The 106,757-nt window shown below is 68.5% G+C and carries 114 protein-coding genes, 1 other RNA gene and 1 pseudogene (1 of these 116 only partly in view); 86 read left to right on the top strand and 30 right to left on the bottom strand.

Annotated features, from left to right (window positions below; all coding sequences use genetic code 11):
* Positions 1–174: pseudogene (locus Q7J39_RS06500) on the bottom strand (5-aminolevulinate synthase); the annotation flags it as partial.
* 133 nt (positions 175–307) lie between these two features.
* Here Q7J39_RS06500 and Q7J39_RS06495 point away from each other — a divergent pair.
* The 5 genes from Q7J39_RS06495 (at position 308) to Q7J39_RS06475 (ending at position 3,148) form a co-directional block, all read left to right on the top strand.
* Positions 308–673, top strand: coding sequence for a Rap1a/Tai family immunity protein (locus Q7J39_RS06495; RefSeq protein ID WP_304821650.1), 366 nt, complete (start codon positions 308–310; stop codon positions 671–673).
* 72 nt (positions 674–745) lie between these two features.
* Entirely contained in the window at positions 746–868 is a 123-nt protein-coding gene (locus Q7J39_RS06490; protein ID WP_304821647.1) for a hypothetical protein, read from the top strand.
* Position 869: 1 nt separating this feature from the next.
* A complete protein-coding gene (locus tag Q7J39_RS06485; protein WP_304821644.1) occupies positions 870–1,337 on the top strand; it encodes a hypothetical protein in 468 nt (155 codons plus the stop codon).
* A 54-nt stretch (positions 1,338–1,391) separates the two neighbouring features.
* On the top strand, positions 1,392–2,240 hold the full coding sequence (locus Q7J39_RS06480) for a universal stress protein (protein ID WP_304821640.1): 849 nt from the start codon (positions 1,392–1,394) through the stop codon (positions 2,238–2,240).
* 71 nt (positions 2,241–2,311) lie between these two features.
* Positions 2,312–3,148, top strand: a complete 837-nt coding sequence (locus Q7J39_RS06475; protein ID WP_304821637.1) for a universal stress protein — start codon at positions 2,312–2,314, stop codon at positions 3,146–3,148.
* A gap of 113 nt (positions 3,149–3,261) precedes the next feature.
* Here Q7J39_RS06475 and Q7J39_RS06470 read toward each other — a convergent pair whose 3' ends face one another.
* Both Q7J39_RS06470 and Q7J39_RS06465 read right to left on the bottom strand, forming a co-directional pair.
* Entirely contained in the window at positions 3,262–4,086 is an 825-nt protein-coding gene (locus tag Q7J39_RS06470) for a universal stress protein (RefSeq protein WP_304821635.1), read from the bottom strand.
* A gap of 26 nt (positions 4,087–4,112) precedes the next feature.
* Complete coding sequence (locus tag Q7J39_RS06465; protein ID WP_304821632.1) at positions 4,113–4,775, bottom strand: helix-turn-helix domain-containing protein; 663 nt, start codon at positions 4,773–4,775, stop codon at positions 4,113–4,115.
* A 238-nt stretch (positions 4,776–5,013) separates the two neighbouring features.
* On the opposite strand from Q7J39_RS06465, the gene Q7J39_RS06460 reads away from it, so the two are divergent.
* A complete protein-coding gene (locus Q7J39_RS06460) occupies positions 5,014–5,616 on the top strand; it encodes a LysE family translocator (protein ID WP_304821629.1) in 603 nt (200 codons plus the stop codon).
* Between the two features lie 10 nt (positions 5,617–5,626).
* On the opposite strand, the gene Q7J39_RS06455 is transcribed toward Q7J39_RS06460, so the two are convergent.
* From Q7J39_RS06455 to Q7J39_RS06445, 3 genes are all read right to left on the bottom strand, one after another.
* Positions 5,627–5,824, bottom strand: coding sequence for a hypothetical protein (locus Q7J39_RS06455; protein ID WP_304821627.1), 198 nt, complete (start codon positions 5,822–5,824; stop codon positions 5,627–5,629).
* A gap of 72 nt (positions 5,825–5,896) precedes the next feature.
* Positions 5,897–6,409 (bottom strand): hypothetical protein, encoded by a 513-nt coding sequence (locus Q7J39_RS06450; protein WP_304821624.1) that lies wholly within the window; start codon positions 6,407–6,409, stop codon positions 5,897–5,899.
* Positions 6,410–6,495: 86 nt separating this feature from the next.
* Positions 6,496–7,413: a formylglycine-generating enzyme family protein gene (locus Q7J39_RS06445; protein WP_304821621.1), complete on the bottom strand. Its 918-nt coding sequence runs from the start codon at positions 7,411–7,413 to the stop codon at positions 6,496–6,498.
* 85 nt (positions 7,414–7,498) lie between these two features.
* Between Q7J39_RS06445 and Q7J39_RS06440 the strand changes: the two genes are divergently transcribed.
* From Q7J39_RS06440 to Q7J39_RS06420, 5 genes are all read left to right on the top strand, one after another.
* Positions 7,499–8,218: a class I SAM-dependent methyltransferase gene (locus Q7J39_RS06440; protein ID WP_304821617.1), complete on the top strand. Its 720-nt coding sequence runs from the start codon at positions 7,499–7,501 to the stop codon at positions 8,216–8,218.
* Positions 8,219–8,223: 5 nt separating this feature from the next.
* Positions 8,224–9,831: a GMC family oxidoreductase gene (locus Q7J39_RS06435; protein WP_304821614.1), complete on the top strand. Its 1,608-nt coding sequence runs from the start codon at positions 8,224–8,226 to the stop codon at positions 9,829–9,831.
* 275 nt (positions 9,832–10,106) lie between these two features.
* The gene (locus tag Q7J39_RS06430; RefSeq protein ID WP_304821610.1) at positions 10,107–11,243 is read left to right on the top strand and encodes a zinc-binding dehydrogenase; all 1,137 of its coding nucleotides are present in this window, start codon (positions 10,107–10,109) and stop codon (positions 11,241–11,243) included.
* Between the two features lie 2 nt (positions 11,244–11,245).
* Positions 11,246–12,187, top strand: a complete 942-nt coding sequence (locus Q7J39_RS06425; protein ID WP_304821607.1) for a retroviral-like aspartic protease family protein — start codon at positions 11,246–11,248, stop codon at positions 12,185–12,187.
* Positions 12,188–12,274: 87 nt separating this feature from the next.
* The gene (locus Q7J39_RS06420) at positions 12,275–12,553 is read left to right on the top strand and encodes a helix-turn-helix domain-containing protein (protein WP_304821604.1); all 279 of its coding nucleotides are present in this window, start codon (positions 12,275–12,277) and stop codon (positions 12,551–12,553) included.
* 4 nt (positions 12,554–12,557) lie between these two features.
* Here Q7J39_RS06420 and Q7J39_RS06415 read toward each other — a convergent pair whose 3' ends face one another.
* From Q7J39_RS06415 to Q7J39_RS06400, 4 genes are all read right to left on the bottom strand, one after another.
* Positions 12,558–13,082: a GNAT family N-acetyltransferase gene (locus tag Q7J39_RS06415; RefSeq protein ID WP_304821601.1), complete on the bottom strand. Its 525-nt coding sequence runs from the start codon at positions 13,080–13,082 to the stop codon at positions 12,558–12,560.
* Positions 13,083–13,234: 152 nt separating this feature from the next.
* Positions 13,235–13,708: a hypothetical protein gene (locus tag Q7J39_RS06410; RefSeq protein ID WP_304821598.1), complete on the bottom strand. Its 474-nt coding sequence runs from the start codon at positions 13,706–13,708 to the stop codon at positions 13,235–13,237.
* A 301-nt stretch (positions 13,709–14,009) separates the two neighbouring features.
* Complete coding sequence (locus Q7J39_RS06405; RefSeq protein WP_304821595.1) at positions 14,010–14,690, bottom strand: GNAT family N-acetyltransferase; 681 nt, start codon at positions 14,688–14,690, stop codon at positions 14,010–14,012.
* Between the two features lie 181 nt (positions 14,691–14,871).
* Complete coding sequence (locus tag Q7J39_RS06400) at positions 14,872–15,966, bottom strand: hypothetical protein (RefSeq protein ID WP_304821593.1); 1,095 nt, start codon at positions 15,964–15,966, stop codon at positions 14,872–14,874.
* A gap of 105 nt (positions 15,967–16,071) precedes the next feature.
* On the opposite strand from Q7J39_RS06400, the gene Q7J39_RS06395 reads away from it, so the two are divergent.
* Positions 16,072–17,232, top strand: a complete 1,161-nt coding sequence (locus Q7J39_RS06395; RefSeq protein WP_304821591.1) for a hypothetical protein — start codon at positions 16,072–16,074, stop codon at positions 17,230–17,232.
* Between the two features lie 60 nt (positions 17,233–17,292).
* On the opposite strand, the gene Q7J39_RS06390 is transcribed toward Q7J39_RS06395, so the two are convergent.
* Together Q7J39_RS06390 and Q7J39_RS06385 are read right to left on the bottom strand one after the other, a co-directional pair.
* Positions 17,293–17,550 carry a cupin domain-containing protein gene (locus Q7J39_RS06390; protein WP_304821588.1) on the bottom strand — a complete coding sequence of 86 codons (258 nt, stop codon included), beginning with the start codon at positions 17,548–17,550 and terminating at the stop codon, positions 17,293–17,295.
* Positions 17,551–17,771: 221 nt separating this feature from the next.
* Positions 17,772–18,974 (bottom strand): Xaa-Pro peptidase family protein, encoded by a 1,203-nt coding sequence (locus Q7J39_RS06385; protein ID WP_304821586.1) that lies wholly within the window; start codon positions 18,972–18,974, stop codon positions 17,772–17,774.
* A 53-nt stretch (positions 18,975–19,027) separates the two neighbouring features.
* On the opposite strand from Q7J39_RS06385, the gene Q7J39_RS06380 reads away from it, so the two are divergent.
* The 8 genes from Q7J39_RS06380 (at position 19,028) to Q7J39_RS06345 (ending at position 25,750) form a co-directional block, all read left to right on the top strand.
* The gene (locus Q7J39_RS06380) at positions 19,028–19,936 is read left to right on the top strand and encodes an aminotransferase class IV (protein ID WP_304821584.1); all 909 of its coding nucleotides are present in this window, start codon (positions 19,028–19,030) and stop codon (positions 19,934–19,936) included.
* A complete protein-coding gene (locus Q7J39_RS06375; protein WP_304821582.1) occupies positions 19,933–20,667 on the top strand; it encodes a hypothetical protein in 735 nt (244 codons plus the stop codon). Before Q7J39_RS06380 ends, Q7J39_RS06375 begins: the two co-directional genes overlap by 4 nt.
* Before the next feature lie 10 nt (positions 20,668–20,677).
* Positions 20,678–21,118, top strand: a complete 441-nt coding sequence (locus Q7J39_RS06370) for an HIT family protein (RefSeq protein WP_304821580.1) — start codon at positions 20,678–20,680, stop codon at positions 21,116–21,118.
* Between the two features lie 94 nt (positions 21,119–21,212).
* Positions 21,213–22,142 carry a response regulator gene (locus Q7J39_RS06365; protein WP_304821578.1) on the top strand — a complete coding sequence of 310 codons (930 nt, stop codon included), beginning with the start codon at positions 21,213–21,215 and terminating at the stop codon, positions 22,140–22,142.
* A gap of 19 nt (positions 22,143–22,161) precedes the next feature.
* Positions 22,162–22,656, top strand: coding sequence for a GAF domain-containing protein (locus tag Q7J39_RS06360; protein ID WP_304821576.1), 495 nt, complete (start codon positions 22,162–22,164; stop codon positions 22,654–22,656).
* Positions 22,657–22,753: 97 nt separating this feature from the next.
* Positions 22,754–23,896, top strand: coding sequence for a GNAT family N-acetyltransferase (locus Q7J39_RS06355; RefSeq protein WP_304821574.1), 1,143 nt, complete (start codon positions 22,754–22,756; stop codon positions 23,894–23,896).
* A 4-nt stretch (positions 23,897–23,900) separates the two neighbouring features.
* Complete coding sequence (locus tag Q7J39_RS06350) at positions 23,901–24,836, top strand: glycosyltransferase family 2 protein (protein WP_304821572.1); 936 nt, start codon at positions 23,901–23,903, stop codon at positions 24,834–24,836.
* Entirely contained in the window at positions 24,833–25,750 is a 918-nt protein-coding gene (locus tag Q7J39_RS06345; RefSeq protein ID WP_304821571.1) for a hypothetical protein, read from the top strand. The genes Q7J39_RS06350 and Q7J39_RS06345 overlap by 4 nt, the downstream gene beginning before the upstream one ends.
* On the opposite strand, the gene Q7J39_RS06340 is transcribed toward Q7J39_RS06345, so the two are convergent.
* Positions 25,747–26,451, bottom strand: a complete 705-nt coding sequence (locus Q7J39_RS06340; protein ID WP_304821569.1) for an FkbM family methyltransferase — start codon at positions 26,449–26,451, stop codon at positions 25,747–25,749. The genes Q7J39_RS06345 and Q7J39_RS06340 overlap by 4 nt on opposite strands.
* Before the next feature lie 157 nt (positions 26,452–26,608).
* Here Q7J39_RS06340 and Q7J39_RS06335 point away from each other — a divergent pair, with 157 nt between their 5' ends.
* The 3 genes from Q7J39_RS06335 to Q7J39_RS06325 all read left to right on the top strand — a co-directional run bounded on the left by Q7J39_RS06335 (position 26,609) and on the right by Q7J39_RS06325 (position 30,729).
* Positions 26,609–27,781 (top strand): acetyl-CoA C-acetyltransferase, encoded by a 1,173-nt coding sequence (locus Q7J39_RS06335; protein WP_304821567.1) that lies wholly within the window; start codon positions 26,609–26,611, stop codon positions 27,779–27,781.
* A gap of 60 nt (positions 27,782–27,841) precedes the next feature.
* Positions 27,842–28,540 (top strand): SDR family NAD(P)-dependent oxidoreductase, encoded by a 699-nt coding sequence (locus Q7J39_RS06330; RefSeq protein ID WP_304821565.1) that lies wholly within the window; start codon positions 27,842–27,844, stop codon positions 28,538–28,540.
* A gap of 122 nt (positions 28,541–28,662) precedes the next feature.
* On the top strand, positions 28,663–30,729 hold the full coding sequence (locus Q7J39_RS06325; protein ID WP_304821563.1) for a TonB-dependent siderophore receptor: 2,067 nt from the start codon (positions 28,663–28,665) through the stop codon (positions 30,727–30,729).
* Here the strand turns inward: Q7J39_RS06325 and Q7J39_RS06320 are convergent.
* Positions 30,726–32,063 (bottom strand): sorbosone dehydrogenase family protein, encoded by a 1,338-nt coding sequence (locus Q7J39_RS06320; protein ID WP_370689999.1) that lies wholly within the window; start codon positions 32,061–32,063, stop codon positions 30,726–30,728. The two genes, Q7J39_RS06325 and Q7J39_RS06320, sit on opposite strands and share 4 nt — an antisense overlap.
* 187 nt (positions 32,064–32,250) lie before the next feature.
* On the opposite strand from Q7J39_RS06320, the gene Q7J39_RS06315 reads away from it, so the two are divergent.
* The 7 genes from Q7J39_RS06315 (at position 32,251) to Q7J39_RS06285 (ending at position 37,518) form a co-directional block, all read left to right on the top strand.
* Entirely contained in the window at positions 32,251–32,646 is a 396-nt protein-coding gene (locus Q7J39_RS06315; protein WP_304821561.1) for an MAPEG family protein, read from the top strand.
* A gap of 51 nt (positions 32,647–32,697) precedes the next feature.
* A complete protein-coding gene (locus Q7J39_RS06310) occupies positions 32,698–33,093 on the top strand; it encodes a GFA family protein (protein ID WP_304821559.1) in 396 nt (131 codons plus the stop codon).
* A 42-nt stretch (positions 33,094–33,135) separates the two neighbouring features.
* Positions 33,136–33,738, top strand: coding sequence for a carbonic anhydrase (locus tag Q7J39_RS06305; RefSeq protein ID WP_304821557.1), 603 nt, complete (start codon positions 33,136–33,138; stop codon positions 33,736–33,738).
* 260 nt (positions 33,739–33,998) lie between these two features.
* On the top strand, positions 33,999–34,517 hold the full coding sequence (locus Q7J39_RS06300; protein ID WP_304821555.1) for a hypothetical protein: 519 nt from the start codon (positions 33,999–34,001) through the stop codon (positions 34,515–34,517).
* A gap of 150 nt (positions 34,518–34,667) precedes the next feature.
* Positions 34,668–35,873, top strand: a complete 1,206-nt coding sequence (locus Q7J39_RS06295; protein ID WP_304821553.1) for an acyl-CoA dehydrogenase family protein — start codon at positions 34,668–34,670, stop codon at positions 35,871–35,873.
* 77 nt (positions 35,874–35,950) lie between these two features.
* Entirely contained in the window at positions 35,951–36,433 is a 483-nt protein-coding gene (locus Q7J39_RS06290; RefSeq protein ID WP_304821551.1) for a VOC family protein, read from the top strand.
* Between the two features lie 62 nt (positions 36,434–36,495).
* Positions 36,496–37,518 (top strand): fatty acid desaturase, encoded by a 1,023-nt coding sequence (locus Q7J39_RS06285; RefSeq protein WP_304821549.1) that lies wholly within the window; start codon positions 36,496–36,498, stop codon positions 37,516–37,518.
* On the opposite strand, the gene Q7J39_RS06280 is transcribed toward Q7J39_RS06285, so the two are convergent.
* Positions 37,515–38,663: a pyridoxal phosphate-dependent aminotransferase gene (locus tag Q7J39_RS06280; RefSeq protein WP_304821546.1), complete on the bottom strand. Its 1,149-nt coding sequence runs from the start codon at positions 38,661–38,663 to the stop codon at positions 37,515–37,517. The two genes, Q7J39_RS06285 and Q7J39_RS06280, sit on opposite strands and share 4 nt — an antisense overlap.
* A gap of 200 nt (positions 38,664–38,863) precedes the next feature.
* Between Q7J39_RS06280 and Q7J39_RS06275 the strand changes: the two genes are divergently transcribed.
* From Q7J39_RS06275 to Q7J39_RS06245, 7 genes are all read left to right on the top strand, one after another.
* Positions 38,864–39,208: a helix-turn-helix transcriptional regulator gene (locus Q7J39_RS06275; RefSeq protein WP_304821544.1), complete on the top strand. Its 345-nt coding sequence runs from the start codon at positions 38,864–38,866 to the stop codon at positions 39,206–39,208.
* Positions 39,205–39,678 (top strand): SRPBCC domain-containing protein, encoded by a 474-nt coding sequence (locus Q7J39_RS06270; RefSeq protein ID WP_304821542.1) that lies wholly within the window; start codon positions 39,205–39,207, stop codon positions 39,676–39,678. The genes Q7J39_RS06275 and Q7J39_RS06270 overlap by 4 nt, the downstream gene beginning before the upstream one ends.
* A 233-nt stretch (positions 39,679–39,911) precedes the next feature.
* Positions 39,912–40,373, top strand: a complete 462-nt coding sequence (locus Q7J39_RS06265; protein WP_304821540.1) for a TerB family tellurite resistance protein — start codon at positions 39,912–39,914, stop codon at positions 40,371–40,373.
* On the top strand, positions 40,370–40,561 hold the full coding sequence (locus Q7J39_RS06260) for a hypothetical protein (RefSeq protein ID WP_304821538.1): 192 nt from the start codon (positions 40,370–40,372) through the stop codon (positions 40,559–40,561). Before Q7J39_RS06265 ends, Q7J39_RS06260 begins: the two co-directional genes overlap by 4 nt.
* 186 nt (positions 40,562–40,747) lie before the next feature.
* A complete protein-coding gene (locus Q7J39_RS06255; protein ID WP_304821536.1) occupies positions 40,748–41,719 on the top strand; it encodes a TerC family protein in 972 nt (323 codons plus the stop codon).
* Between the two features lie 111 nt (positions 41,720–41,830).
* Positions 41,831–42,901, top strand: coding sequence for an alkene reductase (locus Q7J39_RS06250; RefSeq protein WP_304821534.1), 1,071 nt, complete (start codon positions 41,831–41,833; stop codon positions 42,899–42,901).
* Positions 42,902–42,996: 95 nt separating this feature from the next.
* A complete protein-coding gene (locus Q7J39_RS06245; protein ID WP_304821532.1) occupies positions 42,997–43,413 on the top strand; it encodes a pyridoxamine 5'-phosphate oxidase family protein in 417 nt (138 codons plus the stop codon).
* Between the two features lie 14 nt (positions 43,414–43,427).
* On the opposite strand, the gene Q7J39_RS06240 is transcribed toward Q7J39_RS06245, so the two are convergent.
* From Q7J39_RS06240 to Q7J39_RS06230, 3 genes are read right to left on the bottom strand one after another with little or no spacing between them, the layout of a single operon-like run.
* On the bottom strand, positions 43,428–45,041 hold the full coding sequence (locus Q7J39_RS06240) for an MBL fold metallo-hydrolase (protein WP_304821531.1): 1,614 nt from the start codon (positions 45,039–45,041) through the stop codon (positions 43,428–43,430).
* 25 nt (positions 45,042–45,066) lie between these two features.
* A complete protein-coding gene (locus Q7J39_RS06235; protein ID WP_304821529.1) occupies positions 45,067–45,675 on the bottom strand; it encodes an NAD(P)H-dependent oxidoreductase in 609 nt (202 codons plus the stop codon).
* Positions 45,672–46,151, bottom strand: coding sequence for a pyridoxamine 5'-phosphate oxidase family protein (locus Q7J39_RS06230; protein WP_304821527.1), 480 nt, complete (start codon positions 46,149–46,151; stop codon positions 45,672–45,674). Before Q7J39_RS06230 ends, Q7J39_RS06235 begins: the two co-directional genes overlap by 4 nt.
* Positions 46,152–46,272: 121 nt before the next feature.
* Here Q7J39_RS06230 and Q7J39_RS06225 point away from each other — a divergent pair, with 121 nt between their 5' ends.
* Both Q7J39_RS06225 and dusA read left to right on the top strand, forming a co-directional pair.
* Positions 46,273–47,064 (top strand): LOG family protein, encoded by a 792-nt coding sequence (locus tag Q7J39_RS06225; protein WP_304821525.1) that lies wholly within the window; start codon positions 46,273–46,275, stop codon positions 47,062–47,064.
* Between the two features lie 125 nt (positions 47,065–47,189).
* Positions 47,190–48,212, top strand: coding sequence for a tRNA dihydrouridine(20/20a) synthase DusA (dusA, locus tag Q7J39_RS06220; protein ID WP_304821523.1), 1,023 nt, complete (start codon positions 47,190–47,192; stop codon positions 48,210–48,212).
* Here dusA and Q7J39_RS06215 read toward each other — a convergent pair.
* The 3 genes from Q7J39_RS06215 to Q7J39_RS06205 all read right to left on the bottom strand — a co-directional run bounded on the left by Q7J39_RS06215 (position 48,156) and on the right by Q7J39_RS06205 (position 49,427).
* A complete protein-coding gene (locus tag Q7J39_RS06215) occupies positions 48,156–48,677 on the bottom strand; it encodes a TIGR02281 family clan AA aspartic protease (RefSeq protein WP_304821521.1) in 522 nt (173 codons plus the stop codon). The two genes, dusA and Q7J39_RS06215, sit on opposite strands and share 57 nt — an antisense overlap.
* 103 nt (positions 48,678–48,780) lie before the next feature.
* The gene (locus Q7J39_RS06210; protein WP_304821519.1) at positions 48,781–49,002 is read right to left on the bottom strand and encodes a DUF1289 domain-containing protein; all 222 of its coding nucleotides are present in this window, start codon (positions 49,000–49,002) and stop codon (positions 48,781–48,783) included.
* Positions 48,999–49,427: a PaaI family thioesterase gene (locus Q7J39_RS06205; protein WP_304821517.1), complete on the bottom strand. Its 429-nt coding sequence runs from the start codon at positions 49,425–49,427 to the stop codon at positions 48,999–49,001. Before Q7J39_RS06205 ends, Q7J39_RS06210 begins: the two co-directional genes overlap by 4 nt.
* A 175-nt stretch (positions 49,428–49,602) precedes the next feature.
* On the opposite strand from Q7J39_RS06205, the gene Q7J39_RS06200 reads away from it, so the two are divergent.
* Entirely contained in the window at positions 49,603–49,920 is a 318-nt protein-coding gene (locus Q7J39_RS06200; protein ID WP_304821515.1) for a hypothetical protein, read from the top strand.
* Positions 49,921–50,077: 157 nt separating this feature from the next.
* On the top strand, positions 50,078–51,589 hold the full coding sequence (locus Q7J39_RS06195) for a phospholipase D-like domain-containing protein (protein WP_304821513.1): 1,512 nt from the start codon (positions 50,078–50,080) through the stop codon (positions 51,587–51,589).
* On the opposite strand, the gene Q7J39_RS06190 is transcribed toward Q7J39_RS06195, so the two are convergent.
* Positions 51,567–52,298 (bottom strand): endonuclease/exonuclease/phosphatase family protein, encoded by a 732-nt coding sequence (locus Q7J39_RS06190; RefSeq protein ID WP_304821511.1) that lies wholly within the window; start codon positions 52,296–52,298, stop codon positions 51,567–51,569. The genes Q7J39_RS06195 and Q7J39_RS06190 overlap by 23 nt on opposite strands.
* 104 nt (positions 52,299–52,402) lie before the next feature.
* Here Q7J39_RS06190 and Q7J39_RS06185 point away from each other — a divergent pair, with 104 nt between their 5' ends.
* The 24 genes from Q7J39_RS06185 to Q7J39_RS06070 all read left to right on the top strand — a co-directional run bounded on the left by Q7J39_RS06185 (position 52,403) and on the right by Q7J39_RS06070 (position 74,907).
* Complete coding sequence (locus Q7J39_RS06185) at positions 52,403–52,648, top strand: hypothetical protein (protein ID WP_304821509.1); 246 nt, start codon at positions 52,403–52,405, stop codon at positions 52,646–52,648.
* A gap of 32 nt (positions 52,649–52,680) precedes the next feature.
* The gene (locus Q7J39_RS06180) at positions 52,681–53,694 is read left to right on the top strand and encodes an adenosine deaminase (RefSeq protein WP_304821507.1); all 1,014 of its coding nucleotides are present in this window, start codon (positions 52,681–52,683) and stop codon (positions 53,692–53,694) included.
* A gap of 119 nt (positions 53,695–53,813) precedes the next feature.
* The gene (locus tag Q7J39_RS06175) at positions 53,814–55,013 is read left to right on the top strand and encodes an acyl-CoA dehydrogenase family protein (RefSeq protein ID WP_304821505.1); all 1,200 of its coding nucleotides are present in this window, start codon (positions 53,814–53,816) and stop codon (positions 55,011–55,013) included.
* Positions 55,014–55,082: 69 nt separating this feature from the next.
* Positions 55,083–56,228, top strand: coding sequence for an acyl-CoA dehydrogenase family protein (locus tag Q7J39_RS06170; protein WP_304821503.1), 1,146 nt, complete (start codon positions 55,083–55,085; stop codon positions 56,226–56,228).
* Between the two features lie 378 nt (positions 56,229–56,606).
* Complete coding sequence (locus Q7J39_RS06165; RefSeq protein WP_304821501.1) at positions 56,607–56,735, top strand: hypothetical protein; 129 nt, start codon at positions 56,607–56,609, stop codon at positions 56,733–56,735.
* 54 nt (positions 56,736–56,789) lie between these two features.
* Entirely contained in the window at positions 56,790–57,383 is a 594-nt protein-coding gene (locus Q7J39_RS06160; RefSeq protein ID WP_304821499.1) for a DUF3052 family protein, read from the top strand.
* 38 nt (positions 57,384–57,421) lie between these two features.
* Positions 57,422–58,315, top strand: coding sequence for a DMT family transporter (locus Q7J39_RS06155; protein ID WP_304821497.1), 894 nt, complete (start codon positions 57,422–57,424; stop codon positions 58,313–58,315).
* A 10-nt stretch (positions 58,316–58,325) separates the two neighbouring features.
* Positions 58,326–59,045, top strand: a complete 720-nt coding sequence (locus Q7J39_RS06150) for an N-acetylmuramoyl-L-alanine amidase (protein WP_304821495.1) — start codon at positions 58,326–58,328, stop codon at positions 59,043–59,045.
* Positions 59,045–59,647 (top strand): FMN-binding negative transcriptional regulator, encoded by a 603-nt coding sequence (locus tag Q7J39_RS06145; RefSeq protein WP_304821493.1) that lies wholly within the window; start codon positions 59,045–59,047, stop codon positions 59,645–59,647. Before Q7J39_RS06150 ends, Q7J39_RS06145 begins: the two co-directional genes overlap by 1 nt.
* The gene (locus Q7J39_RS06140) at positions 59,644–60,189 is read left to right on the top strand and encodes a GNAT family N-acetyltransferase (protein ID WP_304821491.1); all 546 of its coding nucleotides are present in this window, start codon (positions 59,644–59,646) and stop codon (positions 60,187–60,189) included. Before Q7J39_RS06145 ends, Q7J39_RS06140 begins: the two co-directional genes overlap by 4 nt.
* Before the next feature lie 34 nt (positions 60,190–60,223).
* An RNA gene (gene rnpB, locus Q7J39_RS06135) (RNase P RNA component class A) lies at positions 60,224–60,603 on the top strand.
* A 322-nt stretch (positions 60,604–60,925) separates the two neighbouring features.
* On the top strand, positions 60,926–61,393 hold the full coding sequence (locus Q7J39_RS06130; protein WP_304821489.1) for a division/cell wall cluster transcriptional repressor MraZ: 468 nt from the start codon (positions 60,926–60,928) through the stop codon (positions 61,391–61,393).
* Entirely contained in the window at positions 61,390–62,319 is a 930-nt protein-coding gene (gene rsmH / locus Q7J39_RS06125) for a 16S rRNA (cytosine(1402)-N(4))-methyltransferase RsmH (protein ID WP_304821487.1), read from the top strand. The genes Q7J39_RS06130 and rsmH overlap by 4 nt, the downstream gene beginning before the upstream one ends.
* The gene (locus Q7J39_RS06120; RefSeq protein ID WP_304821485.1) at positions 62,316–62,639 is read left to right on the top strand and encodes a cell division protein; all 324 of its coding nucleotides are present in this window, start codon (positions 62,316–62,318) and stop codon (positions 62,637–62,639) included. The genes rsmH and Q7J39_RS06120 overlap by 4 nt, the downstream gene beginning before the upstream one ends.
* Positions 62,636–64,378 (top strand): penicillin-binding protein 2, encoded by a 1,743-nt coding sequence (locus Q7J39_RS06115; RefSeq protein ID WP_304821483.1) that lies wholly within the window; start codon positions 62,636–62,638, stop codon positions 64,376–64,378. The genes Q7J39_RS06120 and Q7J39_RS06115 overlap by 4 nt, the downstream gene beginning before the upstream one ends.
* Positions 64,378–65,832, top strand: a complete 1,455-nt coding sequence (locus Q7J39_RS06110; protein ID WP_304821481.1) for a UDP-N-acetylmuramoyl-L-alanyl-D-glutamate--2,6-diaminopimelate ligase — start codon at positions 64,378–64,380, stop codon at positions 65,830–65,832. The genes Q7J39_RS06115 and Q7J39_RS06110 overlap by 1 nt, the downstream gene beginning before the upstream one ends.
* Positions 65,829–67,217, top strand: a complete 1,389-nt coding sequence (gene murF, locus Q7J39_RS06105; RefSeq protein WP_304821479.1) for a UDP-N-acetylmuramoyl-tripeptide--D-alanyl-D-alanine ligase — start codon at positions 65,829–65,831, stop codon at positions 67,215–67,217. Before Q7J39_RS06110 ends, murF begins: the two co-directional genes overlap by 4 nt.
* Complete coding sequence (mraY, locus tag Q7J39_RS06100) at positions 67,217–68,326, top strand: phospho-N-acetylmuramoyl-pentapeptide-transferase (protein ID WP_304821477.1); 1,110 nt, start codon at positions 67,217–67,219, stop codon at positions 68,324–68,326. Before murF ends, mraY begins: the two co-directional genes overlap by 1 nt.
* 19 nt (positions 68,327–68,345) lie before the next feature.
* Positions 68,346–69,761: a UDP-N-acetylmuramoyl-L-alanine--D-glutamate ligase gene (gene murD, locus Q7J39_RS06095; RefSeq protein WP_304821475.1), complete on the top strand. Its 1,416-nt coding sequence runs from the start codon at positions 68,346–68,348 to the stop codon at positions 69,759–69,761.
* Entirely contained in the window at positions 69,758–70,936 is a 1,179-nt protein-coding gene (ftsW, locus tag Q7J39_RS06090; protein WP_304821473.1) for a putative lipid II flippase FtsW, read from the top strand. The genes murD and ftsW overlap by 4 nt, the downstream gene beginning before the upstream one ends.
* A gap of 9 nt (positions 70,937–70,945) precedes the next feature.
* Entirely contained in the window at positions 70,946–72,043 is a 1,098-nt protein-coding gene (murG, locus tag Q7J39_RS06085) for an undecaprenyldiphospho-muramoylpentapeptide beta-N-acetylglucosaminyltransferase (protein WP_304821471.1), read from the top strand.
* A 4-nt stretch (positions 72,044–72,047) separates the two neighbouring features.
* Entirely contained in the window at positions 72,048–73,463 is a 1,416-nt protein-coding gene (murC, locus tag Q7J39_RS06080; RefSeq protein ID WP_304821469.1) for a UDP-N-acetylmuramate--L-alanine ligase, read from the top strand.
* On the top strand, positions 73,460–74,365 hold the full coding sequence (murB, locus tag Q7J39_RS06075) for a UDP-N-acetylmuramate dehydrogenase (RefSeq protein ID WP_304821467.1): 906 nt from the start codon (positions 73,460–73,462) through the stop codon (positions 74,363–74,365). The genes murC and murB overlap by 4 nt, the downstream gene beginning before the upstream one ends.
* Positions 74,335–74,907: a histidine phosphatase family protein gene (locus tag Q7J39_RS06070; protein ID WP_304821465.1), complete on the top strand. Its 573-nt coding sequence runs from the start codon at positions 74,335–74,337 to the stop codon at positions 74,905–74,907. Before murB ends, Q7J39_RS06070 begins: the two co-directional genes overlap by 31 nt.
* Before the next feature lie 178 nt (positions 74,908–75,085).
* Here the strand turns inward: Q7J39_RS06070 and Q7J39_RS06065 are convergent, their stop codons facing one another.
* A complete protein-coding gene (locus Q7J39_RS06065) occupies positions 75,086–76,051 on the bottom strand; it encodes an alpha/beta fold hydrolase (RefSeq protein ID WP_304821463.1) in 966 nt (321 codons plus the stop codon).
* 928 nt (positions 76,052–76,979) lie between these two features.
* On the opposite strand from Q7J39_RS06065, the gene Q7J39_RS06060 reads away from it, so the two are divergent.
* From Q7J39_RS06060 to Q7J39_RS06000, 13 genes are all read left to right on the top strand, one after another.
* On the top strand, positions 76,980–77,942 hold the full coding sequence (locus Q7J39_RS06060; protein WP_304821461.1) for a phytanoyl-CoA dioxygenase family protein: 963 nt from the start codon (positions 76,980–76,982) through the stop codon (positions 77,940–77,942).
* A complete protein-coding gene (locus Q7J39_RS06055; RefSeq protein ID WP_304821459.1) occupies positions 77,939–78,898 on the top strand; it encodes an aldo/keto reductase in 960 nt (319 codons plus the stop codon). Before Q7J39_RS06060 ends, Q7J39_RS06055 begins: the two co-directional genes overlap by 4 nt.
* A complete protein-coding gene (locus Q7J39_RS06050; RefSeq protein ID WP_304821457.1) occupies positions 78,895–79,683 on the top strand; it encodes an alpha/beta fold hydrolase in 789 nt (262 codons plus the stop codon). Before Q7J39_RS06055 ends, Q7J39_RS06050 begins: the two co-directional genes overlap by 4 nt.
* A 198-nt stretch (positions 79,684–79,881) precedes the next feature.
* Entirely contained in the window at positions 79,882–81,261 is a 1,380-nt protein-coding gene (locus Q7J39_RS06045) for a M20/M25/M40 family metallo-hydrolase (RefSeq protein WP_304821455.1), read from the top strand.
* Complete coding sequence (locus Q7J39_RS06040) at positions 81,258–82,223, top strand: D-alanine--D-alanine ligase (protein WP_304821453.1); 966 nt, start codon at positions 81,258–81,260, stop codon at positions 82,221–82,223. The genes Q7J39_RS06045 and Q7J39_RS06040 overlap by 4 nt, the downstream gene beginning before the upstream one ends.
* A 130-nt stretch (positions 82,224–82,353) precedes the next feature.
* Entirely contained in the window at positions 82,354–83,082 is a 729-nt protein-coding gene (locus Q7J39_RS06035) for a cell division protein FtsQ/DivIB (protein WP_370689998.1), read from the top strand.
* Between the two features lie 134 nt (positions 83,083–83,216).
* Complete coding sequence (ftsA, locus tag Q7J39_RS06030) at positions 83,217–84,428, top strand: cell division protein FtsA (protein WP_370690001.1); 1,212 nt, start codon at positions 83,217–83,219, stop codon at positions 84,426–84,428.
* Positions 84,429–84,811: 383 nt separating this feature from the next.
* A complete protein-coding gene (ftsZ, locus tag Q7J39_RS06025) occupies positions 84,812–86,416 on the top strand; it encodes a cell division protein FtsZ (RefSeq protein WP_304821449.1) in 1,605 nt (534 codons plus the stop codon).
* A 246-nt stretch (positions 86,417–86,662) separates the two neighbouring features.
* A complete protein-coding gene (gene lpxC, locus Q7J39_RS06020; RefSeq protein WP_304821447.1) occupies positions 86,663–87,556 on the top strand; it encodes a UDP-3-O-acyl-N-acetylglucosamine deacetylase in 894 nt (297 codons plus the stop codon).
* A gap of 159 nt (positions 87,557–87,715) precedes the next feature.
* A complete protein-coding gene (locus Q7J39_RS06015; protein WP_304821445.1) occupies positions 87,716–88,621 on the top strand; it encodes an outer membrane protein assembly factor BamD in 906 nt (301 codons plus the stop codon).
* Positions 88,622–88,661: 40 nt separating this feature from the next.
* Entirely contained in the window at positions 88,662–90,359 is a 1,698-nt protein-coding gene (gene recN, locus Q7J39_RS06010) for a DNA repair protein RecN (protein WP_304821443.1), read from the top strand.
* A complete protein-coding gene (gene ligA, locus Q7J39_RS06005) occupies positions 90,352–92,700 on the top strand; it encodes an NAD-dependent DNA ligase LigA (protein WP_304821441.1) in 2,349 nt (782 codons plus the stop codon). The genes recN and ligA overlap by 8 nt, the downstream gene beginning before the upstream one ends.
* Positions 92,700–93,893: a class I SAM-dependent methyltransferase gene (locus tag Q7J39_RS06000; RefSeq protein WP_304821439.1), complete on the top strand. Its 1,194-nt coding sequence runs from the start codon at positions 92,700–92,702 to the stop codon at positions 93,891–93,893. The genes ligA and Q7J39_RS06000 overlap by 1 nt, the downstream gene beginning before the upstream one ends.
* On the opposite strand, the gene Q7J39_RS05995 is transcribed toward Q7J39_RS06000, so the two are convergent.
* Positions 93,890–95,704 (bottom strand): aminopeptidase P family protein, encoded by a 1,815-nt coding sequence (locus Q7J39_RS05995; RefSeq protein ID WP_304821437.1) that lies wholly within the window; start codon positions 95,702–95,704, stop codon positions 93,890–93,892. The two genes, Q7J39_RS06000 and Q7J39_RS05995, sit on opposite strands and share 4 nt — an antisense overlap.
* Before the next feature lie 249 nt (positions 95,705–95,953).
* Here Q7J39_RS05995 and Q7J39_RS05990 point away from each other — a divergent pair, with 249 nt between their 5' ends.
* From Q7J39_RS05990 to Q7J39_RS05980, 3 genes are all read left to right on the top strand, one after another.
* Positions 95,954–96,508, top strand: a complete 555-nt coding sequence (locus Q7J39_RS05990; protein ID WP_304821435.1) for a GNAT family N-acetyltransferase — start codon at positions 95,954–95,956, stop codon at positions 96,506–96,508.
* Positions 96,509–96,580: 72 nt separating this feature from the next.
* A complete protein-coding gene (locus Q7J39_RS05985; protein ID WP_304821433.1) occupies positions 96,581–96,922 on the top strand; it encodes a GIY-YIG nuclease family protein in 342 nt (113 codons plus the stop codon).
* A gap of 133 nt (positions 96,923–97,055) precedes the next feature.
* A complete protein-coding gene (locus Q7J39_RS05980; RefSeq protein WP_304821431.1) occupies positions 97,056–97,532 on the top strand; it encodes a carbonic anhydrase in 477 nt (158 codons plus the stop codon).
* Positions 97,533–97,549: 17 nt separating this feature from the next.
* On the opposite strand, the gene Q7J39_RS05975 is transcribed toward Q7J39_RS05980, so the two are convergent.
* The 3 genes from Q7J39_RS05975 to Q7J39_RS05965 form a co-directional block, all read right to left on the bottom strand.
* Positions 97,550–97,984: a hypothetical protein gene (locus Q7J39_RS05975; protein WP_304821429.1), complete on the bottom strand. Its 435-nt coding sequence runs from the start codon at positions 97,982–97,984 to the stop codon at positions 97,550–97,552.
* Between the two features lie 68 nt (positions 97,985–98,052).
* The gene (locus tag Q7J39_RS05970) at positions 98,053–98,919 is read right to left on the bottom strand and encodes a 50S ribosomal protein L11 methyltransferase (RefSeq protein WP_304821427.1); all 867 of its coding nucleotides are present in this window, start codon (positions 98,917–98,919) and stop codon (positions 98,053–98,055) included.
* A gap of 40 nt (positions 98,920–98,959) precedes the next feature.
* Positions 98,960–99,424 (bottom strand): hypothetical protein, encoded by a 465-nt coding sequence (locus Q7J39_RS05965; RefSeq protein WP_304821425.1) that lies wholly within the window; start codon positions 99,422–99,424, stop codon positions 98,960–98,962.
* Between the two features lie 252 nt (positions 99,425–99,676).
* On the opposite strand from Q7J39_RS05965, the gene Q7J39_RS05960 reads away from it, so the two are divergent.
* Positions 99,677–99,847, top strand: coding sequence for a hypothetical protein (locus Q7J39_RS05960; RefSeq protein ID WP_304821423.1), 171 nt, complete (start codon positions 99,677–99,679; stop codon positions 99,845–99,847).
* A 100-nt stretch (positions 99,848–99,947) separates the two neighbouring features.
* Here the strand turns inward: Q7J39_RS05960 and Q7J39_RS05955 are convergent, their stop codons facing one another.
* Positions 99,948–100,850 carry an alpha/beta fold hydrolase gene (locus Q7J39_RS05955; protein WP_304821421.1) on the bottom strand — a complete coding sequence of 301 codons (903 nt, stop codon included), beginning with the start codon at positions 100,848–100,850 and terminating at the stop codon, positions 99,948–99,950.
* A 216-nt stretch (positions 100,851–101,066) separates the two neighbouring features.
* On the opposite strand from Q7J39_RS05955, the gene Q7J39_RS05950 reads away from it, so the two are divergent.
* Entirely contained in the window at positions 101,067–102,929 is a 1,863-nt protein-coding gene (locus Q7J39_RS05950) for a hypothetical protein (protein WP_304821419.1), read from the top strand.
* 173 nt (positions 102,930–103,102) lie between these two features.
* Here Q7J39_RS05950 and Q7J39_RS05945 read toward each other — a convergent pair whose 3' ends face one another.
* Positions 103,103–105,445 (bottom strand): UvrD-helicase domain-containing protein, encoded by a 2,343-nt coding sequence (locus tag Q7J39_RS05945; RefSeq protein ID WP_304821417.1) that lies wholly within the window; start codon positions 105,443–105,445, stop codon positions 103,103–103,105.
* A gap of 119 nt (positions 105,446–105,564) precedes the next feature.
* On the opposite strand from Q7J39_RS05945, the gene Q7J39_RS05940 reads away from it, so the two are divergent.
* Both Q7J39_RS05940 and Q7J39_RS05935 read left to right on the top strand, forming a co-directional pair.
* Positions 105,565–105,747, top strand: coding sequence for a hypothetical protein (locus tag Q7J39_RS05940; protein ID WP_304821415.1), 183 nt, complete (start codon positions 105,565–105,567; stop codon positions 105,745–105,747).
* A gap of 2 nt (positions 105,748–105,749) precedes the next feature.
* Positions 105,750–105,965, top strand: coding sequence for a hypothetical protein (locus Q7J39_RS05935; RefSeq protein WP_304821413.1), 216 nt, complete (start codon positions 105,750–105,752; stop codon positions 105,963–105,965).
* A 140-nt stretch (positions 105,966–106,105) separates the two neighbouring features.
* Here the strand turns inward: Q7J39_RS05935 and Q7J39_RS05930 are convergent, their stop codons facing one another.
* The gene (locus Q7J39_RS05930; protein WP_304821411.1) at positions 106,106–106,315 is read right to left on the bottom strand and encodes a ribbon-helix-helix domain-containing protein; all 210 of its coding nucleotides are present in this window, start codon (positions 106,313–106,315) and stop codon (positions 106,106–106,108) included.
* Between the two features lie 135 nt (positions 106,316–106,450).
* Here Q7J39_RS05930 and Q7J39_RS05925 point away from each other — a divergent pair, with 135 nt between their 5' ends.
* Positions 106,451–106,757, top strand: the 5' portion of a protein-coding gene (locus tag Q7J39_RS05925; protein WP_304821410.1) for a Coq4 family protein. The gene runs 461 nt beyond the window's last position; the window shows 307 of its 768 coding nt (coding positions 1–307); it begins with the start codon at positions 106,451–106,453; its stop codon lies beyond the right edge, outside the window.

Here is a 106,757-nt window from a genome sequence, read left to right as displayed (position 1 = left end):
GCCCAGATAGTCGTTGGAGCACCAGACGATCACCTCCGACGAGGCGCCGTCATCCCGCGTCCAGGTCGCACGCGGAAACGCTCCACGGTGACGCTTCAGGTCGGCGAAGACCCGGTAACGTCCCTCGGCATGGATCTGCTCCATGGCGCGGCGGAAGGGGGCCCTGAGATCCATTTCGCAAGCTCGCATTGGTCGGGCCAACTTGGCCTCGTTCTCCCTTAGGGTCTGCGGCGGAGATCGCCCTTGATCTGGGTCAAGCTTGCGGTGGATCAAGGCGGATCAGGGCGATCCCTGTGAGCCTTGGGGCATGAACTGGCTCCTGCTCCTTTCGCTTGCGACGGCGATCCCGTCGCCGCCCCCCGGTGTTCAGGGCTTCGTGAGCGCCGAGGATCTGATGGTCCTGTGTGAGCCGCAGGACGACTCCTCGGCCCTGTGTCTCGGTTACCTGGTGGGCGCCCTGGATCAACTGCTGGCGCGCCAGGCGCGCCGGCCGGCCGCGCGGCACACCCTCTGTCTTCCCAAGGGCCTGACCGCCGAGATGATGCGCGACAGTGTCATGGACCGCGTTGCGCGCGACCCTCGGCGCCGTCCCCAGGCCGCCGCCGAGGCGATACGCCAAGCCGTGGAAGCGGAATATCCCTGCCGCGCCTCCGGCGCGCCGGTCGGCCGCTAGACCGATTGACCTCGATCAAGGATGGCGGCGACCGCCCAGGTCAGGCTGTGCGGATCAGTTAGGAGCCCTCAAATGTCGTCCCTTCACATCACCCCCTACCTCGCCATGGTCATCGCCGGATTCACCGCCTTCATCGTCGCGCTGGCCTATGGCCGGATGCGCAGCATGGGCGACGACGATCAGACGAAGTCCTGACATGGTCCCGGCCGTGTTCCTTCCGCTCGCCCCGGCCCCGGCCCCGGCCCCGGCCCCGGCTCCGACCCCAGCGCCCTGGATGCTGGGTATCGCCTACGGCATGGCCCTGCTGGCCAGCGGATGGATTCTCGGTCCCCTGCGCGCGCTGCTTGTGACGCCTCTGATCGGGCCGTTCGCGGCGGTGTTTCTGGAGGCCCCGCTGCTGATCGCGGTGATGATCCTCACCGTTCGCTGGATGGACCGGCGCAACTGGATTGGAGGCCGTCGGCGCGACCGCGCGGCCATGGGCCTGATCGGCGCCTGCCTGGTCCTGGTGGGCGAGGGCGCGGCGTCTCTCCTGATGGCCGACGGCCGCGAGGGCCTGAACACCTTCGTCACGCCGGCCGGGCTGGCCGGGCTGGCGCTGCTGGCCGTCGCCGCCTTGACGCCGCTGTTGCTGCTGGTCTGGCCGACACCGCGCTTGCGATAGGTCAAGGCGGCCGAGGCCCGGGATGCGATGCTCACCCAAGCATTGGAGCGCACCATGAGCCTGCAAGACATCCTGCTTCACATCGACACCTATCCCGAGCCGACCTCGGACGCCGCCATCGACGCCGCCGTCGACGTGGCCGCCCTCCTGGGCGGCCAGATCACGGCCCTGGCCCTGCGCCTCTCGATCCCCGTGCGGAGCAACATCATCGCCGAGCACCTGATCGGCCTGACCGACATGGCGCGGGAGGAGGAGGCCCGGAGCCTGGCGGCCTGCACCCATGGCCTGGACCGCTTCAAGGCGCGCGCGGAGAGCCGCGGCGTGTTCCGCGGGGTGCTGCTGGAGACCACCCAGCTGCCGAGCTTCGCGCAGCATGTCGCTCAGCGGGCGCGGGCCCGCGATCTCTGCATCGTGCCGGTGGGCGGCGCCCTGGATGGGCAGGACGGCGTCGCCGAGACCCTGATCTTCCACTCTGGCCGCCCCGTCCTGTTGATGCGGAGCGACGCAAAGGTCAGCGCCAATCTGGCCGGCGGCGTGGCGGTGCTCGCCTGGGACGGCAGCGTCCCCGCGGCGCGGGCCATGGCCGACGCCCTGCCGATCCTGCGCGGCATGCGGCAGGTCCGGGTCCTGACCATCCTCAACGAAAAGGCCTCGGCGACCGCGGGTCTGGCGCAGGACGCCGCGCGTCACCTGCAGGCCCACGGCATCGAGGCGGTGATCGACGAGGTGGACGCGCAGGGCGAGTTCATCAGCCGGGTGCTGGACAGCTACCTGGCGCGGACCGCCCCGGACCTGATGGTCATGGGCGCCTATGGGCGCTCGCGGCTGCGCGAGGTGATCCTCGGCGGGGCGACCGAACACATGCTTCGCCGCGCCCAGCTTCCGGTCCTGATGTCGCATTGATCGGCCGTTGACGGGGATCAAGGCGAGCCCTTCGCCGGGCGGCCAGGATGAAAGAAACCGGAGGCGAGCCCATGACCTATCGCGACATCCTTGTTCATATCGACGACACGCTGGCGTCAGAGGCGCGGGCCGCGGCGGCCGCCGAGCTGGCGCTGCGGTCCAGGGCGCATCTGGGGGGCGTCTTCCTCAAGAGCGCGTTCCTGCGCAACTACATGGCCGGGGAAGCCCTGGCCTACATGTCGCCCAGCGACATCGACTCGATCCTCAAGGACCACGCCTCGGCGACCTTGAAAGCCTCGGAACGCGGTCGCGAGATCTTCGAGGCCGCCGCCGCCAAGGCCGGGGTGTCCTCCGAGTGGATGGTGATCGATGGCGACTTCACCGCCCCGATGTCGGCCTGCGCGCGACGGTTCGACCTGACCGTCTTCCCCACCATCGCCTGCGCGGCGCTGGGCCAGCACACCATCAGCGCCGCCGATCTGGGCCTGACGAGCGGCGGCCCGGTGCTGGTGGTCCCCGAGCACGGGGTCACGCGGAATGTGGGCAAGCGGGTGTTGATCGCCTGGAAGGGGACACGAGAGTCCGCGCGCGCCCTGCGCGACGCCTGGCCCCTGGTGATGGGCGCCGAGCAGGTCCACATCCTGGTGGTGTCGCCGCACGGTGAAGACGGTCCGGACGGCCTGCTGCAACGCCACCTGGAGCGCCACGGCCGTGAGGCCAAGCTCATCATCGATCGCAGTCACGACGCCTCGGCCGCCGCCATCCTGCGCGGCCATGTGAAGGCGCTGGACATCGATCTGGTGGTGATGGGGCTCTTTGGCCGCGGCCGCCTTCAGGAACTGGTCCTGGGCGGGGTGAGCCATGACATGGTCAGCGATCCGCCGACCGCCCTGCTGATTTCCCACTAGGCAAAGCTTGCGACATCCCGCCTCGGGCCGACGCCCGGGCGGGATGAATCCGATCTGATGGAGGTGGCGACTGGGCCTGAGCGGGCTAACCGGGCTCCACCTGGCCCTTGGTTCTAGTGGCTGAAGAGCACGAACCGCTCGGGCTGGTGCAGCAGGGTGTGGGTCACCCCGCCCAGTATCCATTCGCGCACGCGACTATGGCCGTAGGCTCCGGCGACGATGAGGTCGGCGCCCAGGGCCTGGGCCTCGATGTTGAGCTCGGCGCAGGCGCGGTCGGCGGGCGCGATCCGGGCGCAGGCCCGAGCTGTCACGCCGTGAGATTTCAGGTGCTGCGCCACAGCCGCGGTGGCGGCCTGCGCGTCTTCCATCTCGGGCGTGGCGCAGGTCGCCATGACGACAACCTCCTCGGCGCGCTTGAGCAAGGGCAGGGCGTCGGCGACGGCGCGGCGCGCTTCCCGGCCGTCCTTCCAGGCCACGACGACCCGCTCGGCGCGAAGCTCTCCGCCAGTGGGCGGCGCCACCAGGACCGGGCGGCCGCTGGTCATGATCAGGTCGGCGGTGTCGGCGGCCCGCAGGCTCGCCGCGCCGTCGAGCGGCGCACCGCCGGCGATGATCAGGTCAGCCGAGCGCGCCATTCGCGCGAGCGCCAGGGCCGGCGCCTCGTGGGAAATCCCCCAGTCATGCTGGACGGTGGCGGCGGCCTGGCGGAACTGACGCTCGGCGGCTACGAGATCGGCCTCCACCTGCTGGCGGACGATGTCGGTCCAGTCGGGCGCCGCGAACCCGTAGGGGTCGCTGACGGCCATCCAGTCGTACATCTCGGCGCCCAGTCCCAGCAGGGCGGCGTCGAGGCGCTGGGCAAGGGCCGCGGCGGTCGCCAGCCGTGGGGCGGCGGCCGGATCGGCTTCGGCATGAACCAGAAGGGTCTTGTAGCTCACGGCGAAACCTCGCGGTTGGCTTGGCTCTATTCGGCCATGCGGGCGAGGGCGCAGCGATTGCTGATCCTGAAGCTGCGGGCGCCGGCGAATTCGACCACCAGGGCGCTCTGGAGTTGGGTGAGCATCCGGGAGACGGTCTCGATGGTCAGGCCCAGATAGTCGGCCATGTCCTGGCGGCCCATCGGCAGGGTGATCGACTCGGTGGCGCGGCGGTTGGCCAGATCCATCAGGAAGCTCGCCACTCGCTCGGCCGCGGTCTTGCGGCCCAGCAGCAGCAGGTGGTCCTGGGTGCGGTCCAGTTCGCGGTTCGTGGCGGCCCAGGTCATTCGGCCAAAGGCCTCCTCGCCGGCCACGGCGCGCAGGGCCGAGGCCTTGACCACCAGGATGACGCAGTCGCTGAGGGCTTCGGCCGAGAAGCGGTGGTGGCCGCTGGCCTCCACGCCGAACATCTCGTCGGGATAGTAGAAGCCGCCGATCTGCCGGCGTCCGTCGCTCATCACCCGGGTGGTGCGCACCGCGCCGCTGACGACGCGATAGATCAGGTCGGCCTCTTCGTCCTGGCCGTAGATCTCTTCGTCTTTTGCGAAGGCCATGCGGACACCCATGCTCATCATGATGTCCGCCGACACCTCGCGAGGCTCGGCGATGCGGGTCATGGTGGTGTCGTCGAAGCGGTGCGTCTGGGGCATCAGCAAGTTCCCTTGTTCGATGACCCATGGCTAAGGCTTGTGAGGCGAGGCCGAAATTCGGGACCTCCCCCTAAGTAGAGCTACGGAGGCGGCCGCCTTGGGGATTGACGCACCTCAAGGCATCGCGTTTCGGTCCGGCGCCCGGTGAGGTTTCATCAGCGCCGCGGGTTCGCGGCCGATCCGGCAGGAGGTCCCCATTCCCCTCGATCCACAGCTTCTCCCCGGCTTCCTGCTGACCGTGGTTCTGATCGAACTGACGCCCGGCCCCAACATGGGTTACCTGGCGATCGTCGGAAGCCGCTGGGGACGCGGGGCGGGGCTGGCCACCATCGTCGGCGTGACCACGGCGTTCGCCCTCTATCTGCTGGCGGCGACGGTCGGGCTGACGAATATTCTCCTGCTCATACCCAGTCTGTATCAGGCGCTTCAATGGGCGGGGATCGGCTACATCGCCTGGCTGGCGGTCGATACCTGGCGCGCGAGGTCGGGTGGCGGTGCGGACGGGGCGGCGGGGGAGCTTCCCGCGATCCGCCACTTCCTTCGCGGCCTGATGGCCAATCTTCTCAATCCCAAGGCGGCGGTCTTCTACATCGCCCTGCTGCCGGGGTTCACCAATCCGCGGCTGGGACACCTGACGGAGCAGGTTCTGTGGCTTGGGGGCGCTCACATCCTCATCAGCGTGTTGATACACACCGCCATCGTCCTGACTGCGGCGCAGTTCGCGCCGGCGCTCTCGGGCGCTTCGGGAAACGGCGGCGCGCGGACCTTGCAACGTGGCTTCGCCCTCGCCCTGGGCGGTGTCGCTGTGTGGCTTGCCTGGGAGACGTTGGCGGCCCGCTAGATCCTCCTGGTCAGTCCTCGACGGGGTAGGGCGCGAGACGCTTCTTCAGGCCCCCGGATTCCGGGTCCTCAGCCGCCTCTTGCTTGGCGGCGTCCGCCGACCGCCGCGATGTGGGGGTGAAGAGCTGCACCACCGCCATGGCGGCGGCGACCAGAAAGCCGAATCCGTCGCGGATCGGATGCTTCAGATCGTTGGGCTTTGAGGTCATCGGGAACTTCCTTCCTCTCCTCCATAGCGCCTCGCGGCGCGGCGCCCTTGACGTCGATCAACTGGCTTTGCGCTAGTGGAGGGTGGGCAGCGCCCCGGTCCGGGGAACGGGTTCGTCCGGGACGGGCTGGGGGTCGGCGAGGCGCGCCGGCAGCGGCCAGCCGTCGGCGGCCAGCGCGGCGTTCAACCGGCGCCCCATCTGCACCACCAGCTGGGTGTCGAAGAGCAGCGGCGAGAGGAGCGCGTGGGCCATGTCGGGGGCGACGGGGGAGACGCCGCAGGCGACGATCAGGCGCTGGGCGTCGGCCAAGGCTCCGCCGCAACCGGGACATTCGATCTGCAGGGGCCCTCGGCAGGCCGCCTCGATGGCGTGGATCCAGGCCACGAACAGCGCCGAGGCGCGGGCCGAGGCCTTTTGAGTCAGCAAGGGGACGACCTCGTCTTGAGGCGGCCGCCCCGCCGCCCGCAGGCCCGCCCAGCCGCGCAGGGCGGCGAACAGCAGCCGCTCGGCCGGGCTCAGCGGATTGCGCGGCGTCTCGTCCTCGGCTTCATCCCGCGGAGCCGCCATGTCGCCAAACCGCTGCATGTCGATCTCCCACCTGTCTTGCGAACCATTCTCAAGAGATGGACCGCGCATACTTGCGAGTCAATCTCAACAATGGCGTTGCTTGATCAGGGGCGGACGACGCAGCGGAAGCCGACGTGGGAGGTTGAGCTGTCGATGCTCTGGGCGTGGCGGGCCGCGGGGCGGTAGCGGCGGCAATAGGAGGGCGCGCAGAGGTGTGAGCCCCCCTTCAGGACCTTGCGCGGGATTGTGGGGGCGTCGGGATCAAAGGCCTCGGCGCAACAGGTCGAGGCGGCGGGAGCGTGCGTCGACCAACTGTCGCGCGTCCACTCCCAGACGTTGCCGATCATGTCGGACAGGCCGTAGCCGTTGGCCGGGAAGCTGCCGACCTTCGAGGTGCGGAACCGGGGCTTCGTGCTCTGATGCGGGAACGGTCCCTGCCAGGTGTTGGCCATGAGCTTGCCGTTGGGGCTGAGTTCGTCGCCCCAGGCGAACTCGGTGTCGGCGAGGCCCCCGCGCGCGGCGAACTCCCACTCGGCCTCGGTGGGCAGATCGGCGCCGGCCCAGGCGGCGTAGGCCTCGACGTCGGCCCAGGCGACGTGGACCACCGGGTGCTCCCACAGGCCCGACAGGCTGCTCTGCGGTCCCAGGGGATGGCGCCAGTCGGCGCCGGCCAAGTAGCACCACCAGGCGCCCGGATTGTCCAGGGCGACGGCACCGGCGGTGGTGGTGAAGACCAGGGAGCCGGCCACCAGGGTTTCCGGCGGCGCGCCCGGATAGTCGGCGGGGTCAGGGGGCGTCTCGGCGAAGCTGGTCCAGCCGGTCTCGCGGACGAAGCGGGCGAACTGGCGGTTGGTGACCGGCGCGGTGTCGATCCAGAAGCCGTCCACCGCCGCGTCGCGGGCCGGCGCCTCCTCGGCATAGTGATGGTCGGAGCCCATGCGGAAGGCGCCGCCGGGGATCCAGGTCATGCCCGCGCGGCGCGCGCCCGGCGCGATGGCGGGATCGGATCTGGTCTCTCGCATGGCCGCTCCCTGTCGCGCATTGTCACCACCGACGCCAAACCGTATCGCTCAAGGCGCGGGTCATGGCGACTCAGGGGATTGGGGCATGGCTGATCACGAGGCGTGGTTCGCGGCCGGCGGCGGCATGGAGAGCGTGGCGGGCTTCATCTCGCCCCGTTCGGCGCGCACCTTCTCGACCCTGCTGTCCTGGCAGTTGCAGGCGGGCCTGCGGGGCTCGCTGGCCGAGATCGGCACCTATTATGGCAAGACCTTCGTCGGCATGGCCCTGGCCGCCGGTGAAGACCGGCTGGTGGGGGTGGACGTCTTCGAGGGCGATATCGCCGAGGTGCTGGTGGACCACCTGAACCGCGTGGTCGGCCCGCATACGGTGGCCAACATCCGGTTCGCCAAGGCCGACTCCCGCACCATCGACCCGGCCGGCTGGGCCGAACTGCTGGGCGCCCCGGCGCGCTTTGTCCATATCGACGGCGACCACGCCTATGAGGCGGTGTTCAACGATATCCAGCTGGCTGCCAGCCACCTGGTGGAGGGCGGCATCGTCGTCATCGACGACTACCTGCACGACTGGTTCCCGGACGTCACCGAGGGGATCATCGACAGCCTGCGCCAGGCGCCGAACCTCTATCCGGTGGCGGTGATCCCGCGGTCTGGCCCCTTGATGGGCGGCGGCACCAAGCTGGTCTGCACCACGCAGCATGCCGTGGAGCCCTGTTTCCGGCTGATCCAGGCCACCTTGCCGGAGCTGACCTTCCGCGCGGCGCGGATCGCCGACCGGCAGGCCCGCGCCTTCATGAACTACGACTAGGGCGGATGTCGGATCCCTTCGACTACATCATCGTCGGCGGCGGATCGGCCGGCTGCGTCCTGGCCAACCGGCTGTCGGCGGACCCGAAGACGCGGGTTTTGGTGCTGGAAGCCGGCGGCAAGGACGACTGGATCTGGTTCCACATCCCGGTGGGCTACCTGTTCTCCATCGGCAATCCGCGCGCCGACTGGATGTTCGAGACGCAAGCTATTCCGGGGCTGGATGGCCGCAAGCTGGCCTATCCGCGCGGCAAGGTGATCGGCGGCTCCTCGGCCATCAACGCCATGATCTACATGCGCGGCCAGGCCGCCGACTATGACGGCTGGCGGCAGATGGGGCTCGCCGGCTGGGGCTGGGACGATGTCCTGCCGCTGTTCCTGGCCCAGGAGGACCATATCGCCCCGCAGGGCGACCACCACCGCAGCGGCGGCGAGTGGCGGGTGGAGCATCCGCGCATGCGCTGGGACGTGCTGGACGCCTTCTCCGCCGCCGCCGAGCTGGCGGGGATCCCGGCCGTCGCGGATTTCAACGGCGGCGACAATGAGGGCGTCGGCTATTTCCAGGTGAACCAGAAGGCCGGGCGGCGCTGGAGCGCGGCGCGGGGGTTCCTCAAGCCGGTGCTGACCCGGCCGAACCTGAAGCTGGTGACCGGCGCCCAGGTGAGCCGGGTGATCATCGAAGACGGCCGCGCGGTGGGCGTGGCCTGGACCCAAGGGGGCGAGGCTTTCGAGGCCCGCGCCGAGGGCGAGGTGGTGCTGGCGGCCGGCGCGGTGGGCACGCCGCAGATCCTGGAGCTGTCGGGGATCGGTGACGGCGGACGGCTTTCGGCGCTGGGGATCCCGACCGCGCGGCATCTGCCGGGGGTGGGGGAGAACCTGCAGGATCACCTGCAGATCCGGCCCTATTACGGGGTTACCGGCGTGCCGACCATGAACGAGCTCTATGCCTCGTGGTGGCGCCGGCCGCTGATGGCGGTGGAGTTCGCCCTGTTCCGCAGGGGGCCGATGTCGATGGCGCCGTCGCAGCTGGGCGCCTTCGCGAGGTCTTCGCCCGAGGAGGCGACGCCCAACCTGCAGTTCCACGTCCAGCCCCTGTCGCTCGAGCGGTTCGGGGAGGCGCTGCACGTGGCGCCGGCCATCACCGTCAGCGTCTGCAACCTGCGTCCCGCCAGCCGAGGCTCCATCCATGCCGCCAGCGCCGATCCGGCCGCAGCGCCGCTGATCCAGCCCAACTATCTCTCCACGCCGCAGGATGAGCAGGTGGCGGTGGACGCCATGCGCCTGGTTCGCCAGATCGTCGCCCAGCCGCCCCTGGCGCGCTTCTCGCCGGTGGAGCGGCGGCCGGGCGCGCAGGCGCAGAGCGACGAGGAGCTGCTGGCGGCGGCGCGGACCCTGGGAACCACGATCTTCCACCCGGTGGGGACGGCCAGGATGGGCCTGGCGAGCGACCCCGGCGCGGTGGTGGACGCCCGGCTGCGGGTGCATGGCGTGGCCGGCTTGCGGATCGCCGACGCTTCGGTGATGCCGACCATCACCTCGGGCAACACCAACTCGCCCACCATGATGATCGCCGAGAAGGCCGCCCGCATGATGATCGAGGACGCGCGTAGGTGAGGGTCGATAGCGTCAACTGAACCCACGACGTCATCCCGGGTCTCCCCTGCGGGTCGCCCGGGATGACGGAAGTTGCTGTTCTGAGAGCGGAGTGCGCCGCCTCATCCAAGCGGTCCCTGACCAGCCAGCTGTCCCGCAAGCGGAGAAGGCTAGAGATTGGCGAACAGGCTTGAGAATTTGCAGGTCGGGCTCGCAACGGGGCTCTGCGACCCCTAAGTGAAGGCGACACGCGCTTGCAGCGCGAAAAAGACCACAACACGGGATTGGAAACGCAGATGAGCAACGAAACTCAAGGGCTGGAGCTGCGCTCCCTGGTGAAGTCCAGCGGCGAGCTGGAACTGTCCCTGGCCACGGTCTCGCACCCCGATCCCGGCCCCGACGAGATCCTGGTCCGGGTCCAGGCCTCGCCGATCAACCCTTCGGATCTGGGTTTGCTGCTGGGCCCCATCGATGTCGCCCAGGCCAAGAGTTCGGGCCCGGCCGACCGTCCGGTGACGACAGCCCCCATCCAGCCCAACTTCATGCGCGCCATGGCAGCGCGGGCCGATGAGTCCATGCCGGTCGGCAACGAGGGCGCGGGCGAGGTGATCAAGGCCGGCGCCAACGCGCAACACCTGCTGGGCAAGACCGTCGCCATGCTGGGCGGGGCCATGTACGCCCAGTATCGCCTGCTGAAGGCCGCCGACGTCCTGGTGCTGCCGGCCGGCGCCACCGCCGCCGACGGCGCCTCGTGCTTCGTCAATCCGCTGACCGCGCTGGGCATGGTGGAGACCATGAAGATGGAGGGCCACAAGGCCCTGGTCCACACCGCCGCGGCCTCCAACCTCGGCCAGATGCTCAACAAGGTCTGCCTCAAGGACGGCGTGGATCTCGTGAACATCGTCCGCAGCGCCGAGCAGGCCAAGATCCTGAAGGACATCGGCGCCAAGTACGTCGTGGACTCCACCGCGCCCGACTTCATGGAAGAGCTGATCAAGGCGCTGGCCGCCACCGGCGCGACGCTGGCCTTCGACGCCATCGGCGGCGGCAAGCTGGCCGGCCAGATCCTCAGCGGGATGGAGGTCGCCGCCAACATGACGGCCAAGACCTACAGCCGCTATGGCTCGACCACCTACAAGCAGGTCTACATCTATGGCGGCCTGAACACCTCACCCACCGAGCTGAACCGAGCCTTCGGCATGTCGTGGGGTCTCGGCGGCTGGCTGCTGACGCCGTTCCTGATGAAGGTCGGCGCCGAGGCGGCCGGCAAGCTGCGCCAGCGGGTGCTGGACGAGCTGAAGACCACCTTCGCCAGCCACTATTCGCACGAGATCTCGCTGGCCGAGGTCCTGAACCCCGAGATCATGGCAGGGTACAACCGCCGCGCCACCGGCGAAAAGTACCTGATCAACCCGAGCAAGGGTCTTTCCTAGCGATGGATGAGGGGCTGACGCGGCGCGGCGCGGCCTCCGCGCTGGGCGGCGCCCTGCTGATGGGCGGAGGTCTGGCGCACGCCCAGACCCCGCCCGCGGCGGCCCCGGCCATCACGCCGGACGATCAGGCGAGCCTCGAGCCCACCCAGGTCGCCAGCGGCAAGGACGCCTTTGCGCGCATCACGGTTCCGGTGACGATCAACGGCCAGGGTCCCTTCGACTTCATGGTGGACACCGGCGCCAACCGCTCGTGCATCTCCACGACCCTGGCCGCCAGGCTGGCCCTGCCGGACGGGGACAAGGTGGTGGTCAACACCATCATCGGCCGGCGCACCCGCCAGAGCGTGCTGGTGGATCGCCTGCAGGTGGGAACCCGCGCCCAGCGCGCGGTGAAGGTGCCGGTCCTGCCGTTCGTGGGGACCAATATCGAGGGCCTGCTGGCGGTCGATTGGCTGCGGGGTCAGCGCCTGGTGCTGAACATGGCGGAGAAGCACGTCGCCATCACCAGTTCCCGGCGCGACGTCAGCACGAGCAAGAGCGTGGTGGTGCCCGCCCGCAAGCGCATCGGGCAACTGACCATCGTCGACGCCGACCTGGGCGCCAAGCCGATCAGCTGCATGATCGATTCCGGGGCCCAGCTCTCCCTCGGCAATCCCACGCTGCGCAAGCTGCTCGACCCGCGGATCGAGGGGAAGCTGGAGAAGGTGACCATGGTCTCGGTGACCGGGGAGACCTTCGTGGGGGATATGCTCTACCTGCCGTTCCTGCGGGTGGGCGGCGTGCAGCTGGGCAACGTGCCGGTGGTGTTCGCCGACCTGTCGGTGTTCAGCCTGTGGGGCCTGGCGGACAAGCCCGCCCTGGTGCTGGGCATGGACCTGATGGCCGAGTTCGCCGTGGTGTCCCTGGATTTCGGCCGCTCCACCGTGACCTTCGAGATCGCGTAGCGTCCGCCGGCGCCTCATGTCCGCCTTGGCGCACGCACGATAATAGTATGTAGTGCAAACGAATGTCGCGGCGGTGAGGAGAGAATGATGCAGGGTCGTCAACCGAACCCGGTGTTCAGCGACGAGTACCAGCTGCTGCGGGAAATCCTGGTGGAGGCGCGGCAGGCGGCCGGCGTCAGCCAACGGCGGCTCGGCGCGCGGATCGGCAAGACCGCCAGCCACGTCTGCATGATCGAGACCGGTCAGCGGCGGATCGACACCCTGGAATTCTACAAGGTCGCTCGCTCCGTGGGCGTGGAGCCGGTGGCGCTGTTCGAGCGGCTGTCGGCGCGGCTGGACGGGTTGGCCAAGGCCGGCGAGGTCTGATCGGCTACAGCGCCTTCTCCAGCACGACGAAGGCCAGATCATCCCGCAGGGGATCGCCGAAGCGGTTGTCGCCATAGGGGAAGGACCGCGTCTCGCCGGTGGGGTCGTAGCCGCGGCGGCCGTACCAGGCGATCAGGGTGTCGCGGATATTGACCACGGTCATGCGGATGCGCCGCGCGCCCTTGCGCTCAGCCACCGCCTCGGCGGCGTGCAGCAGGGTGCGGCCCAGGCGCCGGGCCTGGAGGTCGGGGCGCACGGTGAGCATGCCCAGATACCAGACACCGGTTTCCGCCGGCTCCAGCCAGACGGTCCCCAGCAGCGGCGTGTCCGGATCGTCGCGCCACATGAACAGCGCCGCGCCCGGCGTCTCGGCGAGATCGCGGGTCAGGGTCGCCAGATCGGTGCGCTGGCCCTCCAGATAGTCGGCCTCGGTGGTCCAGCCCTGGCGGGAGGTCTCGCCGCGATAGGCGGAGTTCACCAGATCGACGATGGCGGGCAGGTCGGCGGCGGTGGCGGGATAGAGCGGCATAGGCCCCTAAAGTCACGGGTCGAGCTTCGCCGCAAGATGCTCCAGGGCGTGTCCTCAAAAGCGGAAGGCAGCGACGCCGCGGCGGCGACGACCGACAAGCTGACCCTGGGAATGTCAGAGATGGGTGGGGTGCAGACGTCCGTGGATTTGCGTCATCGCCCGAGCTTGCGGGTCGTCTTGGCGGTCAGCGTGCTGAACCGGAACAGGTGTCCGGGTGCTCCAGGCTCTGCCCCACGGAGTTCGAGGGTGACCCCGGCGGGCCCTTCCGGTGTCTCCAGGCGGCGCACAATCGGATCATAACCGGTTCTCACGGGGGCCGGGTTGAGGGCTGGTACCTTCTTGCGGGCGGCGGCCATAGTCGTTTTGAACGTGCGCTCTACCGGAGCGCCATAGGTGAAGACTTCGCACTCGCCGGGCGAAGGCTCTGAAATCACCATCAGTCCGCGCGCGGAGGCAATTTCCCAGATGTTTCCGTTCGGGTTCGGCGTCCTCACCATCTCCCGCAATTCAGGGCTGGCAACGGTCAGTCGGGCACGAACAGCCGGCGGCAGGCCGGGGATTCCGCCGCCGCTCAGAGACGCTTCTAGGCACACATCCACGGCGGCCTCAGCGAATGCAGCGCTCACCTCAGCAGGTGTCGCCGCGATTGCCTGTGTCGCGACACCGCCAACCAGCGCTGATGCTAGACCAGTCATAACGAGCCGTCTGTGCATCAAAATCCTCGCTTAACTGCGCTGTTGCCGATCTATCCGAGCAACACTTCTTCATCGTCTCATCCGAGCACGATCTTAGAGGACAGGAAGGACGTTCGCCACGGTCCGGTGGTGATCGGCTCCGGTCACCGGTTGAGCCCACCCCTGAAAGCGGACATTCGGCCTTGAGCCCGGCTGCGGACCTTCTGAACTTCACCACTGGGTGGTTAGGCCGTCAGGATGCAAGGGTGCCATAGACAGAGAACTCGCTGCCGATGAGGGTGAGGCCGAGGCGCGCGGCAACCTTCTGCGAGGCGATGTTGTCGAAAGTGGTTGCGTAGTACGGCTCCGCGCCGTTGGCGCGGACAAGCTTTGCCCAACCCATCACAACGCGCTCCGCGAGACCTCGCCCACGATAGGACGGTGCCGTCTCGACACCGGCACAATGGACAGTCTCGGATGATTTCACGGTTGCGCAGACGGAAACTGCTCGTCCATCCACCATCGCTGCAACCATCAGCGCTCCGTTCTCGGCGTCCTCCACCCATTCGTCGAGGGCCCCCCCGAGTAGGCCAGAGTTCCCTCTCCCGATCGTAATGCAGTCGGGATAGTTGGTTAAGCTCTCGGGGAAGCAGAAGAGCGGCCCGGCGCGGACGGCTGTGAGGGCGGATACATCTGCCGCCAACGACAGGTACCGCGCGTATTCTTCTGCCCATTTCCCCGGCCTGCCTCGGGGCGAGGCCGCCAACGCCGTCAAATGGGCCGCCGTGGAATCCGGCATATTCGCGTGGCACCGGCAGATTGCGCCATCAGGTGTCCTCACGACGTGCAGCAGCGGCGACGCGCCCACTAGGCGACCACGTTGATTATGCTGAAACATAGCCTCGACCAACCGGCCGAGCTTCTCATCATCCATACCTATGCGTTTCCATCGCCTCGTCTGCGGCCAAGCTACCGGCTGAAGCCGACGTCACCAACGTCGCTTTTGGGTCGGATGCAGAAGTCGGACGCGAGCCCGACAGCGGACGTTCGACCTGATCGCCGGGAGCAGCCCCTCCGAACTTCCGAGAAGGGTGGAGAGCTGCCGTTCAACGCTCTCACACGGTGAGCCGCTCACCTAACGCCACCCCCAACTCCGCCAGCGCCGCCCCCACCGCCTGCGCCGGATATCCCGACGCCGGCGCCTCCTTCGTGCCAGGCAAGGCGAGCAGGAAGGCGTCCATGATCGCCGCCACCGGCGCCTCGCGGGCGAGGATCGGGCGCACGGCCGGCGGGCGCCGCTTCGCCGCCTTCAGCCACCGGGCATAGGCCCAGCGGGCATAGGCGCTGTCATAGTCGGCGTGGGCGGCCAGGAACGCCCGCTCTTCCGCTGAGAGATCGAACCCCGACCCAAGCGCATAGCCAAAGTCGGCGAGGTAGAGGTCTTCGCCGTCGGTCAACAGGTTGCGGGCGTGCAGGTCGAAGTGGAAGAGGCCCTGCCTGTTCATGAAGGCGACGGCGCCCATCCACTGATCATGCGCGGCTGCGAGCTTCGCGCCCCTCGGCCGCGCCGCTTGCAGCCAGGTCTCCAGGTCCCGGCCTACGAATTCATGGATCATCACGATATTGGCCGGCGCGCGGGTCACCTCATCTACCCTGGCGATGATCGCCGGGTTTCCCGACCAGAACGCCGGGATCCGCGCCAGCCAGGCCTGCTGCCGCTCGCTGAGCTTCGGCGCCGTGCGCGGCAGCACTCGCGCATGGTGCAGGATCGGAAAGTGTGGGCACGCTCCGGCCAGCGCCCAGCCGCTCGTCATCCGGGCGGCCGCCAGCTCCCGCCCCGCAGCGAAACCCGCCGAACCCACAGCATATTGGTAGAGGCTGGGCAGGCCGAAGAGATCAGCGGTGACGCTTCCCGCCGGCCCGGCGCCGAGCTCGCGCCGGGTCAAGGCCATGCGCTTGGCGAACACCCTGTGGCCCGCGAAATCCAGGATCGCGCTCTCGCTGCCATGGAAGTTGACCCGCCAGTCCGCCGCGTCCAACAGGACCGTTAGGTCGCCGTCGCTGAACGCCGCGAGGGCTGTCGCCGCCGCCTCATGCGCCCGGCTCCGGCGTTCAAGTTTCTCCGGTCCCATCGTGGCGATCCCCCAACCAACACCAACAGCACGGCGACCTGGGCAGTTGCCGGCAAGTAAAGTCGCCGCTTCGGACATACAGTTCGCGTCGCTCTCTGCGTCACGAATCGTCGCGGCGAACGACAGGAAGGCGGCTTACCAATGACAATCACCGTTAGATCACCCCACCGTAGAGCTGTTCTGGTGGGTCTTACCCTGTTGTCACAGCCGTTGAGCGGTTGCGGCCGCGCGCTTGGGAGCACGGATGATGCCGATAACTGGCTAGATCCTGTGACGGCGCCTGACTGGCGCTCAGATCGCCAAGCCAAGGAAACCTACCGTGAGCTTGCCCGCCATGCCAGCGATGACGGGGCCGCCTACTCGGACGACGGCAATCGGATCGCCTATTGCCGAAATCTCGGGCCTGGGCGCCAGATCGAGCTGATTGACCTGGAGGCCGGCTCGATCACGCGCATTGAGCACACCAACCCGATCATAAAACTTCGCGACCCGTGCTTCTCGCCGGATGGCGGCAAGTTGCTGCTGACGGGAACTCCGCCATTCTACGGCGGCATTTCTCAGGTCGCCGAGATCGACCTCGCCACGTGGGACGTCCGGGGTTTACTTGACTCCGCGGACGCTCTCTACCGCTGGCCGGTCTACCGGCCTGACGGACAAGGCGTCGTGGTCGGCGTCGGGCGAGGTCCGGTGGAGACAAACGACCGACGCCCTATTCACAATCTCGCCTATCGTCAGGCCTTCTTCTTCCAGGTCGCCCAAATCGCGGCAGACGGGCAGGTCGAGCTTGTCTCTCAAGTCTACCTGCCTGGCCTTCGCGGGCTGAGCGTGAGTTCCGAGAACCTGATCGGCTTTTGTTCCGGGGGCTGGTCGACGGAGCGCGACGGAATCAGAACCTACTTGTCGCTTGAAACTCGTTTCCCGGAGCTTTCGGAGGACGTCTCAGCCTTGGTCCTGACATTGCCGGTGCGAGGCGCAGACGAGCCAAGTCTGTCGGATGCTTCTGTCGCCGCGTCGCGCCTCCTGCAGGGGCGCGATCTCGCCGCCAACTTCAAAGCGCTCCTGCCGGATGGTCGCCTGGTCTATGCCACAGGGTCGAGCGATTTCTCAGTTCAGCAACTGATCTATGACGGGCCGACCGCAGAGTTGAGCGCGCCGGCCAATGTCGGCCCCGACACGGCGCGCGCCGCCAACCGGACAGGGGCCCTGGCGATCGTCAGTCACAAGAGCGACCTTCCCGCGGTCGCGACCATCTCAGAGAGGGGCGCGACGACGGTGCTGAAGTCCGGCGCACTTGCGCGTCAACCCACCCGGCAAGTCTCGTTCGACATTCCAGCGCCAAGCTAAGTGACGACCCATCTGGTCGTGAGGCGGCCGCCCGAACGAATACAGGTCAGCGTCGGGTGGTTAGTTGACCTTCGACTCCGCCCCGCGCTCACCGCCCTCGACGCCCCAGAAGATCACCCAGGCAGAAAAGTCGGCGGTGAAGTCCACGAACCGATGGTGCTCGCCCGCAGGGACAAAGATGACGTCATTGGTGGTGAATGGATGACGCTCTCCCTCTTTCTCGAATAAGCCGCTCCCAGACACGATTACGTAGAGCTCGTCTTGCTTGTGTGGCGTCTGGGTATCCTCGCCAACCGGAGCGTACAAACCGACCTTCATTGTCCCGTGGCGCAGAGCGTAAGCGAATCTCATCACCTCGGAGTCGGTTGGCAGAGTAGCTGTGACGTCTCTCGGCGAGAGTAGCCAATCACCTACTGACATGCGCATTCCCCCAGCGATCAGCGATGATGTCGATGGAAGTCGATGTCCGCAATGGGTCGGAAGCCGGCATTGGCCTCCGCGCCGGAGGCGGACCCTGCCCGCCATCATGAGCACCTGCCCTAGCGGCCGAACGGCGCCTCGAGGCTATCCTGGGGCTGGGTGAACCAGGCGGCGCCGTCCTGGGTGACGTGGAAGTGGTCCTCCAGGCGCACGCCGAAGGTCTCGGGGATGACGATCATCGGCTCGTTTGAGAAGCACATGCCGACCGCCAGCGGGGTCTTGTCGCCGCGCACCAGATAGGGCGCCTCGTGGATCGAGAGGCCGATGCCGTGGCCGGTGCGGTGGGGGAGGCCGGGTAGGTCGTAGTCGGGGCTGAAGCCCTCGGCGGCCAGGACGCGGCGGGCGACGGCGTCGATCTCCTCGCAGGGCACGCCGGGCTTTACCGCCGCGAAGGCGGCGGCCTGGGCGCGCTTCTCGATCTCCCAGACGCGGGCCTGCTCCTGGGTGGCCTGGCCGAAGACGTAGGTGCGGGTGATGTCGGAGTTGTAGCCCTGGACCCGGCAGCCGGTGTCGATGAGCACGAGGTCGTCCTGGACCAGCTGCTGCTCGCCCGGCAGGCCGTGGGGATAGGCGCTGGCCACCCCGAACTGCACCGCGCAGAACGACGAGCCGTCGTCGGCGCCCAGCGCCCGGTGTGCCTGGTCGATGAAGCGGCGGACCTCGGTGGTGGTGACGCCCGGCGCCAGGATGCGTGCCGCGCGGCGGTGGACCTCCAGGGTCATGGCCTTGGCCTGGGACATCAGGGCCAGTTCGGCCGGCGACTTGATGGACCGGCAGCCGTCGACCACCGGGGCGCCGTCCAGCAGGGCGAGGTCGGGGGCTGCGAGGCGCAGACCGTTGAAGACGAAGAAGGGCAGGGCGGGGTCGATGGCCAGGGACTTGGCGCCGAGGCCGGCGAGGGCCTGGGTGGTCAGGGCGTAGGGGCTTTCATGCTCCTCCCAAAGCAGCAGCTCGGCCTCCACCAGCAGGGCGGCCTGCAGCGAACCGAGCTCGAAGCGCGGACAGATCATCTTCAGCGGCCCGGTGAGCGGCAGGACCAGGGCCACCAGCCGCTCGGTGGCGTTCCAGGCGACGCCGGTGAAGTAGCGCAGGGACGGCCCGGCCCCGATGATCAGGGCCTGCGCGCCGATCTGGCCCATCAGCTCGCGGGCGCGGGCGATGCGGGCGGCGCGCTCCTGCGGGCCAATGGCCGGCGCCTTGGGCCAGGGCGTCAGGTCGGCGAGTTGCTCTTCCGCCGTTGATCCGCCGATGCCGTGGGTCATCTGGTGCTTCCTGGTCTAGCCGCGTCTCAAGTCCACCCCTACAACTTCACGCCATGGCAGGCAGTCAGGATTTCGCCGTCGATCCGCGCAATGCGGCGGCGCGCCTCTATCTCAACGGCGATCTCGTCAAGCGCGAGGACGCCAAGGTGTCGGTGTTCGATGCGGGCTTTGTCCTGGGGGACGGGGTCTGGGAAGGCCTTCGCCTGCACAAGGGAACGCTGCTGTTCCTGGAGGCTCATCTCGACCGGCTCTATGCGGGGTTGAAGGCCATCGCGCTCGACATCGGCCTGACCCGCCAGCAGCTCACCGCCGAGATCTGGAAGCTGCTGGACGGCAACGGCATGACCGATGGCGCCCACCTGCGCCTGATGATCACCCGGGGCGAGAAGGCCGCGGCCAACCAGGACCCGCGCAACTGGCTGGGCAGGCCCACCATCGTCATCACGGCGGAATACAAGTCGCCCAGCCCGGAAATCGTGACCCGGGGGCTGTCGCTGTTCACCTCCAGCATCCTCTGCACCCCGGCCCAGATGTTCGACATGCGGCTGAACTCCCACAGCCGCCTGAACCTGATCACCGCCCTGCTGCAGGCCATCGAGGCCGGCTGCGACGAGGCGCTGATGCTGGACCCCAGCGGCTTCGTCTCCAGCTGCAACGCCACCAACTTCTTCTTCGTGCGTGACGGGCGGGTGATGACCTCCACCGGCGACTTCTGCTTCAACGGGGTGACGCGGGGCAATGTCATCGCGCTGTGCCGCGCCAAGGGCGTCCCGGTCACGCTCGGCGACTTCAGCCTGGACGATGTCTATGACGCCGACGAGGCCTTCGTGACCGGCACCTTCGGCGGCCTGACGCCGGTCCGGGAGATCGACGGCCATGTCCTTCCGGCGGCTTTGCCCGGTCCCGTGACCACCGCGCTGCGGGCGGCCTATGAGGAGCTGAAGGACGCGCAGGGCGCATGACGGAGACCGTGCGGATCGCCATGTGGTCGGGGCCGCGCAACATCTCCACGGCCATGATGCGCAGCTTCGAGAACCGGCCCGACGCTGCTGTCGTGGATGAGCCGTTCTACGCGGCCTATCTGGCCGCGACCGGCCTGGCCCATCCGATGCGCGATGAGGTGCTCGCCTCGCAACCCCAGGACTGGCGCGAGGTGGCCGCGGCCATGGCCGGGCCGGCGCCGGGCGGCCGGGCGATCTTCTACCAGAAGCACATGACCCACCACATGCTCGACGGTGTCGGCCTGGACTGGACGCAGGCTTGCCGCAGCGCCTTCCTGATCCGCGATCCGGCCGCCGTCCTGGCCTCCTATACGGTCAAGCGCGCCGAGGTGACCCTGGCCGACATCGGCATCGTGCGGCAGCGGGAGCTGTTCGAGCGCGAGGCTGACCGCCGGGGTGTCGCGCCCCCCGTGGTGGAGGGCCGCGATGTGTTGGCCGATCCTGAGCGCGTGCTGCGCGCCCTGTGCGCGGCGCTCGCCATCCCGTTCCGGCCTGAGATGCTGACCTGGCCCGCCGGGCCGCGCGACACCGACGGGGTCTGGGCGCCGGCCTGGTATGACGCCGTCGAGCGGTCCACGGGCTTCGAGCCGCCTGGGGAAGCGCGCGCGACCAGGCTTTCCGACGATCTCCAGCGCATCGCCGACCTGGCCCAGCCGCACTATGAGGCCCTGGCTGCCCATGCCATCCGATAGGAGCTGATCCTTGGCCAATCTGATCGCCGATCGTGTCGAGGCCGCCCGGCGGGGCGAGAACCCCTATGTCATCGTCAAGATGACCTCAGGCTGGCTGGTGATCGGCGATGTGCAGCCGTTGCCGGGCTATGTCCTGCTGCTGGCCGATCCCGTCGTCGAGAGCCTGAACGACCTGGATGAGGCCGGCCGCGTCGCCTACAGCCTCGACACCATCGCCATTGGCGACGCCCTGTTGGCGGTGACCGGCGCCTACCGGATCAACTACGAGACCCTGGGCAACAGCGAGCCTGCCCTGCACAGCCACATCATCCCGCGCTACGCTGACGAACCCGACGAGAAGCGGCGGATGCCCGCCTTCATGGTCTATGACTGGGCCACCGCCCGACCGTTCGATCCGGCGGCGGATGGTGGCTTCGTGGCCGCGATGCGCCAAGCCCTGGCGGCCGTCTGAGACCGGCCGGCAATCGCGAATGAGAGCTGGGGCATAAACCCGATCTCAACGCTCATCGATCATGTTCGCCAAGGGTTGGGGATTTTCGGGGCCGATGAGCTCGCAACGACTGCTGCCAAGTTCGAACCTGACGCCTGACGATCTGTCGGGTCTGAAGATTCTCGTGGTCGATGACCACTCCAACACCCTGCGCCTGATCACCGATGTCCTGCGGGCGGGCGGCGTGGGGGAGGTCTACACCGCCCCGGACGGCAATCGCGCGCGCGAACTGCTGCGCCACCGGTGCCCGCACATCATCTTCACCGACTGGTCGATGCCGGTGATGGACGGGCTGGAGCTGGTGCGGTCGATCCGCCGCGGGGCCATCCATCCCGACCCCCTGGTGCCCAACCCCGAAGTGCCGGTGGTGATGGTCACCGGTCAGCGCAGCGAGCGCGATGTGCAGGTCGCCCGCCTCGCCGGGGTCAATGAGTTCGTCATCAAGCCCTTCACGCCCGCCGCCCTGCTGTCGCGCATCCAGCTGGTGCTGAGGCGGCCCCGGCCCTTCATCATCAGCGAGGCCTATGTCGGCCCCGACCGCCGCCGGAAGGTCGAGCTGAACTACTCTGGGCCCCTGCGCCGCACCTGCGATCCCGAGGAGGTCGCCGATGAGGTGGAGCGCGAGATCGCCCGCGAGACCATAAGCGTTGAACTGGAGGCCATGCGCCGCCTGATCACCGCCCGCGGCGGCGTGGATCGCGCCACCCTGCAGATGATCTACCGGGTCATGCAGCACACCAGCTTCCGCGCCCGCCAGGTGCGAGACCGGACGGTCGAGCGCGCCTCCCAGTCGATGCTGACCTATGTCGACGCCATGGGCGGCCCCGAGGCGTGCGATCCGGCGGTGATCGAGATTCACTTCGACGCCATTCGCAACCTGCTCAACCACACCGAGATGGAGGCGGGCGAAGCCGACCGCATCGGGCGCAATCTCGAGGCGGTGGTGAGCCGCAAGAGCGCGCGGCGGCTGGTGGCGGTGGGCTAAAGCCCTATATACGGCCCCCATGGCCGAAGCCTTCAACGACCTGACCCTGCCCGACGACAAGGCCGCCCGCTATGCGACGGTGGCGGTTGAGATCGCCGCGGTGCTGGACGGCGAACCCAACCGCACGGCGCGGATGGCCACCATCGCCTCGATGCTGGCCGCCAGTTTCGATCACTTTTTCTGGACCGGCTTCTACGTCGTCGACCCGGAGAGGGAGCGTGAGCTGGTGGTGGGCCCCTATCAGGGGACGCTCGGCTGCCTGCGCATCGCCTATGGCCGTGGGGTCTGCGGCGCGGCGGCGGCCACCGGCCAGACCCAGCTTGTCCCCGACGTCCACGCCTTCCCGGGCCATATCGCCTGCGACGGCCGGTCGGCGAGCGAGGTGGTGATCCCCGTGTTCGACGCCGCCGGAGCGTTGATCGCCGTGCTGGATGTGGACTCCACCGAGCTCGCCGCCTTCGATGAGGTCGACGTCGAATGGCTTGAGGCCATCCTTAGGAATTCATTCACCTAGTTCGCCTGTGACGCGAACTGGCACACGTGTTGAGGCATGTGGTTTGCAGCGCTGAAGTCCACCTTTCCCTAACCGGGACAAGCTAGGGCTTAAGACCATGCTGACCGCCGAGACCTTCCATCCGAGCGACCTTTCGGACACCGACATCGCCACTTGGCGGTCGCTGTGCGCCAGCCGTCCCGAATTCGCCAACCCGCTGATGGGGCCGGACTTCGCGATCGCGGTGGGCAAGGTGCGCGGCGACGCGCGGGTCACCGTCTGGCGCTGGCCGGGCCGCACCGCGGGCTTCCTGGCCTATCACCGCCGTCCGGGCAGCTATGCGCGGCCCATCGGCGCCCCGCTTTCGGACTATCACGGCCTGGTGGCCGAGCGGGGCCTGGACGCCGACGAGGCCCTGGCCGCGGCCGGCCTGTCGGTCTACCGCTTCACCGGTCTCACCGACCCGAACAACGCCTTCAACGGCTTTGGCGCCGTGGAACGCGAGAGCTTCGTCATCGAGCTTGAGACCACCGCCGAGGCCTATCTGGAGGCCCTGCGCGCCGCCAGCCCCAAGCGGTTCAAGAACTATCGCCGCCTGGACCACAAGCTGGACCGCGAGGTCGGCGAGCTGTCGATCCGCGGCGCCGACCGCGACCCGGCGGCCTTCGAGACCCTGCTGCGCTGGAAGCGTGAGCAACTGGCCCGCACCGGCGCCCACGGCTTCCTGAACGCCGACTGGACCCAGGGCCTGCTGCAGTTGCTGTTCGAGCGCCAGGACGGCGACTTCCAGGGCCTGATGGTCAACCTCTATGCCGGCGATCGGCTGGTGGCGGGGCATTTCGGCATCCGCCAGGGCGGCGTCTATCACCCGTGGATCGCGTCGACCGATCCGGAGCTCTCCGCCTGGTCGCCGGGCCAGGTGTTCCTGGGCCGGGCCATCGCCGCCATGCCGGAGATGGGCCTGATCACCTATGACCTCGGCCCCGGCCACGAGCACTACAAGCGCCCCTATGCGCTCACTACGCGGACGATCGGCGAGGGCGTCGCCACCGCGGCCAACCTCGGCGGCCGCGCGGCCCAGATGTCGGAACAGGCCTGGACCCTGGCCGGCGCCCACGGCCAGGGCGCGGTGGGCAAGCTGCGCCGCCGCCTGGACATCATCGCCAGCAGCGAACTCTCCTTCGCCGGCCGCGCCAAGGGCGTCGCCCAGGCCATCGCCGCCCGCACGCGCAAGCCTGCCGCCGAACTCGAGGCCGTCTGATCCCATGGCCACGCCGCGTGTCAGCCTGATCATTCCCACCCAGCGCCGGCTGGATGGACTGGCCACGGCTGCGCGCTCGACCTTCCTCCAGGCCGGCGTTGATCCCGCGACCCTGGAGCTGGTGGTGGTGGACAATGACCAGGTCCCCTCGGCGAAAGCCCTGGTCCAGGCCCTGGCGGCCGACGCGCCGTTCCCGGTGGTCTATGTGCACGAGCCTGAGCCCGGCGTGGCCAACGCCCGCAACGCGGCCATGGCCAAGGCGCGGGGTGACTTCATCGCCTTCCTGGATGACGACGAGGAGGCGCCGGCCGGCTGGCTGGCCGCCCTGCTGGCCGCGCAGGCCAGGTACGACGCCGATGTGGTGTTCGGCCCGGTGCGCGGCCGCGCGCCCGCAGGCCTGGTCAAGCACCGCGCCTATCTGGAATGGTTCTTCTCCCGGGTCGGCGACGGCCCGCGCGAGGGGGTGATCGATCACTATTACGGCTGTGGCGACAGTCTGCTGCGCCGCGCCAGCCTGCCGGATCCGAAGGCCCCGTTCTCGGCGCTGCGCAACCACATCGGCGGTGAGGACGATCTGCTGTTCGGCGGCATGAAGGCCAAGGGCGCGACCTTCGCCTGGGCGCCCGACGCCTGGGTCTGGGAAGACCCCGTGCCCAGCCGCCTGACCCTGGACTACACGATCGCCCGGGCCTTCGCCTACGGGCAGGGGCCCTCGGCCCACTGCGCCATCAGCACCCCGCCCGACCGTCTGGGCGTCGCGCGCTGGATGGCCATCGGGATGGGGCAGGCCGGGGTGTTCGGCCTGATCGCCGCCGTTCAGTGGCTGGTCCGCAGCCCGCGCTTCGCCTTCACCCTGGACCGCGCCGCGCGCGGCCTGGGCAAGACCCTGTGGTGGGGTCCCTTCAAGATTCACTTCTACGGCCTGAGGGCTCCGACATGAGCATCATCAAAGACTGGACGCCGGAAAAGGGCGCCGCCTTCACCCGGTCGAACCTGGCCTTCGAGCACGATCTGCACGCGCGGCCGATGTTCGACGACGCCGGGCTCGAGGCGCTGCTGGACCGCTATCCGCGCGAGAAGCTGGGCGTCTTCACCATGGGCGAGGACCCCGTGGCCTGGACCACCTGGCGGCGCGGTTCGGCCGGGACGCTGACCGGGTCAAAGCTGTTGGAGGCCGCCCAGTCGGGGCGCATCTGGCTGAACCTGCGCGAGACCAACCTGCACCTGCCCGAATACGCCGCCCTGGGAGACGAGATCTTCGCCGAGAAGGCGGCCCACGCGCCGGGCCTGCGGACCTTCAAGCGCGACCTGGGCATGCTGATCTCCTCGGCCAACGCCCAGGTCTTCTACCATCTGGACGTGCCGCTGGTGTCGCTCTGGCAGTTGCGCGGCCGCAAGCGAGTCTGGGTCTATCCGGTGGCCGACCCCTATGTGGGCGACGAGGCCCTGGAGAAGATCGTGCTGCGGGAGACCGCCGAGCAGTTCGCCTTCGACCCCGCCTGGGACAAGGGCGCGGAGGTCCACGACCTGACGCCCGGCAAGATGGTCACCTGGGCCCAGAACGCCCCGCACCGGATCGAGAACGGCCCGATGCTCAACGTCTCGCTCTCCATCGAATTCATGACGCCCCAGGCCCTGATGCGCGCCAACGTGATCTACGCCAACGGCGTCCTGCGCCGCCGGCTGGGCGCGCAACGGCCGCGCATCCAGAACGGATTCACGCCGGGCGCGCTGGGCAAGCTGGCGGTGGCGCGCGGCGCCAAGGCGCTGAAGCTGCAGAAGCCCAATCCGCGGGTCCTGCCCACCAGCTTCAAGCTGGACGGCGAGCGGCTGGGGAGCCTGCTGCCGGTCTAGTCGGCCACGAACAGATAGTCCTCGACCCCGGCATAGCCGTCCACCGCCACGAAGTCGGGCGCCTTGAGCGCGCGGTAGCCAAGGGGCCGCAGGATGTCCCAGATGTCGGTGGGCTTGGCGCCGGCGCGGGCGAGGGACGCGTCCGAGATTTCCAGGAACAGGGCCGGGCGGTGTTTCGCCAAGGTTCCGAGGCCGCCCCTCAGCACATTGACCTCCCAGCCTTCGACATCGGCCTTCAGGAAGTCCAGCCGGCTCAGCCCTTCCTGCTCGGCGAAGGCGTCCAGCGTGGTCAGCGGGACCACCTGGTCCAGGGTGTCGCGAGTGTCAGCGCCGTCCTCGCCGAAGTGGGCGATGCCGAAGCCGAGGCCGCCCCGCGCCTTGATCGGGGTGCGCAGGATCAGTTCGGCGGGCGCGTCCGACAACCCCATGGGGATCACCTTCACGTGGTCCAGCCGGTTGAAGGCCAGCGACCGGGTGAGGATGGAGCGCGCATAGGCGGACGGCTCGAAGGCATAGACCCGGCCCCGCGGGGCCATCCTGGCGAACAGTTTCGAGAACTGTCCGGCGTGGGCCCCCACGTCGATCACCACGGCCTCATTGGGGATGTGGGGCGCGAAGACCGGCGTCAGCTCCCGATGGTGCTGCCGCAAGGTGGCTTTGAGCAGGTGGGCCAGGAAATCCACGCGGCGTTTCAGGGTCATGGGATCTGGGTTCCGCCGGATTCAGGCAACGCTTGTGGCCCATTTCGAGAGCGCTGTAATCTGGCCTGAGTGCGAGCCCCGTTGGCTTCCGTGACGGCGCCCGCTTAGTTAGCTTTCCGACGCGCAAGAGACGCGCAATTCCAAAGGGAGCGGAACCATGGGCGAAGCCTATATCGTCGCGGCCTCACGCACGGCCGGCGGCCGCAAGGGTGGCAAACTGAAGGACTGGCATCCGGTCGATCTGGCCGCCAATGTCCTCAATGACCTCATCGACCGCACCAAGGCCGACCCGGCCCTGGTGGAGGACGTGATCATGGGCTGCGTCGGCCAGGTGGGCGAGCAGGGGATCAATGTCGGCCGCAACGCCGTGCTGGCGTCGCGCCTGCCCGAAAGCGTCCCCGGCACCAGCGTCGACCGCCAGTGCGGTTCCTCGCAGCAGGCCCTGCAGTTCGCGGCCCAGGCCGTGATGAGCGGCACCATGGACATCGTCATCGCCGCCGGCGTCGAGAGCATGACCCGCGTGCCGATGGGTCTGTCTGCGGCCCTACCGGCCCAGAACGGCTTTGGCACCTATATGAGCCCGGGCATCCAGGAACAGTACCCCAACATCCAGTTCTCGCAGTTCGTCGGCGCCGAGATGGTCGCCAAGAAGTACGGCCTGAACCGCGATCAAATGGACGAGTTCAGCTTCCAGTCCCACCAGCGCGCGATCGCCGCCACCCAGGCCGGCGCCTTCAAGAACGAGATCGTCGCCATCGAGGTGACCGACGCCGAGGGCAACAAGACCCTGCACACCGTTGATGAAGGGATCCGCTTCGAAGCGAGCCTTGAGGGCATCAAGGGCGTGAAGCTGCTGCGCGAGGACGGCTGCCTGACCGCGGCCTCCTCCAGCCAGATCTGCGACGGCGCCTCGGGCGTGATGATCGTCTCCGAGAAGGGCCTCAAGGAACTGGGCGTCAAGCCGCTGGCCCGCATCCATCACATGAGCCTGCTGGGCCACGATCCCGTCATCATGCTGGAAGCCCCGCTGCCGGCCACCGAACGCGCCCTGAAGCGCGCCGGCATGACCGTCGACGACATCGACCTCTTCGAGGTCAATGAGGCCTTCGCCTCGGTGCCGGTGGCCTACATGAAGTCGCTGGGCGTGCCGCGCGACAAGATCAACATCAACGGCGGCGCCATCGCGCTGGGCCACCCGCTCGGCGCCTCGGGCACCAAGCTGATGGCCACCCTGCTGAACGCCTTGGAGTCCACCGGCGGCAAGTACGGCCTGCAGACCATGTGCGAAGGCGGCGGCATGGCCAATGTGACCATCGTCGAACGCCTCTAAGCGCCTTGGCTTCCTTCTCCCCGTGCGGGAGAAGGAAGCCTTGCAGCCTTGGGGACTGACTTGAGCCAGCCACGCATCGTCGCCGTCACCGGCGCGTTCGGAATTCTCGGCGCCGCGGTCGCCCGCGCCGCGGCCGGGCAGGGGGCCAAGGTCGCCCTCATCGACTTCGCCAAGACCGCGCCCGAGGGATTGCTCGAGGCCTGTGGCCCGGACGCCCTGGCGCTTTCCGGCGTCGATCTCACCGATCCCAGCAGCGCCCAGGCGGCCCTGGATGAGGCGGCCGCTCGGTTCGGTGGCCTGGACGTGCTGGTCAATGTGGCCGGCGGCTTCGCCTGGCAGACCCATGCCGACGGCGATCCGGCGGTCTGGGACCGGCTCTACGCCATGAACGTCAAGACCACCGCCAATGCGAGCCGCGCGGCCATCCCGCACCTGCGGGCCAGCGAAGCGGGCCGCATCGTCAATATCGGGGCCAATGGCGCGGTGAGGTCGGGCGCTGGCATGGGCGCCTATGCCGCCTCCAAGGCCGGGGTCCATCGCCTGACCGAGAGCCTGGCCGAGGAACTGAAGGGCCAGGTCACGGTCAACGCCGTCCTGCCCTCGATCATCGACACCCCCACCAACCGCGCCGACATGCAGGGCGCCGATTTCGCCAGCTGGGTGACCACCGGCGAACTGGCCGCGGTGATCCTGTTCCTGGCCTCCCCGGCCGCCAGCGCGGTCACGGGCACCCTGATCCCGGTCACCGGACGAGTCTGATCCACCAATCTTGTTACGCCAAAGCCGCAGGGCGGGGCGAATCGCCCCATCGAGGTGGTGTTGGGTGGCGAGAGCTTACGAAGTAAGCCAGAAACGTCCCTGTTCCTGGGGAGGGGCGCGTGATGAGTATGCTGATGATCGCGGCGGCGGTGGCCGCCCTGGCCGCGGCCGAGCCGTCGGCCGCGGTGACCCCTGCCAAGGCCGCCACCTCCGAAACCGGGGTGATCGCCTATCCCACAGCCTTCTTCGCCGAGTCCTCGCCCTCGACGGCGTACGACATGGTGATCCGAGTGCCGGGCTTCTCCTTCGACAAGGGGACGGTGGTGCGTGGCCTGGCCGGATCGGGCGGCAACGTGCTGATCGACGGCGAGCCGGCGGTGGCCAAGAACGACGCCCTCGACGAGATCCTCAAGCGCATCCCGGCGGCCGCGGTGGCCCATGTGGACCTGATCCGCGGCGGCGCGCCGGGTATCGACATGCAGGGCCGCACCGTGGTGGTCAACGTGGTGCGCAAGTCGACGGCCGGGTTCCGCGGCGCGACGACGACGGGCGCCTACGCCCTCTACGACGGTCGCGTCCTGGGCAGCTTCCGCGCCGAGGGCCAGTGGCGTTGGGCCGGGGGGCGCTCAGCGGAGGCCTCGATCATCCTGGGCTACGGTCCCGATGACCAGCTGGGCGACGGCCAACGCATCCGCACCGCGGCGAATGGCTCGATCCTGATCCTCTCCGACGTGGACGCCGACGGGAAGGGCCTCAAGCAGTGGACCACCGGCGCCTATGAGACCCCGTTGGCCGGGGGCAAGCTGCGGCTGAACGCAGCCTACATGATGACCCCCTATTCGGCGGAGATCACCGACCGCTTCCGGTTCCCGGGCGGCAAGGAATACCAGTACGACACCATGGACCGGCTGCAGGCCGAGGTGGGCGGCCGCTTTACGCGCCCGCTGTCGCCGCGCCTGGACCTGGAGGCGGTGGCCTTCCAGCAGTGGAACAACAACACCACCAAGTCGCGGTTCGAAGGCGCCAACCTGATCCGGCAGTTCGAGGGCGACCGCAAGACGACGGAAAGCGTCGGGCGGGGGCATGTGCGCTTCGCCCAGTCGCCGGCCCTGACCTGGGAGTTCGGCGCCGAGGCGGCCTACAACAAGCTCGATAACACCACGACGCTGCTCCAGAATGCGGTGAAGGTCCGCCTGCCGGCCGCCAGCGTGCTGGTCACCGAGAAGCGCGGCGAGCTCTTCGCAACGGCGACCTGGCGTCCCAACGACGCCGTCTCCGTCGAGGCGGGTCTGCGCCAGGAGCGTTCAACCATCGTGTCAGAGGGGGATGTGCTGCTGGAGAAGCAGCTCCAGTTCACCAAGCCGCGCGTGGCGGTAACCTGGTCGGCGACGCCCAACACCCAGGTCCGCCTGCGGGTCGAGCGCGAGGTGGGGCAGCTGAACTTCGACGACTTCGTCGCCCCGTCGTCGGTGGCCAACACCGGCACCGTGATCGCGGGCAATCCCGACCTGTCGCCGCAGCAGGCCTGGGTGGTGGAGGCCGCTGTGGAGCAGCGGTTCTGGAAGAGCGGGGCGGCGATCCTGACCCTGCGCCACTACGAACTCACCGATGTCATCGACCGCGCGCCGATCTTCGGGCCTGGCGGCAGCGTCGCGGACGCGCCGGGCAATATCGGCAAGGGGACCAAGGATGAGGTGCAGGCCAGTCTCAGCCTGCCCCTGGATCGCTTCCACATCCCGGCGGCCCAGCTTAAGGCCCAGGCCATCTGGCGGCGCTCGGAGGTGACCGACCCGCTGACCTCGCAGGCGCGCCAGATCTCCGGCCTGCGCCATGTGGAATGGGACCTGCATTTCACCCAGGACCTGGCCCGGTGGAAATCCAACTGGGGGATCGACGTCAACCGGGGCGGCTCCAACGCCAACGACGCCTATGGCTGGCGCGACCGCGCCTATCGCCTGTCGGAGATCGAGACCCGCAAGCTCGACACCTGGGTCACCCTGTTCGGGGAGTACAAGCCCAGGCCCGACCTCAGCGTTCGGCTGGAGCTGATGAACGTCACCGAGCGCAGCGCACAGCGCACCCGCGAGGTCTATGCCGGGCCGCGCGACCGCAGCGCGCTCGCCTATACCGACGTGCGCGACCTGCGCTTTGGCCGTATGTGGAACCTGCGGATCCGCAAGAGTTTCTAGGGCTTGGGCGGCGTCTGGACGGGGGCGGGCGGCGGGTTCGCGCTCGCCACGCGCCAGACGATGTCGCCGCTGTCGTCGGCCACCAGCAGAGCGCCTGTATTGTCCACCGCCACGCCCGCAGGCCGGCCCTGGGCCTCTTCCTTGGCGTTGAGGAAGTCGGTGAGGAAGACCTGCGGCGGACCTGAGGGCTTGCCGTTCGCAAAGGGAATGAAGACCACGCGGTAGCCGTTCAACGGCCTGCGGTTCCAGGAACCGTGCTGGCCGATGAAGACTCCGCCCTTGTAGGCCGCCGGAAAGGCGTCGGCCCGGTAGAAGGCCAGGCCCAGGGAGGCCGTGTGAGGGCCGAGCGCGTAGTCCGGAACCAGGGCCTTGGCCACCAGGTCCGGCTGCTGCGGGCTGACGCGGGTGTCCACGTGCTGGCCGTAATAGCTATAGGGCCAGCCGTAGAAGCCGCCGGGCGTGACGCTGGTCATGTAGTCGGGGACCAGATCGTTCCCGAGTTCGTCACGCTCGTTGACGGCGGTCCACAGCTTGCCGGTGGTGGGCTCCCAATCCATGCCGTTGGGATTGCGCAGGCCGGTGGCGTAGGGACGGCTGGGGCCCTCGGGCAGGGTAAACTCGACGATCTGGGCGCGGCCCGCCTCGGCGGGGAGGCCGTTTTCGCCCACGTTCGAGTTGGAGCCGACGGTGGCGTACAGCTTCTGACCGTCGGGGCTGGCGATGATGTTCTTGGTCCAGTGGTGGTTGATCGGCCCGCCCGGCAGGGCGAACACCTTGGTCCCGGTCCCCTGCACCTGGGTCTGGCCCTCGGAATAGGGGAAGGCAACGATGGAGTCGTCGTTGGCCACGTAGAGCGTGTCGCCCACCAGGGCCATGCCGAAGGGCCGCTTCAGACCCTGGGCGAAGATCGCCTTGGTGTCGGCCACGCCGTCGCCGTCGGAATCGCGCAGCAGCATGATCTTGTTGGGGCTCTTCTGCAGCGCCCCGGCGCGCTTCTGGACGAACTGCGCCACCCAGTCCTTGACGTTCTGCGGCTTGCCGGCCTCCGTCGAGGACTCCGCGGCGAGCACGTCGCCATTGGGCAGGACCAGCAGCCAGCGGGGGTGATCCAGGCCGTCGGCGAAGCGGGTGACGACGAAGCCGGGCGGCGCCGTGGGGGCGGCGTCCTTGGGCCAGCCCACGAACTTGGCGACCTTCACCGTCGGCAAGGCGCTCTTGGTCGGGGTCGGCAGGGCGGGTTTGGGGCCAAAGCCCGCGAAGGGGTCGGAGAGTCCCTGGCCGCAGCCGGCCAAGCCAAGCGCCGCCACGGTGGTGGCCAACAACATCGAACGCATGGGCGTCTCCCTCATCACCGACCCCGGGGATAATGCCTGGCTCGGATCCGGGTTCAGCCTAGCACGGGATGAGGAGGCCGCGACCTCGCGAGGCGTGGCCTCGGCCGGCAAAGGTTGACGCTCCCGTCATGCCAGCGGAAGCTCGCAAGGTGAAGCTTCAACAGGAAGCGCATTCGGGGCGGAAATCATGAGTGTTGAACTGACGATGCTGGCCTATTCGGTCGGCCTGCTTTTCGTGCTGGTCTTTGTCCAGGCGCTGGCCGGGATCCGCGCCCAGGGCCTGGTTCCCCTCGCCAACTCCCGCGACGGCCTGCCGCCGCCGAGCGGTTTCCATGCGCGGATGAAGCGGGTGGTGGACAATCATCGCGAAGGCCTGGCCATGTTCGCCCCCCTGGTGCTGGTGGCGGCGGTGGCCGGGGTTTCCAGCGGAACCACGGTCCTCGGCGCGCAACTGTTCTTCTGTTCGCGGGTCGCCCACGCGGTGCTCTACATGTTCGGCGTCCCGATGCTGCGGCCGCTGGCCTGGGCCGTCGGCATGGCCGGTACGGTCATGGTGTTTGCCGCCCTGGTCGGCCTCGCCTAGAGGGTTTCCTGAAAGCGCCTCCCGTCCTGGGAGGCGCGACCGGAGACCCGCATGCCCCGTCATCTCGGCTCCTGCCATTGCGGGGCGGTGACCTTCACCATCGAGGCGGAGATCGATCACGTGACCGCGTGCGACTGTTCGCTGTGCGTGAAGAAGAACGCGCGGATGGTGCGGGTGCGGCAGGACGCCCTGACGGTGTTGTCGGGGGAAGACCAGCTGGGCGTCTATCAATGGAACACCCACCGGGCGCGACATCACTTCTGCCGGACCTGTGGGATCTACGTCTTCCACCGCAAGCGCGCGGCGCCCGACATGTATGAGGTCAACGTCTTCTGCCTGGATGGCTTTGATCCCTCCGGTCTGCCGGTGCGCGCCAGCGAAGGCGTCGGCATGTCGGTGGCGGCGCAGGGCGCGCGGGAGGTCTGGCCGGGGCCGAGAGAGGCTTGAGGCGGGGTTGCGGCGACGGGCGGGCGGGGGTATGGCGCGGCCATGCTCGATCACCTGAAGGCGAACAACAAGGCTTGGGCCGCGCGCAAGGTCGCGGCTGATCCCGGCTTCTTCAAGCGGCTGAAGGGCCAGCAAGCGCCGGACTATCTGTGGATCGGCTGTTCCGACAGCCGCGTCCCGGCCAATGAGATCGTCGATCTCGATCCCGGCGAGCTGTTCGTGCACCGAAACGTCGCCAACCTGGCCCCGCCGCAGGACGCCAACTACCTCTCGGTCCTGCAGTTCGCCGTCGATGTGCTGAAGGTGAAGCACATCATGGTGGTGGGTCACTATGGCTGCGGCGGTGTGGCCGCGGCGGTGGACGGCGAGCGGCGCGGCCTGGTGGATCACTGGCTGCATCCGATCCGCGAGGTCCATGAGGAGCACCGGTGCGAACTGGAGGCCCTCGACACCGACACCGCGCGGCTGGACCGGCTGTGCGAGTTGAACGTGATCCGCCAGGTCAAGAATGTGGCCACCGATGTCTTCGTGCAGGATGCCTGGGCCCGCGGCCAGGATCTGTGCGTGCACGGTCTGGTCTATTCGCTGGAAAACGGCTTGCTGACGGATCTCAACGTCTCGGTCGGCAACCACCGCGAAGACTGACCACGGCGCGGCGCCCCCGCCGCAAGACCGCCTGACCCCTTATCAACACGCTGTTTGCGGGCCTTGGCCCGCAGCAAGTGGGCGCGTTTGCCGGCCTCTCCCGGCGACTGTTTGTGTATACAGAAAGTAATTCAAAATACAGATTTGATTAAATCCTTATTCACTGTGTTGATAAACCACAGTTTAAAGCGAATAGCGGAAAAGCGTTCTCGACAAGTTCAATCAATAAACAAAACACAAACAGCAGTCGGGAACACGCCATGAAGACCTTTGCCGCTTTCGCCCTCGCCGCCACCGTCGCCGCCTTCGCCGTCCCCGCCTTTGCCGCGGAAGCCCCGTCGTCGCAGCTGAACGTGCAGAGCGTCCGCATCGCCCTGACCGGCAAGACCGTGGCCCAGGTGCGAGCTGAAATCCGCGACGCCGCCACGACCGTCTGCGGCGCGGCGGCCGGCGATTGCTGGAACACCTCGGTCCGCAAGGCGAATTCCGACTTCAACGCCATCAACCGCGACCGCCAGGCCGCGGCGCCGACCCCGGTTCGCGCCGCCAAGCTCGAAGATGGCCGCGCCGCCGTCGCCACCGTCCGGGTCGCCCTGGCGGGCCGCTCGAACGTCCAGATCCAGGCCGACATCGCCGCCGCCGCCGACACCGTCTGCAAGGCGACCAACGACTACGCCCCCGACTACCGCGCCTGCGTCACCGGCGCCGTGCGCTCGGCCAAGGTGCAACTGCGCCAGCTGGCCCGCGTCGAGGGTTCGAGCCAAGTCGCCTCGATGTAACTCCCTTACGCCGCAAGGCGTGGAAGCCGCCGGCGCTGGTCCCCCCAGCGTCGGCGGTTTTCGTTTGCGTGCCTGCCGCCACGTCACACTTGGCGCGCCGTTTCAGAGGCTTAGACTAGGGCCAACGAACGATCCGCGGGAGAAAACGATATGGCCGATTTCGGAGGCGACCTCGAACTCGAGGAATTCCGTGGCGAAGCCAAGACCTGGCTGGAGGCCAACTTCCCGACCTCGCTGAAGGGCAAGGGGTTCCTGGCCGCCACCGAGGTGACCACCACCAACGCTGAGCTCAAGGCCTGGCGCAAGGCCATCGGCCTGAAGGGTTGGGCCACCCCCACCTGGCCGGCGGAATATGGCGGCGGCGGTCTGTCGCCCCAGCAGGCCAAGGTCCTGGCCCAGGAGATGGGCAAGATCGGCGCCTTCAACCCGCTGATGTTCGGGATGGGCGTGACCATGATCGGCCCGACGATCATGGACTACGGCACCGATGAGCAGAAAAAGCAGCACATCCCGCCCATCGTGCGCGGCGACGTCCAGTGGTGCGTCGGCTATTCCGAGCCCGGCGCGGGTTCTGACCTGGCCTCCCTGCAGATGAAGTGCGAGGACGCCGGCGATCACTACGTCATCAACGGCCAGAAGACGTGGACGAGCGGGGCCCAGTACTCCGACTGGTGCGGCGCCCTGGTCCGCACCGACTTCTCGGCCAAGAAGCATGAGGGGATCAGCTTCATGCTGATCGACATGCACCAGAAGGCCATCGATCCGCGGCCGATCGCCCTGATCGCCGGCGCCTCGCCGTTCTGCGAAACTTTCTTCACCGATGCGCGGGCCGAGAAGATCGGCCTGCTGGGGCAGCTGAACGGCGGCTGGACGGTGGGTAAGCGCCTGCTGCAGCACGAGCGCGCCAGCCAGACCGGGACCGGCGGCGGGGGCCGCACCGTGCCGCTGAACGAGATCGCCAAGCGCTATGTGGAGGTCGACGCTGACGGCCGCATCGCCGACCTGGACCTGCGCACGCGCCTGACCCGGCACCTGATGGACGCCCGCATCCACGGCCTGACCCTGGCCCGGGTGATGGCGGAATCGAAGGAGGCCTCGGGCGCCACCAACGGCGCCTCGGTGCTGAAGAACTCCGCCACGGTGGTGTCGCAGGGCCGCGCCGAACTGACTCTGGAGATCATGGGCCATCAGGGCCTGGGCTGGCAGGGCGCGGAGTTCAATCAGGAAGAGATCGAGACCGTTCGCGGCTGGCTGTCGGGCAAGGCGATGTCGATCTATGGCGGCTCGGTCGAGATCCAGAACAACATCATCTCCAAGCGCATCCTGAACCTGCCCGACAACACCCAGTCCACCTGACGGTATCGTCGGCGGGGCCTGTCGGAGCGGGCCGCGGCGGTTCGTCCTTGGGATAGCAACCCAAGGAGGACGTCCCCGTGAGCATCGTCAGTTCGTGTCTGTGGTTCGACGATCAGGCCGAAGAGGCCGCGAGCTTCTACGTCTCGATCTTCCCCAACTCCAAGCTCGGGAAGTTCGACCGCCATGGGGAAGGCGGTCCCGGACCGGCGGGGGGCGTCATGACCGTCGAGTTCGAACTCGATGGCGTGCGCTTCACGGGCCTCAACGGCGGCCCGATGTTCAAGTTCAGCGAGGCCACCTCCTTCGTCATCGACTGCAAGGATCAGGCGGAGGTGGACCACTATTGGGACGCCCTGCTGGCCGATGGCGGCGCCCCTGGCCAGTGCGGCTGGCTGAAGGACCGCTTCGGCCTGTCCTGGCAGGTGGTCCCGGTCGAGCTCGGCGTCCTGATGTCTGATCCGGATTCGGCGCGCGTCAGCCGGGTCATCGCGGCCATGATGCAGATGGCCAGGCTGGACACCGGCAAGCTGCGGGCCGCGGCGGACGGCGCGCAAGGCTGACGTCAAACCGACTCAATCGCAGTGCTATGCGGGGTGTCCCAGCCTTTGCGAGACGCACGACCTTGCCGAGTTCCGACACCCGCACCTGGCGCCAGCGCCTGGCTGCGTACCAGCAGCCAAACACCGGCCGTTCGATCCTGGAGATCGTGATCACCGCCGCCCCCCTGGCGGCGATCTGGGGCGCCGCGTGGGCGGCGGCGCACTTCGGGCTCTGGTGGCTGGCCCTGTTGCTTGCGGTTCCGGCCGCCCTGTTCCTGGTGCGCCTGTTCATGGTGCAGCACGATTGCAGCCACCGCGCCTTCTTCCGCAACCGGCACGCCAATGACTGGATCGGCCGGGTGATCGGGGTGTTGACCCTGACCCCCTACGACTGCTGGCGGCAGACCCACGCCATCCACCACGCCACCTCCGGCGACCTGGACCGCCGGGGCCTGGGGGACATCCTGACCCTCACCGTGGACGAGTACCGCGCCCTGCCGCTGTGGCGGCGGATCGGCTACCGGCTGTATCGGCATCCGCTGGTGCTGTTCGGGATCGGCCCGGCCTATGTCTTCCTGCTGGAGCAGCGCCTGCCAAGCGGCCTGATGAGGGGCGGCTGGCGGCCCTGGCTCAGCGCCATGGGCACCAACCTGGCCATCGTGACCTTCCTGGTGATCGTGGCCCTGCTGGCTGGCTGGCAGGCCCTGCTGCTGGTGAACCTGCCGACCATGCTGATCGCCGCCACCATCGGGGTGTGGCTATTCTACGTCCAGCATCAGTTCGAGGGCGCCTACTGGGCGCGCCGGGACGACTGGGACATGACCGAAGCGGCGCTCAAGGGCGCCTCGCACTACCACCTGCCGCAGCCGCTCCGCTGGATGACCGCCAATATCGGCGTGCACCACGTGCATCACATCTCCAGCCGCATCCCGTTCTACCGGCTGCCGACCGTGCTGAAGGACCACCCGGAGCTGAAGATGGTCAGCCGGCTGAGCGTGCCGCAGAGCCTCCGGGCGGTGCCGCTGTCGCTGTGGGACGAGTCCAGCGAACGCCTGATCTCCTTCCGCCAGCTGGCGCGACAGACCCGCCTGGCCCGCGCAGCCTAGAGGTTCAGCTTCACCACGGCGGCGTCGAAGGCGGCCATCTCGGCCGCCGAGCCGACGGTGACGCGGCTGCGGGTTGGCCAAATGGGCCAGGATCGGCCAATGGCGACGTTCTCCTTGGCGAAGGCGGCCTGGACCTCCTTGGCCGGCTTCTTCCAGTCGACCATGAAGAAGTTGGCGTCCGAGGGCACATGCTCGATGCCGCGCTTGTCGAGCAGCAGCAGGGACTTGGTGCGCACCGCGATCATCTCGTCGCGCCTCGCCTTGATCAGCTTGGCCTCGGTCAGGCTGGCCGTGGCGCAGACCAGGGACGGGTTTGGCAGGGCGTAGCTGGCCATCATGCCGTCATAGCGCAGGGTCTTGGCCATCAGGTCGGGCCGGGCGATGGTTGCGCCCAGGCGCATTCCGGCCATGCCGAACAGCTTGGAGAAGGTGCGCAGGACGATCACCTCCTTGCCCTGCGCGGCCAGGTAGGCGCCCGGCCTGGCCTCGGAGAAGTGGATATAGGCCTCGTCCAGCAGGACGATGGAGCCGGCCGGCTTGTTGGCGATCAGCCACTCCACATCGGGCAGGCTGGTCAGGGTCGCGCTCGGATTGTTCGGGGTGCAGATGTAGTAGACCCCGGCGTTGGGATCGGCGGCCAGCATGGCCTTCACGTTGTGGCCGTAGTCGGCCTTCAGCGGGACCTTGGCCACCTTCACCCCTATGTAGCGGGCGACGCTCTCGGCCAGTTCGAAGGTGGGGTCGGCCACCACCAGGCCTCGGGTCGGCGAGCAGTAGGTGACGATGATCCGGGCCATCGGGTCGCTGGAGCCGGCCCAGGCCATGACGTGGCCGGCGGGCACGCCCTCCACCGAGGCCACGGCCTTGGCGAAGGCGTCGCGCTGGGAGCCGGTGTAGCGGTTGCCGGTAGCGATGGCGTCGGCCGCGGCCGACGCGCCGGGGGCCAGCGGCCCGGTCCAGCACTCGTTGGCCCCGATCAGCACCATGCCGGTGGCGGCCTGGGCGGCGGCCGGCGCGGCCAGCGCCGTGCCGAGCGCGGGCGCGGCGGCGAACAGGCTGAGCACCTTGCCGAGGCTGCGTCGTGAATAGCCGCGGCTGATGAGGTCGGAGCAGGCCTCGTCGGCAAGCTCGGCGCGCGCGGTCATGTGGAAGTCCCCCAGGGTTGGCCCTGGGGGGAGCTTAGGCGCGTGGGGGTGGGGGGCAAACGCCGTGGCGGGCGCCAAGGCCGGTCAGGATGAAACTGCGCGTTTGTTGGGCTTTGTCCTGCGCTCGTCGAACGCGGCGGCCCTTGACGCACCCTTCCTTCCTAATATAGTTATTCGGCAATATAGCTGGATGACGATGTATGCAGGCGGCGACCCAACAGATGGACCGGGTATTCGGCGCCTTGGCCGACCCGACGCGGCGGGCGATCCTGGCGCGGCTGGCGGACGGGGAGGCGACGGTCAATGAGCTGGTGGCGCCCTTCGACCTCAGCCAGCCGACGATCTCCAAGCACCTCAAGGTGCTGGAAGGTGCCGGACTGGTCTCGCGGGGCCGTAACGCCCAGTTCCGGCCGGTGCGGCTGAACGCCAGGCCGTTAGCCGAGGCGGCCCGCTGGATCGGCGACTACCGCCGCTTCTGGGACGAGAGCCTCGACCAGCTGGAAGCCTATGTGAAAGACCTGCAGGCCAAGGGAGAGCCCTCATGAGTTCCGTCGAGCCCGAGCGCGAGATCACCCTCACCCGCATCATCGATGCGCCCGCCGCCCTGCTGTTCGAGGCCTATTCTCGGCCCGAGCACATCATGCGTTGGTTCGGGCCGGTGGGCTGGCCGGTGACCCTGGCGGAGATCGACTTCCGGGTCGGCGGCACGTTCAAGTTCGCCATGACCGGGCCCAGCGGGGTGCAGAACGAGCCCTTCGGCGGGACCTATCTGGAGATCGTTCCCGACCAGAAGATCGTCTACGACAACGGCTTCAACTTCGAGAAGATGATGGTGGTCACGGTCACCTTCCAGCCGGTGGACGGCAAGACCAGGCTGACCCTGCACACCGTGTTCGCCAGCGACGAGATCGCCAGGATGCACATCGGCGGCGGCTTCGAGGCGGGCACGAACTCGGGCCTGGATCAGCTGGAGGATCTCGTGGCCGACCTGGCCTCGCGGATTGGCGGCGGCTGACGCCGACGTTCGCGGCTAGGGCGATTTGCGAGTCTGATCATGGGCATGCGGCGAATTCATCGCCGGGGACTTGAGGCCGCCGCGCGCCGTCCCATATCGGATTAGCGGGCCGGGCCCCTCTGACGATCACCGTGATCGTGATGTCGGACCGCATCGGGTGCGCCCGATGCCGGGGTCCTCTCCAGCTCCCCCGGAGTTTCGGGCGCATCCTCCCAACAGAGGAGGTATTCGACATGAACCTTTCCAGCCGGCGGCCCACGAGCGCCAGCCTGATGACCGAGGCCTGGACCCCGGGCGATAGCCTGCAACTGGACGCCCTGGTGGCGGCCTGCGCCCTGGTGGCCCATGCGGACGGATGGGTCACGGCCGAGGAGCGGCGGCGTCTTGTGGCCCGGGTCCAGGGCCTTCCGGCCCTGGGTCTGTTCGGGGTGGATGAGGCGGTGCAGGCCTTCGAGGCCCTGATCGGCCGTTTCGACAAGGATCCTGACGACGGGGAGGCGGTGGCCGAAGCGGCGATCCTGCGTCTGCGCGGCCGGGCCGGTCCCGCCCATCTGCTGGTGGCCGCGGCCTGCTCGATCGCCGCCGCCGACGGAGGCTTCGACGCCGAGGAGCGGGCCGCGATCCTGCGGATCTGCCATCTCCTGGACCTGGAGGCCGACGCCTTCGACCTCATGGCCGCCAGGGGGCGGCGATGAGAATCTCGGCCTTCGCGCCCCCGGCGCCCTGGCTGCGGGTGGAGTCCAGGGTTCTGGCCCAGGCCACGACCCTGGCGGCGTCCCACGCCAGTTCCCCCACCGGACGCCCGGTGGAGGGGCTTGCGCCGGTGACCACCAACCTCGCACCGCGCCGGGTGACCGGCCAGACCCTCGACATCCGGGTGTGAGGCGGCCCGTCTAGGGCGGGCCACAGGCCCGTCTGCAGGACCTTCCGCCGCCGGCGCGGGGCGACCCCGCGCCGGCGGTCCATCAATTCATGAGCGGTCCGGGCCCCTCTGGCGATCGTCTTGATCGTGATGTCGGACCGCGAAGGGGCGCGAGGCGCCTCCTTTCTGGGGAACAAGATATTGGACATGCTGTTCGCGCCCTTGATGGGCAAGCCGCTCTGGATGTGGCTGATCTTCGCCGCCGTGGTGACGATCCTGCTGGTGCTGGACCTGGGGGTGCTGCACCGGAAACAGAGAACCATCGGAGTGCGGGAGAGCCTGGCCCTGTCGGCAGGCTACATCCTGATGGGCCTCAGCTTCGGGGCCTGGGTCTGGGGAGAACTGGGGCCCCAGGCCGGCATGGAGTACCTGACAGGCTTCCTGGTGGAAAAAAGCCTGGCCCTGGACAATGTCTTCGTCATCGCCAGCATCTTCGCGGCCTTCGCGGTCCCGACCGCTTATCAGCATCGGGTGCTGTTCTGGGGGATCCTCGGGGTGATCGTGCTGCGCGCCGTGATGATTGGGTTCGGCGCGACCCTGGTGGCGCGCTTCGACTGGGTGCTGCTGATCTTCGCCGGTTTCCTGATGGTGATGGGGGTCAGGATGTTCCTGGCCAAGGCCGAGGCCAAGGATCCGCGGGACAATGCCCTATATCGCTGGGCCGCCTCCCACCTGCGGCTCACCGATGGCTTCCGGGGCGCGCGGTTCGTGGTGCGGGAGCCCGGGCCGGGCGGCCGGCCGGTGCTGTTCGCCACCCCCCTGCTGATGGTGCTGGTGACCATCGAGCTGGCGGACCTGATCTTCGCCGTCGACTCCGTGCCGGCGATCTTCGCGATCACCACCGATCCCTACCTGGTCTACACCTCCAACATCTTCGCCATCCTTGGCCTGCGGGCGCTCTACTTCGCCCTGGGCGCGGTGATTGACCGCTTCGCCTATCTGAAACAGGCCCTGGCCGCCCTGCTGGTGTTCATCGGCGGCAAGGTGTTCGTGGCCGAGGCCATGGGGTGGGAGAAGTTCCCGGCCCCGGTGTCCCTGGGGGTGACCTTGGCCCTGCTGGCCTGCGGGATCGCCTATTCGGTCTGGCGCACCCGCGGATCGGCGGTCGGGGCCGCGTGAAGCCCAGGCCTCGCGCGCGGGGACGGCGAAAGCGGCGCCGTCCCCTGGGCACGGGCGGGGCGGTCCCCTATGTGGGGGGACCGCTGTTCCGCGCCAGCTCAAGGACGCTCCATGCCTTCGCTCTTCGATCCCCTCGTCATCGGCGACCTGACCCTGCCCAACCGGGTGATCATGGCGCCCCTGACCCGCAGCCGCGCAGGTGACAGCCGCGTCCCCAACGCCCTGATGGCCAAGTACTACGAGCAGCGCGCCTCGGCGGGCCTGCTGATCTCCGAGGGCGTGCCGGTCGATCCGATGGGGGTGGGCTATGCCGGCGTGCCCGGCGTCTGGTCAGCCGAACAGACTCAAGGCTGGCGGCAGGTGACCTCGGCGGTGCATGCCGCGGGCGGCCGCATCTTCATGCAGATCTGGCACGTGGGCCGCATCTCCGATCCGAGCTTCCTGGACGGCCGCGCGCCGGTCGGGCCCAGCGCCATCGCCGCCAAGGGCCATGTCAGCCTGCTGCGTCCCGAGCGGCCCTATCCGACCCCGCGCGCCCTGGAGACCAGCGAGGTCCAGGATGTGGTGGAGGCCTTCCGCCTGGGCGCCCAGAACGCCCAGAAGGCCGGCTTTGACGGGGTGGAGCTGCACGGCGCCAATGGCTACCTGCTCGACCAGTTCCTGCAGGACAGCTCCAATCAGCGCACCGACCAGTATGGCGGCTCCATCGCCAACCGCGCCCGGCTGATGCTTGAATGCGCCGACGCCGCCGTTTCGGTCTGGGGCTCCGACCGGGTCGGCATGCACCTGGCCCCGCGCGGCGACGCCCACAGCGTCGGCGACAGCGACCTGACGGCCACCTTCACCCATGTCGCCACCGAACTGGGCAAGCGCAAGCTGGCCTTCCTCTGCGCCCGCGAGGCCGAAGGCCCCGACAGCCTGGGGCCGCAGCTGAAGAAGGCGTTCGGCGGCGTCTATATCGCCAACGAGAAGTTCACCGGCGCCAGCGCCCAGGCCGCCCTCGACGCCGGCTGGGCCGACGCCGTGGCCTTCGGCAAGGACTTCCTGGCCAACCCCGACCTGGTCGAGCGTCTTCGCACCGGGGCGCCGTTGAACCGGTGGAATCTGGCGACCTTCTATGCGCCCGGCGCCGAGGGCTACACCGACTATCCCACCCTGTCGGAGCTGAAGGCCGCCGGCTAGTTCGCAGGGCGCGCCGGCTCTGTCGTCTTCCAGACGCAGGAACCAGCGCGCCCGTCCGGGATTGCGGAGAGCACACCTCTCAAAGGAGCTTTCCCGTGGCCGACAAATCCCTCGCCGATATCGCCAAAGACATGCGGCACATCGACATCGCCATCCTATCGACCGTGACCTCGGGCGGCGCGATCGCCGGGCGGCCGATGAGCAACAACAAGGATGTCGACTACGACGGAGACGCCTACTTCTTCACCGACGCCAGCACCGATGTCGCCAACGAGATCGCGGCCAATCCGCAGGTCGGCCTGGGCTATCAGGGCAAGCACGGCCTCTACATCGCCGTCAGCGGCGCCGCCGACCTGATCCGCGACAAGGCGGCCTTTGCCGACCACTGGAACTCCGACCTCGACAAGTGGTTCGACCAGGGCGTCGACACGCCGGGCCTGACCCTGATCCACGTGAAGGCCAAGGAGCTCAAGTACTGGGACGGCAAGGACTACGGCGAGGTCCACGTCTAGAACTTCGGCCGACCTCAGGGGGCCGCGGGCGGAGGCGCCGCCTTGGCCGCCGTCAGGGCCTGCCGGAAGGCGGCCAGCAACTGCTCGCGCGCCGGGTCGTCGCCCGCGGCCTGCAGGGCCTGGTCGAGTTCGATCAGCAAGCCGGCTCGGGCATTGTGCCAGTCAGGGGCGGCTACCGCGCGGGCGGCGATGCGGTGGACCGCCTCGCCGGCCGGCTGGGCCTTGGACGCGGTCAGGACATAACCCTCGTCCATCCCCGGCAAGGCGATGGCGTCGGGCTGGATTCCGGCCGTCACCAGGCGTGTCCGCAGACCCTCCCGGGCGGCGGGCTCGCCGTGCAGGAGGAAGACCTGCCCGGCGACCGGTCCGCGCGCCTTCACCCAGTTGGTCAGGCCCGTCGCGTCGGCATGGGCGGAATAGACGTCCAGGGCGCGGATGCGCGCCCGGACCTGGATCTGCTCGCCCTCGATCGAGACCCGGCTGGCTCCATCCTGCAGGATGCGGCCCAGCGTCCCCATGGCCTGGAACCCTGACAACAGGACGGTGGCGTCCTTGCGCCAGAGCAGCCGCTTCAGATGCCGCCGCACGCGGCCGGCGTCACACATGCCGCTGGCGGCCATGATCAGGTGCCAACCCCTCAGCTTCTCGAGACTGTCGCTTTCCTTGGGCTTGCGAAGGAACCGCAGCCGCCCTCCCGAATGCAGATCCTCGAAGGGGTTGCTCTCGGTGGTGCGGTTCCAGCCGCGACGCTGGAAGATCTCGGTCGCCTCGATGGCCAGGGGCGAGTCCAGGAAGATGTCGGCCTTGGGGATGCGGCCCTCGTCCATGATGGTGAGGATGTCGGCCAGCAGCTCCTGGGAGCGTTCGACGGCGAAGGCCGGAATGAGCACCGGCCCGCCCGCCGCGTGGGCGTCGAGGAGTTCCTGGGTCAGGACGCCGCGCCGGGCCTCGCCGTCGAGATCCAGGCGCTCGCGGTCGCCATAGGTGGACTCCACGATCACATGGTCGACCCCGCTGGGGCCGTCGGGGTCGGGGGAGTAGTCCCGTCCGCCGCTGCCGATGTCGCCGGAGAAGAGCAGCTTGATGGGCCCCTCCGCGGTCTCGACATGCAGCTCGATGGAGGCCGCGCCGAGGATGTGGCCGGCCTCCCAGTAGATGGCGGTCAGGCCAGGCAGGATGGCCGCCGGGGTCCCCAGCTTCACCTTCGTGAACTGCTTCATCACCTTGGCCGCGTCGCGCTCGGTGTAGATGGGCTCGACGCTGGGCCGGCCGCGCCGCTCATTCCGGCGATTGAGGTGTCGGACCTCGGACTCCTGGATGCCGCCGGCGTCGGCCAGCATGATGTCGCACAGGTCGCGGGTGGCGGCGGTGGCGTAGATCGGCCCCTCGAAGCCGGCCTTCATCAGCTTGGGCAGCAGGCCCGAGTGATCGATGTGGGCATGGGTCAGCAGCACCGCGTCGATCTTGCCGACATCGAAGGGGAAGTCGTTGTAGTTCAGGGCCTTGAGGGTCTTCGAGCCCTGGAACATGCCGCAGTCGATCAGCACCGCGGCGCCATCCACCTCAAGGCGTGCGCAGAATCCGGTGACGCAGCCGGCGGCGCCGTGAAAGGTCAGCTTGACGGTCAACGGGGATACTCCTGGAGGATGCGATTCAAACGGCCGCCGAGCGGTCGCCGCTGAAGGTCTCGGTGACGGTTCGGCCCACCTGCGTCAGCACGTCGGCCACGGCCTCGTCGGTGATGCCCGGAACGATACCGCCGATGTGGCGGTGATCCAGCACCTGCAGCCCGCAGACGGCGGCCAGGTGAAGATCAAACACCGTCATCAAGGCACGAAGCGCGCCGCTGTCGCGAACCCAGGACTCCGGCGCGCCCGAGAAGCTGAAGCTGATGAGCTTCTTGCCTTCCAGCAGCGGTTCGGTTCCCCCCGCGGCCGGTCCGTAGCCGAAGCCCATGCTGAAGACGCGGTCGACATAGCCCTTCAGCATCGCCGGGGGCGCGTTGAACCACAGCGGATAGACGAAGGCGAAAACGTCGGCGTCGGCCAGAAGTCGGCGTTCCTCCAGCACGTCGGCGCCGAAGGCATAGCCGGCCGCGCCGGGGATCTCGGCGGCCTGGAGGCGGGGGTCGAAGTCGAGCGGATAGAGGTCGCGAATCATCGCCTGGTGGCCCAGGGCTTCCACAGCCTCCGCATAGGCCGTCGCCGCCGCGCGGGTCAGACTGCCGGGATTGGGATGGGCGACGATGACGGCGTGCTTCATGACGGGGCGCCTGTCGCGGAGAGGTTTTCGTCCACCTGGACGAGTTCGGTGTGACCAAAGCCCTTGCGGTAGTCCAGGACCGAAATCACCTGCGGCCGCAGCCGGAACATCGCCATCTCGCCCACCGGGCTGGAGACATACTGGGCGACCTCTGGGAATTTCTCCAGGAACAGCAGTCCGATCCGCGCCAGGTCGTCGGGGGCGGTGACCTCGGTCGCCCGGCCGCCGAGAGAGAGGCCACGAATCTCCGCCCAGTCGCGATAGGGCAGGTCGATGGTCGCCGAGACCCGGGGATCGCGCGCCAGGTTGCCCGCCTTCTGCGACTGCTGTCCGCAGCCGAAGTAGATTTCAAGGCCCTGGCTGGCGTAGCTCACCGTGGTGGCCTGGGGGGCGCCGTCCGGCCTGAGGGTCGCCAGCGTCAGGTCCTTGCCGGCTTCAAGGATCGAGGCGATGTCCTGTTGGAGATCCGGATTCATGAACTTTGCTCCCATGGAGAACAAGCCCAGGATCGCCCCTTACCGGCCTTGCCGCGTTGCGCCAGATCAAGTTGGTCGCCGCTTGCGACCCTAATCTGCCCCACGTCTCGAAGGAACCTGCATGCCGAGCCGCGAACCGGCGCCCAACGCGGCGCAATTGACCTCTCCCGCCTATCGGCTGGCGGCCCTGGACCAGGACTTCCTCCTGAGCTCTCCCATGCGGGGAGTCCGCTTCATGCTGGAATTCTCCAAGGTGGACGAGGCGCTCGCCGCCTGGGGGGTGCGGTCGACCCTGGTTGTGTTCGGCAGCGCGCGGATTTCCGAGTCCGGCCCCGGCAAGCCGGGGGAATGGTACGCCGCGGCGCGGGCGTTCGGCACCCTGGCCTCCCAGCGGGGCGGCGCGATCCGCACGGCTGACCGGATGCGGGACAATGTGATCGCAACCGGCGGCGGGCCGGGGATCATGGAGGCGGCCAACCGCGGCGCCGCCGACGTCGGGGCGCCGTCCATCGGGTTCAACATCAGCCTGCCGCACGAGCAGGGGCCGAACGCCTACTCCACGCCGGAACTGACCTTCCGCTTCCACTATTTCGCCATGCGCAAGATGCACCTGGCCATGCGCGCCAGCGCCCTGGTGGTGTTTCCCGGCGGCTTCGGGACCCTGGATGAGCTGTTCGAGATCCTGACCCTGCGCCAGACCGACAAGTCGCCCCGCATTCCCGTGGTGCTGTTCGACGAGGCCTACTGGCGGTCGATCCTCAACTTCGACGCCTTGGTGGCGGCGGGGATGGCCGACGCCGCCGATCTCGAGATCTTCCGCTTCGCCGAGACCGCCGAGCAGATCTGGTCGGAGTTGCTGGCCTGCGGCTTGCCGGTCGCTGGCGAAGGCCCCCGGCCGGTCGGCCCGCGATAGCTGGCCGCCTGACCCTGGGCGAGCAGGTCCGCGGGCGGCCTGACCGTGCGGATCGGATCGGTATCTGCTAAGGCGAGCCGGAGCCGCCCCTGCGCGGCCTCCCGCCCTTCGCCGCCTGAGACCCAATGCCCGCGCCGTATTCCTCCCACCGACTGTCCGTCGCCCCCATGATGGACTGGACGGACCGGCATTGCCGGGCGTTCCACCGGGTGCTGACCCGCGAAAGCCTGCTCTATACCGAGATGGTGACGACGGGGGCTGTGCTCCACGGCGACCGCGAGCGGCTGCTGGGGTTTGACGAGGTCGAACATCCCGTCGCCCTGCAACTGGGCGGGTCGGAGCCCGCGGACCTGGCGGCGGCGGCCAGGATCGGCGCGGATCTTGGCTATGACGAGATCAACCTCAATGTCGGCTGTCCCTCCGACCGCGTGCAGAGCGGCCGGTTCGGCGCCTGTCTGATGCGCGAGCCGGCCCTGGTGGCCGAGGGCATGGCGGCCATCGGCGCGGCGGTGTCGATCCCCGCCACCGTGAAGTGCCGCATCGGGGTGGACGACCAGGACCCGGAGGAGAGCCTGTTCACCCTGGTGGACCTCTGCGCCCAGGCCGGGGTCACCACCTTCATCGTCCATGCCCGCAAGGCCTGGCTGAAGGGCCTGTCGCCCAAGGAAAACCGCGACGTGCCGCCGCTGGACTATCCCCTGGTCCACCGGCTGAAGCGCGAGCGGCCGGGGCTGTCCATCGAGATCAATGGCGGCATCGGTTCGTTGGACGCGGCCGAGGACCAGTTGGCCCACACCGATGGCGTGATGCTGGGCCGCGCGGCCTATCACACCCCGGGCATCCTGGGTCAGGCCGACCGGCGCATCTTCGGCGCGGCGGCTGACGTCGATCCCTTCGAGGCGGTGGAGCTCTACAAGCCCTACATCGCCCGCCAGCTGGAGCGCGGCGCGCACCTGGCCGGGATCACCCGCCACATGCTGGGGCTATTCCACGGCGCGCCGGGCGCGCGGACCTGGCGGCGGATCCTGACGGTGGAAAGCGTGAAGCCGGGCGCAGACCTGAGCGTGGTCGACCGGGCCTTGGCCGCGGTGTCAGGGCTGAAGGATCAGCGCGGTGCGGGTGGCCTGGAAGCTGGAGAGGCGGCCTAGATAGGTCATGCCCAGCAGGGAGGCGTCGAGCCCCTTGTCGAGCACCAGCGCATCGACATCGGCCAGCTTGGCGCCGGCCACCGAGACCGAGGCCAGCTTGACGGCGGCGGCCTTGGCCTCGCCATTGGCCGTCATCACCTTGTAGGCATAGTTCAACTTGGCAGGGTCGAAGCCCAGGCGCTGGGCGTCGGCGGCGGTGAGCGCCACGGCGCTGGCCCCGGTGTCCACCAGGAAGCGGACGCTGGACCCGTTGACGGTGCCCTGCGCCCAATAGTGGCCGTCGCTGGCCTTGGCGATGGAGGCCGCGCCACCCTCGGGGGCGGCGGGTTGTTGTTCCGGAACGAAGTGGGCCACGGCCGCGCGCAGGCCGTCCGACCGCGTGCTCGGATCCAGGCTGACCACGGCCTGGGCCGCGCCCACCGCCGATACGGCTCCGATCAGGGCCATGGCGGCCAACTTGATCATACTCGACACCCTCGCCACCCCGGCGCTGCCCGACCGTTCTCGGCCTTGTTGAACGGGCAGGTTACGGCGGCGGGTGTTTGCAACCGGTGAACGCGGGGCTGTTTTAGGAGAACATCGCCAGCTTTTCGGGGCTGATGCGCGACCGGCGGGTGGGCAGCTCGGTCATGATCCGGGCGCGGTCCTCATCCGACAGCTTCTGCCAGGCGGCGACCTCGGTCAGCTCCCGGTAGCAGCCCATGCAGAGGCCGGTTTCACCATCGATGACGCAGACCTTGATGCAGGGGGTCTTGATCGGGGCGGGGGGGCGAAGCGGCAGGTCACTCATGAGGGGATAGCGTAGGTCACGGTGGCCTGGGCCGCCAGCCTGTCCGGGCTCTCGGTCCAAAGTTTGACGTCGCAGACGGCGATGCGGCGGCCAAGGCGCAAGAAGCTCGCCTCGGCATGCAGGTCCCCGGGGACGGCGCCGCGCAGGAAATTCATCACCAGCGAACTGGTCACCGCCATCAGCTGGTCGCCGATATGGGCCAGGATCAGAGCGTAGGCCGCGGTGTCGGCCAGGCTCATCAGGTTGGGACCGGAGATCACCCCGCCGGGGCGCAGCATGCCGCCGCCATAGACGCGCACGATATGGGCGCGGCCGGGGGCGAGCGCCGTCACCTGCGGCAGGGCCTCGGCGGGCGCATCGGGAAAGGCGCGCGCCATCAGGGCGTTCACACCGGCGACATCGAGCTGGAGGTCGGGCTGGGCCATATCGATGTTCTGCCGAACCGAACGCAACATTACAAGATGTTTATATTTTGAAAGTAACGAGGTTCGATGATTAAGGATCGGTAAGGTTCGAATACTTAATGTTGCTGCGAATTCATTTGAAGCATCAGAGGCGTACGGGCAGGTTCAGCCCATCGTTGTTCGAGGGAAAAACACCATGCGTATCGCCGCTTTCACGCTCGCCGCCGCCGCCACCCTGATGGCCGCCGGCTCCGCCCTGGCCGCCGCCCAGGTCACCGATGTGGACTTCATCAAGGCCAGCCGCTGCCGCGGCATCGCCACCTCGGCGGCCGCCGACACCGCCGACCTGGACGCCTGGCTGAAGAGCGCCAGCAAGACCCGCTCCATGGCGGTCATGGACAAGGCCTCCGTCGCCGAGGACGCCGGCCGCCGCGAAGCCAAGACCACCAATGCCGAGCGCAAGGCCCGCCTGGCCACCGAACTCAGCGGATCCTGCCAAGCCTTCAAGGGCTAGTCTCTCGAACCGCCCTTGATGGAGCGCGTCGGCCCCCCAGAGTCGGCGCGCTCTTTTCTTTGATCTCCCCGGGTTCCGGACTTGCGCGGACTCGACGGGAACCCGACCTAGGCGCAGGCTTTCTTGCAAGCGTGTCCACAGGGGTTTCAGTTGGTCGATGAGCGTATTGAAACCCGGTGACACAGCTTGGCGCGTCGGCCGGGCCAACCGCGCCGCCTTCCTGATCGACACCGAGGCCTACTACACCGCCGTCTTTGAGGCGCTGCGCAAGGCCAAGCGTTCGGTGCTGCTGCTGGGCTGGGCCTTCGACCCCCGCACCCGCCTGTTCCCGGACGGCCAGGAAACCCCTGATGACGCCGACGAGGCCGGCCGTATCCTGGTGGAACTGTCGCGCGCCCGCCCCGAGCTGGATATTCGCCTGCTGATCTGGAAGTCGGCCCTGCCGATCGCGGCGAGCCAGGAGTTCTTCCCCCACAAGGCGCGCAAGTGGTTCGAGAAGACCGGCGTCAAATTCCGCCTGGACGACGCCGTGCCCATGGGCGCCTGCCATCATCAGAAACTGCTGGTGGTCGATGACAAGCTGGCCATCTGCGCCAGCGGCGACATCTGCGTCGACCGCTGGGACACCCCGGGACACCGGGACCACGAACCTCGCCGGATCATGCCCGACCAGGAGTGCCATGCGCCTCGCCACGAAGTGATGCTGATGGTGGATGGTCCGGTGGCCAAGGACCTAGGCGACCTGGCCCGCGAGCGGTGGCATCGGGCCACCCAGGAAGTCGTGCCGCCGCCCCCGGAGATGGACACCGATCCCTGGCCCGCCCATGTCCCCGCCCACCTGCTGGACATGGAGGTCGGCATCGCCCGGACCATGCCCGCCTGGCGTCAGGAGCCGCAGGTGGAGGAGATACGGCGTCTGACCCACGCGTCGATCCACGCCGCCAGGGACGTCATCTATCTTGAGAACCAGTACTTCACCTCACCGCTGATCGCCGAGGCCCTTGCCGCCCGCCTGGCCGAGCCGAACGGGCCTGAGGTCGTGCTGATCTCCACAGGCGCCAGTCCCAGCTGGTTTGATCAACTCACCATGGACCGGGCGCGGTCCAACATGCTGTGGCGCCTGCGCGCCTCCGACGTGTTCGGGCGGTTCCGCGCCTATTTTCCGATCACGCCGGCCGGCACGAAGATCATCGTGCATTCCAAGAGCACCATCATCGACGACACCCTCGCCCGGGTCGGCTCGGCCAATCTGAACAACCGCTCCGGGGGTTTTGACACCGAACTGGAGCTGGCGATTGAGGCCACCACCGAGCGGTCGCGGCTGAACATCAAGGCCTTCCGAGACCGGTCCATCGGGCACTTCCTCGGCTATACGGGCGACGCGGTGGCCAAGGCGCAGCAGGAGCGTGGCAGCCTGATCGCCGGGATCGACGCCCTAAACCGCGAGGGACGGCTGTCACCGATCCTGCCCATGAAGATGACCGCCTTCGGGGAATTCGTCGCCGCCTACCACCTGGGCGACCCAGTGAATGTCAGCGACTCATGGCGGCCCGGCCGCCGCCGCGACCGGCTCTACGCCGAGGCCAGAGCCTTGGGTCAGGGACGGCTGTTGCGGGGAGGCGACGAGAGCGACGAGGCTGTCGCGCTCACGAAATCTCGAAATCCATGACCAGCGGCAGGTGATCCGACGCCGCGCGGGTGAGCGGGTTGAAGGGCGCAGAAAGGTCCGTCACCTGGATTTCCGGGCTGACAAAAAGATGGTCGATCCGCACCACCGGCAGGGCCGACGGGAAGGTCGAGGTCGGCTTCTTGTTCGGCGCCAGCCGGCGCGCGCCCTGCAGCCGGCCGATCAGGGTCCGATAGACCACCGAGGTCGGGCTGGCGTTGAAGTCCCCCAGCAGGATCGTCGGGCCCACGCATTTCGGATGGTCCAGCCAGGCGGGGCCGGCCAGGCAGGCGGCCTGCAGCTGCTGTTCCCTGGGCACCAGGCCCAGGTGCGTGTTGATGATCTGCACCCGCTTGCCGTCGATCTCCACGCAGATCCACAGGGCGCCCCGCGGCTCCAGTTGCGGGATGCGGCCATAGCCGGGGAGGGGCCCGACCTGGACGAGGTGCTCAGGGTAGGTGGTGAGGATGGCGTCGCCGTAGAGCTCCTCCTCGACCTGCATGGCGGCGTGGAAGTGGACCGCCATCTTCAGGCGCTGGGCGATCTCATGGGCCTGGTCGACCATGCCGGTGCGCATCCGCCCGACGTCCAGTTCCTGCAGCGCGACGATGTCGGGCTGGAGGCTGGCGATGACATCGGCGATGCGGCCCACGTCCAGGCGGCGGTCCGTGCCGACGCAACGGTGTACATTGTAGGTGATGATACGCGGCATAGGGTCCGTCTGATGCGCGTCTCGGCGCTGGGACGCAAGATCGGGAACGGCTGGTGTCCGGCGAAGGTTCGCTTCATGTGGGGCGAAATCAGGAGAGCCCGAGGATGATCTGGATCGCCGCGGCCGCGGCCGCGACAAGCGTGATGGCCGGCCAGGGGCTGGCGACAGTCCAGTGCCGGGTGGCGGCGGGGCAGAGCCTGCGCGACTGCGTGGTGCTGTCGGAGACGCCGAAGGGGGCCAATGTGGGCGCCTTCGCCCTGCAACTCGCCAAGGGCTTCCATCCGCAGAAGGGCGACCGGCGGATCAAGGACGGCAAGATCGTCATCCAGATGAAGTTCAAGCTGCCTTGACGGACGGCCCCGGCCGCCAGGAGATAGCGACCATGCAATCGACCGCCGACTTCATCCGTGGCCTGCCCAAGGCCGAACTCCACCTGCACATCGAGGGCAGCCTCGAGCCTGAGCAGATGTTCGAGTTCGCGCGCCGCAACCGCATCGACCTGCCGTTCAAGAGCGTGGAGGAGGTCCGCTCCGCCTACGCCTTCTCCAACCTGCAGGACTTCCTGGACATCTACTACCGGGGCGCGGGCGTGCTGCAGACGCAGGAGGATTTCCGCGACCTGGCCCTGGCCTATTTCCGGCGCGCCGCCGCCGACGGGACGGTGCATGCCGAGATCTTCTTCGATCCTCAGACCCACACCGAGCGGGGCATCCCCTTCGCCGTCGCCGCCGACGGCCTGCTGGCCGGCATGGCCCAGGCCGAGCGGGAACTGGGCGTCACCTCCAAGTTGATCCTCAGCTACCTGCGGCACCTGTCGGAGGAGGATGCCTTCAAGACGCTCAAGGACGCCGAGCCTTACCTGGACCGCATCGTGGGAGTGGGGCTGGATTCCTCGGAGCTTGGCCATCCGCCCAGCAAGTTCGCCAAGGTGTTCAAGGCCTCTCGCGAGCGTGGCCTGAAGCTCTCGGCCCATGCGGGTGAAGAGGGGCCGCCGGAATATGTCTGGGAGGCGCTGGACGGTCTGGCCGTCGACCGCATCGACCACGGCAATCGTTCGCTCGAGGATCCGGCCCTGGTGAAGCGCCTGGTGGCCGATGGCATGACCCTGACGGTCTGCCCGCTGTCGAACCTGAAGCTCTGCGTGGTGGACGATCTCGCCAACCACCCGCTGAAGCGCATGCTGGACCTGGGCCTGAAGGCGACCATCAACTCCGACGACCCGGCCTATTTCGGCGGCTATATCGGCGAGAACTGGACGGCGACCACCCAGGCTCTGGGCCTGTCCCGCGATGAGCTGGCGACCCTTGCCCGCAACAGCTTCACGGGCTCGTTCCTTGCGCCCGACGAGATCGCGTCCAGGGTGGCGCAGGTGGACGCGTATCTGGCCAAGGCCTGACATTTTCCCGGGGTTTTTGTTGACGCTGACGTCAACGTCATCTTCCCAAGGCGAAGGCGTTTGCCTATGGTCCGGCCGCACGCAATACGCTGTAAGCGGAAGCGCCAGGGAGCCTTGTGATGAACCTCGATTTCTCGCCCGAAGATAACGCCTTCCGTGAAGAGGCCCGCGCCTTCCTCGCGGACAAATATCCCAAGGCCCTGCGCGACAAGCAGGAGCGCGGCGAAACCCTGGGCAAGGAGGACTATCTCTCCTGGCACCGCATCCTGGCGGAGAAGGGCTGGTCTGCGCCGTCGTGGCCTAAAGAGTGGGGCGGGACCGACTGGACCCCCACCCAGAAGTACATCTGGTCCGAGGAGCAGGCCCGCGCCGACACCCTGGGCATCCTGCCCTTCGGCGTCGCGATGCTGGCGCCGGTGATCTACACCTTCGGGACCGAGGAGCAGAAAGCCAAGTTCCTGCCCGACATCCGCGACGGCAAGATCTGGTGGTGCCAGGGCTATTCCGAGCCCGGCGCCGGCTCCGACCTCGCCTCGCTCAAGACCCGCGCTGAGCGCGTCACCGAGGACGGCCAGGACTATTACATCGTCAACGGCCAGAAGACGTGGACGACGCTCGGCCAGCACGCCGACTGGGGCTTCTTCCTGGTCCGCACCGACCCCGACTCCAAGCCGCAGGCCGGCATCAGCTTCCTGCTGATCGACATGAAGACGCCGGGCGTCACCGTGCGGCCGATCATCACCCTGGAGGGCGGCCACGAGGTCAACGACGTCTTCCTGGACAACGTGAAGGTGCCGGTGGAGAACCGGGTCTTCCACGAGAACCAGGGCTGGACCTGCGCCAAGGCGCTGCTGGCCCATGAGCGCTCCGGCATCGCCGGGGTGGCGCGCTCCAAGCGCGGCCTGGAGCGGGTCCGCGAGATGGCCTCCACCGAGCTGTCAGACGCCGGCGGTTCGCTGCTGGCCGACGCCTTCTTCCGGCGCAAGGTGGCCGAGCTGGAGATCGACCTGAGGGCGCTGGAGTTCACCGAACTGCGCACCCTGGCCGGCGAAAGCAGCGGCAAGGGTCCGGGGACCGAGAGCTCGATCCTGAAGATCAAGGGCACCGAGATCCAACAGCGCCTGCAGGAGCTGGCCCTGGAGGCCGCGGGCCACTACGGCGCGCCGTTCCTTGGGGAGGGCGGCCACAACTCCGGCGTCGGCCCCCTGCATTCCATCGACACGGCCGGCGACTATTTCAACGGCCGCAAGACCTCGATCTACGGCGGCTCCAACGAGATCCAGCGCAATATCATCGCCAAGATGGTGCTGGGGCTCTAGCCACCGACGTTAGAACACTGACCGGCCGCCAGGGAGGACACCGGCGGCCCACGACCCTTGGGGACGAACATGGATTTCAGCTTCACCGAAGAACAGTCGATGCTGCGCGACACGGTCGCCAGCTATCTGGCCGACAACTACAGCTTCGATCAGCGCCGTGCGGCGCTGAAGGCCGAGCCCGGCTGGCGGCCCCAGGTCTGGAAGGCCTTCGCCGACGAACTCGGCATCCTGGGCGCGGCCTTCTCGGAAGAGCAGGGCGGCCTGGGCGGCGGCTCCACCGACAACATGGTGATCATGGAAGAACTGGGTAAGGCCTTGGTGGTCGAGCCTTACCTGCCCACCGTGGTGATCGGCGGCGGCTTCCTCAAGCACGGCAAGCCGGCCGGCGCTGACGAGCTGATCGGAAAGATCATCGCCGGTGAGGCCATCATCGCCTTTGCCTATGCCGAACCCCAGGGCCGCTACACCGTCACCGACCTGAAGACCACGGCCAAGAAGGACGGCGGCGGCTACGTGCTCAACGGCCACAAGGCCGTCGTCATCGGCGCGCCCTACGCCACCCACCTGATCGTCACGGCGCGGACCGGCGGCGGCCAGCGCGAGGCGCAAGGCGTCTCGGTGTTCATCGTGCCCAAGGGCGCCAAGGGCGTGACCACGCGGGACTATCCCACCGTCGACGGCTTCCGCGCCTCGGAGGTCTATTTCGAGAATGTCGCCGTGGGCGCCGAGGCCATGATCGGCCCCGAGGGCCAGGCCCTCCCGCTGGTGGAGAAGGTGATGGACGAGGCCTTGGCCGCGACCTGCGCCGAGGCTTGCGGCGTGCTGCGCCAGCTGCACGAGGGCACGGTGGAATACGCCCGCCAGCGCAAGCAGTTCGGCCAGCCGATCTCCAGCTTCCAGGTGCTGCAGCACCGGATGGTGGACATGTTCATCCAGCTCGAACAGTCGATCTCCATGACTTACATGGCCGACATCAAGCTGGCCGACAGCGATGTCGAGCGGGCCAAGGGCGTCTCGGCGGCCAAGGTGCAGATCGGCAAGGCCTGCAAGTTCGTCGGCCAGAACGCCATCCAGATCCACGGCGGCATGGGCATGACCGACGAGATGGCCATCGGCCACTACTTCAAGCGCGCCACCATGATCGAGGCGGCCTTCGGCTCGACCGATCATCACCTGGCCCGCTACGAGACCCTGTCCCTGGGCAAGGCCGCCTAGGACTCAAGCCTTCCTCCTCCCTTTCCAAGGGAGGAGGAGCGGCTCGCGTCGGGGCGTGAATATGCGCCGTATACAGATCATTAATGGCGGGGGCCTTCGAGCCCGATCAAGGGCCGAACCGGTCCTCCGAACGGTGTGTCTTGCGCGCGACGCCTCGCCGCGGTCCGCCGCGTCTGTGAGAATTGCAATCAAATAAAATCAATGACTTAAGAGATAATCCGTGGGCTGATTTAATCCGTAGACGGATGTTTTTCTTGCTTTTCCGGCCTGGCCGTCGGACCCTGAGCCTCCGACGCGCTGACGACTAGGAGGGGGCAAGCCCCTGGAAGCCGCTTCGCGTCTCTTTCTGGCTCGACCAGCTGGTCAAGGAGACGCCAAATGACCGTGACGAAGATGGACCACGCCCTGCTGTCCTTCGCTTTCCTGGGCAATCTCTCGGCGCCTGCCCGGCGCAATCAGGGCAAGCCGCCGCCCGTGCCGCGCGACGGCAAGTCGCCCAAGCGGTAGGCTTGCGCCACCCCGTCCGCATCGCCAATCTGGCCGCGGACGGGGAGGGACGCCATGGGCAAGGACGCGGAGGTCCGCGCGACATTCACGGACGGCGAGGACGCCGGACGTCTGCAGTACGAAGCGCCGAAGCTGCTGTTTCGCGGAACCGAGCGGCGGGTGTTCGAGGGCGAGGCGCTGAAGGGCGTCCGCGCCGAGGCCGGCGATCTGGTCCTGGCCGACGGCTCGCGGTTCGCGCTCGGCGACAAGGCGGCCGCCAACTGGGCCGACGCGATCCTCAACCCTAGGAGCCGGCTCGACAAGCTGGGGGTGAAGCCCGGCATGCGGGTGGCGGTGCTGAACGTCGCCGACGACGCTCTGGGCGGCGAACTGGCCGCGCGCGATGCGGCGCCCGTCGACGACCTCGCCGATCTTGACCTGCTGTTCTACGCCGCCGACAGCCTGGCGCAGTTGGACCGCCTCCCCGAACTGATCCCGGCGCTTGGCGACAAGGGCGCACTGTGGATCGTCTCGCGCAAGGGCAAGGCGGCGGGCCTGAAGGACGTCGAGGTCATGGCCGCCGCGCGCGGCCAGGGGCTGGTGGACAGCAAGGTGGTCGGCTTCTCCGACACCCTCACGGCGCTACGGTTCACACGCCGCAGGGGGTGACGGTTCCCACCGTCGCAAAAGCGCTCTAAGCCCGCCCTATGTCGCTCCGGGACTTTCTCCTCCTCGCCTTCGTCTGCGTCGTCTGGGCGGCCAACAATATCGTATCGAAGTTCGTCGTGGCCCATCTGGGCGTGCCGCCGATGTTCTATGCCGCCGTGCGTTTCGCCGTGGTGCTGATCGCGGTCTTCCCCTGGCTGCTGCCGATGCCGCGTCCGCGCTGGCGGATGCTGGTGGTGGGCATCCTGATGGGGGCGGGCACCTTCGCCCTGGTGTTCATCGGCTTGCAGACCGCCAGCCCCTCGGCCGTGGCCATCGTCAGCCAGGTCGGCGTGCCGATCACCACCCTGCTGTCCTTCCTGATCCTGCGCGAGCGGCTCACCGGCCGCCGCGTCGTCGGCATGCTGCTGACCCTGACCGGCGTGCTGGCGGTGATGTGGGATCCGCACGGGTTCACGATCTCCACCGGCCTGCTGTTCATCGTCGCGGCCTCTTTCCTGGGCGGCCTTGGCGCGGTGATGATGAAGCAGATGGAGGGGGTGAAGCCCCTGCGCCTGCAGGCCTGGGTGGGGCTGTCCTCCCTGGTGCCGATGGCGGCCCTGACGGCGGCCCTGGAGCCGGGCCAGGTGCAGGCGGGCATCGAGGCCGGCTGGCCCTTCGTGGCCGCGGCCCTGTTCTCAGGGCTCGTGGTCTCGGTTCTGGCTCACACCCTCTATTACAGCCTGATCCAGAAGTATGAGGCGAACCTGATCTCGCCCCTGACCCTGATGACGCCCCTGGCCACCATCGCCATGGGGGTGGTCTTCACCAACGATGTCTTCGACCTGCGCATGGCCTTCGGCACCGCGGTGGCCCTGGCCGGGGTCCTGGTGATCGCCCTGAGGCCCAGCCAGGCGATGGCTTTGCTGGTGGCCTTGCGCAACCGGTCGCAATAACCTTCACCGCATGACCCCGATCCCCGCGCCCTCGCCCAATTTCGACGTCCGCAAGACCCCGCCGGACATGATCGTCCTGCACTATACCGGCATGCAGACCGGCGAGGCGGCCCTGGCGCGCCTGCGCGACCCCGCGGCCAAGGTCTCTTCCCACTATGTCGTCGAGGAGGACGGGCGGGTCTTCACCCTGGTGGCCGAGGAGCGGCGGGCCTGGCACGCCGGCGTCTCATCCTGGAAGGGCGAGCGCGACATCAACGGCCGCTCGGTGGGCATCGAGATCGTCAATCCGGGCCATGAGTTCGGCTACCGGCCCTTCCCGGAGGCGCAGATCGCCGCGGTGATCGAACTGGTGGCGGAGATCCGCACCCGCTGGACGATCGAGGACGGCGCCATCGTCGGCCACTCCGACGTCGCGCCGGACCGCAAGCAGGACCCGGGCGAGCTGTTCCCCTGGAAGCGGCTGGCGCAGGCCGGCCACGGCCTGTGGGTCGAGGTTCCCGCCGCGCCGGGCCAGCCGATCGGCGAAGGCGAGGAGGGGGCCGCCGTCTTCGCCCTGCAGGCCGGGTTCACACGGCTGGGCTTCGACTGTGCGCCCTCGGGGACCTTCGACGCCCACACCACCGCCGTGGTCACCGCCTTCCAGCGGCACTGGCGGCAGGAGAAGATCGACGGGATCGCCGACGGCGAGACCCGCGCGCGGCTGATCGCCCTGCTGCGGCTGGGCGCCTGATGCATCCCTCCGGGCTCTTCAAGATCGAAGACGAAACGGTGCTGCTGGAACATCTGGCGGCGTTCCCCTTCTCGACCATCGCGGCCTCGGTCGGTGGCCGGGCGATGGTGGCCCACACACCGGTGATCGCGCGGCGGATCGACGGCGCCCTGGTGCTCGACTTCCACCTGTCGCGGGGCAACGCCCTGACGCCGGCGGTGGCTGAGGGCTTCCATGCGGTGGCGGTCAGCCTGGCGGCCGACGCCTATGTCAGCCCCGACTGGTACGACGACAGGGACAGCGTGCCGAGCTGGAACTACGTCTCGGTGGAGGTGGCAGGCCCGGTTGCGGCGTTGGACGAGGCAGGCCTGATTGCCGTGGTGGACGACCTCTCGGCCATGGAAGAGGCGCGTCTGCTGCCCAAGCTGCCCTGGACACGGCACAAGATGAGCCAGGGCAAGTTCGACAGGCTGCTGCGCGGCATTGTTGGGGCGCGGATGGTGGTCGAGCGGTTCGAAGGGACTCACAAGCTGTCGCAGAACAAGACGCCGGCCGACCGGGTGGGCGTCATGGCGGCGCTGGCCGATCACCCGATCGGGCGGCGGATGCGGGACCTGGGATGAGCCTGGATCTCGCCACCTGTGTCCTCGAGGTGGGCGAATACCGGCTGGCGCCCTTGAATAGAGACGACGCCGACGGGCTTTTTGAGTTGTTTCGTGACCCTTTGGTGGCGGAATACATGGACATAGCTGCGCTTGAGAGCGTCGCCGAAGCCCATGACATCATCGATTGGGGGACCGAACTGGCGGCGGGCGACGGCGGCGTGCGCTGGACTATCCGACGGGCCGGCGCGCCCGATCTGATCGGTACGGTGGGCTTCAACAACCTGATCTTCGACCGCGCCCGTCGCGGGGAGGTGGCCTACGACCTGCGCCGCGCTGAGTGGGGGCGCGGGGTGATGAGCCAGATCCTGCCCCATGTCCTCTTCTTCGGCTTCAACGACCTCGCCCTGCGGCGCATCGAGGCGATGGTGACGATGGGCAATGCGCGCTCCTGTTCCCTGCTGGAGCGGCATGGCTTTTCCCTGGAGGGCACGCTGCGCGATCACGCCCACTGGAAGGGGCGCTACTGGGACCAGCTCATCTATGGCCGACTGGCCGATTGACGAGGCGGACGTCGCGGCCCATCAAGCCCGCGGACCAGATGGCTGGGCGGTCGCGCCTGTTTCGGCAGGCGAGGAAAGTCCGGGCTCCACGACGACATGGCGGTGGGTAACGCCCACCGGGGGTGACCCTAGGGATAGCGCCACAGAGAGCAGACCTCCGGCGCTTCGGCGCCGGGAAGGGTGAAAGGGTGCGGTAAGAGCGCACCGCGGACCCAGCAATGGGGACGGCATGGCAAGCCCCGCCAGGAGCAAGACCGAATAGGGGTGTCGCGCCGGTTCGCCGGTAGGGCTGTCGTAGGCCCGAGACACCCGGGTAGGTCGCGAGAACCGTCCAGCGATGGGCGGTCCAGAGGAATGATCGCCAATGCCCGTTCGCGGGCGGCACAGAACCCGGCTTACAGGCCATCTGGTCCATCGTTCCTCTCAAGGCGACCCGTAGAGCAAGGGCGATAGCGCAGCCGTTGCGCGTGACTCTAGTTATCCACAACCTATGCGACGTTCCGCCGCTATATTTAACAAGTTCTCTGTATGTTCTGTGGAGTGTTTGCCGGCGTTAACCATAACTGTCGGCGACATCTTTGAATCTACGTCAAATAGTCATTTAGAGGCATTGTCGCCCAGTTTAGCCCGTGTTAACCCAGTTCTTGTCTGCTGAAGGCTGCGCCCGTGCGATTTGCGGTGCTGCCAGGTGGAGCGAGGGGTCCGAGCGGGGACCGGTTAACTGGGGCGCGGCGGGATGTTCGTCTCGACGTTCGAGAAGCAGCTGGACGCAAAGCGGCGCATCGTTGTGCCGCAGGAATTCCGCGCTCTCGCCTCTGGCCCCTTCGACGGAATCATCTGCTTTCCCTCCATTGAAGCCGACTGCATCGAGGGTGGCGGAAAGACGCTGCTGGACCGTTATCTCGGCGTCATCGACGAAATGGATTTCGGCGACCCTCTGCGCTCGGCCCTGGAAACTTCGATCCTGGGCGGCATGGCCAAGATGAGCTTCGACACCGCCGGCCGCGTGACCCTTCCCGAGGGGCTCTGCGATATGTTCGGCCTTTCCGACTGGGTCGTGGTCGTGGGCCTCGGCGACCGGTTCCAGATCTGGGAGCGCGAGGCGTTCCAGGCCCACCGCGCCGCCCAGCGCGAGATCGCCCGCGACGGCCTGGCGCAACTGCGCGCCGCCCAACGCACCGCTCGCGCCGGGGTCGGCGCATGAGCGCGCCCCACGTCCCGGTCCTGATGGCCGAGGTGCTCGAGGCCCTGCAGCCCGGTCCCGGCCAGAAGATCGTCGATGGCACCTTCGGAGCCGGCGGCTATTCGCGAGCCCTGCTGGCCACCGGGGCGGAGGTCATCGCCTTCGACCGCGACCCCACCGCGCGCCGGTTCGCCGAGGGGATGGGTGACCGGTTCCAACTGATCGAGGCGTGCTTCTCGGAGATGGATGAGCGGTTGGGGGAGGGCTCCGTCGATGGGGTCGCCCTGGACCTTGGGGTCTCCTCCATGCAGCTCGACGAGGCCGACCGCGGCTTCTCCTTTATGCGCGATGGTCCGCTGGACATGCGGATGGGCGCGAACGGGCCGACCGCCGCCGAGCTGATCAACACCGCCGAGCCTGCCGAGTTGTCGCGCATCTTCTGGGTCTATGGCGAAGAGAAGAAGGCCCGCCGCATCGCCGGCGCCATCGCGCGCCGCCGCGAGGAGCAGCCCTTCGAGCGGACCCTGGAGTTCGCCGACTTCGTCGAGCGCGTTCTGGGCGGCCGCCGCGGCGCCAAGGTCCATCCCGCCACCCGCACCTTCCAGGGCCTGCGCATCGCCGTGAACGACGAGCTTGCCGAACTTGAGGCCGGCCTCGCCTCCGCCGAGCGGGTGCTGAAGCCTGGCGGCCGCCTGGCGGTGGTGACCTTCCACTCGCTGGAGGACCGGATCGTGAAGTCGTTCTTCACGCCCCGCGCCGGCCAGATGCCCGCCGGCTCGCGTCACCTGCCGCCGGCCCAGGCGGGCGCGCCGCCGAGTTTTGACCTGATCTTCAAGGGCGCCCACCCGCCGTCCGACGCTGAGACCGCCGCCAATCCGCGCGCCCGCTCGGCCAAGCTCCGCGCCGCGATCCGCACCGAGGCGCCGGTCTGGAGGGAGGCCGCATGAGCCTGCTCGATCGCCGAGTCCGAGGCTTCCGCCTCGTCGATGTCGTGGCCCTGGCGCTGCTGATCGCGCTGGTCATGTCGGTCTATCTCGCCAAGACCATCGCCGGCCGCGAGCGGACGGAGATCGCCCTGGTGGAGCGCCAGATCGCCGCCGAGCATGACCGCATCCGTCTGCTGAAGGCCGAGGTCAGTCACCTCGAACAGCCCAACCGCATCGAGAAGCTCTCCACCGGCTATCTGGGGCTGGCGCCCATCGCCGCGACGCGCGAGGTCACCCCCGAGGCCCTGGCGCAGATCGCCCGCCGGGAGCCGAAGTCTTGAGCCTGGTCCACCCGAACTTCCAGGCGCCCGGCTGGGGCTGGCTGAAGGCGCGGCTCTGGGGCCTGGAGCACGCCTTCGAGCGCGCCAGGGCGGCCGGCAAGGCGGAGGACGACACCCGGATCCGCATCTTCTTCGTGGCCGCCCTGTTCGCCGCCGGGTTTGTGACCCTGGGGGTCGGCGCCACGCGCATGGCCCTGTTCTCCTCCGTGGGGCACGGGAACGGCCTGACCGCCCCCATGGGCGCCGCCCGCGCCGACCTCACCGACCGCAACGGCGCCATGCTGGCCGCCGATCTTCTGCACTATGGCCTCTATATCGATCCCCGTGAGATCTGGGACGCCAGCGAGACCCGCGCGGCTCTGCGCCAGGCGATGCCTGGCCTGTCGACCGCCCGCCTCGAACGCGCCCTGCGGGGCGAACGCCGCAGCTTCCTGGTGGGGGGGCTGACCCCGGAGGTTCGCCGCCGTATCCATGAGCTGGGCCTGCCAGGCGTCACCTTCGAGCCGGAGCAGCATCGCCTCTATCCGCTGGGCACGACCGCCGCCCACCTGATCGGCTTCGCCGACACCGGCGGCGAGGGCCTGTCGGGCGCCGAGCGGGCGCTGAACGACACCATCCGCCAGGGCGCAGCCGGCCATCAGGCGACGGCCCTGTCCATCGACATGCGCGTCCAGGCCGCCCTTGAGGACGAACTCTACAAGACCGCCGTGGCCCACCAGGCCAGGGACGCGGTGGGCATCATCACCAATGTCCATACCGGAGAGATCCTGGGCATCGCCTCCTATCCGACCTTCGACCCCAACCTGGCCGGCAAGGCCACGCCCGAGCAGCTGATCAACCACGCGGCGGCTTCAGTCTACGAGATGGGCTCGACCTTCAAGGTGTTCACCGTCGCTATGGGCCTGGATTCGGGCACGGCGACGCTCGCCTCCACCTTCGACGCCCGCCAGCCGGTGAAGATTGGCGGCCAGACGATCCACGACTACCACGCCGAGAACAAGATCATGTCGGTGGCCGACATCTTCATCCACTCGTCCAACATCGGCACCACCAAGCTCGCCCTGCAGGCCGGCGCGCCCACCGTGCGGAAGTACTTCGACGCCTTTGGCCTGACCCGCGCCACGCCGGTGGAGCTGGCGGAAAGCGCCCGGCCCATCGTGCCGCGGAACTGGAACGAGAACGACGTCGCCTCCACCTCCTTTGGCCACGCCATCTCGGTCTCGCCCCTGGCGGTCGCCGCCGGGATGGGGGCTATCCTCAACGGCGGCTCCTATGTGCCCCTGACCATCAAGCCGATGAAGCCCGGCGCCCGTCCCGAGGGGACCCGCGCGGTGTCCGAGGAGACGTCGCGGGCCATGCTCGATCTGATGCGAGTCAATGTGGTGCGCGGCACCGGCGGCAAGGCCAATGCGCCGGGCCTGCGGGTCGGCGGCAAGACGGGCTCGGCCAACAAGATCGTCGGCGGCCGCTACTCCAACAACATCCTGGTCTCGTCCTTCGCCGCAGTCTTCCCTGCGGATGGCCCGCTGGAGGCCGACCGCTATTTCGTGCTGATCCTGATGGACGAGCCCAAGGGCACGCCCGAGACCTACGGCTTCGCCACCGGCGGCTGGACCGCCGCCCCGCCCGCCGGCCGGGTGATCGACCGCGTCGCGCCGTTCCTGGGCGTCGCCCGGCGCCCCGACCTGGCGCCCGCAACCCCGGCCAACGCCGTCGTGCCCATTGAGAGCGAACACTGATGGGCGTGCGGCTTTCACAACTGGTGGCTCGAGACCTCGCGGTCGATCCGATGATCGAGGGCGTGACGGCTGACAGCCGCAGGGTGAAGCCGGGCTTCCTGTTCGCCGCCCTGCCGGGCACCAAGGCCGATGGCCTGGCCTTCGTGGAGAGCGCGGCCGCCGCTGGCGCCGCCGCGGTGATCGCCACCCGTGAGGCGCCGGGCGTCGGCGTGCCCTTCGTGGTCACCCCCGATCCGCGGCGCGCCTATGCCCTGGCCGCCGCCGCCTTCTGGAAGGACCAGCCCGCCACCGTGGTCGCCGTCACCGGCACCAACGGCAAGACCTCTGTCGCCGGCTTCTGCCGCCAGATCTTCAACGCCGGCGGGCATCGTGCCGCCAGCATGGGCACGCTGGGGGTCTACGCCACGGGCCCCGGCGGGTTCGAGACGCAACTGACGCCGCCCGGCCTGACCACGCCGGACGCCGCTGACGTCGCCGAATTGATGAGCCAACTGGTGGCGCAGGGCGTGACCCACCTGGCGCTGGAGGCGTCGTCGCATGGCGTCGATCAGCGGCGCCTGGATGGGGCGCGGATCTTGGCCGCCGGCTTCCTGAACCTGACCCAGGACCACCTCGACTATCACGTCACGATGGAGGCCTATCGCGACGCCAAGCTGCGGCTGTTCACCGACCTGCTGCCGCGGGGCGGAACCGCCGTGCTCAACGCCGACTCCGACGCCTATGACGCCTTCGCCGCCGCCGCGGTCACCAACGGCCAGAGCGTGATGTCGGTGGGCGAGGCGGGACAGGGCCTGACCCTGGTCGCCCGCACCCCGACCCTCGAGGGCCAGCACCTGACCATTCGAGCCCAGGGCCAGACCTATGAGGTGAACCTGCCCCTGCTGGGCGGCTATCAGGCCTCCAACGCCCTGGTGGCGGCAGGCCTGTGCATCGCGGCCGGAGAGCCGGTGGCGGTCGTCATGAAGGCCCTGGAGACCCTTGAGGGCGCGCCGGCCCGGCTGCAACTGATCGGGAGCGGGCCCCGGGGCGGCGTCGCCTATGTCGACTACGCCCATACACCCGATGGCCTGGAGACGGTGCTGAAGGCCCTTCGGCCTCACGTCGAGGGCAAGCTGATCGTGGTGTTCGGAGCCGGCGGCGACCGCGACCGCACCAAGCGTCCGCTGATGGGCGCCATCGCGGCCAGCCTCGCCGACGTCGCCATCGTCACCGATGACAATCCCCGCAGCGAAGACCCGGCCGCCATCCGCGCCGAGGTGATGGCCGGGACCACGGGCATGCAGGACATCGGCGACCGCCGCGCGGCCATCCGCGCGGGCGTGTCCCTCCTCGAGGCCGGCGATGTCCTGGTTGTGGCGGGCAAGGGCCATGAGCAGGGCCAGATCGTCGCGGGAATCGTGCATCCCTTCGACGACGTGATCGAGATCGACCAGGCCCTGCGAGGCAAGCCATGAGCCTCTGGACCGCCGACGAGATCGCTCGGGCGACCGGCGGCCAGGTGGTCGGCGACTTTGCCGCGCTTGGCGTTTCCATCGACACCCGCTCCATCGAGACCGGCGACCTGTTCGTGGCCCTGGCCGGCGTGCGGGACGGCCATGAATTCGTGGCCCCCGCCCTGGCCAAGGGCGCGACGGGGTCCCTGGTCAGCCAGGCGGTGGACGGTCCCCACGTCCTGGTGGAAGACACCTTCAAGGCCTTGGAAAGGCTGGGAGAAGCGGCCCGGATTCGCGCGCCTCAAGTCCGCCGGGGCGCGGTCACCGGCTCGGTCGGCAAGACCAGCGTCACGCAAGCCGTGCGCGCCGGGCTGACGCTGTCGGGCCGGGCCCACTCTTCGGTGAAGAGCTACAACAACCACATTGGCGTGCCGCTGACCCTGGCGCGCATGCCCCGCGACACCGAGCGCGCGGTGTTCGAGATCGGCATGAACCACCCGGCCGAGATCACCCCGCTCAGCCGCTTCGTGCGGCCCCACGCGGTGGCCATCACCACGGTGGGCGCGGTCCACGTGGAGAACTTCCCGGACGGCGAGATCGGGGTGGCCCGCGCCAAGGCCGAGATCTTCGACGGTATCGAGCCGGGCGGCGTCGCCATCCTCAATGCCGACAACGCCTGGTTCGACCTGCTGAGCGACGCGGCCACGAAGGCCGGCGCCAAGGTGCTGAGCTTCGGGGCCGGCGAGGCGTGCGACGCCCGCCTGATCGACTTCCAGCCCCAGGCCGACCATGCTGTGGTCCAGGCCCGGCTGCACGGCAAGGCGCTGGACTTTCCGATCCTGCAGAAGGGCTTCCACTGGGGGCCCAACAGCATGGCCGTGCTGCTGATGCTGGAGGCCCTGGAGGTCTCGCTCGGCGACAGCCTGGCGGCCCTGGGCGCCTTCGAGCCGCTGGAAGGGCGCGGCGCGGAGAAGACCATCCAACTGCCGGCCGGGGCCTTCACCCTGATCGACGAGAGCTACAACGCCAATCCGATCTCCATGGCCGCGGCCTTCAAGAGCCTGGGGGCGCGCAAGGCCTCGGGGCGGCGGATCGTCGCGCTGACCGACATGCTGGAGCTGGGCGAGGGCGGGGCCGGATACCATGCCGGGCTGGCGCAACCGCTGGCTGAGGCCGGCATCGACCTGGTGTTCTGCGCCGGACCTTTGATGAAATCCCTCTGGGACGCCCTTCCGTCGACTCGGCGCGGCGGGTACGCCGAGTCTGCGGCGCAGCTCGTGCCGCTGGTCACCCGGGCCGCAGAGCCTGGGGATCTGGTGATGGTCAAGGGTTCCAACGGCTCGAAGGCGGGCGCGGTGACTGCCGCGCTGGTCGCCCTTGATGCGCGTTCAGGGAAGGCGGGCTGATGCTCTACTGGCTCTACGAGCAGATGTCGGCCAGCGGGCACATACCTGCGCTCAACCTCCTGAAATATCTGACCTTCCGCACCGGCATGGCGCTGTTCACGGCGCAGCTGGTGGTGGCCCTGATGGGCTCGCGCTTCATCCGCTGGATGCAGGCCAAGCAGGGCAAGGGCCAACCGATCCGCGCCGACGGCATCGCCCGTCACGTGGTGGAGAAGGCCGGGACCCCGACCATGGGCGGGGTGATGATCCTGGCCGGCCTGCTGGTGGGCACCCTGCTGTGGTCGGACCTCTCCAACGTCTATGTCTGGGCGGTGATCCTGGTCACCGTCGGCTACGGCGTCCTGGGCTTCACCGACGACTACGCCAAGGTCACCAAGCAGACCACCGACGGGATCTCCGGTCGGGTTCGTCTGGTGCTGGAGACGCTGATCGCGCTCGCCGCCGTCGCCCTGATCGTCGTCTATGGCGGCCGGCCGCCCGAGTCGCCGGAACTGGCCACCTCGGTGGCCTTCCCGATCTTCAAGGGCCTGCTGCTGGACATGGGCTGGTTCTACCTGGCCTTCGGCGCCTTCATCATCGTCGGCGCGGCCAACGCCGTGAACTTCACCGATGGCCTGGACGGCCTGGCCACCGTGCCGGTGATGATCGCCGCGGCCGCCTTCGGCCTGATCACCTACCTCGTGGGCAACTACGTCTTCGCGAAATACCTGCAGCTGCACTTCGTGCCGGGCGTGGGCGAGGTGGGCGTGTTCTGCGGGGCGATGATCGGCGCCGGGCTCGGCTTCCTCTGGTACAACGCCCCCCCGGCCAAGATCTTCATGGGCGACACCGGGTCCCTGGCGCTCGGTGGCGCCATCGGCACCGTGGCCGTGGCCACCAAGCATGAGATCGTGCTGGGCATCATCGGTGGTCTCTTCGTGCTGGAGACCCTGTCGGTGATGATCCAGGTCGTCTCCTTCAAGCTGACGGGCAAGCGGGTGTTCCGCATGGCCCCGATCCATCACCATTTCGAAAAGCTGGGCTGGTCGGAATCCACCGTGGTGATCCGCTTCTGGATCATCGCGGTGATGCTGGCCATCTTCGGCCTCGCCACCCTGAAGCTGCGGTAGGGGAGGGCTTGAGCCAGTCATGATCCCGGTCCGCGGCTTCGAAGGCAAGACGGTCGCCGTGTTCGGCCTGGCCCGCACGGGTCTGGCCGCCGCGCGCGCCCTGCTGGCCGGCGGCGCCCGGGTGGCCCTATGGGACGAGCGTCCCGAGGGCCGCGCCGCCGCCCAGGCGCAGGGCCTGCCGCTGGTGGACCTGACCACCGCCGACTGGAGCGAGTTCGCGGCCCTGATGCTGTCGCCCGGCGTGCCGCTGACCCATCCCGAACCGCACTGGACCGTCACCAAGGCCAAGGAACACGGCGTCGAGATCGTTGGCGACATGGAGCTGTTCGCCCGCACCGTGAACGCCGCGCCCGAGCACAAGCGCCCGAAGATCGTCGCCATCACCGGCACCAACGGCAAGTCCACCACCACCGCCCTGATCGGCCACATCTGCGCCTCGGCGGGCCGCGACACGCGTGTTGGAGGGAACATCGGCGTGGGAGTCCTGGACCTCGAGGACATGCACGGCGGGGCCGTCTACGTTCTGGAGATGAGCTCCTACCAGCTCGACCTGACCACCAGCCTGAAGCCCGATGTCGCCATCCTGCTGAACGTCTCCCCCGACCATCTGGAGCGTCACGGCGGCATGGAGGGCTATGTCGCCGCCAAGCGCCGCATCCTGCTGAACCAGGGCAAGGGCGACACTGCCGTCATCGGCGTGGACGATCCCTGGGGGCAGCGCATCTGCACCGAGATCACCGCCGCCAACCGCCGCACCATCGTGCCGATCTCGGCGTCCAAGGCCATGGGCCGCGGGGTCTACGTCCTGCAGGGCCTGCTCTACGACGCCACCGGCGAGCGCGCGGTGGAAGTCGCCGACCTGCTACGGGCCCGCTCCCTGCCGGGCCGGCACAACTGGCAGAACGCGGCGGCCGCCTATTCCGCCGCCCGCGGCCTGGGGATCACCGCTGAGGAGGCCGCCGAGGGGCTGATGAGCTTCCCGGGCCTGGCGCACCGGATGGAGACCGTGGGCCAGGTCGGACGCGTGCGCTTCGTCAACGACAGCAAGGCCACCAACACCGACGCCGCCCGCCAGGCGATGTCGAGCTATCCGAAATTCTACTGGATCGCCGGCGGCCAGCCGAAGACCGGCGGCATCGACGCCCTGGTCGACCTGTTCCCCAAGATCGAGAAGGCCTACCTGATCGGCGAGGCCACCGAGGCCTTTGAGGAGACCCTGAAGGGCAAGGCCCAGACGGTCGCCTGCGGGACCATGGAAACCGCCGTGGCCAAGGCCTATGCCGACGCCGCCGCCAAGGGGCAGGACGCCGTGGTGCTGCTGTCGCCGGCCTGCGCCTCCTTCGACCAGTTCGCCGACTTCGAGGCCCGGGGCGAGGCGTTCCGCGCCGCCGTCCAGGGACTGACCGCGCCCGCGGCCAAGGGAGCCCGCGCATGATCGCGCCCTCGCAGCAGGCCCACGCCTTCGCCCGCAGCGACCGCACGCCGGTGGGGGTCTGGTGGTGGACCATCGACCGCTGGATGCTGGGCGCCGTCGGCGTGCTGATCATCCTGGGCGTGCTGATGTCCTTCGCCGCCAGCCCCTCGGCCGCCGCGCGGATGAACATCGGCGACCCCTTCCACTTCGCGGTGCGTCAGTGCGTGTTTGCCGCGGCGGGCGCCGTGATCCTGATCTCTACCTCGATGCTGGACACCAAGGGCGTCCGGCGGGCGGCCTTCTTCATCTACATCGCCGCGATCCTGGTGATGATGATCCTGCCGTTCATCGGTCACAGCGCCAAGGGCGCGACCCGCTGGGTGGAGTTCGCGGGGTTCACCCTGCAGCCCTCGGAATTCATGAAGCCGGCCCTGATCATCCTGGTCTCCTGGATGTTCGCCGAGGGCCAGAAGGGTGAGGGCGTGCCCGGCGTCACCATCGCCTTTGGCCTCTACCTGCTGTCGGTGGGCCTGCTGCTGGTCCAGCCCGATGTGGGCCAGACGGTGCTGATCACCGTGGCCTTCGGGGCCGCCTTCTGGATGGCCGGCGTGCCGCTGTCCTGGGTGATGCTGCTGGGCGGGACGGCGCTGGCGGGCCTGTCGTCGACCTACTTCCTGTTCCCCCACGTGGCCAGCCGCGTGGACCGCTTCCTAAGCCCCGACCGGGCCGACACCCACCAGGTGGACCGGGCGGCCGAGGCGATCGCGGCGGGCAGCCTGTTCGGGCGCGGCCCGGGTGAGGGCGTCATGAAGCGCCACGTGCCCGACCTGCATACCGACTTCATCTATTCGGTGGCGGCCGAGGAGTACGGCCTGATCTTCTCGCTGATGCTCATCGCCCTGTTCGGCTTCATCGTGATCCGCGGGCTCTACAAGGCCATGAAGCTCACCGACCCCTTCCAGCAGGTGGCGGCCGCGGGCCTCTTCGTGCTGGTGGGCGAACAGGTGTTCATCAATGTGGCGGTGAACCTCAACCTGATCCCCACCAAGGGCATGACCCTGCCGTTCATCTCCTATGGCGGCTCCTCGATGCTGGCAATCTGCCTGACGCTTGGACTTGCGTTGGCGCTGACGAGGCGACGGCCGGGCGCCTATTCCCAGGGCGAGGGCCTCGCCAAGTCCGCGGCCTTCGCCTAAAGCGCATCCATGCGCAAGATCGCCGTCGTCGCCGCCGGAGGCACCGGGGGACACCTCTTCCCCGCCCAGGCCCTTTCAGAGGCCCTGATCGCCCGCGGCTGGCGCATCGTGCTGGCCAGCGACGAGCGGGTGGCCGCCTTCGCCGAGAGCTTCCCGGCCGAGGAGCGCATCGGGCTGTCGGCCCGCACCTACAAGCCCCGCGACCCCGTCGGCATGGCCCTGGCCGGCCTTTCCATCCTGCGCGGCGTCATGCAGGCCCGCGCCGCCTTCCGGCGCATCCGGCCCGACGTGGTGGTGGGCTTTGGCGGCTATCCCTCGGTGCCGGGCCTGCTGGCCGGGATCACGCTCAACCTGCCGACGGTGATGCACGAGCAGAACTCGGTGATGGGCCGCGCCAACCGCCGGCTGGTGGGCCATGTGAAGGCGGTGGCCTGCGCCTTCCCGATGCTGCAGAAGGCCCCGCCCAGGATCGCCCAGAGCGCCGTCGTGGTGGGAAATCCGGTCCGCCCGGAGATCCGCGCCCTCTTTGATCTGCCCTACACGCCGCCGGAGCCGGACGGCCCGATCCGCCTGTTGATCACCGGCGGCAGTCAGGGCGCGCGGCTGCTCTCGGAGCTGATGCCCGAGGCCATCCTCAAGCTGCCCGAGGCCCTGCGCGTGCGCCTGAAGGTGCAGCAGCAGACCCGCGCCGAGAACATGGACCAGGCCCGCCGCGTCTATGCCGACGCCATGGTGGAGGCCGAGATCGCCCCCTTCTTCCGCGACATGGCCGGCCGGCTGAAGGACGCCCACCTGGTGATCGGACGGGCCGGGGCGGGCACGGTCTGCGAGTTCGCCATCGCCGGCAAACCCGCCATCCTGGTGCCGCTGGCCATCGCGCTGGACGACGACCAGGGCCAGAACGCCCAGGTGATGGTCGACGCCCACGGCGCCCAGATGGCCCGCGAGCACCAGCTCACCGTCGACTCCATGGCCAACGCCCTGGAAAAGCTGCTGACCAATCCCGAGCGCCTGGCCCGCATGGCCGCCGGCGCCCGCTCCATCGCCAAGCCCGACGCCGCCGAGCGTCTGGCCGACCTGGTCGAGAAGACCGCAGCCGGGAAGTGAACCGATGAATCGCCGTCCCGTCCCGTTCCCCGTCGGCCCCGTGCACTTCATCGGCATCGGCGGGATCGGCATGAGCGGCATCGCCGAGATCATGCGGCGCATCGGCTACAGCGTGCAGGGCTCCGACGCCAAGGCCAGCGCCAATACCGAGCGGCTGGAGAAGCTGGGGATCAAGGTGTTCATCGGCCAGGGCGCGGCCAATATCGAGGGCGCCTCGGCCATCGTCTATTCCACCGCCATCAAGGCCGATAACCCCGAGATGCTCGCCGCCCGCGCCCGGCGCCTGCCCCTGGTGCATCGCGGCGAGATGCTCGCCGAGCTGACCCGTCTTCAGTTCTCCGTCGCCGTCGGCGGCACCCACGGCAAGACCACCACCACCTCCCTGGTGGCCGCCCTGCTGGACGCCGGCGGCATGGACCCCACCGTGGTCAATGGCGGGATCATCAACGCCTACGGCACCAACGCCAAGGTGGGTGAGGGCGAGTGGATCGTGGTGGAGGCCGACGAGAGCGACGGCACCTTCCTGAAGCTGAAGTCCACCTGCGCCATCGTCACCAATATCGACCCCGAGCACCTGGACTATTACGGCGACTTCGACGCGGTGAAGAAGGCCTTCCAGGACTTCGTGGAGAACGTGCCCTTCTACGGCTTCGCCGCGGTCTGCACCGACCACCCCGACGTCCAGGCCATGGCCGCCAAGGTCGTCAACCGCCGCCTGATCGCCTACGGCACCAACCCCCAGGCCGAGGTCCGCGCCGAGAAGATCAGCATGGGCCCCGACGGCTCGCGCTTCGACGCCGTCATCGCGCCGCGCGACGGCGAGCCGATGCGCTGGGACGACCTGCACCTGCCGATGGCCGGCCACCACAACGTCATGAATGCGCTCGGCGCCATCGCCATCGCCCGCGAGCTGGGGGTGTCGGAGGCCGACATCCGCAAGGGCCTGACCACCTTCGGCGGGGTGGGCCGCCGGTTCACCACGGTGGGCGAGGTCGCCGGCATCCGCATCATCGATGACTACGGCCACCATCCGGTGGAGATTTCCGCGGTGCTGAAGGCGGCCCGCGCGGTCACCAACGGCCGGGTGATCGCCGTGGTGCAGCCGCACCGCTATTCGCGCCTGCACGACCTGTTCCCGGAGTTCTGCGGCTGCTTCAACGACGCCGACGTGGTGATCGTCTCCGACGTCTATACCGCCGGCGAGAGCCCCATCGCCGGCGCGGACCGCGACGGTCTGGTGGACGGCCTGCGCCGCTTCGGCCACCGCCGCGCCGTGCCCCTGGAGAGTCCGGCGGTCCTGGCCCGCCTCATCGCCGACGAAGCCCGACCCGGCGACCTGGTGGTCTGCCTCGGCGCAGGCGACATCACCAGCTGGGCCTACGCCCTGCCGGCCCAGCTTGAGGCCCTGGCCGCCAAGTGAGCTGGCGCGACACCCTCCCCAAGGTGCGCGGCAGGCTGCTGGCCGACGAGCCGCTGGCCCCCTTCACCTGGTTCCGGGTCGGCGGCCCGGCCGAGCTGCTGTTCCTGCCGCAGGACGAGGACGACCTGGCCGACTTCCTGCGCGGCCTGGACCCCGCCGTGCCGGTGACCGTGCTCGGCGTCGGCTCCAACACCCTGGTCCGCGACGGCGGGGTCGAGGGCGTGGTGATCCGCCTGGCGGGACGAAGTTTCGGTAAGATCGAACCGCGCGGCGACAACCGCATCTATGCCGGCGCCGCGGCTTTGGACGCCATGGTGGCTCGCGAGGCGGGCAAGGCCGGGATCGCGGGCCTGGAGTTCTATCGCGGCGTGCCGGGCTCCATCGGCGGCGCGGCGATGATGAACGCCGGCTGCTACGGCGCCGAGACCAAGGACGTGCTCGTCGAGGCCTATGCGGTGACGCGGGCCGGTGAGCGCAAGACCTTCTCCAACGCCGAGATGGGCTTTTCCTACCGCAAGTCTGCCAAGGCGGCGGCGGGCGGCCTGATCTTCACCGGGGCGCTGTTCGAGGGGACGCCCGACGACCCCGCCGCCGTCGAGGCCCGCATGGCCGAGATCACCGCGCGCCGCGAGACCACCCAGCCGATCCGCGAAAAGACCGGCGGCTCCACCTTCAAGAACCCCCCCGGCCACTCCTCCTGGAAGCTGGTGGACGAGGCCGGCTGGCGCGGCAAACCTTTCGGGGGCGCGATGTTCTCGCCCCTGCACGCCAACTTCCTGATCAATACGGGTGAAGCCACCGCCGCCGACCTGGAGGGGCTCGGCGAGGCGGTTCGGGCCGACGTGAAGGCCAAGACCGGGATCGAACTGGAATGGGAAATCAAACGCATCGGCCGGCCCTGATCCTGGTCAAGCACGGCCAGCCGGCCATCGTGCCCGACGTGCCGCGTTCCCTGTGGGCGTTGTCGGACGAGGGCCGCGCGGCGGCCTCCCGGCTCGCGGGCAAGCTGACCGGGTTCGACCCGCAATTCCTGTTCGCCAGTCCCGAACGCAAGGCCCACGACACGGCCGCCGCCATGGCCGAAGTCCTGGGCCTGCCGGTGCGCACCGACCTTGACCTTGCCGAGCATCGGGCCGACCACAATCCCTTCGTCTCCCAGGCTGAGATCGAGGCGCTGATCGAGCAGGCCTTGCGCGAGCCGGACCGGCTGGTCGTCGGGGAGGAGACCGGCGCAGCGGCCCGAGAACGTTTCGCCAGGGCCATGACGCGTATTGCTGCGGTGGGGCAGGGGACCAAGGTGGTGGTCGCTCACGGACGGATCATCAGCCTTTGGCTCAGCGCCCAACTCTCCCTGGACCCGGTTGCGTTCTGGCGCCGTCTTGGGTTCACCTGCGGGGCGGTGCTTTCGGAAGACGGTGCGTTGGAGATCGTTGACGCAGCCTAGACACACCCGCCGCAAATACGGGAGCGGAGCACCATTCCCCAGATTCGAGTGGGAGTTACAGTGACACTGATCGCTCAGCCCCATCGTCGGGGAATGCTTTCCGCTTGGAGCCGCGTGGCCGGAGCGAGGCGCGTTAGGGACAGTGTACTTCATACAGTGTCACCGTAACCCCGGCACTTCAGGGATTGCCGGAGCTTCGGCGTTCCGCCTTCACCACATGCTCCACGCCCGCTACCGCACGGTCGCCGTGGACCAGCCCCAGCATGGTCCTGTGGTTCGCGCCGGCGATCGCTTCGACCATGGGCGCGGCGGACCGCCGCGCCGGCGCCTGGCGCAGTTCGCCCCAGGCCGAGCCCCTGGCTGACGGCCCGGCGGTGATCACCGCAACCGGCCACTGGGGGGATAGGGAACCTGCCGCCGCGGCCTGCTCGCCCGCGGTGCGCCACATCTGCACCTCGGCGTAGGCCGTGCGGCTCTGGCGGCCGGAAACAAAGCCGCGCCGTTTCTCCGCCTTGCCCCGTGGCGGCAGGCCGATGCGGTCGCCCCACCAGTAGAGCGGCTTGGTCAGGCCAAGCGTTCCGGCGACCGATCCCAGCCGCGCGATGTCGTGCATCCGATCGGCGAACCCCCCGACCCCGGGCGCCTGCAAAAGCTCTGGCGTCACCGCGTCCAGCAGCACCAGCCCGACCACCTGATCGGGATTCTGCGCCGCGAACTGGTGCAGATACAGGCCGGCCATGGAGTGCCCCATCAGCACATAGGGTCCGGCCTCTCCCGAAGCGGCCATCAAGCCCTTAAGGTCGCCGACGATGGCGTTCCCATCGCGCGGCCGGGGACCCGCCTGCGAATACCCCATGCCGGCCCGGTCGTAGGCGCAGGAGCGGTAGCCTTTGGCGGTCAGCTTCTGCTGGATCGCCGCGAAATCCGCAGCCCCGCTGAACGCGCCGGCCTCCATCCAGACGACCGGACGTTCGGACTTGGGGCCTTCACAGACCAGCCGCAGTTCGTGCCCGCCCACGTCGACCATCCGGCCCCGCGGCGGCTTGGACCGGCTGATCACCTCGGCCGCAACCGCGATCGTGCCCCACCCGACGATTGTGATGGCCAGCAGGGAAACGGCGACACGCAAGACCTTGAGCAGCATGTGCAAAGCCTAGTTCCGACCACTGAGTCCGTCGATCTTCAATGATCGACCACCTTGCGGGAGGGGCGCCGCCAACGGCTGGCAAGGGTGAAGTTACGGTGACACTGTATGACACCGCTCAGTCCCATCGTCGGGGAATGCTTTCCGCTCGGAGCCCCGTGGCCGGAGCGAGGCGCGTTAGGGACATTGGATTTCTACAGTGTCACCGTAACCCCGAGATCGCCCCAAACCGGACTCTGGCGATGTCTGAGAAGGGTGGTTAGCTGCCCTTGTCGTGCAGCTTCAATCCGGCCTCCGGCGCGTCGACGGACGAACCATCCTCAAACTCGATAGTGTAAACATACCCTGCCGGATGCTCTGCCAAGTAAGACCCGGATCGCTCGCTCGGGGAGGAGATTCCAACGATCCAAGCCCGACTGCCCGGTCGGAGATGCGAAGGGGCATCTTCCACGGCTTCAACGATGTCGTTCCAAGTGAACGCGGGCGAAAGTTGGTTCATCCACAGAGGATGCCGGACAGGGGCAACTGCGGCAACTTCCGCAACGGGTCGTGAGCGGCCATTGAAGGGCTGACCGGAAACGGACGTTTCCGCCGCCAGCTCATAATCTCAGCTCGTCATGGCCGGGCTTGTCCCGGCCACCCATGATCTCCGAAGTTCAGCAAGGATCCCGCGCCGCACGACCTGTGTCGCGCCGGAGATCATGGGTCCCCGGGACAAGCCCGGGGATGACGAAGGGTGCATAGCCGGCCGTATTTCGGAATTCCGGTCGCCCCTGGAATTCGATGCGGATCCAGCCGTCGTCAGGCCGGGCGTCCTGCAGCCGAAGCTGCGCATTAAAACATACTATTGCCTACCGTAGCGGCGCCCGCGATGATCGCGGCCTACGAGATCGGCCCCAGGCCGGCGACCAGGGTGGAGATGTCCGAGATGAACAAGCCCATTCAGCCCGAAGCCTGGACCCATCGAGAGATGGACACCCCGGAAATCCTCGCCCTGCGCAGCTATCTCGAGGCCAACAACGGCATCCGTGGCCTGGATATCCTGGAGCCCGGCGACACCGAGCACGCGGTGAACCTGTTCCGCCGCGACGGCTTCGTGGTGATCGCCAATGTGCTGAACGACGAACAGACGGGGTTCCTGGCCGAGGGCTGCAACGCCGTGGCCCGCGAGATCCTCAGCCTCGACGGCGACCGCGCCGGCAATCGCGGCTCGCACCGCTACTCCTTCGGCGGCAGCAGCCTGACCCGCAGCCAGCTGCACCGCCCCGAGTGGCAGATGCTGCTGGAAATCCCGGCGGTGACCGAGATCGTCACCGCCATCTTCGAGAGCCCCGACTACGTGCTGCGCGCCGCCAGCGGCGACTTCTGCCTGCCGGGCGCGGTGGAGTACCAGCCGCTGCATTCCGACGTGAACGACTGGCGGCCGGGCGGGCGCACCCCCTTCAGCGCCTATCACGACCCGCGCGGCCAGGTGACGATACGCGACCTCCCTTGCCCCTATCTCTGCGTGAACTTCCTGCCCCAGGACGTCACCAAGCTGAACGGACCGACCCGCCAGATCCCCGGCACCCAGCATTCGCGCGTGCGCATCCCGCGCCTGGAGGATGAGCCGGAGTGGATGCGGCTCAGCACCGTCTGCCCGGCGCCGGCCGGCGCCATCATGGTCCGCGACGTGCGGGCCTGGCACGGCGGCACCCCCAACGTCTCCGACCACATGCGGGCGATCCCCAACCTGGAATTCTACGCCCCCTGGTTCCGCGAGCCGATCGTGCCGGGCATCAGCTACGCCGACTATCGCAAGCTGTCGGAGCAGGCTCAGAAGCTGGTCCGGCACTGTGTCGCCGACTCCAGCGAGACCCTGGTCACCGGCCCTACCCTGCGGGCGCCATGAACTATCGCCAGCTTGGCCGCTCGGCCCTGAAGGTCAGTCAGCTCTGCCTCGGCACCATGAACTTCGGCCCGCGCAGCTCGCCGGCGGAGTCCGCCGCGATCCTCAGCGCGGCGGTGGAGGCGGGGATCAACTTCATCGACACCGCCAACCAGTACGGCGGCCGCCTCGGCGTCGGGACCACCGAGACGATCCTGGGCAAGTGGCTGGCCCAGGACCGGGGCCGCCGCGACCGGATCGTGCTGGCCACCAAGGTCCATGAGCCGATGTCCGACGACATCAACGACCGGGGCCTGTCGGCGCGCCACATCCAGATGGCCTGCGACGCCAGCCTGAAGCGGCTGCAGGTCGACCACATCGATCTCTACCAGATGCACCACATCGACCGTTTGGCGCCGGCGGAGGAGATCTGGCAGGCGATGGACCGGCTGATCGCCCAGGGCAAGATCACCTATGTCGGCTCCAGCAACTTCCCCGGCTGGAAGATCGCCCAGCTCAACGAGAAGGCCGGGAGCCGCCTGGGTCTGGTCTCGGAGCAGAGCCTTTACAACCTGATCGAACGCCGCGCCGAGCTGGAGGTGCTGCCCGCCTGCCGCGAGTACGGGGTGGGGGTCATCGCCTGGAGCCCCCTGGCCGGCGGCCTGCTGGCCGGCAAGGCCGCCGCCGAGACCGGACGCCGCCAGACCGACGACATGAAACGCGCCGCCGCCGCCCGGGCCGACCAGCTCTCCCGCTTCGCCGGCCTCTGCGCCGATCTGGGGGAGACGCAGAGCGCGGTGGCGCTCGCCTGGCTGCTGCATCAGCCGGGGATGACCTCGGCGATCATCGGGCCGGGCAGCCTGGAGCAACTGACCTCGGTGCTGCACGCGCCCGATATCCAGCTGGGCGCCGAGGTGCTGGCGAAGATCGACGCCATCTTCCCGGCCGTGGGTCCGGCGCCCGAGGCCTACGCCTGGTGAGCGCCTGGGCCTCGGGTCGGGTCGAGGTCTCCGGCGGCCATCTGGCCTATCACCGGACAGGCGGGGAGGGGCCGGTGGTGGTCCTGTCCCACGGCCTGACCGACAACGGCCTGTGCTGGCGGCGGCTGGCCGAGGGCCTGGCGCCCGAGTTCGACATCATCATGCTGGACGCCCGCGGCCACGGCGACAGCTCCCCGATCCCGGCTGGCGGCCATGACCCGGCGCAGGATATCGCCCAGGCGATTCAGCAACTGGGCCTGGTCCGCCCGATCGTCATGGGCCACTCGGTCGGCGCCCGCGCCACGGCGGCCTATGCCAACGCCCATCCGGACAAGGTGTCGAAGGTCGTCCTGGAGGATCCGCCCTTCCTGCCGCTGATCGACGCCGCGGCGGCCGAACGGCGCGCCGGGAAGTTCCGCCAGCAGGTGGAGGGCTTTCGCGCGATGTCGGAGCCCGAGCTGATCGCCATGGGCAGGGCGCAGTCGCCGCTTTGGCATGACGACGATTTCCCCGCCTGGGCGGCGGCCAAGCACCAGGTCGATCCGCAGGCCATGCCGGTCTACAGCCGGCCCTGGCAGGAGACCCTCACGGCGATCACCGCGCCCACCCTGCTGGTCCACGGCGTCAGCGCGCAAGCCGGCCTGGTCAGCCCGGCGATCGCGGAGGAGGCCCGCGCGCTCAACTCCAACATCGTGACGGTGGAGATCGCGGGCGCCGGCCACAACACCCGCCGGGAGAACTTCCCCGACTATCTGGCGGCCGTCCAAGCCTTCCTGAGGTCCTGACGGGCGTGGAAGCGTGACACCCTGACGGTCACATGTCGGCCTTCGTCGGCGCGCCGTGGCGGCCCCAACCCCTTGCGCCACAACGCCTGACGGTCGCCGGACGGTGCGTAGAAGGCTGTCTCCTCCCTCCAGGCCGACCAACATGTGTTGCGGGGCGCCCGGCTTGACTCTCCGCCCCACCTGTCGCACCGCCGAGGCATGAGAACCCTGCTGATCGCGGCCGCCTCGGTCGCCCTGCTCACCGCCCTCCCGGCCCAGGCCGCCGACCTCGCCGCCACGGCCGCCAGCCTGCGCGACAAGGCCCTGGCCGACCCCACCGCCTGGGACGTCCTGGAGAGCCTGACCACCGAGGTCGGCGCCCGCCCGGTGGGCTCGCCGGCCATGGCCCGGGCCAAGGACTGGAGCGTCGAGACCTTCAAGCGCCTGGGCTTTTCCAATGTGAAGGTCGAGAGCTTCGAGACCGGCGCCTGGTCGCGGGGGCCAGAGAGCGCCTCGGTGCTGTCGCCCTGGCCGCAGCCGCTGCACATCCTGGGCCTGGGCGGCTCCTCGCCGACCCCGCCCGGCGGCCTGGAGGCCGAGATCGTGGTTTTCTCCACCTATGCCGACCTGCTGGCCCGCCCGGTGGGATCGCTCGCCGGCAAGATCGCCGTGGTCACCCAGCCGATGACCCGCACCCAGGACGGTTCCGGCTACGGCGCCGTCAACGCCCAGCGCACCTCCGGCGCGCTCGAGGCCGCCAAGCGCGGGGCCGTGGGCTATCTGGTCCGCTCGCTCTCCACCGACGACACCCGGCTGCCGCACACCGGCGGGGCCAGCCCCGCTGGCATCCCGGCCGCGGCCCTTTCCACCGTCGACGCCGAGCTGCTGGACCGCATGGCCGCCCGCGGCAAGCCGGTGAAGGTGCGGCTGGAGATGGCCTCGAGCTTCAATCCCAAGGCCCAGGCCTGGAACATATCCGGCGAGATCGTCGGCCGCGAGAAGCCCGACGAGGTGCTGGTGATCGGCGGCCACCTGGACAGCTGGGACGTCGGCACGGGCGCCGTGGACGACGCCGCCGGCGTGGCCATCGTGACCGGTGCGGCCAAGGTGATCGCGGGGCTGCCCAAGGGGCCGCGCCGGACGATCCGCGTGGTGATGTTCGGCTCCGAGGAGCAGGGCGGCAGCGGCACGGCCTATGCCGCGGCTCACAAGGACGAGATCGGCAAGATCGTGCTGGTGGGCGAGAGCGACAGCGGGGCCGGCGCCATCTGGTCGGCCGACCTGCCCAAGGGTAGCCGCGCCACCGCGGAGATGGCCGCCTTCGCCAAGGCGGTGGCGCCCCTGAAGGTCATCGTCTCGCGCACCGACAGCCGCTCGGGCGGGGCCGACGTGGGGCCAATGGTGCGCCTCGGGGCGCCGGTGGTTGATCTGCGCCAGGACGCCAGCCGCTACTTCGACCTGCACCACGCCCAGGACGACACCCTGGACAAGATTGACCCCAGGGAGCTGGCGCAGAACGTGGCGGTCTGGACAGCCTTCCTCTACACCGTCGCCGACAGCGACATCGATTTCCGCAAGCTCGCCACGGAGGCCAAGTGAGCCAACCCCTTTCCGGCCGCCATGTCGCCCTGCTGCTGGGCGGCCTGTCCTCCGAACGTGACGTCAGCCTGGTCTCGGGCCGCGAGTGCGGCGACGCCCTGGAGCGCCTCGGCGCCAAGGTCACCCGCGTGGACGCCGGCCGCGACCTGGCCCAGGTGCTCACCAAGCTGAAGCCCGACGTCTGCTTCAACGCCCTGCACGGGGAGTGGGGGGAGGACGGCTGCGTGCAAGGGGTGCTGGAGACCCTGAACCTGCCCTACACCCACTCGGGCGTGCTGGCCTCGGCCCTGGCCATGGACAAGGCCAAGTCCAAGGCGGTGCTGGCCGCCGCCGGGGTGACCGTGCCCGGCGGGGGGCTGTTCAACCGCTTCGAGGCCGCCGCCGAACATGTGATGCCGCCGCCCTATGTGGTGAAGCCCAATGCGGAGGGGTCCTCCGTCGGCGTCTTCATCGTCCTGGACGGCGCCAACCGGCCACCGCAGGACATCATCTCGCCCGAATGGACCTTCGGCGAAGAGGTGATGATCGAGCCCTATATCCGCGGCAAGGAGCTCGCCGTGGCCGTGATGGACGGCAAGGCCCTGACCGTCACCGACATTGTGCCCAAATCGGGTTTTTATGACTACGAGGCCAAGTACGGCGACGGGGGGTCGGAGCACATCCTGCCAGCCCGAATTCCGTTGAAAACCCTGGAGAAAGCCATGGAGCTGGCCGAGCGCGCCCATGCCGCGCTTGGTTGTCGCGGGGTTACCCGATCTGATCTTCGTTATGACGACATTAACGACATTCTGGTCCTTCTAGAGGTCAACACCCAACCCGGCATGACGCCGACTTCGCTCGTCCCCGAGCAAGCGGCGCTGAAGGGCGTGGACTTTGACAACCTGGTGCTTTGGATCACGGAGGACGCTTATGCCCGCGGCGCTGCGGGGGGGATCGCGAGTTTCGGCGAAACCCCGGGCTAGAAAGCCCGCTGGCTCCAAGTCTCGCTCCCAGGCCAAGGCGCCTGCGGGGTACGCCCCCGCGAAGCTGGGCGCCGCCCGCGGTGTCGGCCTCTCTCCACAACATGCCCTGATCGGGGCGGCCGGTGTGCTGGTGATCGCGCTCATCGCCACGCTGGCCACCGGCGACCGCGCCCACAAGTTATCCGAATCGATCAACAGCGGCGTGGGCGGCCAGTTCGCCCACCTCGGCTTCCGGCTGAAGGCTGTGCACGTCCAGGGCGCCTCGGCCATGGCCACCGCCGACATCCTGGCCGCCGCCGGCGTCTACAAGGATCAGCCGCTGCTGGGCCTGGACCTTGAGGCCCTGCGCCAGCGCATCGAGGCGGTGGGCTGGGTGAAGGAAGCCCGCATCGTGCGCCTGCTGCCCGACACGCTGGTCCTGGCGGTGGTCGAGCGCAAGCAACTGGCCGTCTGGCAGCACGGCGGCCAGAGCCATGTGATCGACGACCATGGCCGGATCATTCCCGAGGCCCGGTCCGACAAGTTTCCCACCCTGCCGCTGATCGTCGGCGAGGGGGCCAATGAATACGCCGCCCAGATCCTGCCGGAGGTCGCGGCCCGCCCGCGCCTGATGGAGCGGATCGAGGCCCTGGTGCGGGTGGACAACCGCCGCTGGGACCTGCGGCTGAAGGACGGCTCGCTGGTGCAATTGCCGGCGGTGGACGAAGACGGCGCCCTGATAAAACTGGAGCAGCTGGATCAGAGCCAGCGCATCCTGGAACTGGGTTTCGAGCGGATCGATCTGCGTGATCCGAGCGTGGTGGCGGTGCGGCCGCGCGACGGGGCCCTTCCCGGGCAACTCGTCGCGAACGGCGTTTAAGGAAGAGGGCAGGCGAGTTGGCGACCCGTGTTGAGGACCGCAAGGAGAGCCGCGAGGGGCTGAAGGCCGCGCTTGGCCGCCAGCCGGTGATCGCCGCGGTGGACCTTGGCGCGTCCAAGGTGAGCTGCTTCATCATGAAGCATGACGGCGTGCGCCGTTCGGACCGCACCCTGACGGCGGCCGGCGTCGGCTATGTGCAGTCGCGCGGCGTGCGCGGCGGCGCCATCGTCAACCTGGACGAGGCCTCCGACGCCATCGCCCAGGCCGTGGAGCGGGCCGAGAATGTGGCCGGCGTCCAGGTGCAGAGCGTCACGGTCGCCACGGGCGGCGGCGCGCTCACCAGCCATCGGATTTCGGGCCGCGTCACCCTCGGCGCGCGCGCCATCTCCGACCACGATCTGGTCCGCGCTATCCAGCAGGCCCTGACGCAGATCAAGCTGCCGGGCCGCCGCGCCGCCCATATCCTGCCCGTCGCCTGGGCCGTGGACAGTCAGTCGGGCATCCGGGATCCACGCGCCATGTTCGGCCGTGTGCTGGCGGTTGAACTGCTGGTGGTGTCGGTTTCCGAGGCCGTCTTCCAGACCCTGGGCGCCTGCGTGGAGCGGGCGCACCTGCAGTTCGACGGTGTTGTCGCCGCCCCCTTCGTCTCGGCCCTGGCCGCCCTGGAAGAGGACGAGATGGATCTGGGCGCCGTCTGCATCGATATGGGAGGCGGCTCAACCTCGGCGGCGGTGTTCGCGGGCGGCAGCCTGATCCACGTCGAGACCTTGCCGGTGGGCGGTAGCCACGTGACCGCCGATATCGCCCGGGGGCTTTCGACATCCATCGCCGGGGCGGAGCGGATCAAGACCCTGCACGGTTCGGCCATCGCCTCGGCCAATGAGGACCGCGAGATGATCGAGGCGCCGCCGCGCGGCGACGATCCGGGCGCGGGCCCGGTGATCGCCCCGCGTTCGCTGCTGAAGGGCATCATCGCTCCGCGCGTGGAAGAGACCCTCGAACTGCTCCGCGACCGGCTGAAGGCTTCGGGCGCCCCGGTCGAGCCGGGCGCGGGCCTGGTGCTGACCGGCGGCGCGAGCCAGCTGGCCGGAGTCCGGGAAGTGGCCGTGCGCGTCTTCGACCGCCCGGTGCGCCTGGGCCGTCCGCGCCGGGTGCCCCACCTTGCTGACGCCGCCTCCGGGCCCGCCTTCTGCGCGGCGGCCGGGGTGTTGCACCGCCACGCCTTCGGCCCCCGTGAGGCGGTCTCCGCCAAGGCGCTGGCCTCGGCCAAGCTGCGGCGCGAGCCGCTGGATCCGGGCGCCAACCCGGTCGCCAAGGCGGCCGCCTGGCTGCGCGAGAACCTCTAGCCCACCGATCCGGACGTTCATCCACAGGTTCATGCTCAAGCTGAGATAGGCTCAACTTGGGTTTTTGACCTCAGGTCGACCCTTGATCGCCTGCCGACTCACATTCGACTCAGTTGAGTCGCGATCCTGTTCTTTGAATATGATCAGCGGCTTGACGAAATTCGTGAGTCAGGGTGTCGCAGTTCGGGCCGTGGAATCTCACCTAAGCCTTACGCGCCAACAAATTTAGCTTGGTTAGCGGCTCGACGGACCTCCGACTCGCCTTATGCAGTTAACCGCCAATTAACGATGGTGGGCGTTTCCTTAACGCCATCCGTCGAGGGAGCCTGGCGGGCGGGTCGCCTTGTCTCCCAGCATGACTGACGGAGGACGTAGAGGTCCCAATGGCTATTGCACTTTCCGCGCCGCGCGCGACCGAGTTGAAGCCGCGCATCGTTGTTTTCGGCATCGGTGGGGCAGGCGGTAACGCCGTCAACAACATGATCGAAGCTGGGCTGGAGGGCGTCGAGTTCGTCGTCGCCAACACAGACGCCCAGCAGCTTTCCTTCTCCAAGACCGACCGGCGCATCCAGCTTGGGGTCCAGGTGACGCAGGGCCTCGGAGCCGGCGCCCATCCGGAAGTCGGCATGAGCGCCGCCGAAGAATCCATTCCCGAGATCGGTGAGCACCTCGACGGCGCCCACATGGTCTTCATCACCGCCGGCATGGGCGGCGGCACCGGCACCGGGGCTGCGCCGATCATCGCCAAGTGCGCCCGTGAGCGGGGTATCTTGACCGTCGGCGTGGTCACCAAGCCCTTCCACTTCGAAGGCCGCCACCGCATGCGGCTGGCGGACGCCGGCATCGCCGAGCTGCAGCGCTATGTCGACACCCTGATCGTCATTCCGAACCAGAACCTGTTCCGGGTCGCCAACGAGCGGACCACCTTCGCCGAAGCCTTCGGCATGGCCGACCAGGTCCTGCACTCCGGCGTGCGTTCCATCACCGACCTGATGGTGCTGCCGGGCCTGATCAATCTCGACTTCGCCGACGTCCGCACGGTCATGACCGAGATGGGCAAGGCGATGATGGGCACCGGCGAGGCGTCGGGTGAAGACCGTGCCCTGATGGCCGCCCAGAACGCCATCCAGAACCCGCTGCTGGACGAGGTTTCGCTCAAGGGCGCCAAGGCCGTGCTGGTGAACGTCACCGGCGGTCTCGACATGACCCTTCTGGAAGTCGACGAGGCGGCCAACGCCATCTCCGAACAGGTCGACCCCGAGGGAAACATCATCTTCGGCGCCGCCTTCGATCCGACCCTGGAAGGCATGATCCGGGTGTCCGTCGTGGCCACCGGCATGGACGGCGCCTCGATCGCCGCCATCGAGCCAAAGGTTGAACGCCGTCCGCTGACCGCGCCGCCGCTGCGGGCCACCGAACAGGCGCACCAGCCCTATACGCCGCCGCCGAGTCCCGCGCCCGAGCCGGTGCGTTCGATCTACGCCACGCCGGCCGCCCAGGCTCCGATTCCGCGCTACGAGGCCCCGGCCTACCGCGCTCCGGTCGCCGCCGCTCCGGCGCCTGCTCCCACCCCGGCCCCCAAGGCCAGCTTCGACGAGGAACAGGAAGCCCAGGGCGATCTCTACGCCGCGGGCCCGGCGCCAGCTCCGGCCCACGCGCCGGTACGTGTCGAGCCTCAGATCACCCAGGCCGCCGCGCCTGCGCCGTCCCAGCCCATGACCCGGATCGTCGATCCGTCCGTGGCCGAGGACGAGGATGAGCCGCTGTTCGCCGACACCGCCTTCGAGGACCGTCGCCCGCAACGCAGCGGTGGGTTTCTGAGCCTGTTCGGCAGCCGTCCGCGCTACGACGCCCCGGCGCCTGCGCCTGCGGCTCGACCAGCAGCTCGCGGTGGCGCCCAGCCTGCCGAGGCTCCGGCCCCGCAGGAGCAGGCCGAGGGCCAGGAAGACCTGGAAATCCCGTCCTTCCTGCGCCGGCTCGCCAACTAGGCGAACGCCAGACCTATCTTCGCGCAGGGCCGGGGTCACACCCGGCCCTGTTGCATTTGAGGGGCGCGCTTCGGGCGTCAGGCGAGTCGGCCTACGCCTTGATTCTGCTAACAAATCCTGACGTCTCGAATCGAAACATTCGGAAACAGGACGTGTCTTGCGGCGCCGCAGCATAATCGTAAAAAGGCGACTGAGGCGTATCGTGGCCACTCCCGGCCCGCGCTCCGACTCAAGAGGGCTCCGGTCTTGGCCGCATCCGCGTTTCAACACACCCTGCAAGGCCCGGCGATCTTCGCCGGCGTCGGCGTGCACACCGGCGCCCATACCCGTGTCTCGGTGAGGCCCGCGCCCGCCAATACGGGCATTGTCTTCGTTCGAACCGATGTGACCGATCGCGACAACCGCGTGCCGGTCAGCGCCGAGGCGGTGTGCAAGACCCAATTGGGCACCGTGATCACCAACGCCGCCGACGTCACCGTCGCCACCATCGAGCACCTGATGGCCGCCCTGGTCATGCTGGACATCGACAACGCCGTGGTGGAGCTCGACGGCCCCGAGATGCCGATCATGGACGGCTCGTCGCTGCCCTTCGTCGAAATCCTCGACCGCGCCGGCCGCCGGGGGCAGGACGCCCCGCGCCGCTATATCGAGATCCTGGAGACCGTGGAGGTCGTGGACGGCGACAAGCGCGCCACCCTGAGCCCCGCCGACGAATTCGAGGTCGCCTTCGAGATCGCCTTCGACTCCAAGGCCATCGGCCGCCAGCGGGTCGACCTGCCGATGAACGAGCGCGCCTTCCGCAGCGAACTGGCCAACTGCCGCACCTTCGGCTTCCTGCACGAGGTCGAGGCCCTGCGCGCCATGGGCCTGGCCCGTGGCGGCTCCATGGAGAACGCCGTCGTCATCGAGGGCGACCGCATCCTCAATCCAGAGGGCCTGCGCCGCCCGGACGAGTTCGTGCGCCACAAGGCTCTGGACGCCATCGGCGACCTCTTCGTGCTGGGCGCGCCGATTCTCGGCCGTTTCGAGGGCGTGCTGGCCGGTCACGGCATCAACAACGCCGTGGTTCGCGCCCTGGTGGCCCAGCCCAATGCCTGGCGCTATCGCAGCCTGGTGGACAATCTGGCCCAGGCGGTCTGAGCCCTTTCCGGCTCGCCTCTCTTTCGACAATCTCACGCTTTAGCTCGACCTTCGTCGGGTGGTTCCCTGCGTCCTCGCCTCCCTTCCGTTTGCGCCCCGCCGAGCGTGGTGTAGAAGCGAGGACTCGCAGCGCGGGGGCGCGCATTTGGTCTGTTTGAGGTGACGGTGTCCTTGCTTCGCAATTCTTGGGGTCGCCCGGCGCTTGTCGCCTGCATCGTCGCCCTTGCCTTGGCCGGCTGCGCCGGCAAGGCCAAGCGGCCTAAGCTCGTCTATGAGGAGCGGCCGGTTGAGCTGCTCTACGCCACCGGCGCCGACCGGCTGGACCGTGGCCTCTGGAACCAGGCCGTCGACTACTTCCAGGAGGTGGAGCGTCAGCACCCCTATTCGGAGTGGTCGCGCCGCGCGATCCTGATGACCGCCTACGCCCACTACCAGGCCAACAACTATGCCGAGGCCATCGGTGACGCCGACCGCTTCATCTCGCTGTATCCGGGCAACCCGGCGGCGACCTACGCGCACTACCTGAAGGCCATCTGCTACTTCGAGCAGATCGTCGACGTGGGCCGCGACCAGGCCGCCACCGGCCAGGCGCTGGCGAACCTGCGGGAGGTCGTGCAACGCTATCCCCGCACCGAATACGCCGCGGACGCCCGTCTGAAGATCGACATGGTCAATGACCAGTTGGCCGGTAAGGAAATGACCATCGGCCGCTGGTACCTGCGCCAGGGCGACACCATTGCGGCCCTGGGCCGCTTCCGCACGGTGATCGACCGCTATCAGACCACCAGCCACGCGCCGGAAGCCCTCTACCGCCTGGTGGAGACCTACCTGACCCTGGGCCTGACCGAAGAGGCCAAGCGCAATGGCGCGGTCCTTGGCTTCAACTATCCCGGCGATGCCTGGTACGCCGACGCCTACGGGCTTCTGACCGACAAGGGCCTGCGTCCGTCGACCGAGCCCACCGGAAAAAAGGGTGGTCTGCTGCGGCATTTGCCGTTCCAGAAGGACAAGGCCGCGACCCTCAAGCCGCCGGCGACGCCGATTGAAGAACCTAAGGCGAACTGACCGCTTTCAGCGCGTCTGATTCCAGGCGATCTTCCCCGCCATGTTGATCGGACTTTGGATCCGCGACGTCGTGCTCATCGAGGCCCTGGACCTGTCCATCGGCCCGGGGCTGACGGCGCTTACCGGCGAGACCGGCGCAGGCAAGTCGATCATTCTCGACGCCCTGGGCCTGGCGACAGGCGCGCGCGCCGACGCCGGCCTGGTGCGGCAGGGTGCGAGCCAGGCCATGGCCTCGGCCGTCTTCGCCCCGTCCCTGGACCATCCCGTCTGGGAGGTGCTGGAGGAGAAGGGGCTGGCCTATGCCCGCGACGAGGATCTGGTCCTGCGCCGCACGCTGTCGGTCGATGGCCGCAGCCGCGCCTTCGTCAATGACCAGGCCACCAGCGTCGGAGTCCTGAAGGAACTGGGCCAACACCTGCTGGAGGTGCACGGCCAGCACGAGACCGTCGGCCTGCTGGACGCCCGCACCCACCGGCCGCTGCTGGACGCCTATGGCTCGCTGCGGCCCCTGGCCAAGGCCGTGGGCGAGCGTTGGACCGCCTGGCGTGACGCCCGCGCCAAGGCCGACGCCCTGCGCGAGGCCGTCGACCGCGCCGCCGCTGACGCCGAGGAACTGACCTTGCGGCTCTCAGAACTGGACCGCCTGGCGCCCCGGGAAGGCGAGGAGACGGTGCTGGCCGAGGAGCGCGCGATCCTCGGCGCCGCCGAAAAGGCCATCACCGACATCAATGACGCGCGGGGCGCCTTCGAGGGCCTGAACGCTAAGCTGGCCTCGGCCGTCCGCGCCGTGGAGCATGCCCGCGCCCGCGCCGTCCAGGCCGGAGCCGCCGAGGACGGTCCCGCCGTCAGCCGGCTCACCGCTGCCAGCGCCGCCATCGACCGGGTGTTCGGCGAGGCCCAGGAGGCCGAGGCCGCGGTGGACGCCGCCGCCGAGGCCTTCGATTTCCGCCCTGACCGCCTGGAGAAGGCCGAGGAGCGGCTGTTCGAACTGCGCGGCATGGCCCGCAAGCTGCAGGTCTCGGTCGAGGAATTGCCCACCCTGCGCGTCCGCTTCGCCGAGCGCCTGCGGGCCATGGAGTCCAGTGAGGACGACCTGAAGGCCGCCGACGCCGCCGTGGCCCAGGCCCGCGCCGCCTATATGGCCGAGGCCGAGAAGCTGTCGGCCGCCCGGCGCGCCGCCGGCGAACGCCTGGCCACCGCGGTCATGACCGAACTGCCGCCGCTGAAACTGGACAAGGCCCGCTTCCGCGTCGCCGTCGAGACCCTGGCGGAGGATCGCGCAGGTCCCACCGGGACCGACCGCGTCGCCTTCGAGATCGCCACCAATCCCGGCGCGCCGTTCGGCGACCTGGGGGCCATCGCATCGGGGGGCGAACTGGCGCGTTTCGCCCTGGCGCTGAAGGCCGCCCTGGCCGGCCGCGCCGAGGGTGTGCAGCCGCTGATGATCTTCGACGAGGTGGACCAGGGGGTGGGCGGCGCCGTGGCCGACGCCGTGGGCCTGCGCCTGCGCCGTTTGGCCGCCGACGCCCAGGTTCTGGTGGTGACCCACAGCCCGCAGGTCGCCGCCCGCGCTGACGCCCATTGGCGGATCGCCAAGGCCGGGGACGGGGAGCGCCTGCGCACCGCCGTGGAGACCCTGTCGCCCGCCGACCGCGAGGAAGAGATCGCCCGCATGCTGGCCGGCGCCCAGATCACCGATGCGGCCCGCGCCGCCGCCCGGGCGCTGATGCATGCTTAAGACCGCCAAACCCGTCGCCGACCTGGATGAGGGGGAGGCCGTCGAGGAGCTGACAAGGCTCGCCGACGAACTGACCGCCCATGACCTCGCCTATCATCAGCAGGACGCGCCGACGGTCTCGGACGCTGACTATGACGCGCTCAAGCGGCGCAACCTGGAGATCGAGGCCCGCTTCCCTGGGCTGATCCGCGAGAACTCGCCGTCGCTGCGGGTGGGCGCGGCGCTGGCCGAGCAGTTCTCGCCAGTGGAACACGGCGTGCCGATGCTCAGCCTCGACAACGCCTTCTCCGATGAGGAGGCCTTGGAGTTCGACGCCCGCGTGCGGCGTTTCCTGAGGGCCGACGCCGAGCCCATCGCCTACACCGCCGAGCCCAAGATCGACGGGCTGTCGGCCTCCCTGCGCTACGAGAAGGGCGTCCTGGTCCAGGGGGCGACGCGGGGCGACGGGCGGGTGGGGGAGGACGTCACCCAGAACCTGCGGACCGTAGCCGACATCCCCCACCGGCTGAAGGGTTCGGGCTGGCCTGATGTCATCGAGGTGCGGGGCGAGGTCTATCTGGGCCATGAAGGTTTCGCGGCGCTGAACGCCAACGCCGAGGCGGCGGGGCAGAAGACCTACGCCAATCCACGCAACGCCGCGGCCGGCTCGTTGCGGCAGATCGATCCGAAGATCACGGCGAACCGGCCCCTGAAGTTCTTCGCCTATGCCTGGGGCCTGATCAGCGAACCCTTCGCCCAGACCCAGTGGGAGGCGCTGGCCAAGCTCAAGGATTGGGGTTTCCAGACCACGCCGCAGTCGCAGCGGGTGGTGGGCGCCGATGGCCTGCTGGCGGCCTATCGGGAGATGGAGGCCGCGAGGCCCAAGCTCGCCTTCGATATCGACGGGGTGGTCTACAAGGCCGATCGCCTGGATTGGCAGGCCCGCCTGGGCTTCATCACCCGGACGCCGCGCTGGGCGATCGCGCGGAAGTTCCCCGCGGAGCGGGCCCGGACCGTGCTGGAGGCCATCGACCTGCAGGTGGGGCGCACCGGGGCGGTGACGCCGGTGGCCAGGCTGCGTCCGGTGACGGTGGGCGGCGTCGTGGTGGTCAACGCCACCCTCCACAACGCCGATGAGATCGCGCGCAAGGACCTCCGCGTCGGCGATACCGTGATAATTCAGCGGGCGGGCGACGTGATCCCGCAGGTGGTGGAGGCGGTGCTGGCGGAGCGGCCGGCCGACGCCGTGCCCTTCGAGTATCCGACCCATTGCCCCTGTCCGCTGCGAACGCCGCTGGCCCGCGAGACCACGGCCTCGGGGGCCGAAACCGTGGTGCGCCGTTGCACCGGGGAGTTCGCCTGTCCCTTCCAGCGCATCGAGCATCTGCGGCACTTCGTCAGCCGCCGGGCCTTCGACATCGAGGGCCTGGGGGAGAAGCAACTCACCGCCTTCTACGAGCGCGGCTGGATGCGCGAGCCGGCCGACATCTTCCGGCTGGCGAGGGACGAAGCCCGGCTGGAGGAGCTGCGCGGCTCCGACGGCTATGGCGACACCAGTATCGCCAACCTGGTGGCCGGCATCGATGAGCGGCGCAAGATCCCGCTGGACCGTTTCATCTTCGGCCTCGGCATCCGGCACATCGGCGAGACCACGTCGCTGGCCCTGGCGCGCCACTACGAGACCGTCGAGGCCTTCATCCAGGCCGGACAGGCGGCGGCGCAGCAGCGGCCAGGCCCCGACTACCTTGCGCTCTCCACCCTGGATGGCGTCGGTCCCACGGCCCTGGAGGCGATCATCGCCTGGGGGCGAACCAAGCCGGCCGCCCTGATCCCGGCCGAGGCCTCGATGGACGAGCGCCTGCGGCTCTCGATCCCGAAGATCAACAGCCGGGCGCGGCAGGCGCTGGTCGACTTGTTCGGCGACTGGGCGACCTTCGAGGCCGCCGTGACCCAGGCTGCGGGCCAGGGCCCCGGCGAGGACTTCCTGGAATTGGCCACCGTGGACGCCGTCGGCGTGGTGGCGGCCCGGATGATCGCCGAGTTCTTCGGCGAGCCGCACAATCGCGACATGGTGGCCAATCTCGCAGCCGAGCTGCGGGAGGTGCAGGCGGTCGCCAAGCCCAAGACCGACACCGCCGTGGCCGGCAAGACCATCGTCTTCACCGGCGCGCTGGAGAAGATGACCCGCGACGAGGCCAAGGCTCAGGCCGAGGGGATGGGGGCCAAGGTTTCCGGCTCGGTCTCCAAGAAGACCGACCTGGTGGTGGCTGGCCCCGGCGCGGGCTCCAAGCTGAAGACCGCCACCGATCTCGGCATCGAGGTCATCACCGAGGACGAATGGCTGGCCCTGGTGGCGGGCTGATGCCCGACGCCCCGCCCACGATTGAGGACGAGCTGAAGATCGGCCTGCAGCGGCTGCGGGAGCATATGCTGAACCTGGCCGAGCTGATCTTCGACCGGGTGGTGGTTAAGGCGCCGGAGAACGCCGTGGCCCTGCGGCTGGCCGGCGTGACCAAGCACAAGCTTGGCGACAGCGGCTCGGCCCTGGAGCGCCTGCGCGCCGCCACCGCCCTGGCGCCGGAGGTCCAGATCGGCTGGTGGGACCTCTCCATCGTGCTGCGCGATGTCGGGGAGGGCGAGGCCGCCGCCCAGGCCCACGCGCGGGCGGTCAGCCTGCTGGGAACCGATCCGCAGGCGGTGGCCCTGCCGCCGCTGGCCCAGCTCTCGCTCTCCCCCGACCGCCTGGTCCACGGCTTCACCATGGTGGACTACCCCTATACTGCCACCGTCCGGTATGGCTCGGGCCGGCCGTCCCACCCTGAGCTCTCCGCTCAGATCGGCGCGGGGCGGGACCGATACTCAGCCTTCCTCGAGGAACTGGGAGAGATCCAGGGCGACTTCGCCCAGATCCCGCTGGGCGGAAACTACGACGACCCGACGCCCTTCTGGCTGAACAGCTGGTTCCCGGCCCTGGACGCCATGGCGCTGACCCAGATGCTGCGGCGGCACGATCCGCAGCGCTTCGTGGAGATCGGCTCGGGGCTTTCCACCAAGTTCGCGCGCCGCGCCGTGCAGACCTATGGTCTTCGGACCAAGCTCGCCTCGATCGATCCTGAACCCCGCAGCGAGGTCGATGGCCTCTGCGACCGGGTGATCCGGCAGCCTCTGGAACGGGTCGACCTGACGTTGTTCTCGGCCCTTGAGGCCGGCGACATCCTGTTCCTGGATTCCTCGCACCGCAGTTTCCAGGGTTCGGACGTCACGGTGTTCTTCCTGGAGATCCTGCCGCGACTGAAGCCCGGGGTGATCGTCCACATCCACGACATCTACCTGCCCGACGACTATCTGAGCGGCCATCTCTGGCGACTGTGGAACGAGCAGTATCTGCTGGCCACCGCCCTGCTGTTCGGCGGCGACCGCTTCGAGGTGCTGTTCCCGGCCTGGTTCATCGGCCGCGATCCGGCGCTGTCGGCCCAGGCCAAGGGGCTGCTGCAGAAAGGTCCGCTGAGCGGCGTCGACCTCTATGGCGCGTCGTTCTGGATGCGGACCACCTAGAGCGGCGCGCAGGCCTCTTCCATCCAGGCCCGCACATCGGCCGCGACGCGGGGCCCGACCACGGCGAGGACCCGGGCATGGTAGGCGTCCAGCTGGTCGCGCTCGTCGGGGGTGAGCAGGGACACCTCGATCAGGCGGCGGTCGATAGGGGCCAGGGTCAGGGTTTCGAAGCCGAGCATCGGGCGTTCGCCGCCGAGGATGGGGGCGGCCTGGGTGACATACTGCAGGTTCTCGATGCGGATGCCGTAGGCGCCTTCCTTGTAGTAGCCGGGCTCGTTGGAGAGGATCATGCCGGGCTGCAGGGCCACGAAGTTGGGGAGCTTTGAGATGCGCTGCGGGCCCTCGTGGACGCCGAGATAAGAGCCGACTCCGTGGCCGGTGCCGTGGTCGAAGTCGAGGCCTCGGGCCCAGAGCGGGGCGCGGGCAAGGATGTCGAGGGCCGAGCCTGTGGTGCCGGCCGGGAAGCGGATGGCCGCGAGCGCCAGGTGACCCTTCAGCACCAGGGTGAAGCGCTCGCGCATCTCCTGCGTCGGATCGCCGATGGCGACGGTGCGGGTCACGTCGGTGGTGCCGTCCAGGTATTGGGCGCCGGAATCCACCAGCAGCAGGGAGCCTGAAACCGTCTTCTTGTTCAGCCGCGTGGTGGGCCGGTAGTGGACGATGGCGCCGTTGGAGGCCGCGCCGGCGATGGTGTCGAAGGAGAGGTCCTTCATCGCCCCGGTCTCCTCGCGGAAGCTCTCCAGCTTGGTGACCACCTCGACCTCGTCAGGCAGGCTGGTCTGGGCCTCGGTGGCCAGCCAGTGGAGGAAGCGGGCCAGGGCCACTCCGTCGCGGGCATGGGCTTCTGTGGTTCCCGCGATTTCCACCGGGTTCTTGGTGGCGCGGGGCAGGGCGCAGGGGTCCTCGCCGCGCACGACCTCGGCGCCGGCCTGTGCCAGGGCTTCGAAGTACCAGGCCGAGGAGAGTGCCGGGTCCACCAGGACGCGCTTGCCCTTCAGGTCGGCCAGAGCGCCCGGCAGGTCGTCGGGGGCTTCCAGGGTCACCTGGTTGCCGAGCCAGGTCGGCAGGTCGGCGGTGACCTTGGCGGGATCGAGGAACAGGCGGGCCGTGCCGTCCTTGTTGAGGATGGCCTGGGACAGCGGCAGAGGCGAGCGGATCACGTCGCCGCCGCGCACATTGAACAGCCACGCGATAGAGGAGGGCGCGGTCAGGACCGTGGCGTCGGCGCCCCTGGCGGCCAGGGTCTTGCCGATGCGGGCGCGTTTGTCGGCGGACTCCTCGCCGGAATGTTCCAGGGGGTGGGCCACCACCAGGGCGGTGGGCGGGGCGGGACGCTGCGCGCCCCAGGCCTGATCCAGGGGATTGGCGGCGACCGCCTTCAACTGCGCGCCGGCGCGGGCGGCGGCGGCCATCAGGTGATGCAGGGCGTCGGGGCTGTGCAGGCGGGGGTCATAGCCGACCACCTGGCCCTTGGCCGTGGCGGTCTCCAGGTAGGCGGGCACGCCGCCCTCCACCAGGTCGCGGATCTCGAAGGTGCCTTCGTCCACCTGGTCGCGGACCTGCAGGGTGTAGCGGCCGTCGACAAAGACGGCGGCGCGGTCCTTGAGGATCACCGCCGCCCCGGCCGAACCGGTGAAGCCGGTGGCCCAGGCCAGCCGGTCATTGGCCTCCGGCAGATACTCGTTCTGGTGCTCGTCCTCGTGCGGCACGAGGAAGCCGTCCAACCCCTGCGCAGCCATGGCCTGACGGATCAGCGGCACGTGGCGGGGGCCGAAGGAACGGTCGGTGGTTTCTTCGAAGGTCTGGCGCATGGTGGCATGTAAGCCGTTCGGGGCGCGGCCGCAAAGGGCCGAAGCTTGCGGTTTGAAGCAAAGCTCGGCTACAAATCACCCATGGTTCGCGCCTTCGCCTCGGCTAGCAGCAATTCCAGCGGTCCCCTCGGGGTCGTTCGGACGCGCCTGCCTTGAGCTAGAGCGTCTTCGAACCAGACCCCGCCCATATCGGCCGGGGTCTGGAGAGACCGGGAACCCGTCCGATCCTTCTTGAAATCGGAGCGTTCCATGACCCCACCCTGGCTTCCCATCGAGACCGAGCGACTGCTGCTGCGCGACTTCCGCGAGGCGGACTTCGACCCCATCCACGCCTACGCCACCGACCCGGAGGTCATCCGCTACATGACCTGGGGCCCCAACACCCTGGAGGTCACCCGCGAGGTGCTGGACCGCCACCTCGAACGGCAGAAGACCTGGCCGCGGGAGCAGCTGGACCTGGCGGTCGAGGTGAGGGCGACGGGCGAGATGATCGGGGTGGTCTCCCTGCACGACGCCAACACCGACAACAGTTCGTTCGGCTACTGCTATAGCCGCGGCGCCTGGGGGAAGGGCTATGGGACCGAGGCCGCCCGGGCGCTGGCCAGGATCGCCTTCACGGAGCTGGGCCACCACCGCATCTGGGCCACCTGTGACGTCCGCAACCATGGCTCCTACTTGATCATGGAGAAGTTGGGGATGCGTCGCGAAGGCCATCTGCTGAAGAATACCCAGGCCCATGACGGCTGGCGCGACAGCTATGTCTACGGCCTGCTGGCGGAGGAATGGCGGGCCGGGAACTGCTAATTATATCCGGGTATAATTGACGGGGGCGGGTCCAGGCGTTACAAGGCCCGCCTCCAAACCAAGGATCAGACCGTGGACAAGCAGCAACGCCGCGACATCGCCCGCGCCTACAAGGAGCGGAAGGTCTCCGTCGGGATCTTCAGCCTGCGCTGCGAGCCGACCGGCGAGACCTGGCTGGGCCTGAGCCGCAATCTGGACGGGGCGGCGAACGCCGCGCTCCTGGGCCTCAAGATGGGGTCCCATCGCAACAAGGCGATGCAGGCCGCCTGGACCGCCCACGGCGCGGACGCCTTCACCTATTCGGTGGTGGAAACCCCGGAGGAGGACCTCGGCCCGATCGGCAAGGAGGACTGGCTGAAGGCGCGCCTGCGACACTGGATCGCGGCGCTGGAAGCCCATTCCATCGTGGCGTAAAGCTTGACCAGAGGGTTTGGTTAAGCGCCTCGCGGCAAGCTCCCTCAGCTCAAGCGCTCGGAGACCGCCCATGACCTGTTGTTCCAAACATGCCAACTGGCCTCAACTATCCCGTCGCGGGGTGATGGGCGCCATGGCGCTGGGAGGCGGGGTTCTGCTCAACGCCGGCTTGAAGCCAGGGGTGTCGCGGGCCGGCGGGCACTGTGAGGCCCTGCTGCTGACCTGCATGGACTACCGGCTCAACAGCGAGGTCGAGCACTACATGACCGCTCGCGGTCTGAAGCACAAATACGATCACATGATCCTGGCGGGTGCGTCCCTCGGCGCCTTGAACGACAAGTACGCGGTGTGGAACGAGGTCTTCTGGGCCCACCTCGACCTCGCGGTGCAACTGCACCAGGTCCATCGCTTGATGGTGATCGATCACCGCGACTGCGGCGCCTACAAGCTGGTGCTGGGGGAGGCGGCGGTGAAGGACGCCGACACCGAGTTCAAGAGCCACGTGAAGCAGCTCTACGCCCTGCGATCCCAGGTCACGACCAAGCACCCCCACATGGAGGTTGAGCTTGGTCTGATGGGACTGGATGGGGCGGTCACACAGATCGTCTGACCGCCCCTCCGTTCGCCCTACTGGGGCGCGCCGGTGGCGTCCTGAGCCGCGTCCGTCGCGGCGGCGGCGCTGTCCTGGGCCGCCTCGGCCGTGCGGTCGGCGGCGTTGCGGGCGCTGTCGGCGGCGGCCTGGGTCGCGCCGGCCATGCTGGAGGCGGCGTTGGCCGAGGCTTCGCTGGCGGCTTGGGCGGCGGTCTGCGCCTGGCTGGTGGCGGTCTCCATCATCGCCTCGCTACGGCCGGCGTCGGTCGCGGCCTGCAGGTCGGTCGAGGTGGCGTTGTTGTTGAACATGAAGACCAGGCCGACGATGGCGACCACGGCCACCAGGGCGGCGATCCACCAGCCGGCGTTGCTGGAGCCGCTGGAGGCGGGCGCGGCGCTGTATTCCGTGCGAACCGTGGCCGGCTGTTCGACGACGGTCTTTTCGACATAGGGGTCGTTGGGATTGCTCATGGTGCGTCCTCAAAATCGGCGGTGAAGACCACCGTCGAGGCGAGAACGCCGCTCGCTCCCGCCAGTTCCTAGTTCCGCTTGATCACCAGGGTGGCCCAGGCGTCGCGGTGGATGCGGCGGACCAGGGTGAAGCCCTTGGAGCGGTAGGCGGCCAGCACCCGGCGCTCCTGGGTGCGCAGCAGGCCTGAGAGGATGGCGACGCCGCCCGGCTTCAGGGCCAGCTTGATGTCGTGGGAGAGGGCCACCAGCGGCGGGGCCAGGATGTTGGCGAACACCAGGTCGTAGGGCGCCTTCTCCCGGACCGAGGCGTGGCCGAGGCCCGAGGCGTGCAGGAAGCGCACCTTGGCCTTGTTGAGGGTGGCGTTCTCGCCGGCGATGCGGACCGAGGGGGCGTCGATGTCGGTGCCGACCGCGATGGGCGTGCCGGTGCGGGCCGCAGCGATCGCCAGGACGCCCGTGCCCGCGCCGACATCCAGCACGCGTTCGTAGCGGTGGGCCTTCAGCAGGTCGTGATAGGCCTGAAGGCAGCCGACGGTGGTGCCGTGGTGACCGGTGCCGAAGGCGGCGCCCGCCTCGATGCGCAGGTTGACGGCGTTGACCGGGGCGCGGCCCTTGTCGTGGGCGCCATAGACGAAGAAGCGTCCGGCCCGCACCGGCGGCAGGCCCGAAAGCGCCATGGCCAGCCAGTCGGCGTCGGCCAGTTTCTCCACCAGCACCTTGAGCTGAGGATAGCCGGCCAGGGCGGCGGCGAAGTCCCGGCTCTCATCGTCGGTGGTCGGGAAGGCGTCGATGCGCCAGACGTCGCGATCCTCGTCCTCCTCCAGGATGGAATAGGTGACGCCCTCCAGCATGGGATCGGCGTCGATGGCTTCTGCGGCGGCTTCGGCCACGGCGCGGGGGCCACGGGCGATGATCTGAACGGCGTCTGTCGTCATGCGCATCCGTCTAGAGGCGCGGACGCCGAAAGGCGAGAGCTTAGGCCGGCGGGGGCGCGGCTTCCTCGGGCGACGCGTCCAGCGGGGGAGGGGCGTGGGCGGCCTGCAGGCCTGCCAGGATGTCGCCGCCCATGGACGGATAGGAGGGCGGAGGGGCGGGCTCCGACTCATACTTTACAGGCGCCAGGCGGACCGGCGGATCGGCATAGCTCACGCGCTCCGGCTCCGGCTCCGGCTGGGGCTCGGCCTGAGCCATCTCCACGGGGTGGTCGGGCTGGGTCCAGTCGGTGCCGATCACGTAGTCGGGGACCTGGCCGCCATAGCTGGTCCAACTGGCCGTCTGCTGGAAGCCGGGGCCGAGCCGCTCACCACTCTGGCCCGCGAGCAGTTGCGGGCCGTCGAGGTCGGTCATCACACGGAGGTCGGGTTTGGCGGCGCCGCCAAGGATCAGGCCCGCCACGGTGGCGATGGCCATTCCGTAAACGGCATGCCGCAGATCGCGCATCTCTCGACTCCCTTGCTTCCGACTATAGCGCGCGACGGGCGTTCTGGTTCAGCGAAGATCAGACTGTGCCAAATCGATGCGCGGCCCTGACGCCGCCCGCCCGCCCAGGGCCGGCACTCGCCCAGCAGGATATGTCGAACGCCCGAAGTTTCATCCCACGGGGCATGTGCCGACGGGGCGGCTGGCCCTGCTCTTGCGCTGGACTTGGCTGGACCTGCGGTCTCCACGCCGGTTCGCCTGAAGGAGACGACCATGACCCTTGAAGCCCTTGAGGCAGAGACCTCGGACCCGTTCTTCGACCATTGGGCGCCGATGCTGCTGGTCGAGGTCGCCAACGCCGTGGCCTTGGTGCTGCTGGTGCTGTTCTGGCCGGTCTTCGCCCTGCTGGACCGGCTGCCGGCGGCGAAGCCGATAGCGGCCTAGAGCTGTTCCCGTTTCGAATGAATCGAAACGGGGCTCTAGATTCCTAACCTGGTCGCTCTTCCTGACCGCCTGACTTGATACAAGTCAGGCGGGAAACGCTCTAAGCGCTCTCTCGCGCCCGCGACGTGGCCCGTTCGATGAGGTCGGCGATGCGCGGGATGAGCTGGTGCGGCAGGTCGTGGCCCATGCCGGGGATGGTGTGAAGCTCCGCGCCCGGAATTGAGGACGCGGTGTCCTGGCCGCCCTCCACCGGAACCAGCGGATCGGCCTCGCCGTGGATCACCACGGTGGGCGCGGTGATCCTGGCCAGCAGCGGACGGCGGTCGCCGCAGGCGACGACGGCGGCCATCTGGCGCGCGCGGCCCACCGGATAGTAGGCGCGGCGGGCGTCGGCGCGGATACGCTCGATCTGGATCTCGTCCGGAGTCGGGTAGTCGGGGCTGCCGATCACCTTCGAACTCTCCAACCCGCTCCACACATGCTTGTCCATATCCACCGCCGGATCGATCCCCGGCTTGGTGAGCGCCGCCATGGCCTCGGCCTTGGCCGGCGGCAGCGCGGGATTGCCGGTGGTGGACATGATCGAGACCAGGGAGAGGGTCCTCTCCGGATGGTTGGCCGCCACCAGCTGGGCGATCATGCCGCCCATCGACGCCCCGACGATGTGGGCGCGCTCGATCCCCAGAACCTCCAGCAGGCCGACGCTGTCGCGGGCCATGTCGTCGAGGTGATAGGGCGCCTCCGGCGTCTGGCCGCTCATCAGGGCGGTGTAGATCGCGGTCATGTCGGGCTCGCCATGCTCTTCGAACCGGTGGGAGAGGCCGACGTCGCGGTTGTCGTGGACGATGACACGGTAGCCCCGGTTGGTGAGTTCGCGGATGAACTGCGGCGACCAGCGGGTCATCTGGGCCCCGAAGCCCATGATCAGCAGGACGGCCTCGCCCTTTTCCGGGCCGTAGACGGCGTATTCGAGGGGGATGCCGTTGGCGGTGATCTGGGGCATGGGCCCTCCCGAGCGTCTGAGTGATTGATGGTCACTCTGCTTGCGAAGCCCCAGGTCCGCAAGGCCACGCAGGGATGCAACTCTTTGCCGCACGACCGGGCAAAGAGTTTAGCTTTCCCGGCGACTCAAAGGAGAGTCAAACAGCGTTGATCGGCGTCTTGAGAACGCCTTCCGTCGCTGCCCGGACCCCGGCGAAAAGCGACCTGGAGAAGAACCATGCGATCGCCTGCCGACATGGACATCGTCCAGATCGACATCAGCACCAAGTGCCACCTGAAGTGCTCCAACTGCACCCGGCTGATCCCGCACCAGACCCAGCGCGCCGACATGGAGCTGGAGACCTTCGAGCGCGCCGTGCAGAGCATGGAGGGCTGGAACGCCCCCAACAAGCTGATCGGAATCATCGCCGGCGAGCCGACCTTGCACGCCAATTTCGAGCAGATCTCGCTGCGCTTCGCCGAGCTGTGGGGCGGGGACAACACCAACAACGGCAAGTTCCCGATCAAGGACTTCAACGACTTCGCCAATCAGCGGCTGTTTGACCGCTCGAACGGCCGCGGCCTGTGGACCAGTCTCGGCGCGGGGTTCTACCGCAACTACGAGACCATCATGTCGGTCTACAGCCACTTCAACACCAACACCCACGAGTCCGCCGGCCAGCACCAGGCGCTGTTGATCACCCGGGCCGACTACATCGCGGCCACCGGCATCTCCGAGCTGCAGTGGGAAGAGAACCGCGACAACTGCTGGGTCCAGAAGCTCTGGTCGGCCACCATCAACGACAAGGGCGCCTATTTCTGCGAGGTCGCCGGGGCCATCGACCGGCTGTACTTCAACGGCAAGCACGCCTGGCCCGTCGAGCACGGCTGGTGGCAGCGCCAGCCCGGCGACTTCGGCGACCAGATCGAGCTCTGCAACTACTGCGCGCTCGCCCAGCCCGGCCCTTCGCAGCTGGACATCCTCGAGCGCGACATCATCAGCCCGCAGCACCGCGACATCCTGCGCAAGCTGGGCAGCCCGGCGATCAAGAAGCACAACTACGAGATCTTCGACCGCGAACTGCACAAGCAGAAGCGCGAGGTCGAAAGCCGCGACAACTATGTGGGCGAGGGGGGCGCCGGGCGCCGGGTCGGCATCGGCCACAACTCCACCAAGCCCAAGAAGCTGTCCTGCGTGCTGGTCTCGGTGGGCTACGGCGACATGCTGGCCCAGACCCTGCCGCGCAACATCGACCAGTTCGACGACATGATCGTGGTCACCACGTCGACCGACCTGCGCACCCAGGAAGTGGCCGCCGAGCACGGGGCGACGGTGGTGATCTCCGACCGCTGCTTCGACGACGACCACGCCTTCAACAAGGGCAAGATGCTCAATGACGGGCTGGCGGTGCTGAAGGAGCCGGACTGGATCGTCTTCACCGACGCCGACATCGCCGTGAACCCGCAGCTGCGCGACGTGATGTTCGGCCACTCATGGAACCCGGGCTGCCTCTACTTCACCGCGCGGCGCGACAACGCCCCGGTGGAGGGCCAGTTCGACAAGGTGAACCTGGAGCCCAACGGCTACTTCCAGCTGTTCAACGCCAAGGCCAAGGCGATCCGCGACACCTGGCCCAAGATCGTCAGCGAGGAATTCTGCTCGGCCGGCAGCGTCGACACCTGGTTCTTCCAGCAGTGGGACACCGCCAACCTGATCGGCATCACCGATATCGAGGTCGACCACATCTCCTCGACCTCGCTGGGCCTGAACTGGAACGGCGTCGATCCGCAGGCGCAGGAGGGCAAGTGGCGCCAGCTGGGCATCCTGACCACCAACGGCTTCTCGTCGTTCCTGGGCCTGGAGACCATGCCGCCGGTGATCAAGCTGACCGATACCAAGTTCGGCCAGACCATCGTCATCGAGACCAAGGACCTGGAGAGCTACGCCCGCATCATTCCGTCGGGGCTCGAGTTCCTGGGCAAGGACCTGGGCAAGAGCCACATCCACGTGGCCTTCAAGGACGGGGGAGAGCCGCCGGAGATCTCGACGCTGGCGCCGACGGTGCTGGCGGCGCCGGTGGCTGAGCCGGTGCCGGCGTAGGTTTCCTTCTCCCCTTGCGGGAGAAGGGTGGCCCTGCGGAGCAGGGTCGGATGAGGGGTCGATCGACCTCTCGGGTTAGAGCGCTTGTAAGTTCAGCGGAGAGGGGAGCGTGACCCCACATCCGACCGGTCTTCGACCGGCCACCTTCTCCCGCAAGGGGAGAAGGAAAACGGTCACCCCTTCTCCACGAAGCTGTCGATCACCTTCTTCTCGCCGGCCTTGTCGAAGGCGACGGTGAGCTTGTTGCCGTCGACGCCCTTCACCTGGCCGTAGCCGAACTTCTGGTGGAAGACGCGGTCGCCGCGCTTGTAGTCGCTGGCCGCCGAGCTCTCGGCCACCAGGCGGCCTTCACCCTCGATGACCTGCTGCCGGCCCGGATGGCTGCCCTGGTAGCCGCGGGACTGGGCGCGCTGCCAGCCGGGGGAGGAATAGCCGGAGCCGAAGGCCGGCGTGGCGTCCCAGCTGCTGCCGTGCTGCTGCTGCATGCCGGGGCCGCCGCCGTAATAGCCGGTCTCTGATGAGGCCTCGACATTGGCCAGGGGCAGTTCGTCGACGAAGCGGCTGGGGAGCTGGCTGGTCCAGCGGCCATAGACCATGCGGTTGGCGACGAAGGAGATGCGCGCCTCCTCGCGGGCCCGGGTGATGCCGACGTAACCCAGGCGGCGTTCCTCCTCGAGGCCCTTCTCGCCGCTCTCGTCCATGCTGCGCTGGGACGGGAAGACGCCTTCCTCCCAGCCGGGAAGGAAGACCAGGGGGAATTCCAGGCCCTTGGCGGCGTGCAGGGTCATGATCTGCACCGCGTCGGCCTGGGGCCCGCGGTCCATGTCCATCACCAGGGAGACGTGCTCCAGATAGGCCTGGAGGGTGTCGAAGGCGCCCATCGACTGGACGAGTTCCTTGAGGTTCTCCAGCCGGGTCTGGGCGGTGGGCGTCTTGTCCAGGCGCAGGGCGTCGGTATAGCCGCTCTCCTCCAGCACCTGCTCGGTGAGGCGGGCGTGGTGCAGGGTCTCGGCCTGGCCGCGCCAGCGGTCGAGGTCGCGGATGAAGTTGGAGAGCGCGGTGCGGGTCCGCGCCGCCAGCTCGTCTGTCAGCACCACCTCGCGGGCCGCGGTCATCACCGGCACCCCGTTCAGCCGGGCGATCTGCAGCAGCTTCTGCACCGTGGTGTCGCCGATCCCGCGCTTGGGGGTGTTGACGATGCGCTCGAAGGCCAAATCATCGTCCGGCGACTGGATCAGCCGCAGATAGGCATGGGCGTCGCGGATTTCGGCGCGCTCGAAGAACCGGGGGCCGCCCACCACCGTGTAGGGGATCGACAGCAGCACGAAGCGCTCCTCGAAGGCGCGCATCTGGAAGGAGGCGCGCACCAGGATGGCCATGTCGCGGTACTTGCGCGGCTCCTTCTCCGTGCCGCCCTTCCGGGCGCGCTCGATCTCGTCGGCGATCAGCCGGCTCTCAGCCTCGCCGTCCCAGACGCCGCGCACGATGACCTTCTCGCCGCCGTTCTGCTCGGTCCACAGGGTCTTGCCCAGGCGGCCCTTGTTGGCGCTGATCAGGCCCGAGGCGGCGGCCAGGATGTGGCTGGTGGAGCGGTAGTTGCGCTCCAGGCGCACCACCGTCGCGCCCGGGAAGTCGCGCTCGAAGCGCAGGATGTTGTCCACCTCGGCGCCGCGCCAGCCATAGATCGACTGGTCGTCGTCGCCGACGCAGCAGACGTTCTGGCTGGCCTGGCCCAGCAGGCGCAGCCACAGGTACTGGGCGACATTGGTGTCCTGGTACTCGTCCACCAGGATGTAGCGGAACCGGCGGTGGAACTCGGCCAGCACCTCGGGTTGGCTCATGAAGATGGTCAGGTTGTGCAGCAGCAGGTCGCCGAAGTCGCAGGCGTTCAGCACCCGCAGCCGCTCCTGGTAAAGGCGGTAGAGGGCCTGGCCCTTGCCGGCGGCGAACTCCTTGCCCTCGTTGGCGGGCAGGCGGTCCGGCGTCCAGCCGCGGTTCTTCCAGTGGTCGATCAGGCCGGCCAGGGTCTTGGGCGTCCAGCGCTTGGCGTCGACGTTCTCGGCTTCCAGCACCTGCTTGATCAGGCGCTCCTGGTCGTCGGTGTCGAGGATGGTGAAGTTCGACTTCAGCCCCACCAGCTCGGCGTGGCGGCGCAGCACCTGGGCGGCGACGGAGTGGAAGGTGCCCAGCCAGCGCAGGCCCTCGGCCTGGGGGCCGATGATGGCGGTGATCCGTTCGCGCATCTCGCGGGCGGCCTTGTTGGTGAAGGTCACCACCAACAGTTCCCAGGGCTTGGCCCGACCGGTGGCCAGGATGTGGGCCAGGCGCGTGGTCAGCACGCGGGTCTTGCCGGTGCCGGCGCCGGCCAGCACCAGGACCGGCCCCTCGGTGGCCTCCACGGCCGCCCGCTGCTCGGGGTTCAGGCCTTGGAGATAGTCGGGGCCCTGCACGCGCGCGAGATCGCTGATCCGCGGGGCGGGGAGGGGGGTGTCTTCAAACGAGTCATAGGACGACATTGGAACATATGTAGCACATCGGCCGGATGACTTAAGGCCTCCTGCGCCGTGATATGGGCCAAAGGAACCGTCACCACCGAGGTTCGTTGTCCTCCCGACTTTAATCCTGGGAGGCCGATATGGCTGAGAATTCTGGAAATGGCTCAACACCCGTCCTGGCCTTCATCGTCGGCGGCCTGTTGGTGGTCGTCGCGGTGATCGGCTTCATGATGTATTCGGGCGGCGGCTTCGGCCAGTCCAAGAGCCTGGACGTCAATATCAAGGCGCCGGACATCTCCGCGCCCGCCAAGCCCGCAGGCTAACCGTGGCGCAGAGCTCCACCGGCAGCGGTCCCTGGCTGGCCTTCCTTGTGGGCGGGCTGATCGTGGCCGTCGCCGTGATCGGCTACTTCGTCTATGCGGGGCGGCAGGCCGCGCCGGATCTCGGCGGCAATGTCGATATCAATCTGAGCCTTCCGAACCCGCCGCCAATGCCGGAGGGGCCCAGGCTGCCAGATGCGCCTATCCCCGTGCCCAAGTAACAGAGTGTCATCCCGGATTCGCGAAGCGAAGACCGGGACCCAGAAGCACAGATCCATCCTGTACGCCCCGCGCATATGGGTCCCGGACAAGCGCTAGCGCGCTTTCCGGGATGACACTTTTGGGGTGCCTGCGGCTTGCTCTAACCCTTCGCGAAGGTCAGCGCCGCCACCCGGCAGGCGGAGGCCAGGGGCCGCTCGCCGCGGGTCTCGTCCAGGCGCGCGATCATGGCCGCCAGGCTCAGGGATTGGTCCTGGGCCATCTCCTCCAGCACCGCCCAGAACTCCGGCTCCAGCGCCATCGAGGTGGCGTGGCCGGCGAGCAGGATCGAGCGTTTACGCAATCTGGGCATTTGCACCCTTAGTCTCAGGCCGCAAGGTGGCGACGCAACAGTCTTCAGCTGACGCGCGCCGTTCGCAAAGAGGGCTTGCCAAAAAATGACGCTGGCGTCATCTTTAATCCGAACATGGTTCAAGAGGTCCTGCCCATGACCGCCGCCGCCGTCCTCGATCTGAAGACCCGCCCCCTGCCCAAGCCGAAACTACAGTGGCGCGCTGCGCTGCGCGCCCTGGGGCGGCTGCTGAAAGACAAGGAGGACACCGGCCAGGTGTTCGAGATCATGCGGGCCCTGAACGGCACCGCCACCCGCGACTGCTATCTGAAGCTGATGACCACCGTGCAGGGCGGGCGCATCGCCTATGCGCGGGACGAACTGGCCGCCAAGCTGATGGACGACGCCTGGCTGGACGCCTTCGCGCCCGGCACCGTCGGCGCGGCCTATCGCGACTTCATCC

This window comes from Phenylobacterium sp., assembly GCF_030651185.1.
Taxonomy (GTDB): Bacteria; Pseudomonadota; Alphaproteobacteria; order Caulobacterales; family Caulobacteraceae; genus Phenylobacterium.
This window is presented reverse-complemented; position numbering and strand designations above follow the sequence as displayed.

Bases quoted from the DNA above. Each gene is read 5' to 3' on its own strand.
- Q7J39_RS05960 (WP_304821423.1), top strand. From the start codon at position 99,677: ATGACCCTTGAAGCCCTTGAGGCAGAGACCTCGGACCCGTTCTTCGAC.
- Q7J39_RS06310 (WP_304821559.1), top strand. From the start codon at position 32,698: ATGCCCCGTCATCTCGGCTCCTGCCATTGCGGGGCGGTGACCTTCACC.
- Q7J39_RS06055 (WP_304821459.1), top strand. From the start codon at position 77,939: ATGAACTATCGCCAGCTTGGCCGCTCGGCCCTGAAGGTCAGTCAGCTC.
- Q7J39_RS06400 (WP_304821593.1), bottom strand. From the start codon at position 15,966: ATGTCCGAAGCGGCGACTTTACTTGCCGGCAACTGCCCAGGTCGCCGT.
- Q7J39_RS06145 (WP_304821493.1), top strand. From the start codon at position 59,045: ATGCATCCCTCCGGGCTCTTCAAGATCGAAGACGAAACGGTGCTGCTG.
- Q7J39_RS06230 (WP_304821527.1), bottom strand. From the start codon at position 46,151: ATGAATCCGGATCTCCAACAGGACATCGCCTCGATCCTTGAAGCCGGC.
- Q7J39_RS06110 (WP_304821481.1), top strand. From the start codon at position 64,378: ATGGGCGTGCGGCTTTCACAACTGGTGGCTCGAGACCTCGCGGTCGAT.
- Q7J39_RS06445 (WP_304821621.1), bottom strand. From the start codon at position 7,413: ATGCGAGAGACCAGATCCGATCCCGCCATCGCGCCGGGCGCGCGCCGC.
- Q7J39_RS06305 (WP_304821557.1), top strand. From the start codon at position 33,136: ATGCTCGATCACCTGAAGGCGAACAACAAGGCTTGGGCCGCGCGCAAG.
- Q7J39_RS06325 (WP_304821563.1), top strand. From the start codon at position 28,663: ATGAGTATGCTGATGATCGCGGCGGCGGTGGCCGCCCTGGCCGCGGCC.
- Q7J39_RS06450 (WP_304821624.1), bottom strand. From the start codon at position 6,409: ATGCAGCGGTTTGGCGACATGGCGGCTCCGCGGGATGAAGCCGAGGAC.
- Q7J39_RS05955 (WP_304821421.1), bottom strand. From the start codon at position 100,850: ATGCCCCAGATCACCGCCAACGGCATCCCCCTCGAATACGCCGTCTAC.
- Q7J39_RS06495 (WP_304821650.1), top strand. From the start codon at position 308: ATGAACTGGCTCCTGCTCCTTTCGCTTGCGACGGCGATCCCGTCGCCG.
- Q7J39_RS05945 (WP_304821417.1), bottom strand. From the start codon at position 105,445: ATGTCGTCCTATGACTCGTTTGAAGACACCCCCCTCCCCGCCCCGCGG.
- Q7J39_RS06405 (WP_304821595.1), bottom strand. From the start codon at position 14,690: ATGGATGATGAGAAGCTCGGCCGGTTGGTCGAGGCTATGTTTCAGCAT.
- Q7J39_RS05990 (WP_304821435.1), top strand. From the start codon at position 95,954: ATGACCCCACCCTGGCTTCCCATCGAGACCGAGCGACTGCTGCTGCGC.
- Q7J39_RS06260 (WP_304821538.1), top strand. From the start codon at position 40,370: ATGAGAATCTCGGCCTTCGCGCCCCCGGCGCCCTGGCTGCGGGTGGAG.
- Q7J39_RS06430 (WP_304821610.1), top strand. From the start codon at position 10,107: ATGAGCAACGAAACTCAAGGGCTGGAGCTGCGCTCCCTGGTGAAGTCC.
- Q7J39_RS06350 (WP_304821572.1), top strand. From the start codon at position 23,901: ATGGCCACGCCGCGTGTCAGCCTGATCATTCCCACCCAGCGCCGGCTG.
- Q7J39_RS06415 (WP_304821601.1), bottom strand. From the start codon at position 13,082: ATGCCGCTCTATCCCGCCACCGCCGCCGACCTGCCCGCCATCGTCGAT.
- Q7J39_RS06160 (WP_304821499.1), top strand. From the start codon at position 56,790: ATGGGCAAGGACGCGGAGGTCCGCGCGACATTCACGGACGGCGAGGAC.
- Q7J39_RS06200 (WP_304821515.1), top strand. From the start codon at position 49,603: ATGCGTATCGCCGCTTTCACGCTCGCCGCCGCCGCCACCCTGATGGCC.
- Q7J39_RS06335 (WP_304821567.1), top strand. From the start codon at position 26,609: ATGGGCGAAGCCTATATCGTCGCGGCCTCACGCACGGCCGGCGGCCGC.
- Q7J39_RS05975 (WP_304821429.1), bottom strand. From the start codon at position 97,984: ATGAGCAATCCCAACGACCCCTATGTCGAAAAGACCGTCGTCGAACAG.
- Q7J39_RS05930 (WP_304821411.1), bottom strand. From the start codon at position 106,315: ATGCCCAGATTGCGTAAACGCTCGATCCTGCTCGCCGGCCACGCCACC.
- Q7J39_RS06385 (WP_304821586.1), bottom strand. From the start codon at position 18,974: ATGACCCACGGCATCGGCGGATCAACGGCGGAAGAGCAACTCGCCGAC.
- Q7J39_RS06295 (WP_304821553.1), top strand. From the start codon at position 34,668: ATGGCCGATTTCGGAGGCGACCTCGAACTCGAGGAATTCCGTGGCGAA.
- Q7J39_RS05995 (WP_304821437.1), bottom strand. From the start codon at position 95,704: ATGCGCCAGACCTTCGAAGAAACCACCGACCGTTCCTTCGGCCCCCGC.
- Q7J39_RS06065 (WP_304821463.1), bottom strand. From the start codon at position 76,051: ATGCTGCTCAAGGTCTTGCGTGTCGCCGTTTCCCTGCTGGCCATCACA.
- murC (WP_304821469.1), top strand. From the start codon at position 72,048: ATGAATCGCCGTCCCGTCCCGTTCCCCGTCGGCCCCGTGCACTTCATC.
- Q7J39_RS05980 (WP_304821431.1), top strand. From the start codon at position 97,056: ATGGCGCTGGGAGGCGGGGTTCTGCTCAACGCCGGCTTGAAGCCAGGG.
- Q7J39_RS06225 (WP_304821525.1), top strand. From the start codon at position 46,273: ATGCCGAGCCGCGAACCGGCGCCCAACGCGGCGCAATTGACCTCTCCC.
- Q7J39_RS05950 (WP_304821419.1), top strand. From the start codon at position 101,067: ATGCGATCGCCTGCCGACATGGACATCGTCCAGATCGACATCAGCACC.
- Q7J39_RS06070 (WP_304821465.1), top strand. From the start codon at position 74,335: ATGGGAAATCAAACGCATCGGCCGGCCCTGATCCTGGTCAAGCACGGC.
- Q7J39_RS06130 (WP_304821489.1), top strand. From the start codon at position 60,926: ATGTTCGTCTCGACGTTCGAGAAGCAGCTGGACGCAAAGCGGCGCATC.
- Q7J39_RS06365 (WP_304821578.1), top strand. From the start codon at position 21,213: ATGAGCTCGCAACGACTGCTGCCAAGTTCGAACCTGACGCCTGACGAT.
- Q7J39_RS06175 (WP_304821505.1), top strand. From the start codon at position 53,814: ATGAACCTCGATTTCTCGCCCGAAGATAACGCCTTCCGTGAAGAGGCC.
- rsmH (WP_304821487.1), top strand. From the start codon at position 61,390: ATGAGCGCGCCCCACGTCCCGGTCCTGATGGCCGAGGTGCTCGAGGCC.
- Q7J39_RS06425 (WP_304821607.1), top strand. From the start codon at position 11,246: ATGGATGAGGGGCTGACGCGGCGCGGCGCGGCCTCCGCGCTGGGCGGC.
- recN (WP_304821443.1), top strand. From the start codon at position 88,662: ATGTTGATCGGACTTTGGATCCGCGACGTCGTGCTCATCGAGGCCCTG.
- Q7J39_RS06255 (WP_304821536.1), top strand. From the start codon at position 40,748: ATGCTGTTCGCGCCCTTGATGGGCAAGCCGCTCTGGATGTGGCTGATC.
- Q7J39_RS06360 (WP_304821576.1), top strand. From the start codon at position 22,162: ATGGCCGAAGCCTTCAACGACCTGACCCTGCCCGACGACAAGGCCGCC.
- mraY (WP_304821477.1), top strand. From the start codon at position 67,217: ATGCTCTACTGGCTCTACGAGCAGATGTCGGCCAGCGGGCACATACCT.
- Q7J39_RS06210 (WP_304821519.1), bottom strand. From the start codon at position 49,002: ATGAGTGACCTGCCGCTTCGCCCCCCCGCCCCGATCAAGACCCCCTGC.
- Q7J39_RS06190 (WP_304821511.1), bottom strand. From the start codon at position 52,298: ATGCCGCGTATCATCACCTACAATGTACACCGTTGCGTCGGCACGGAC.
- Q7J39_RS06485 (WP_304821644.1), top strand. From the start codon at position 870: ATGGTCCCGGCCGTGTTCCTTCCGCTCGCCCCGGCCCCGGCCCCGGCC.
- Q7J39_RS06320 (WP_370689999.1), bottom strand. From the start codon at position 32,063: ATGCGTTCGATGTTGTTGGCCACCACCGTGGCGGCGCTTGGCTTGGCC.
- Q7J39_RS06170 (WP_304821503.1), top strand. From the start codon at position 55,083: ATGGATTTCAGCTTCACCGAAGAACAGTCGATGCTGCGCGACACGGTC.
- Q7J39_RS06480 (WP_304821640.1), top strand. From the start codon at position 1,392: ATGAGCCTGCAAGACATCCTGCTTCACATCGACACCTATCCCGAGCCG.
- Q7J39_RS06165 (WP_304821501.1), top strand. From the start codon at position 56,607: ATGACCGTGACGAAGATGGACCACGCCCTGCTGTCCTTCGCTTTCCTG.
- Q7J39_RS05940 (WP_304821415.1), top strand. From the start codon at position 105,565: ATGGCTGAGAATTCTGGAAATGGCTCAACACCCGTCCTGGCCTTCATC.
- Q7J39_RS06300 (WP_304821555.1), top strand. From the start codon at position 33,999: ATGAAGACCTTTGCCGCTTTCGCCCTCGCCGCCACCGTCGCCGCCTTC.
- Q7J39_RS06345 (WP_304821571.1), top strand. From the start codon at position 24,833: ATGAGCATCATCAAAGACTGGACGCCGGAAAAGGGCGCCGCCTTCACC.
- Q7J39_RS06275 (WP_304821544.1), top strand. From the start codon at position 38,864: ATGCAGGCGGCGACCCAACAGATGGACCGGGTATTCGGCGCCTTGGCC.
- Q7J39_RS06000 (WP_304821439.1), top strand. From the start codon at position 92,700: ATGCCCGACGCCCCGCCCACGATTGAGGACGAGCTGAAGATCGGCCTG.
- Q7J39_RS06420 (WP_304821604.1), top strand. From the start codon at position 12,275: ATGCAGGGTCGTCAACCGAACCCGGTGTTCAGCGACGAGTACCAGCTG.
- murF (WP_304821479.1), top strand. From the start codon at position 65,829: ATGAGCCTCTGGACCGCCGACGAGATCGCTCGGGCGACCGGCGGCCAG.
- Q7J39_RS06355 (WP_304821574.1), top strand. From the start codon at position 22,754: ATGCTGACCGCCGAGACCTTCCATCCGAGCGACCTTTCGGACACCGAC.
- Q7J39_RS06490 (WP_304821647.1), top strand. From the start codon at position 746: ATGTCGTCCCTTCACATCACCCCCTACCTCGCCATGGTCATCGCCGGA.
- Q7J39_RS06185 (WP_304821509.1), top strand. From the start codon at position 52,403: ATGATCTGGATCGCCGCGGCCGCGGCCGCGACAAGCGTGATGGCCGGC.
- Q7J39_RS06150 (WP_304821495.1), top strand. From the start codon at position 58,326: ATGACCCCGATCCCCGCGCCCTCGCCCAATTTCGACGTCCGCAAGACC.
- Q7J39_RS06265 (WP_304821540.1), top strand. From the start codon at position 39,912: ATGAACCTTTCCAGCCGGCGGCCCACGAGCGCCAGCCTGATGACCGAG.
- Q7J39_RS06280 (WP_304821546.1), bottom strand. From the start codon at position 38,663: ATGACCGCGCGCGCCGAGCTTGCCGACGAGGCCTGCTCCGACCTCATC.
- Q7J39_RS05965 (WP_304821425.1), bottom strand. From the start codon at position 99,424: ATGCGCGATCTGCGGCATGCCGTTTACGGAATGGCCATCGCCACCGTG.
- murG (WP_304821471.1), top strand. From the start codon at position 70,946: ATGCGCAAGATCGCCGTCGTCGCCGCCGGAGGCACCGGGGGACACCTC.
- Q7J39_RS06270 (WP_304821542.1), top strand. From the start codon at position 39,205: ATGAGTTCCGTCGAGCCCGAGCGCGAGATCACCCTCACCCGCATCATC.
- Q7J39_RS06060 (WP_304821461.1), top strand. From the start codon at position 76,980: ATGAACAAGCCCATTCAGCCCGAAGCCTGGACCCATCGAGAGATGGAC.
- Q7J39_RS06195 (WP_304821513.1), top strand. From the start codon at position 50,078: ATGAGCGTATTGAAACCCGGTGACACAGCTTGGCGCGTCGGCCGGGCC.
- Q7J39_RS06440 (WP_304821617.1), top strand. From the start codon at position 7,499: ATGGCTGATCACGAGGCGTGGTTCGCGGCCGGCGGCGGCATGGAGAGC.
- Q7J39_RS06250 (WP_304821534.1), top strand. From the start codon at position 41,831: ATGCCTTCGCTCTTCGATCCCCTCGTCATCGGCGACCTGACCCTGCCC.
- Q7J39_RS06215 (WP_304821521.1), bottom strand. From the start codon at position 48,677: ATGATCAAGTTGGCCGCCATGGCCCTGATCGGAGCCGTATCGGCGGTG.
- Q7J39_RS06235 (WP_304821529.1), bottom strand. From the start codon at position 45,675: ATGAAGCACGCCGTCATCGTCGCCCATCCCAATCCCGGCAGTCTGACC.
- ftsA (WP_370690001.1), top strand. From the start codon at position 83,217: ATGAAGCATGACGGCGTGCGCCGTTCGGACCGCACCCTGACGGCGGCC.
- murD (WP_304821475.1), top strand. From the start codon at position 68,346: ATGATCCCGGTCCGCGGCTTCGAAGGCAAGACGGTCGCCGTGTTCGGC.
- Q7J39_RS06315 (WP_304821561.1), top strand. From the start codon at position 32,251: ATGAGTGTTGAACTGACGATGCTGGCCTATTCGGTCGGCCTGCTTTTC.
- Q7J39_RS06120 (WP_304821485.1), top strand. From the start codon at position 62,316: ATGAGCCTGCTCGATCGCCGAGTCCGAGGCTTCCGCCTCGTCGATGTC.
- ligA (WP_304821441.1), top strand. From the start codon at position 90,352: ATGCTTAAGACCGCCAAACCCGTCGCCGACCTGGATGAGGGGGAGGCC.
- Q7J39_RS06455 (WP_304821627.1), bottom strand. From the start codon at position 5,824: ATGACCTCAAAGCCCAACGATCTGAAGCATCCGATCCGCGACGGATTC.
- ftsZ (WP_304821449.1), top strand. From the start codon at position 84,812: ATGGCTATTGCACTTTCCGCGCCGCGCGCGACCGAGTTGAAGCCGCGC.
- Q7J39_RS06475 (WP_304821637.1), top strand. From the start codon at position 2,312: ATGACCTATCGCGACATCCTTGTTCATATCGACGACACGCTGGCGTCA.
- Q7J39_RS06140 (WP_304821491.1), top strand. From the start codon at position 59,644: ATGAGCCTGGATCTCGCCACCTGTGTCCTCGAGGTGGGCGAATACCGG.
- dusA (WP_304821523.1), top strand. From the start codon at position 47,190: ATGCCCGCGCCGTATTCCTCCCACCGACTGTCCGTCGCCCCCATGATG.
- Q7J39_RS06045 (WP_304821455.1), top strand. From the start codon at position 79,882: ATGAGAACCCTGCTGATCGCGGCCGCCTCGGTCGCCCTGCTCACCGCC.
- Q7J39_RS06340 (WP_304821569.1), bottom strand. From the start codon at position 26,451: ATGACCCTGAAACGCCGCGTGGATTTCCTGGCCCACCTGCTCAAAGCC.
- Q7J39_RS06375 (WP_304821582.1), top strand. From the start codon at position 19,933: ATGACGGAGACCGTGCGGATCGCCATGTGGTCGGGGCCGCGCAACATC.
- Q7J39_RS06180 (WP_304821507.1), top strand. From the start codon at position 52,681: ATGCAATCGACCGCCGACTTCATCCGTGGCCTGCCCAAGGCCGAACTC.
- ftsW (WP_304821473.1), top strand. From the start codon at position 69,758: ATGATCGCGCCCTCGCAGCAGGCCCACGCCTTCGCCCGCAGCGACCGC.
- Q7J39_RS06435 (WP_304821614.1), top strand. From the start codon at position 8,224: ATGTCGGATCCCTTCGACTACATCATCGTCGGCGGCGGATCGGCCGGC.
- Q7J39_RS05970 (WP_304821427.1), bottom strand. From the start codon at position 98,919: ATGACGACAGACGCCGTTCAGATCATCGCCCGTGGCCCCCGCGCCGTG.
- Q7J39_RS06390 (WP_304821588.1), bottom strand. From the start codon at position 17,550: ATGAAGGTCGGTTTGTACGCTCCGGTTGGCGAGGATACCCAGACGCCA.
- Q7J39_RS06380 (WP_304821584.1), top strand. From the start codon at position 19,028: ATGGCAGGCAGTCAGGATTTCGCCGTCGATCCGCGCAATGCGGCGGCG.
- Q7J39_RS06465 (WP_304821632.1), bottom strand. From the start codon at position 4,775: ATGCCCCAGACGCACCGCTTCGACGACACCACCATGACCCGCATCGCC.
- Q7J39_RS06205 (WP_304821517.1), bottom strand. From the start codon at position 49,427: ATGGCCCAGCCCGACCTCCAGCTCGATGTCGCCGGTGTGAACGCCCTG.
- Q7J39_RS06155 (WP_304821497.1), top strand. From the start codon at position 57,422: ATGTCGCTCCGGGACTTTCTCCTCCTCGCCTTCGTCTGCGTCGTCTGG.